At 75.0% G+C, this 112502-nt stretch carries 98 protein-coding genes and 5 pseudogenes (2 of these 103 cut by a window edge); 56 read left to right on the top strand and 47 right to left on the bottom strand.

From position 1 onward, the window contains the following. The 5 genes from ACGF13_RS23500 to ACGF13_RS23480 form a co-directional block, all read left to right on the top strand. On the top strand, positions 1 to 850 hold the 3' portion of the coding sequence (locus ACGF13_RS23500) for a sensor histidine kinase (RefSeq protein ID WP_392878117.1). It extends 812 nt beyond the left edge of the window; only the last 850 of its 1662 coding nucleotides appear in the window; its start codon lies off the left edge, out of view; its stop codon occupies positions 848 to 850. A 171-nt stretch (positions 851 to 1021) separates the two neighbouring features. Next, entirely contained in the window at positions 1022 to 1690 is a 669-nt protein-coding gene (locus ACGF13_RS23495; protein WP_392878217.1) for a response regulator, read from the top strand. Between the two features lie 556 nt (positions 1691 to 2246). Next, positions 2247 to 3008, top strand: a complete 762-nt coding sequence (locus ACGF13_RS23490) for a transglycosylase family protein (protein ID WP_392878116.1) — start codon at positions 2247 to 2249, stop codon at positions 3006 to 3008. A gap of 538 nt (positions 3009 to 3546) precedes the next feature. Next, positions 3547 to 4311: an SDR family NAD(P)-dependent oxidoreductase gene (locus ACGF13_RS23485; protein ID WP_392878215.1), complete on the top strand. Its 765-nt coding sequence runs from the start codon at positions 3547 to 3549 to the stop codon at positions 4309 to 4311. A 153-nt stretch (positions 4312 to 4464) separates the two neighbouring features. Then, the gene (locus ACGF13_RS23480) at positions 4465 to 5070 is read left to right on the top strand and encodes a TIGR03086 family metal-binding protein (RefSeq protein ID WP_392878114.1); all 606 of its coding nucleotides are present in this window, start codon (positions 4465 to 4467) and stop codon (positions 5068 to 5070) included. Between the two features lie 150 nt (positions 5071 to 5220). Here the strand turns inward: ACGF13_RS23480 and ACGF13_RS23475 are convergent, their stop codons facing one another. The 3 genes from ACGF13_RS23475 to ACGF13_RS23465 all read right to left on the bottom strand — a co-directional run bounded on the left by ACGF13_RS23475 (position 5221) and on the right by ACGF13_RS23465 (position 9151). Continuing rightward, the gene (locus ACGF13_RS23475) at positions 5221 to 6396 is read right to left on the bottom strand and encodes an alpha/beta hydrolase (RefSeq protein WP_392878112.1); all 1176 of its coding nucleotides are present in this window, start codon (positions 6394 to 6396) and stop codon (positions 5221 to 5223) included. Between the two features lie 146 nt (positions 6397 to 6542). After that, entirely contained in the window at positions 6543 to 7010 is a 468-nt protein-coding gene (locus ACGF13_RS23470) for a (2Fe-2S)-binding protein (protein ID WP_392878110.1), read from the bottom strand. A 41-nt stretch (positions 7011 to 7051) separates the two neighbouring features. Then, positions 7052 to 9151, bottom strand: coding sequence for a molybdopterin cofactor-binding domain-containing protein (locus ACGF13_RS23465; protein ID WP_392878108.1), 2100 nt, complete (start codon positions 9149 to 9151; stop codon positions 7052 to 7054). 791 nt (positions 9152 to 9942) lie between these two features. Between ACGF13_RS23465 and ACGF13_RS23460 the strand changes: the two genes are divergently transcribed. The 4 genes from ACGF13_RS23460 (at position 9943) to ACGF13_RS23445 (ending at position 14548) form a co-directional block, all read left to right on the top strand. Further along, a complete protein-coding gene (locus ACGF13_RS23460; protein ID WP_392878107.1) occupies positions 9943 to 11205 on the top strand; it encodes an MFS transporter in 1263 nt (420 codons plus the stop codon). Between the two features lie 173 nt (positions 11206 to 11378). After that, positions 11379 to 12167, top strand: a complete 789-nt coding sequence (locus ACGF13_RS23455; protein WP_392878105.1) for a Mut7-C RNAse domain-containing protein — start codon at positions 11379 to 11381, stop codon at positions 12165 to 12167. A 93-nt stretch (positions 12168 to 12260) separates the two neighbouring features. After that, a complete protein-coding gene (locus ACGF13_RS23450) occupies positions 12261 to 12686 on the top strand; it encodes a cupin domain-containing protein (RefSeq protein ID WP_392878103.1) in 426 nt (141 codons plus the stop codon). Continuing rightward, entirely contained in the window at positions 12683 to 14548 is a 1866-nt protein-coding gene (locus tag ACGF13_RS23445; RefSeq protein WP_392878101.1) for a CocE/NonD family hydrolase, read from the top strand. Before ACGF13_RS23450 ends, ACGF13_RS23445 begins: the two co-directional genes overlap by 4 nt. A 111-nt stretch (positions 14549 to 14659) precedes the next feature. On the opposite strand, the gene ACGF13_RS23440 is transcribed toward ACGF13_RS23445, so the two are convergent. Then, positions 14660 to 15736: a restriction endonuclease gene (locus ACGF13_RS23440; protein WP_392878099.1), complete on the bottom strand. Its 1077-nt coding sequence runs from the start codon at positions 15734 to 15736 to the stop codon at positions 14660 to 14662. Between the two features lie 110 nt (positions 15737 to 15846). Beyond that, on the bottom strand, positions 15847 to 16653 hold the full coding sequence (locus tag ACGF13_RS23435; RefSeq protein WP_392878097.1) for a hypothetical protein: 807 nt from the start codon (positions 16651 to 16653) through the stop codon (positions 15847 to 15849). 109 nt (positions 16654 to 16762) lie between these two features. Between ACGF13_RS23435 and ACGF13_RS23430 the strand changes: the two are divergent. Beyond that, positions 16763 to 16897, top strand: a pseudogene (locus ACGF13_RS23430) (inorganic diphosphatase); the annotation flags it as partial. Between the two features lie 100 nt (positions 16898 to 16997). On the opposite strand, the gene ACGF13_RS23425 reads toward ACGF13_RS23430, so the two are convergent. Next, positions 16998 to 18266: a pyroglutamyl peptidase gene (locus ACGF13_RS23425; RefSeq protein WP_392878095.1), complete on the bottom strand. Its 1269-nt coding sequence runs from the start codon at positions 18264 to 18266 to the stop codon at positions 16998 to 17000. A 168-nt stretch (positions 18267 to 18434) separates the two neighbouring features. On the opposite strand from ACGF13_RS23425, the pseudogene ACGF13_RS23420 reads away from it, so the two are divergent. The 4 genes and pseudogenes from ACGF13_RS23420 to ACGF13_RS23405 form a co-directional block, all read left to right on the top strand. After that, positions 18435 to 18986: pseudogene (locus ACGF13_RS23420) on the top strand (TerD family protein); the annotation flags it as partial. A gap of 642 nt (positions 18987 to 19628) precedes the next feature. Then, positions 19629 to 20231: an SUKH-4 family immunity protein gene (locus tag ACGF13_RS23415; protein ID WP_392878093.1), complete on the top strand. Its 603-nt coding sequence runs from the start codon at positions 19629 to 19631 to the stop codon at positions 20229 to 20231. Between the two features lie 137 nt (positions 20232 to 20368). Beyond that, positions 20369 to 21640 carry an RNA-guided endonuclease InsQ/TnpB family protein gene (locus ACGF13_RS23410; protein ID WP_392878213.1) on the top strand — a complete coding sequence of 424 codons (1272 nt, stop codon included), beginning with the start codon at positions 20369 to 20371 and terminating at the stop codon, positions 21638 to 21640. Positions 21641 to 21679: 39 nt separating this feature from the next. Continuing rightward, positions 21680 to 22135, top strand: a pseudogene (locus ACGF13_RS23405) (aldo/keto reductase); the annotation flags it as partial. Between the two features lie 12 nt (positions 22136 to 22147). On the opposite strand, the gene ACGF13_RS23400 reads toward ACGF13_RS23405, so the two are convergent. From ACGF13_RS23400 to ACGF13_RS23390, 3 genes are all read right to left on the bottom strand, one after another. Then, a complete protein-coding gene (locus tag ACGF13_RS23400) occupies positions 22148 to 23113 on the bottom strand; it encodes a hypothetical protein (RefSeq protein ID WP_392878092.1) in 966 nt (321 codons plus the stop codon). A 103-nt stretch (positions 23114 to 23216) separates the two neighbouring features. Beyond that, on the bottom strand, positions 23217 to 23639 hold the full coding sequence (locus tag ACGF13_RS23395) for a hypothetical protein (RefSeq protein ID WP_392878090.1): 423 nt from the start codon (positions 23637 to 23639) through the stop codon (positions 23217 to 23219). 263 nt (positions 23640 to 23902) lie between these two features. Further along, positions 23903 to 24877 (bottom strand): NAD-dependent epimerase/dehydratase family protein, encoded by a 975-nt coding sequence (locus ACGF13_RS23390; protein WP_392878088.1) that lies wholly within the window; start codon positions 24875 to 24877, stop codon positions 23903 to 23905. 383 nt (positions 24878 to 25260) lie between these two features. On the opposite strand from ACGF13_RS23390, the gene ACGF13_RS23385 reads away from it, so the two are divergent. The 7 genes from ACGF13_RS23385 to ACGF13_RS23355 all read left to right on the top strand — a co-directional run bounded on the left by ACGF13_RS23385 (position 25261) and on the right by ACGF13_RS23355 (position 34427). Beyond that, complete coding sequence (locus ACGF13_RS23385) at positions 25261 to 28005, top strand: SdrD B-like domain-containing protein (protein WP_392878087.1); 2745 nt, start codon at positions 25261 to 25263, stop codon at positions 28003 to 28005. 130 nt (positions 28006 to 28135) lie between these two features. After that, positions 28136 to 28987, top strand: coding sequence for a hypothetical protein (locus ACGF13_RS23380; protein ID WP_392878085.1), 852 nt, complete (start codon positions 28136 to 28138; stop codon positions 28985 to 28987). A gap of 177 nt (positions 28988 to 29164) precedes the next feature. Then, positions 29165 to 30055, top strand: coding sequence for an ABC transporter substrate-binding protein (locus ACGF13_RS23375; RefSeq protein WP_392878083.1), 891 nt, complete (start codon positions 29165 to 29167; stop codon positions 30053 to 30055). Between the two features lie 31 nt (positions 30056 to 30086). Continuing rightward, positions 30087 to 31088 (top strand): amino acid ABC transporter permease, encoded by a 1002-nt coding sequence (locus tag ACGF13_RS23370; RefSeq protein ID WP_392878082.1) that lies wholly within the window; start codon positions 30087 to 30089, stop codon positions 31086 to 31088. A gap of 2 nt (positions 31089 to 31090) precedes the next feature. Continuing rightward, positions 31091 to 31888, top strand: a complete 798-nt coding sequence (locus tag ACGF13_RS23365) for an amino acid ABC transporter ATP-binding protein (protein WP_392878211.1) — start codon at positions 31091 to 31093, stop codon at positions 31886 to 31888. Positions 31889 to 31929: 41 nt separating this feature from the next. Further along, on the top strand, positions 31930 to 33558 hold the full coding sequence (locus ACGF13_RS23360) for an amidohydrolase family protein (RefSeq protein WP_392878080.1): 1629 nt from the start codon (positions 31930 to 31932) through the stop codon (positions 33556 to 33558). After that, a complete protein-coding gene (locus tag ACGF13_RS23355) occupies positions 33555 to 34427 on the top strand; it encodes a serine hydrolase (protein WP_392878078.1) in 873 nt (290 codons plus the stop codon). Before ACGF13_RS23360 ends, ACGF13_RS23355 begins: the two co-directional genes overlap by 4 nt. Positions 34428 to 34470: 43 nt before the next feature. Here the strand turns inward: ACGF13_RS23355 and ACGF13_RS23350 are convergent, their stop codons facing one another. Continuing rightward, positions 34471 to 35394, bottom strand: a complete 924-nt coding sequence (locus ACGF13_RS23350) for a LysR family transcriptional regulator (RefSeq protein ID WP_392878076.1) — start codon at positions 35392 to 35394, stop codon at positions 34471 to 34473. 9 nt (positions 35395 to 35403) lie between these two features. Next, the gene (gene lysA / locus ACGF13_RS23345; protein WP_392878075.1) at positions 35404 to 36771 is read right to left on the bottom strand and encodes a diaminopimelate decarboxylase; all 1368 of its coding nucleotides are present in this window, start codon (positions 36769 to 36771) and stop codon (positions 35404 to 35406) included. 190 nt (positions 36772 to 36961) lie between these two features. Here lysA and ACGF13_RS23340 point away from each other — a divergent pair, with 190 nt between their 5' ends. Together ACGF13_RS23340 and ACGF13_RS23335 are read left to right on the top strand one after the other, a co-directional pair. Next, on the top strand, positions 36962 to 37630 hold the full coding sequence (locus tag ACGF13_RS23340) for a GntR family transcriptional regulator (protein ID WP_392878073.1): 669 nt from the start codon (positions 36962 to 36964) through the stop codon (positions 37628 to 37630). Positions 37631 to 37716: 86 nt separating this feature from the next. Beyond that, positions 37717 to 38970, top strand: coding sequence for an MFS transporter (locus ACGF13_RS23335; RefSeq protein WP_392878071.1), 1254 nt, complete (start codon positions 37717 to 37719; stop codon positions 38968 to 38970). A 158-nt stretch (positions 38971 to 39128) separates the two neighbouring features. Here the strand turns inward: ACGF13_RS23335 and ACGF13_RS23330 are convergent, their stop codons facing one another. Then, a complete protein-coding gene (locus tag ACGF13_RS23330) occupies positions 39129 to 41195 on the bottom strand; it encodes an MDR family MFS transporter (RefSeq protein WP_392878070.1) in 2067 nt (688 codons plus the stop codon). Positions 41196 to 41414: 219 nt separating this feature from the next. Here ACGF13_RS23330 and ACGF13_RS23325 point away from each other — a divergent pair, with 219 nt between their 5' ends. Beyond that, positions 41415 to 42974, top strand: coding sequence for an MFS transporter (locus ACGF13_RS23325; protein WP_392878068.1), 1560 nt, complete (start codon positions 41415 to 41417; stop codon positions 42972 to 42974). Continuing rightward, entirely contained in the window at positions 42971 to 43612 is a 642-nt protein-coding gene (locus ACGF13_RS23320; protein ID WP_392878066.1) for a maleylpyruvate isomerase N-terminal domain-containing protein, read from the top strand. The genes ACGF13_RS23325 and ACGF13_RS23320 overlap by 4 nt, the downstream gene beginning before the upstream one ends. Positions 43613 to 43683: 71 nt before the next feature. On the opposite strand, the gene ACGF13_RS23315 is transcribed toward ACGF13_RS23320, so the two are convergent. Together ACGF13_RS23315 and ACGF13_RS23310 are read right to left on the bottom strand one after the other, a co-directional pair. Next, complete coding sequence (locus tag ACGF13_RS23315) at positions 43684 to 44538, bottom strand: ABC transporter permease subunit (RefSeq protein WP_392878064.1); 855 nt, start codon at positions 44536 to 44538, stop codon at positions 43684 to 43686. Further along, entirely contained in the window at positions 44535 to 45458 is a 924-nt protein-coding gene (locus ACGF13_RS23310) for an ATP-binding cassette domain-containing protein (RefSeq protein ID WP_392878063.1), read from the bottom strand. Before ACGF13_RS23310 ends, ACGF13_RS23315 begins: the two co-directional genes overlap by 4 nt. A 136-nt stretch (positions 45459 to 45594) precedes the next feature. Between ACGF13_RS23310 and ACGF13_RS23305 the strand changes: the two genes are divergently transcribed. After that, positions 45595 to 46794 (top strand): sensor histidine kinase, encoded by a 1200-nt coding sequence (locus ACGF13_RS23305; RefSeq protein ID WP_392878062.1) that lies wholly within the window; start codon positions 45595 to 45597, stop codon positions 46792 to 46794. A 5-nt stretch (positions 46795 to 46799) separates the two neighbouring features. Further along, positions 46800 to 47477, top strand: coding sequence for a response regulator (locus ACGF13_RS23300; protein ID WP_392878209.1), 678 nt, complete (start codon positions 46800 to 46802; stop codon positions 47475 to 47477). Between the two features lie 54 nt (positions 47478 to 47531). On the opposite strand, the gene ACGF13_RS23295 is transcribed toward ACGF13_RS23300, so the two are convergent. Together ACGF13_RS23295 and ACGF13_RS23290 are read right to left on the bottom strand one after the other, a co-directional pair. Continuing rightward, entirely contained in the window at positions 47532 to 48371 is an 840-nt protein-coding gene (locus ACGF13_RS23295) for an SAM-dependent methyltransferase (protein WP_392878060.1), read from the bottom strand. 164 nt (positions 48372 to 48535) lie between these two features. Further along, positions 48536 to 49303 carry a hypothetical protein gene (locus tag ACGF13_RS23290; RefSeq protein WP_392878058.1) on the bottom strand — a complete coding sequence of 256 codons (768 nt, stop codon included), beginning with the start codon at positions 49301 to 49303 and terminating at the stop codon, positions 48536 to 48538. A 314-nt stretch (positions 49304 to 49617) separates the two neighbouring features. On the opposite strand from ACGF13_RS23290, the gene ACGF13_RS23285 reads away from it, so the two are divergent. Further along, positions 49618 to 52449 (top strand): hypothetical protein, encoded by a 2832-nt coding sequence (locus ACGF13_RS23285; protein WP_392878056.1) that lies wholly within the window; start codon positions 49618 to 49620, stop codon positions 52447 to 52449. A 75-nt stretch (positions 52450 to 52524) separates the two neighbouring features. Here the strand turns inward: ACGF13_RS23285 and ACGF13_RS23280 are convergent, their stop codons facing one another. The 3 genes and pseudogenes from ACGF13_RS23280 to ACGF13_RS23270 form a co-directional block, all read right to left on the bottom strand. Next, the gene (locus ACGF13_RS23280; protein ID WP_392878054.1) at positions 52525 to 53538 is read right to left on the bottom strand and encodes a DUF1648 domain-containing protein; all 1014 of its coding nucleotides are present in this window, start codon (positions 53536 to 53538) and stop codon (positions 52525 to 52527) included. After that, positions 53535 to 53882: a GntR family transcriptional regulator gene (locus tag ACGF13_RS23275; RefSeq protein WP_392878052.1), complete on the bottom strand. Its 348-nt coding sequence runs from the start codon at positions 53880 to 53882 to the stop codon at positions 53535 to 53537. Before ACGF13_RS23275 ends, ACGF13_RS23280 begins: the two co-directional genes overlap by 4 nt. Positions 53883 to 53905: 23 nt before the next feature. Beyond that, positions 53906 to 54100: pseudogene (locus ACGF13_RS23270) on the bottom strand (oleate hydratase); the annotation flags it as partial. Between the two features lie 149 nt (positions 54101 to 54249). Here ACGF13_RS23270 and ACGF13_RS23265 point away from each other — a divergent pair. Together ACGF13_RS23265 and ACGF13_RS23260 are read left to right on the top strand one after the other, a co-directional pair. Then, complete coding sequence (locus tag ACGF13_RS23265) at positions 54250 to 54813, top strand: universal stress protein (protein ID WP_392878050.1); 564 nt, start codon at positions 54250 to 54252, stop codon at positions 54811 to 54813. Positions 54814 to 54819: 6 nt separating this feature from the next. Beyond that, positions 54820 to 55281: a hypothetical protein gene (locus tag ACGF13_RS23260; protein ID WP_392878048.1), complete on the top strand. Its 462-nt coding sequence runs from the start codon at positions 54820 to 54822 to the stop codon at positions 55279 to 55281. 204 nt (positions 55282 to 55485) lie between these two features. On the opposite strand, the gene ACGF13_RS23255 is transcribed toward ACGF13_RS23260, so the two are convergent. After that, entirely contained in the window at positions 55486 to 55914 is a 429-nt protein-coding gene (locus ACGF13_RS23255) for an RNHCP domain-containing protein (RefSeq protein ID WP_392878046.1), read from the bottom strand. 28 nt (positions 55915 to 55942) lie between these two features. Beyond that, entirely contained in the window at positions 55943 to 56311 is a 369-nt protein-coding gene (locus ACGF13_RS23250; protein WP_392878044.1) for an RNHCP domain-containing protein, read from the bottom strand. A gap of 282 nt (positions 56312 to 56593) precedes the next feature. Here ACGF13_RS23250 and ACGF13_RS23245 point away from each other — a divergent pair, with 282 nt between their 5' ends. Further along, a complete protein-coding gene (locus tag ACGF13_RS23245) occupies positions 56594 to 57190 on the top strand; it encodes a GNAT family N-acetyltransferase (RefSeq protein WP_392878042.1) in 597 nt (198 codons plus the stop codon). A 91-nt stretch (positions 57191 to 57281) separates the two neighbouring features. On the opposite strand, the gene ACGF13_RS23240 is transcribed toward ACGF13_RS23245, so the two are convergent. After that, the gene (locus tag ACGF13_RS23240; protein WP_392878040.1) at positions 57282 to 58265 is read right to left on the bottom strand and encodes a S1C family serine protease; all 984 of its coding nucleotides are present in this window, start codon (positions 58263 to 58265) and stop codon (positions 57282 to 57284) included. A gap of 184 nt (positions 58266 to 58449) precedes the next feature. Here ACGF13_RS23240 and ACGF13_RS23235 point away from each other — a divergent pair, with 184 nt between their 5' ends. Together ACGF13_RS23235 and ACGF13_RS23230 are read left to right on the top strand one after the other, a co-directional pair. Beyond that, positions 58450 to 58959, top strand: a complete 510-nt coding sequence (locus ACGF13_RS23235) for a Clp protease N-terminal domain-containing protein (protein WP_392878038.1) — start codon at positions 58450 to 58452, stop codon at positions 58957 to 58959. 48 nt (positions 58960 to 59007) lie between these two features. Further along, entirely contained in the window at positions 59008 to 59688 is a 681-nt protein-coding gene (locus tag ACGF13_RS23230) for a GPP34 family phosphoprotein (protein WP_392878036.1), read from the top strand. 127 nt (positions 59689 to 59815) lie between these two features. Here the strand turns inward: ACGF13_RS23230 and ACGF13_RS23225 are convergent, their stop codons facing one another. After that, positions 59816 to 60232, bottom strand: coding sequence for a DUF3592 domain-containing protein (locus ACGF13_RS23225; protein ID WP_392878034.1), 417 nt, complete (start codon positions 60230 to 60232; stop codon positions 59816 to 59818). A 385-nt stretch (positions 60233 to 60617) separates the two neighbouring features. On the opposite strand from ACGF13_RS23225, the pseudogene ACGF13_RS23220 reads away from it, so the two are divergent. After that, positions 60618 to 60791 (top strand): annotated as a pseudogene (locus ACGF13_RS23220) (sheath polysaccharide-degrading enzyme); the annotation flags it as partial. Positions 60792 to 60808: 17 nt separating this feature from the next. On the opposite strand, the gene ACGF13_RS23215 reads toward ACGF13_RS23220, so the two are convergent. The 4 genes from ACGF13_RS23215 to ACGF13_RS23200 all read right to left on the bottom strand — a co-directional run bounded on the left by ACGF13_RS23215 (position 60809) and on the right by ACGF13_RS23200 (position 64118). Then, complete coding sequence (locus ACGF13_RS23215) at positions 60809 to 62071, bottom strand: NAD(P)/FAD-dependent oxidoreductase (protein WP_392878032.1); 1263 nt, start codon at positions 62069 to 62071, stop codon at positions 60809 to 60811. 126 nt (positions 62072 to 62197) lie between these two features. After that, entirely contained in the window at positions 62198 to 62629 is a 432-nt protein-coding gene (locus ACGF13_RS23210; RefSeq protein ID WP_392878031.1) for a nuclear transport factor 2 family protein, read from the bottom strand. A gap of 7 nt (positions 62630 to 62636) precedes the next feature. After that, positions 62637 to 63440 (bottom strand): MBL fold metallo-hydrolase, encoded by an 804-nt coding sequence (locus ACGF13_RS23205; protein ID WP_392878029.1) that lies wholly within the window; start codon positions 63438 to 63440, stop codon positions 62637 to 62639. Between the two features lie 111 nt (positions 63441 to 63551). Beyond that, positions 63552 to 64118 (bottom strand): hypothetical protein, encoded by a 567-nt coding sequence (locus ACGF13_RS23200; protein ID WP_392878027.1) that lies wholly within the window; start codon positions 64116 to 64118, stop codon positions 63552 to 63554. A gap of 172 nt (positions 64119 to 64290) precedes the next feature. Here ACGF13_RS23200 and ACGF13_RS23195 point away from each other — a divergent pair, with 172 nt between their 5' ends. The 3 genes from ACGF13_RS23195 to ACGF13_RS23185 all read left to right on the top strand — a co-directional run bounded on the left by ACGF13_RS23195 (position 64291) and on the right by ACGF13_RS23185 (position 67787). Beyond that, entirely contained in the window at positions 64291 to 65148 is an 858-nt protein-coding gene (locus ACGF13_RS23195; RefSeq protein ID WP_392878025.1) for a PhzF family phenazine biosynthesis protein, read from the top strand. 466 nt (positions 65149 to 65614) lie between these two features. Further along, the gene (locus ACGF13_RS23190) at positions 65615 to 66853 is read left to right on the top strand and encodes a phosphotransferase (protein ID WP_392878024.1); all 1239 of its coding nucleotides are present in this window, start codon (positions 65615 to 65617) and stop codon (positions 66851 to 66853) included. A gap of 19 nt (positions 66854 to 66872) precedes the next feature. Beyond that, positions 66873 to 67787 carry a LysR family transcriptional regulator gene (locus ACGF13_RS23185; RefSeq protein WP_392878022.1) on the top strand — a complete coding sequence of 305 codons (915 nt, stop codon included), beginning with the start codon at positions 66873 to 66875 and terminating at the stop codon, positions 67785 to 67787. Between the two features lie 9 nt (positions 67788 to 67796). On the opposite strand, the gene ACGF13_RS23180 is transcribed toward ACGF13_RS23185, so the two are convergent. The 3 genes from ACGF13_RS23180 to ACGF13_RS23170 all read right to left on the bottom strand — a co-directional run bounded on the left by ACGF13_RS23180 (position 67797) and on the right by ACGF13_RS23170 (position 70625). Continuing rightward, entirely contained in the window at positions 67797 to 69008 is a 1212-nt protein-coding gene (locus ACGF13_RS23180; RefSeq protein WP_392878020.1) for an MFS transporter, read from the bottom strand. Positions 69009 to 69156: 148 nt separating this feature from the next. Further along, positions 69157 to 69414, bottom strand: a complete 258-nt coding sequence (locus tag ACGF13_RS23175) for a ferredoxin (protein WP_392878018.1) — start codon at positions 69412 to 69414, stop codon at positions 69157 to 69159. After that, a complete protein-coding gene (locus tag ACGF13_RS23170; protein WP_392878016.1) occupies positions 69411 to 70625 on the bottom strand; it encodes a cytochrome P450 in 1215 nt (404 codons plus the stop codon). The genes ACGF13_RS23175 and ACGF13_RS23170 overlap by 4 nt, the downstream gene beginning before the upstream one ends. Before the next feature lie 689 nt (positions 70626 to 71314). Between ACGF13_RS23170 and ACGF13_RS23165 the strand changes: the two genes are divergently transcribed. The 4 genes from ACGF13_RS23165 to gndA all read left to right on the top strand — a co-directional run bounded on the left by ACGF13_RS23165 (position 71315) and on the right by gndA (position 75262). Further along, positions 71315 to 72400 carry an S-(hydroxymethyl)mycothiol dehydrogenase gene (locus tag ACGF13_RS23165; protein WP_392878014.1) on the top strand — a complete coding sequence of 362 codons (1086 nt, stop codon included), beginning with the start codon at positions 71315 to 71317 and terminating at the stop codon, positions 72398 to 72400. Further along, positions 72397 to 73038: an MBL fold metallo-hydrolase gene (locus ACGF13_RS23160; protein WP_392878012.1), complete on the top strand. Its 642-nt coding sequence runs from the start codon at positions 72397 to 72399 to the stop codon at positions 73036 to 73038. The genes ACGF13_RS23165 and ACGF13_RS23160 overlap by 4 nt, the downstream gene beginning before the upstream one ends. 97 nt (positions 73039 to 73135) lie before the next feature. Next, positions 73136 to 73537, top strand: a complete 402-nt coding sequence (locus tag ACGF13_RS23155) for a pyridoxamine 5'-phosphate oxidase family protein (RefSeq protein WP_392878010.1) — start codon at positions 73136 to 73138, stop codon at positions 73535 to 73537. A gap of 285 nt (positions 73538 to 73822) precedes the next feature. Beyond that, entirely contained in the window at positions 73823 to 75262 is a 1440-nt protein-coding gene (gene gndA / locus ACGF13_RS23150) for an NADP-dependent phosphogluconate dehydrogenase (RefSeq protein WP_392878008.1), read from the top strand. A gap of 62 nt (positions 75263 to 75324) precedes the next feature. Here the strand turns inward: gndA and ACGF13_RS23145 are convergent, their stop codons facing one another. The 7 genes from ACGF13_RS23145 to ACGF13_RS23115 all read right to left on the bottom strand — a co-directional run bounded on the left by ACGF13_RS23145 (position 75325) and on the right by ACGF13_RS23115 (position 83922). Beyond that, complete coding sequence (locus ACGF13_RS23145; protein WP_392878006.1) at positions 75325 to 76428, bottom strand: NAD(+)/NADH kinase; 1104 nt, start codon at positions 76426 to 76428, stop codon at positions 75325 to 75327. Between the two features lie 213 nt (positions 76429 to 76641). Continuing rightward, positions 76642 to 77967, bottom strand: coding sequence for an MFS transporter (locus ACGF13_RS23140; protein ID WP_392878004.1), 1326 nt, complete (start codon positions 77965 to 77967; stop codon positions 76642 to 76644). A 299-nt stretch (positions 77968 to 78266) separates the two neighbouring features. Next, positions 78267 to 79004, bottom strand: a complete 738-nt coding sequence (locus ACGF13_RS23135; protein ID WP_392878002.1) for a class I SAM-dependent methyltransferase — start codon at positions 79002 to 79004, stop codon at positions 78267 to 78269. Positions 79005 to 79218: 214 nt separating this feature from the next. Continuing rightward, the gene (locus ACGF13_RS23130) at positions 79219 to 80421 is read right to left on the bottom strand and encodes an MFS transporter (RefSeq protein WP_392878000.1); all 1203 of its coding nucleotides are present in this window, start codon (positions 80419 to 80421) and stop codon (positions 79219 to 79221) included. 139 nt (positions 80422 to 80560) lie between these two features. Continuing rightward, complete coding sequence (locus tag ACGF13_RS23125; protein WP_392877998.1) at positions 80561 to 80800, bottom strand: hypothetical protein; 240 nt, start codon at positions 80798 to 80800, stop codon at positions 80561 to 80563. A 165-nt stretch (positions 80801 to 80965) separates the two neighbouring features. Further along, a complete protein-coding gene (locus ACGF13_RS23120) occupies positions 80966 to 82393 on the bottom strand; it encodes a glutamate-cysteine ligase family protein (RefSeq protein ID WP_392877996.1) in 1428 nt (475 codons plus the stop codon). Continuing rightward, positions 82390 to 83922 (bottom strand): flavin monoamine oxidase family protein, encoded by a 1533-nt coding sequence (locus ACGF13_RS23115; protein WP_392877994.1) that lies wholly within the window; start codon positions 83920 to 83922, stop codon positions 82390 to 82392. The genes ACGF13_RS23120 and ACGF13_RS23115 overlap by 4 nt, the downstream gene beginning before the upstream one ends. Before the next feature lie 569 nt (positions 83923 to 84491). Here ACGF13_RS23115 and ACGF13_RS23110 point away from each other — a divergent pair. Together ACGF13_RS23110 and ACGF13_RS23105 are read left to right on the top strand one after the other, a co-directional pair. Further along, entirely contained in the window at positions 84492 to 84842 is a 351-nt protein-coding gene (locus ACGF13_RS23110; RefSeq protein WP_392877993.1) for a hypothetical protein, read from the top strand. Between the two features lie 276 nt (positions 84843 to 85118). Then, the gene (locus ACGF13_RS23105; RefSeq protein WP_392878207.1) at positions 85119 to 85751 is read left to right on the top strand and encodes a sigma-70 family RNA polymerase sigma factor; all 633 of its coding nucleotides are present in this window, start codon (positions 85119 to 85121) and stop codon (positions 85749 to 85751) included. 36 nt (positions 85752 to 85787) lie between these two features. On the opposite strand, the gene ACGF13_RS23100 is transcribed toward ACGF13_RS23105, so the two are convergent. Beyond that, entirely contained in the window at positions 85788 to 88673 is a 2886-nt protein-coding gene (locus ACGF13_RS23100) for a BTAD domain-containing putative transcriptional regulator (protein WP_392877991.1), read from the bottom strand. 274 nt (positions 88674 to 88947) lie between these two features. Between ACGF13_RS23100 and ACGF13_RS23095 the strand changes: the two genes are divergently transcribed. After that, the gene (locus tag ACGF13_RS23095; RefSeq protein WP_392877989.1) at positions 88948 to 91617 is read left to right on the top strand and encodes a BTAD domain-containing putative transcriptional regulator; all 2670 of its coding nucleotides are present in this window, start codon (positions 88948 to 88950) and stop codon (positions 91615 to 91617) included. Between the two features lie 342 nt (positions 91618 to 91959). Then, positions 91960 to 94350: an ATP-binding protein gene (locus tag ACGF13_RS23090; RefSeq protein WP_392877987.1), complete on the top strand. Its 2391-nt coding sequence runs from the start codon at positions 91960 to 91962 to the stop codon at positions 94348 to 94350. A gap of 91 nt (positions 94351 to 94441) precedes the next feature. On the opposite strand, the gene ACGF13_RS23085 is transcribed toward ACGF13_RS23090, so the two are convergent. Beyond that, positions 94442 to 95728, bottom strand: a complete 1287-nt coding sequence (locus tag ACGF13_RS23085) for a serine hydrolase domain-containing protein (protein ID WP_392877985.1) — start codon at positions 95726 to 95728, stop codon at positions 94442 to 94444. A gap of 333 nt (positions 95729 to 96061) precedes the next feature. On the opposite strand from ACGF13_RS23085, the gene ACGF13_RS23080 reads away from it, so the two are divergent. Further along, positions 96062 to 96958: an alkaline phosphatase family protein gene (locus ACGF13_RS23080; protein ID WP_392877983.1), complete on the top strand. Its 897-nt coding sequence runs from the start codon at positions 96062 to 96064 to the stop codon at positions 96956 to 96958. 194 nt (positions 96959 to 97152) lie between these two features. Continuing rightward, complete coding sequence (locus tag ACGF13_RS23075) at positions 97153 to 97746, top strand: hypothetical protein (RefSeq protein WP_392877981.1); 594 nt, start codon at positions 97153 to 97155, stop codon at positions 97744 to 97746. Between the two features lie 35 nt (positions 97747 to 97781). Here ACGF13_RS23075 and ACGF13_RS23070 read toward each other — a convergent pair whose 3' ends face one another. Both ACGF13_RS23070 and ACGF13_RS23065 read right to left on the bottom strand, forming a co-directional pair. Further along, complete coding sequence (locus ACGF13_RS23070; RefSeq protein ID WP_392877979.1) at positions 97782 to 98879, bottom strand: hypothetical protein; 1098 nt, start codon at positions 98877 to 98879, stop codon at positions 97782 to 97784. A 136-nt stretch (positions 98880 to 99015) separates the two neighbouring features. Further along, positions 99016 to 99498: a DUF1348 family protein gene (locus tag ACGF13_RS23065; RefSeq protein ID WP_392877977.1), complete on the bottom strand. Its 483-nt coding sequence runs from the start codon at positions 99496 to 99498 to the stop codon at positions 99016 to 99018. 100 nt (positions 99499 to 99598) lie between these two features. Between ACGF13_RS23065 and ACGF13_RS23060 the strand changes: the two genes are divergently transcribed. The 3 genes from ACGF13_RS23060 (at position 99599) to ACGF13_RS23050 (ending at position 100598) form a co-directional block, all read left to right on the top strand. Then, complete coding sequence (locus ACGF13_RS23060) at positions 99599 to 100162, top strand: TetR/AcrR family transcriptional regulator (RefSeq protein ID WP_392877975.1); 564 nt, start codon at positions 99599 to 99601, stop codon at positions 100160 to 100162. Between the two features lie 120 nt (positions 100163 to 100282). Further along, a complete protein-coding gene (locus tag ACGF13_RS23055; protein ID WP_392877974.1) occupies positions 100283 to 100426 on the top strand; it encodes a hypothetical protein in 144 nt (47 codons plus the stop codon). After that, positions 100419 to 100598, top strand: coding sequence for a hypothetical protein (locus tag ACGF13_RS23050; RefSeq protein WP_392877972.1), 180 nt, complete (start codon positions 100419 to 100421; stop codon positions 100596 to 100598). Before ACGF13_RS23055 ends, ACGF13_RS23050 begins: the two co-directional genes overlap by 8 nt. Positions 100599 to 100611: 13 nt before the next feature. On the opposite strand, the gene ACGF13_RS23045 is transcribed toward ACGF13_RS23050, so the two are convergent. Further along, the gene (locus tag ACGF13_RS23045) at positions 100612 to 101883 is read right to left on the bottom strand and encodes a DUF5685 family protein (RefSeq protein WP_392877970.1); all 1272 of its coding nucleotides are present in this window, start codon (positions 101881 to 101883) and stop codon (positions 100612 to 100614) included. 231 nt (positions 101884 to 102114) lie between these two features. Here ACGF13_RS23045 and ACGF13_RS23040 point away from each other — a divergent pair, with 231 nt between their 5' ends. Genes ACGF13_RS23040 through ACGF13_RS23030 form a run of 3 tightly spaced genes read left to right on the top strand, consistent with a single transcriptional unit; the run spans position 102115 to position 104922 of the window. Continuing rightward, positions 102115 to 102678 (top strand): helix-turn-helix domain-containing protein, encoded by a 564-nt coding sequence (locus ACGF13_RS23040; RefSeq protein ID WP_392877968.1) that lies wholly within the window; start codon positions 102115 to 102117, stop codon positions 102676 to 102678. Next, positions 102675 to 104201 (top strand): MFS transporter, encoded by a 1527-nt coding sequence (locus ACGF13_RS23035; RefSeq protein ID WP_392877966.1) that lies wholly within the window; start codon positions 102675 to 102677, stop codon positions 104199 to 104201. Before ACGF13_RS23040 ends, ACGF13_RS23035 begins: the two co-directional genes overlap by 4 nt. A gap of 28 nt (positions 104202 to 104229) precedes the next feature. Beyond that, the gene (locus tag ACGF13_RS23030) at positions 104230 to 104922 is read left to right on the top strand and encodes an alpha/beta fold hydrolase (protein ID WP_392877964.1); all 693 of its coding nucleotides are present in this window, start codon (positions 104230 to 104232) and stop codon (positions 104920 to 104922) included. A gap of 66 nt (positions 104923 to 104988) precedes the next feature. Here ACGF13_RS23030 and ACGF13_RS23025 read toward each other — a convergent pair whose 3' ends face one another. After that, positions 104989 to 106437 (bottom strand): DUF2252 domain-containing protein, encoded by a 1449-nt coding sequence (locus ACGF13_RS23025; RefSeq protein WP_392877962.1) that lies wholly within the window; start codon positions 106435 to 106437, stop codon positions 104989 to 104991. A gap of 383 nt (positions 106438 to 106820) precedes the next feature. Between ACGF13_RS23025 and ACGF13_RS23020 the strand changes: the two genes are divergently transcribed. Further along, positions 106821 to 107255 carry a DUF2809 domain-containing protein gene (locus ACGF13_RS23020; protein WP_392877960.1) on the top strand — a complete coding sequence of 145 codons (435 nt, stop codon included), beginning with the start codon at positions 106821 to 106823 and terminating at the stop codon, positions 107253 to 107255. A gap of 36 nt (positions 107256 to 107291) precedes the next feature. Here the strand turns inward: ACGF13_RS23020 and ACGF13_RS23015 are convergent, their stop codons facing one another. Then, positions 107292 to 108074: an SGNH/GDSL hydrolase family protein gene (locus tag ACGF13_RS23015; protein WP_392877958.1), complete on the bottom strand. Its 783-nt coding sequence runs from the start codon at positions 108072 to 108074 to the stop codon at positions 107292 to 107294. Between the two features lie 218 nt (positions 108075 to 108292). Between ACGF13_RS23015 and ACGF13_RS23010 the strand changes: the two genes are divergently transcribed. Continuing rightward, a complete protein-coding gene (locus ACGF13_RS23010; protein WP_392877956.1) occupies positions 108293 to 109186 on the top strand; it encodes a 4Fe-4S domain-containing protein in 894 nt (297 codons plus the stop codon). 226 nt (positions 109187 to 109412) lie between these two features. After that, positions 109413 to 110240 carry a dimethylargininase gene (ddaH, locus tag ACGF13_RS23005; RefSeq protein WP_392877954.1) on the top strand — a complete coding sequence of 276 codons (828 nt, stop codon included), beginning with the start codon at positions 109413 to 109415 and terminating at the stop codon, positions 110238 to 110240. Here the strand turns inward: ddaH and ACGF13_RS23000 are convergent. The 3 genes in view from ACGF13_RS23000 to ACGF13_RS22990 are tightly spaced (at most 17 nt apart) and all read right to left on the bottom strand, a layout consistent with a single transcriptional unit that may run on beyond the window. Continuing rightward, positions 110227 to 110946: a lactate utilization protein C gene (locus tag ACGF13_RS23000; RefSeq protein WP_392877953.1), complete on the bottom strand. Its 720-nt coding sequence runs from the start codon at positions 110944 to 110946 to the stop codon at positions 110227 to 110229. The two genes, ddaH and ACGF13_RS23000, sit on opposite strands and share 14 nt — an antisense overlap. Beyond that, a complete protein-coding gene (locus ACGF13_RS22995) occupies positions 110943 to 112337 on the bottom strand; it encodes a lactate utilization protein B (RefSeq protein ID WP_392878206.1) in 1395 nt (464 codons plus the stop codon). Before ACGF13_RS22995 ends, ACGF13_RS23000 begins: the two co-directional genes overlap by 4 nt. 17 nt (positions 112338 to 112354) lie before the next feature. Next, positions 112355 to 112502, bottom strand: partial view of a (Fe-S)-binding protein gene (locus ACGF13_RS22990; protein WP_392877952.1) — the 3' portion only. 614 nt of this gene lie beyond the right edge of the window; the window shows 148 of its 762 coding nt (coding positions 615–762); its start codon lies off the right edge, out of view; its stop codon occupies positions 112355 to 112357.

The raw sequence follows: 112502 nt of genomic DNA, 5'->3' as shown, positions 1-112502 counted from the left end.
CGGCGGGGTGGACGGGGTCGAGGGGCTGGTGGAGTCCTCCCGGTCGGCCGGGGCGCGGATCGACTTCACCCTGGAGGGCGAGCGGCGTCCGCTGTCGGCCGCCGTCGACCACGCGGCGTACCGGATCGTGCAGGAGGCGCTCACCAACGCCCACAAGCACGCGCCCGGTGCGCCGATCGGCGTCGCGCTGCGGTACGAGCCGGACGCGCTGGTGGTGGAGGTGACCAACGCCCGCGCGCCGGAGCTCGTGGGGTCACGTGTCGGCGCGGGCGCGGCGGTGAGCGGCGGTCAGGGGCTGGCCGGCCTGCGGGAGCGCGCCCGGCTGGTCGGCGGCATGGTGCACGCCGGGCCCACGCCGGAGCAGGGCTTCCGGCTGGCGGGGGTGCTGCCGTACGAGGGGGCGGAGCAGGACGCGGCGGCGGACGCGGCCGAGGACTGGATGGTGGACGGGCTGCCGCCCGTCGAGGAGTCGGAGCGCGGGCGGCGCAGCCCGGCGATCGGCTGCGCCCTCGGGGTGGTCGCGGTGGTGGTGATCGTGCTCGGCCTGCTGGTCTGGGGCGTGGTCGCCATCGTCCGGGGCACCAACGACGCGACGGTGCAGAAACCGATGTACGACCAGATCAGGGTCGGCACCACCGAGGCCGAGGTGATGCAGACGCTGCCGCGCGGCAACGACTTCTTCACCGACACCTATAAGGGGACGGGGCCCGAGGTGCCGGCGGGCGCGCACTGCCGCTGGTACGTCCTGAACGGTGCGCCCGGCGCCGGCTGGAACGAGGAGCACGTGGCGCGATTCTGCTTCCGGGACGGGGCGTTGGTGGAGAAACAGGAGTACGTCGCCCGGGGCTGAGTGCCCCCGTGCGCGGGCGGGTGCTCCCGTGGCGCGGGCGGTTGCTCCGGTGAGTCGGGCCGGGCCGGTTTCGGAGCGGGCCGGTCCGGATCGGGGTGGTTCGGAGCGGTCTCTCCGGGATGTGAGGATGGTGCCGCAGCCGAAGAGCACCGTTCGAGGGGAATGACCAGCGTGATCCGAGTCCTCGTCGCCGACGACGAGCCGCTGATCCGGGCCGGAATCAGGATGATCCTCGGATCCGCCGACGACATCGAGGTGGTCGCGGAGGCCGCGGACGGGCGCGAGGCGCTGGAGCTCGCGCGGGCGCACCGGGTGGACGTGGTGCTGCTGGACATTCAGATGCCGGTGATGGACGGGCTGACGGCACTCGGGGAACTGGCGAAGGTCGCCCCCGGCGCGCGGGCGCTGATCCTCACCACCTTCGGGGAGCGCGAGAACGTCCTGCGCGCCGTGTCCGAGGGCGGTGCCGGCTTCCTGCTCAAGGACACCGCGCCGAACGAGCTGATCCAGGCCGTCCGGGCGGCGGCGGGCGGGAACGCCTTCCTCTCCCCGGCCGCCACCCGGCACATCGTCGACTCGCTGGCCTCCGGGCGCAGCGCCTCGCTGGCCGCCCGCGCGGTGGCGGCGCGGCGCCGGCTGGAGGTGCTCACCCCGCGTGAGCTGGAGGTGTTGGCGCTGCTCGGAGAGGGTCTGTCCAACGCCGACGCGGGGGCGCGGATCCACATGAGCGAGGCGACGGTGAAGACCTACGTCAGCCGGATCCTGGCCAAGCTGGGCTGCGAGAACCGGGTCCAGGCGGCGCTGCTGGCGCGGGATGCGGAGCTCGACGGCCGTAACTGAGGGTCATTTTTCACTCGCCCTCCGTGTCGAGCGTGACGGATGCCACTCGGCAGCCATGCGGAACAGGGAACTCCGGCTCCGGTGGTGACGGTGCGTCAGTCGGCGATTCCTCTGCGTGGATGGTGTGTCAGCTTTCTCGGAGGGATAGGTGTGAGCGAGGGCACGAAAATTGACCGTTTGATCTAGAAAATACGGTCAAAAGCTTTCAAATCGGGCGCAATTTCTTGATCGATACCGCCGGTAACAGTCAACTGACCTGCGAGGTCCAAGAATTGCTTGCTGCGTCCGGGTGATGCCCCCTAGCTTCATTGGCGGCGCAACGAGCGCCACCCGGGTTCACCCCGACGCACTGCCCGCCGACTGACCCGCGGCGCGAGGGCGGTGCCCGCCGACGAGGCCGGCTCGAACAGGCCGTCGGCGTGCGGAGGTGACCGGGGCGGCACGGCACGTCCGACACGTGTCCGGCCGCCCGTCGAGTGAGGTGAGCAAAAGACCGCCGGCCCATGTCCCGGGCCTGGTTCCGCATGCCCGCCCGGGACTTGTCGAGAGGACCTGTATGAATCCCCGTCACGAGACCGCCGCTGCCACCGACACCACCGCCACCGTCAAGCGCCACCGCGTTCGGATGGCGGTCATCGCGGGCGCCGCCGTCGCGGCCCTGCCGGTGGCCGGCCTCGTCACGGCCACCTCGGCCTCCGCCGCTACCGGCTCGACCTGGGACGCCGTCGCCCAGTGCGAGAGCGGCGGGAACTGGAGCATCAGCACCGGCAACGGCTTCCACGGGGGGCTGCAGTTCGCCCCGTCCACCTGGGCCGCGTACGGCGGGACCGCGTACGCCTCCCAGGCCAACAAGGCGAGCAAGGACCAGCAGATCGCCGTCGCGGAGAAGGTCCTCGCCTCGCAGGGCCCGGGCGCCTGGCCCGTCTGCTCGCAGAAGGCGGGTCTGGGCAAGGGCGGCGCTCCGGCCGCCGTCGACACCTCGGGCGGCACGGCGGCCAAGCCGGCCAAGCCGACCACCAAGGCGGCGAAGCCCGCGGCCAAGCCCGCCGCGCCCGCCGCGCCCGCCGCCAAGTCTGCCGCCAAGTCCGCCGCCACCCAGCAGGCGTCCAAGGGGCAGCCCTCGGCCAAGCCGGCGCAGTCCGCGCCGGCCTCGCCGGAGAACACCGCCGCGGGCGGCTACACCGTCCGGAGCGGTGACACCCTCAGCGAGATCGCGGCCAAGTTCGGCACCGACACGGACAGCCTGTACCGGAAGAACGCGCGCACCATCGGTGGCGACCCGGACCTGATCTTCCCGGGCCAGACGCTGACGGTCTGACCGGGCCGACCGTCCGGCGGGAGGCCCGCCGTCCGACGGAGCCCTGCGGAACCGGCCGAGCGGCCGCCCTGGACGGGGGCGGCCGCTCGGCCGGTTCCGGTGCGTCAACGGCCCGTCAACGGCCCGTCAACCGCCCGTTACGGGCCGTTGGCGGGCCGTTCGGGGGTGGGGGTGCCCGCGCGGGGCGGGCGCCGGTCGTCCGGCCTGCCGCCGGCGTCGGCTGATGGTCCGGTGGTGGCGGCCCTGCGCGCGGCGGGCTTCGAGTGCCGTGCGCGGCGGCACCTGTTGCTCCTGGACGGCGCGCGGGAGCCGGAGCTTCCCTTCGGCTGCTCCGGAGCCGACCCGGCGGCCGGGCCCGACCGCACCGGACAGTCGGCGGTCGGCTCGTACTGCCACTGGCGGGCGCGTACGCCGGGGTGCGGGGCGCCCCCAGAAATGGTTGAACGTTGAACGCAACGTCTGATTTCCGCCGGAGGTTTGAAACGCCTCGGACCAGGATCGAGTCATGTCCGAGATCGGAACGAGGAGTTCTGGAGAGATGACGATGAACGGTGCGGCGGGAATCGACGGGGTCGACGGCAAGGTGGCGCTGGTGACCGGCGGCAGCCGGGGGATCGGGGCGGCGGTCGCCCTGCGGCTGGCCGAGGACGGTGCCCACGTGGTGCTGACCCACCAGGGCGGTGCGGAGCGGGCCGAGGAGGTCGTCGCCAAGATCACCGCGATGGGGCGGACCGGCTGGGCCGTACGGGCCGACAGCTCCGACCCGCAGGCGGTGGAGAGCGTGGTCGAGGCCGTCGTCGAGCGGTTCGGGAAACTGGACGTCCTGGTGAACAACGCCGGCGTCGGCGCCCTCGGCCCGATCGGCGACTTCACGCTGGAGGACGTCGACCGGGTGCTGGAGGTGAACGTCCGGGCGCCCTTCCTGTACGCCAGGGCGGCCTCCGCGCACCTGGCCGAGGGCGGGCGGATCGTCACCATCGGCAGCTGCATCGCCCAGCGCGTCGCCTTCCCCGGCGCCACGCTGTACGCCACCAGCAAGGCCGCGCTGACCGGCCTGACCAAGGCGCTGGCCCGGGAGCTCGGCCCGCGCGGGATCACCGCCAACCTGGTCCACCCCGGGCCGATCGACACCGACATGAACCCGGTCGACGGCCCGGCGGCGGAGCTCCAGAGCGGACTCACCGCGCTCGGCCGCTTCGGTACCGGGGCGGAGGTCGCCGGCGCCGTCGCCTACCTGGTCGGCGCGGACGGCCGGTACGTCACCGGCGCGGAGCTGGCGGTGGACGGCGGCTTCGCGGCCTGACGCCCGGCGGCGGGCCCGGTGACGGGGCCCGGTGGAGGCCGGCCCGGTGACGGCGGGTGCGGTGTCGTGGCGGGCGGTGGTCGGCGCCCGCGCTTACGATCACCCGGCACGACCCGCGCTCCCGCACCGGGACCCCGTACCGAGAGGTGTGCCATGACCGCAGCGGAAGACCCGATCGAGCTGCTCGCCCGGGCCCTCGCGCAGACCGCTGGACTGATCGACGGCACCGGTGTCGAGCTGGCCGGCCACCCGACGCCCTGCCGCTCGTGGGACGTCGGCGACCTGGTCAGCCACCTCCTGCACGACCTGCGGCAGTTCACCGTACGGGCGAAGGGCGGGCAGCCGGACTGGTCGCAGCCCTTCGACCGGGTCGAGGAGGACTGGCTGCACGCCTTCGAGGCCGGGGCGGAGGAACTGGTCGACGCCTGGCGCGCGGCCGGCGACCTCGGAGGCACCCTGGAGGTCCCCGGCGTCGGCACCCTCCCGGCCCGCTTCCCGGTGGACCAGCAGATCGCCGAATTCGCCGTCCACGGCTGGGACTTGGCCCGCGCCAGCGGCCAGTCCACCGAGGGCCTGGACCACGAGGTCGCACACGCGGCGCTCGCCTGGGCCGGCGGCGCGCTCAAGCCCGAGTGCCGCGGTGCCGAGGAGGAACACCACGCGTTCGGCCCCGCCGTCGCCGCCCCCGAGGACGCCCCGGCGTACGACCGGCTCGCCGCCTTCTTCGGTCGCGACCCGGCGGAGTACCCGTCGGGTTAGGGCGTGATCGTGCCCAGGGCCCGTCTTGTCGATCGACTCGGACCAGGGCGCGGCCATGGGGTGCGTGCATCGCAGGGCTGAGGTGGGGTACTTCCCGGCCCGAAGGCCGGGGGAGTGTCGCGGGCCCGGGAACGATCGGCGAGACGGCCCCTACCCGCGGCTCCAGCGGAACTCGATCTCCGGGTGGCGCGGCGACGGGCCGTCGAGGAGCGGGGTGGGGCGGTCGCGCAGGAAGCGGTCGGCGAAGGCCCGGACGTAGCTGCGGGTGAGCGCGGTGGCGCGGGTCGGGGCGAGGGTGCCGAGCAGGCCGGCGTAGGTTTCGGCGGGGAGGTGGTCGGCGAGGTGGCCGGGGGCGGCGGCGTGCGGCAGGTCGGTGAAGCTGAGGTGGCCCGCGCCCAGGGTGCGCAGCTGGCGGCCCCAGGCGTGGTGGTGTTCGCGCCAGCGCTGCCAGGTGTCGTGGTCGTCGATCGAGGTGAGCAGCAGGAACGGCCGGTCCAGTCCGAGGTCGGGGACGGGGGAGCCGAACAGGCCGCCGTCGAGGTCGAGGCCGATCCGCAGGCGCGGGTCCTGGCGCAGGGCCTCGGCGGCCGCGGCTCCGCCCATGGAGTGGCCGAGCACGCCGATCCGCTCTTCGTCGACCCGGAAGGGCAGCCGGCCCCCGGTCAGTTCGTCGGTGACGAAGCGCAGGTCGCCGACCCGCGCGGCGATCTCCTTGCGTTCGGCGGCGTCCCGGTCCGGCGGGTTCTCCGGCAGGGCCCCGAGCACCAGCCGGCCGTCCGGGAACTCGACGGCGGCGGCGTCGTAGGTGTGGTCGACGGCCGCGACGAGGTAGCCGTGCGCGGCCAACTCCTCGGCCAGTGCGGTGCAGTTGCTGCGTGTGCCGCCGCGGCCGTGGCCGAGCAGCAGCAGGGGGAGCGGGCCGGGGTGGGCGGGGGCGTCGGCGAGGGCGGTGGGGCGGAGCAGGGCGAGGGTGCCCGGGTCCAGCGGCAGGATCCGCTCGATCGCGGCCGCGACCCGCGGGGTGATGTAGGGCGCGCGGGGCCGGCCGGCGGTGCCGCGAGCCGGGTACCAGAGCTGCACCATCAGTTCGCGCGGGCCGGGGACGGGCGCGAACGGGTCGAGGCGGCCGTGGTCGACCAGGTGCAGGCTGGTGGTGCCGACCGGCCGGCCGACGGTGGGTGCGGGCAGGTCGATGGCGCGCGCTGGGGCGGCCGGGGCGGCCTGGGCGGCAGGGGCAGCCGGGGCGGCCAGGGCAGGCCCGGCGGGCAGCAGGGCGGCGGCCCCGCCCAGGCCGGCGAGGGTGAGCAGTGAACGGCGCCTGATCATGCGTCAACCTCGCGCGGCTCGGCGACTGGGTCCGGCCAGCCTAGGCGGTCCGGACCGGTGTGGCCAGGGTGCCGAGCGGCTTGCGCCCGCTCAAAACGTGCCGCCCGCTCGGGATTTGCTGCCCGCGTCAGGACGTGCCGCCCGTGTCAGGGCTTGGCGCCCTGTCGGGCGGCGGCCTGCTTGATCGCCTCGCGGATGCGCGGGTAGGTGCCGCAGCGGCAGATGTTCTGGATCTGGTCGATGTCCGCGTCCGTCGGGTTCGGGGTGCGGCGCAGCAGGGCGACGGCGGTCATGATCTGGCCCGGCTGGCAGAAGCCGCACTGGGCGACGTCGCAGGCGAGCCAGGCTTCCTGGACGGGGTGCAGCACCTCGCCGTCGGCCAGGCCCTCGATGGTGGTGACGGTGTGGCCCCCGCAGTCCTTGACGGACCGGGTGCAGGGCTGGAACTCCTGGCCGTCCAGGTGGCTGGTGCAGGCGCGGCAGACGCCCACCCCGCAGCCGTACTTGGGGCCGGTGACGCCGAGCTTGTCGCGCAGGACCCAGAGCAGCGGCATGTCGTCCGGGGCCTCGACGGTGACGGGCTTCCCGTTGAGGACGAAGGTGTGGGTGGGCATGGGGAGTCGGGATTCCTCAGCTGGTGGTCAGGAGCCGGTGGTCAGAAGTTGATCGGGAAGGAGCGCGGACTGGTGCCGGTCGCCCGGGCGTAGGCGTTGGCGACGGCGGCGGAGGCGGCCGGGACGCCGAGTTCGCCCGCGCCGCCGGGCTGTCCGCTCGGCGGCATCAGGTGGATCTCGACCACCGGCGGGGTGTGCCGCTGCCGGGCGTAGTGGAAGTCGCCGTAACTGCCCTCCCGGAAGGCCCCGTTGTCCAGGTGGTTGCCGGCCTGGAGGATCACCGAGATGCCGTCGACCAGCGCGCCGGTCAGCTGGGCCTCCAGACCTCTGGGGTTGATCACCCGGCCGACGTCGGCGACGACGACGGCCTTGGTGACCCGCGGGTTGGCGCGGTCGGTGGCGTCCAGCTCGACCAGGTAGGCGACGCAGGCGCTGTGCTCGTCGTGGTAGCCGATGCCCTGGGCCTGGCCGGGGGGCATCGGGCGGCCCCAGTTGCCGCGCCTGGCGAGCTCGTCCAGCACGGCCCGTCCGGCGGCACTGCGCATCCGGCCGCGGCGGAAGGAGAGTTCGTCCTGGCCCATCGCGCGGGCGAGTTCGTCCATCATGATCTCGTCGGAGACCCGGACGGTGCCCGAGTAGACCGAGCGCCAGCTGCCGGTGTGCAGTTCCAGCGGCAGCTCGGCGAGCAGCTGGGTGGGGACGCCGACGTCGTACGGGATCTTCTCGGTGAGCAGGAAGAAGAGTTCGGAGGCGGTGAGCCCGGCCAGCGGGAGGTTGTAGCCGGCGGCGGTGAGCATGTCGCCGAGGCCGTGCCCGAGGTCGGTCCGGACGCTGGCCACGTGGTGCTCCCAGCTGAACACCTGGCCGAGGCCGTAGGTGGCCCGGATGACGTGGTGGCTGGCGGGGCGCACCCGGCCGTGGCGCATGTCGTCGTTGCGGGTCCACATCAGCTTGACCGGGCGGCCGGCGGCCTTGGAGACCTGGGCGGCCTCCAGGGCGGCGTCGAAGAACAGCCGGCGGCCGAACGAGCCGCCGCCGCGCACCACGTGGACGGTGACGGCGTTCTCCGGCAGGCCGAGTTCCCTGGCGATGGTGCCCTGGGCGAGGATCGGGCTCTGCGCGGCGAACCACAGTTCGGCGCGGTTCGGCCGGACGTCGGCGACGGCGGTGAGCACCTCCATCGGGGCGTGGTTGACGAAGGCGAAGTCGAACTCCCCCTCCACCCGGTGGGAGAGCAGTGGCGGCGGGAGGGACGGCAGGTGGGCGGCCCGCAGCTTGGACCGTACGTCGGCGTCGGACAGGCCGGCGACCGGGCCCGGGTTCCAGGTGGTGACCAGCGCGTCGCGGGCCTTGAGCGCCTGGTCGAAGGTCTCGGCGAGGACGGCGACACCGGTCGGGATCCGCACCACGCCGAGGACGCCGGGCATGGTGCGGGCGGCGGAGGCGTCCAGGGACTTGAGGGTGCCGCCCACGGTGGTGGGGCGGGCGACCACGGTGGGCACGGCGCCCGGGACCTGGAGGTCCCCGGCGTACTTGGCCCGGCCGGTGACGATGTCGCGGGCGTCGATCCGGCCGGTCGGCCTGCCCACCAGGCGCAGCTGGTCGGCGGTCTTGGGGACGGCCGGGACGGCGGGCACGGCGACGCGGGCCGCCTCGGCGGCGAGGTCGCCGTAGCCGAGGCGGCGGCCGTCGGGGGCGAGGACGGCGGAGTCGGCGGTGCGCAGGGTGGCCGCGGGAACGTTCCAGCGCTTGGCGGCGGCGGTCACCAGTCGGGCCCGGGCGGCGGCGGCCGCGGCGCGCACCGGGTCGTACAGCGAGCGGATCGAGTTGGAGCCGCCGGTCAGCTGGTTGAAGAGCAGTTCGGGGCGGGCGTCGGAGAGCGGGACGTCGACGTCGGAGAGCCGGGCGTCGAGCTCCTCGGCGACGATCATGGCGATCGCGGTGGTGAGGCCCTGGCCGACCTCCAGCCGGGGCAGGTGGAGTGCGGCGCGGCCGTCGGCCGTGACCTCGAGGACCAGCAGGTGGGCGGTCGGCAGTCCGGCGATGATCATCGCGTCGCCGAGGTCGACGATGTCCGGGATGCCGGGCAGCCCGATCAGCTGCTGGGGGAGGGCCGTCTCGCGGACCGGTACGGCGGTCACGGCGGCGGCGGGCGGGACGGGCGTCGGGGCGGCGGCCGCTGCGGTGGCGGGCGCGGCGGTGTCGAGGCCGAGGCCGGCGGCGACGGTGAGGGTGGGTGCGGCCAGCAGGTAGGTGAGGAAGCGCCGTCGGCGGGTGCCGCCGTCCGACGCCGGGGCGTCCGGAGCGTCGGCGGGGTGGGTGTGCGGGTGCCCGGGGCCGTCGGGTCGGTCGGTGGAGTCCGAGGGCGCGATGGAGGTGCTGATGGGGAGGCCACCCTTCGGACCGGAGACGGCGACGGAACGGGCGGGCTGGGCGGCCCCGGCCCGGTGCCGGATCGCGAACGCCGTTGAGCATAAAAGGGCGCTACTGACGGGTCAACACGGTCAAAGTTGGCCCCTGGTCTGTCCGATCGCGGTTTTGCAGCGCTCGGCGGAGCCGGATTCGGAGCGGGTACGGACGGCGCTTCACCGGCGCGGGCGCGGCCGGGGCGGGACCGCTTCGAAGGGCTCGGAGGCGCCAACTGGAGCCCCTCGCACGCGGGTTCAGGGGTCGGTCGACGGTGCGGCGGCGTGCCGGATTGGCCCAGGAAATTCCTTGATCACTGGACCGGTCCACTGGGCCGGTTCTCTCCTAGGGTGGGGGAGCGCCGGAGCCGCGGTCGCGAAGAGCTGCTCCGCGCGCCGCCCATCCGGCGGTCGCGAGTAGGGGTGACGGTCCGTGAAGTCGTTTACACAGGTGGACGCGTGTGGGTGACCGGCCCTCCCGTCCGGCCCGGACGGGTGGTGACCGCAGACACGAGAAGGAAGAGGACATGCCGACCGAACGAGCCGCCCGCCCGGGCGCCCTGCCGCCCGCCGGGCCCCAGCGGACCCTCGCGGCCGCCCAGTTGGCCGCCGCCGTGGGCGACGGCGCCTACTACACCTGCTCCGCGCTCTACTTCACCAGGGTCGTCGGGATGTCGCCGACCGCCCTCGGAATCGGCCTCACCCTCGCCTGGGCGCTCGGCTCCCTGGCCGGCGTCCCGCTCGGGCACCTCGCCGACCGGCGCGGCCCGCGCCGCACCTCGGTGGCGCTCGCGCTGGGCACGGCGGCCGTGGTCACCGCCTTCCTGGTGATCCGCTCCTACCCGCTGTTCCTGCTCGCGGTCTGCCTCTACGCCACCGCGCAGTCCGGCCTGACCGCCGCCCGGCAGGCACTGGTCGCCGCGCTGGTGCCGCCCGCGCAGCGGACCGCGCTGCTCGCCCACATCCAGTCCACCCTCAACGGCGGACTGGCCGTCGGCGCGGCGATCGGCGGCATCGCGCTCGGCCTGGGCACCCGCGCCGCGTACCTGGCCGCCTTCGCGGTCACCGCGCTCGGCTTCCTGCTCGCCGCGCTGGTCCTGCGGCGGCTGCCCGAAGCCCCGCCCGCGGCAGGGTCCTCGGACGCCGGGCCGCGCCTCGCCGTACTGCGCGACCGCCGGTACGCCGCCGTCACGGCCGTCAACGCCGTCCTGCTGCTGCGGATGCCGCTGCTCAGCCTGATCATCCCGCTCTGGATCGCCGCGCGCGCCCCCGGGATCGGCTGGCTCGGCTCGGCGCTGTTCGTGCTCAACACCCTCGCGGTACTGGCCTTCCAGGTCCGGGCGGCACGCGGCGTCACCGGACTGGCCCCGGCCGCCCGGGCCGTCCGTTCCGCCGGGCTGCTGCTGCTCGCCTCCTGCGCCGTCTTCGGACTGTCCGCGCTGGACGTGCCGGTCTGGACGGTCGGCGCGCTGCTGGTCGCGGCCTCCGTCCTCCAGGTGGCCGGGGAGATGCGGCAGTCGGCCGGCAGCTGGCAGATCGCCTTCGACCTCGCCCCGCCCGGGCGGATCGGTCAGTACCAGGGCTTCTTCGGCACCGGCGTCGCCGTCGCCCGTACCCTCGGGCCGTTGCTGCTCACCACACTGCTGCTGGACGGGGGCCTGGTCGGCTGGCTGGTCCTGGGCGGGGCGTTCCTCGCGGCGGGGTACGCGATGGGGCCGGTCGCCCGCTGGGCGGCGCGCGACCGCGGTCACCCGGTGTCACCGTCGACGGTGGTCGCGGCGGCCGTCTGAGCCCGCCCGTGCCGCCGGCCGCCTGAGCCCGCCCGTGCCGCTGGCCGCCTGACCTCGCCCGCGTCGGCCGCCGCCTGGGCCCGGACGGCCACCGCGCGCCCCGGGAGGGCCGGTCCGACGGCGGGCCGGAAACCCGGTGGCCCCGGCCCGCCGCCCGCTGGCATGCTGGCCGCGTGGACCGACCCCAGATCAGCCTCGACTTCGCCCCCGAGCTGCACCTCTTCGTCTCCGCGCCCCGGCGGGCCGGCAGCACCGCGCTGCGCACCGACGGCACCTCCACCCTCGGCCACGTCGTCGAGTCCCTGGGCGTCCCGCTCACCGAGGTCGGCGCCCTGCTGGTGGACGGCCGGGCCGTGCCCGACACCCACGTGCCGGCCGACGGCGAGGAGATCTCCGTCCGGGCCGTCACCAGGCCGCAGCGCTCGCCCGCCCCGGCGCGCTTCCTGCTGGACGTCCACCTCGGCACCCTCGCCCGCCGGCTGCGCCTGCTCGGCGTGGACGCCGCGTACGAGAACCCCGACATCGGCGACGCCGCCCTGGCCGCCCGCTCGGCCGCCGAGCAGCGGATCATGCTCTCCCGCGACCGCGGCCTGCTGCGCCGCCGCGAACTGTGGGCCGGCGCCTACGTCTACAGCCACCGCCCCGCCGAGCAACTGCGCGACGTGCTCTCCCGCTTCGCGCCTCCGCTCGCCCCCTGGAGCCGCTGCACCGCCTGCAACGGCACGCTGCACCCGGCCACCAAGACCTCGGTGCGCGAGCAACTGCGGGACGGCACCGAGCGCTCCTACGACGTCTTCGCCCAGTGCGCCGACTGCGGACAGGCCTACTGGCGCGGCGCCCACCACGCCCGCCTGGAGGCGATCGTCACCGAGGCGGTGCGCGACTTCGGAGCCGATCCGACCACGGGAGGAGGCCAGGAGTCCGGGGAGGGCCGGGGCCGGATCGGGGTCGTCTCAGGGTAGCCGCGCCCTGGCGGACGGCCGGGGGCCCGTGATCCCATCGACGGTGGGGGACGAGACCACGCTACTCACTCGGATGAGAGGCCAGGTCGTCACATGGGACATCACACAGGGCACCAGCCCTTCGGCACCGCGGACGTGGGGGACGCCGAGGTGGTGACCGCCCCGGACGGGGCCGAGGTGCGCCCGCTGCTGGTGCTGGAGGGATCCGGGAGCCTCGCGGTCTTCACGCTCACCCCCGGCCAGGTGACCCACGCGGTGTCGCACGCCACGGTGCAGGAGCTGTGGCAGGTCACCGCGGGCAGCGGCGAGCTGTGGCGCCGCCAGGGCGGGCGCGAGGAGACCGTACGGCTCGCGCCCGGAACGGCGGTGTCGATACCGCTGGGCACCGCGTTCCAGTTCCGGGCGGACGAGGACTCCGACGGGCCGCTGCGGATCACCGCCGTCACCATGCCGCCCTGGCCCGGCACGGACCGCGAGGCACGCCCGGAGGAAGGCCCCTGGAAGGCGACCGTCCGATGAGGCGGGGGCTGCCGCGCCGCCCGCTGGCGGCGCTGCTCGCGGCCGCCGCCGTGCTCGGACTCTCGGTCGCCCCGGCGGCCGCCGCCACGCCCGCCGGCCCCGCCGAGCCACCGCGGCGGTCGCTCTACGTGGCGATGCCGGACGGGGTCCGCCTCGCCGTCGACGTCCACCTCCCCGAGGGCACCCGGGCCGGCGCCCGACTGCCCACCGTGCTGGTCACCAACCGCTACTGGCGGGCGAGGGTCCGCGCCGGTCAGAGCGACGGCGTCAGCGGCGAGGCACAGTGGTGGACCGCCCGCGGCTACGCCTTCGTGACCGCCGACCTGCGCGGCACCGGGGCCTCCTTCGGCACCCTCACCTCCGAACTCGGCGCCGACCTGACCGCCGACAGCGGCCCGCTCGGCGACTGGATCGCCGCCCAGCCCTGGTCCAACGGCCGGGTCGGCACCACCGGCATCTCCTACGGCGGCGACACCGCGATGCTCGCCACCGCCCTCGGCAACCACCACATCACCGCCGCCGCCCCGATCTCCTACGACTTCGACCCGTACGAGGACCTGGTCCGCCCCGGCGGCGTGCTCATCGAACCGCGCATCGCCCAGTACGCGCTGCTGCTGCGCGTCTTCGACCAGGCCGGCGGCACCACCTGCGAGACCGACGAGCGGACCCGGAAGCTCTGCGCCGACGTCGGCCTCACCGGGCTCCAGCCCCGGCCGGTCGACGGCCCCGACGGGCCGGCCCTGCTCGCCGCCGCCCGCGCCGAGCACGCGGACAACGCCAACCTCGTCGAGATGGCGCACACCGGCGTCCGCCGCGACTACCGGGACGGACCGAAGAGCTGGACGGTCGGCAGCGTCGGCGAACGGACCGAGGCGATCGAGGACGGCCGGGTGCCCGTCCTGACCCGGGCCGGCTGGCTCGACGCCGGCACCGCCAACGGGACGCTCTCCCAGTTCACCGGTCTGTCCAACACCCAGGACGTCTGGATCGGCCCGTGGAACCACGGCGCCGGGTGGCTCGCCGACCCGTTCCAGCCCGCCCGCCCGCTCACCGAGCGGGAACACGACGAGAACGACCGGCGCGTGTTCGACTTCTTCGACCGCTACGTGCGCGGCGACGCCCGCCCCGACGGCCGCCGACAGGTGCACTACTACACCTTCAACGAGGGCGTCTGGCGCACCACCACCCGCTGGCCGGTGCCAGGCACCCGCACCCAGCGGTTCCACCTCGGCGCGGGCGGCACGCTCGCCGGCCGGGCCGACGACCACCGCCGCGGCTTTGACCCGCTGCACCTCGACCCGACCGCCGGCACCGGCCCGCTGGACCGCTGGAACACCAACCTCAGCGGCGACGAGGTCAGTTACCCCGACCGTGCCGTCGTCGACGCCAAGCTGCTCGGCTACACCACGGCGCCGCTGACCGCCGACACCAGGGTCACCGGCAACGGCAAGGTCACCCTCGACGTCACCGGACTGGCGGGCTCGGCACGCGGCGCCCTGCACGTCTACCTGGAGGACGTCGCGCCGGACGGCCGGGTCACGTACCTGACGGAAGGCCAACTCGCCCTGGATAGCCGGGCGGTGGCCGACCGCTCGGACAACCCGGACTGGCGCCGGCTGCGCACGCCGCGCAGCTACGCGGCCGAGGACGCCGAGGACTTCCCGCAGGGGAGCGCCCAGCGCGTCACCATCGACCTCCAGCCCGTCTCGGCGCTGTTCCGCTCCGGCGAGCGGATCAGGCTCACCGTCGCCGCCGCCAACCCGGACTCCTTCCAGCTGCTGCCGGCCGACGGGCGGGCGGACTACCGGATCGGCTGGGGCGGGGACCAGGGGTCGGTGCTGGAACTGCCGGTCGTGCACTGAGGTCCGCGAAGTGCCGAGACGCGCGAAGCGCTGAGGCGCAACGGTCGAGACGCGCGAAGCGTCGGGTTCGCGAAGCGGGGCGTCCTGTCGGCGACCGGACGCCCCGCCCCGTCACGCGTCCACGACCTCCAGGCCGTAGGCGGTCACGGCCTGGCGCAGCCCGCCCGGGTACCCGGCGAGCGCCGGCGTGAACTCCCAGTCCCCGGAGGGCTCGCGGTCGAACCGGCCGAGCCGCATCGCGGTGTTGGTTTCCGCGCCGTCCGCCAGGTGCACCACGGCCGCGTCCTGCCCGGAGCCGGCCTCCAGGATCAGCGCCGGCCCGGCGAACCCGCCCATGGTGGCCCCGGGGTGGTTCTCGGTGTCGGCGGCGGCGATCACGACCAGCCGGTCGACCTCGGCGGGCAGTGCGTCGAAGTCGACCATCAGACAGGCGTTCGCGTCGCCGTAGCCGGTCACCAGCCGCACCGAACCGTCCGGCGTCGAGGCGTTGTTGTAGAACACCAGGTGGTCGTCGGAGAGCGCCACGTTGCCCGTGCAGACCAGGGCGGCGATGTCGTACTCCTCCTCCCCGGTCCAGTGCAGCAGCAGCCGCGAGGGCTCGGCGGCCACCTCGATGGCGGGCAGCCCGTCCAGGGCGTCGGCCTCGGCGGAGTCCCCGTCCTGGAGGGCCGCGAACACCTCGTGGAAGCCGTGGTGCTTGAGCAGCCCGACCAGCTCGGCGCCGTTGATCAGGCTGACCGGCTTGCCCGCGACGAACTGGTGCGAGCTGGGGCCGAACTTGCTGGTGGTGACCAGGACGGCCTTGGTCGCGTCCCGGTCGTGCCGCAGCGTGCCGTACAGGTCCCGCACCGCGGACGGCGCCACCGTGTCCCGGTACCGCTTCACCTGCACGATGACGTTGCCGCCGCGGAACGGGTCCGGGTCGATGCCGCGGACGTCCACCCCGCCGTCCCGCGACCGGGAGGTGAGCTCGACCTTCATGCCCATCGCCTCCATCAGCCGGGCGATGAGGCCTTCGAACTCGACCGGGTCCATCGCCAGCAGCAGCTGGAGCTCGCGGACGCGCTTGGCCATCCGGCCGCGGTTGGCGTTGGTGTCGTCGCGGAGGTGACGGAACAGCGCGCGCTGGGCGCGGCGTTCGTCGACGTCGGGGTTGCTGAGGCGGTGGAGCTTCCGGCTCCGGGACATGGGCGTGCCCCCTCTTGCATGGTGACGGTTGTTGCAGGCGTCACCGTAGAGGAATCGTGGACGAAGGGATGTCGGGCCGTCAGTTCCGCCGCACAATCGAGATCTGGAGGCTAGCCTGCGTGCAGGCCGAGGGTCCACGCGTGGGTGGTGTAGACGCCCATCCGGGTCGGGTGGCGCTCGACCAGGGTGACGGCGAGGCCGTCGGCGGTGCGGTGCAGCGAGCCGGTGTGGCGCGGCCGGTCCTCCGGGGCGAGGGGGAGCAGCTCGGCCAGTACGGTGTCGTCCAGGTCCCGGCCGACCGCGCGCAGCACGCCCGCGTCCAGCACCAGCAGGGTGCCGTCCGGCAGTACCAGCGGCGCCGGGGCCTGCGGGTCGGCCAGCAGCGGGCCGTGCTCGATCCGGCCGCCGGGCAGCAGCCGGACCACCCGGCTTCCGGTGGGGTGGCGGCGGTCCGTCTCGACCACCCGCAGGGCGCCGCCGACCACATAGTGGCCGTAGCTGGGCCAGGAGTCGACCAGGGTGCCGTCCCGGTCGTACGCCCGGGTGTCGAAGGCGCCTCGGCCCGCCGACCCGAGCAGGAAGCGGCCGCCGCCGAGGGCCGCGCCGCGCTCGCCGCGCAGCTCCGCGAGGGCGGCACCGTCGGCGAGGTCCAGCAGCAGGGCCGGGCCAGGCGCGGTGTAGCCGAAGGAGTCGGTGGTGACCAGCGCCCGGCCGGCCGAGAGGTGCGCCGCGTTCGGACGGCCCGGGCAGGGCCGCCGCCAGCGTTCCCCGCCGGTGGCGTCGACGCGGACGAGCCCGCCGTCCCGGACGTGCAGCTCCGTTCCGTCCCGGCGGGCCAGCGGCCCCTCCGGAAGGCCCTGCGGGCGTCCGCCCGCGCGGCGACGGTGATCCAGGACCGTGACCCGCCAGCTCCCCATGCGCCGGATGGTAGTGGGGCGGGTTGAACGGCGGGGGTGCTTTCGGTGGCCGTCCGGACGGCCGACAATTCCCCCGGAAACCGAGGAGGAGGCCGCGGTGGCGTTCGACGTGGAGTTCGAGGTCATGATCGAGATCCCTCAGGGGTCGCGGAACACGTACGTGACGGACTTCGTGGCGGGCCGGATCCGCCTGGACCGCATGCTCTTCACGGCCACCGCCTACCCCGCCGACTACGCCGAGATCGCCGAGTCGCGCGCCCGCGCGGCGGCCGCCCGCTTCGCCGGCCCGGCCTGAACGGGCGCCCGGGGCGGGCCGGTTCCCACCGCCCGCCCCGGAGGCGCCGTCAGAGCCGGGCGGTGCTCAGGATCGCCCGCACCTCGTCGCCGATCGCGGCCTCGTTCTGCTCGAACTCCGGTGCGGTGAGCAGGCTCGGGTCGGCCGGCAGGCCGGTCAGGACCGGGGTGTGCAGATGCCCGCCGGGCAGCCCCGGGGCGAGGAGCGTGCGCAGCCGGTTGGAGCGGTAGGCGACCTCGTTGGACAGGTATCCGCCGCCGCCACCGGAGACCGCGCGGGAGCCGGGGGTGGGGCCGTCCGGCCGGAAGACGGGGTCGGTGGCACCGGCCGGGATCTCGGTGACGAAGGTATTGAGCAGCACCGGGAAGGGCTGCTGGACGGCCCTCATGCCGTCGGTCGGCAGGGTGGTGCGGACGAACTGCGGCCCGGCGGCCAGGCCGGGGGCGTCCACCGGGTGCCGGGTGGTGCCGCCGGAGAGCGCGGCCGCGTTGTCGGTGGCCGGGTCGGCGGAGCGGGCGCGCCCGGCCCACTCCTCCAGGGTGAACTTGCCCGGGTAGCCCTGGCTGATGCTGGTGATCAGGTCGGCGGACTGCCGGCCCGGCCGCAGGTGCGGGGTGAAGGCGCGCTCGACGATGCCCTCGTCGAAGTCCCGGTAGCGCACGGGGAGCACGACCGCCCGGACCTCGGCGGTGCTGCCGTCGGCGAGGGTGATCCGCTGCCCGTGCAGCTGCAGGACGGCCGAGCCGGAGGGGTTGGCGCGGCGCGGCTCGGCGTCCAGGCCGAACGGGTCGAAGCCGCTGACGAAGATCCGCCGGACGCCGGGGGCGGAGTCGAAACCGTCGTCGAGGCCGCGCGAGGCGTCCTCGACGCGGGCCCGCAGGGCGGCGTGGTCGACGTCGAACCGGGGCTGCCACTGCGCGAGCCGGACGGTCATCGCGAGCCTGGTCCAGTACAGCGGGCGGTCGTCCCTGGCGGGCAGTTCGCCGCTCGGCCGCCGGCCCTGGGCGCGGTCCAGTCCGGCCTGCCAGAGCGTCCGGCCCCAGGTGGTGACCACCCGCTCGGCCTGCCGGGCGTCGCGGGCGGCGCACAGGGCGGAGGGGAAGGCCCCGAGCAGCTCTCCCAGCCCGGAGCGCTCGGTGAAACCGGCCGTACGGGCGTCCTGGAGGCGGGCCTGCTCGGCGTCCGACGGCACCGTGGCCGAGGTGCGGCAGCCGGCCGGTGCGGCCGGTGCGGCCTGGGCGGCGGCCGGGGTCAGCAGGGCGGCGAGCGTTCCGGTGAGCGCGGCGGCCAGTCCCGCGGCGCGGCGTAGACATGTCATGTCCGCTGACAATAGGTCCAGACCTTACGGCCCGCCAGAGTGTCGGCGCCGTACCTCGCACTGTTGCGGCCCTGACGGAAAGCTGACGGTTCGACCGGGAACCGCCGCGAGTTCTACAGCGTTGTCGTGGAAGAACAGCGGTACTCGTACGGTGGTGGAGGAAGTTCCATGAGCGTGGCCCTGACGAAGGGCGGCAACGTCTCCCTGGGCAGGCAGGCCCCCGGGCTGAGGGTGGTCCGGGTGGGTCTCGGCTGGACGGCCGGGGCGGGGTACGACCTGGACGCCAGCGCGCTGCTCTGCGGGGCGGACGGGAAGGTCGCCTCGGACCAGCACTTCGTCTTCTTCAACAACCTGCAGAGCCCGGACGGTTCCGTCCGGCACCAGGGCGGCTCCGGCGGCGGCTCCGACCGCGAGCAGATCGAGGTCCAGCTCGCGGAGGTCTCCGCCGGGGTGGAGAAGATCGTCTTCGCGGTGGCGATCTACGACGCGGCGCAGCGGCGGCAGTCCTTCGGGCAGGTCCGCGGCGCCCACATCCGGGTCCTCGACCCGGACGGCGGCGCCGAGGTGGCCCGGTACGACATCGTGTCGGACGGCGGCAGCGAGACGGCGATGGTGTTCGGCGAGCTGTACCGGCACGGCGCGGACTGGAAGTTCCGGGCGGTCGGGCAGGGGTACGCCGCGGGGCTCGCGGGCATCGCCACCGACTTCGGGGTGGACGTCCTGCAGCCGGCGCCCGCCGCCGCGCCGGTCGCGCCGCCCGTGCCGGTGAAGCCGCCCGTCGCGCCGGTCGCCCCGGCCGCGCCGGTCACGGCCCCGGTGCCGACCGCCGCCGTACCCGCCGTTCCCCCGACCCAGCCAGGGAGCTTTCCCGTGACGTGTTTCTTCGACCCCTCGCACGGCGCCGGCACCACGGCGGTGTACTGGTCGCCGCAGTGGGGCGTGCCGCGCCAGATCGAGGCCTGCGTGGCCTGCGCCCAGCGGGTGCAGACCAACGTCCCGCCGTTCTACACCCCGGCGCAGGCCGGCTACCCCCAGCCGGTCCAGCAGCCGGTCCAGCAGGGCCAGCCGCAGCTGCCCGGCCAGCAGGCCCAGGGCGGGCAGCGCTTCGGCACCGGCGCGCTGATCGGAGCCGGCGCGGCCGGCCTGGTCGGCGGCGCGCTGCTGAACGAGGCCTTCGACGACGACCCCCAGGTGGTCGTCAACAACTACTACGAGGACGACGGCTTCTTCTAGGCCGTCAGGCCGCGGCTGCGCTCGGGCCGCCGGGGATCCTCCCCGGCGGCCTAGAGGGCCTGTCCCGGCTGTCGGCGCGGTGCGCTTCAATGGCGGCAGAGCACCGTTCCGACCGGGGGAGACCCACCGATGACCACGCCCGATGCCGAGCTGCCGGCCGCCGCCGGGAACCCCACCGCCGCCTGGCTGGAGTCCTGCTTCGGCCCCGGCACGCTGTGGCGGCCAGAGCCCGGGGCGCTGCCCGAGCGGCTGACGTCGAAGGCCGCCCGGGCGTTCCTGACCGAGGTCGGCGTCCCGGCCGTCGAGCTGGACTTCCTCGGCTTCGACGCCACCGGCCTGCCCGAGCGCGGCATGTGGGAGGCGGATCTGGACGAGCTGTTCGGCGAGCGCACCCCGGACGACGACACCCCGCCGAGCAACTGGGGGTACTGCGTCGGCACGTTCCACGAGCGGCACCTGATGGTGTCCGGCGACACCGGCACCGTACGGATCTACCACCCGGACGGCTGGGACCACGGGGACGGCTACGGCGGCTGGGCGGCCGACTCGCTGCCCGGGCTGGTCGGCGCGCTGGCGCTGCTGGCCCGCCTGGAGGAGCGGATCCGCGACGGGGACGCCAAGGCCGCGCTGGACGAGTTCGCCGCGCTGGTCCAGGAGTTGGGGCAGGGGCCGGACGAGTCGGACCTCTGGTCGGGCCTGCTGGAGAACCTGCGCGACGAGTACGAGGACTGATCCTTCCCGGTCGGGACGGCTCAATGGGGCGTCAGCCAGTGCTGAGTCTCGGCCACTGGAATCTGAGTGCCGACATCAGTGTCAGTGCTGTCCGCTAGCTTGGCCATCGTCGGGAACCGGACTGGACGGTGGATCTGATGAAGCGCCAGCGTGGATACAAAGCCCTGCTCGGCCTCACGCCCGAGCAGGTCATTGCCCTAGACGAGCAGGGGCATGCTGCGCGGGCGATGTGGAACCTGCTGCACGACTGGTGGACGATGACCGGCAAATGCCTGCTGCGCCGCGCGTCCCTGGCTCTCGCCGATCAGCACATCCGACAGGCCCGCAAGGATCTGCCGTGGCTGGCCGCACTTCCCGCGCAGGCGGCGCAGCAGGTGTTGAAGCAGTACCACCGGGCGTGGGTCAACTGCTGGGAGGGGCGCGCCGGCGCTCCGAACTTCAAGTCCCGGATCCGCTCGCGGATGTCGGTGGACGTGCCGCAGGGCCGGGACTTGCAGATCAAGCGTGTCAGCCGCCGGTGGGGGCGGTGCCGGATACCCAAGGTCGGCTTGGTCCGGTTCCGCTGGACCAAGGACCTGCCCGGTGTCACGAGAAGCGGTCCCGCCGGGCGTGTGACGGGTGCGCGGCTGGTGAAGGAGGCCCACGGCTGGCACATCGTCTTCCGCACCGAGACCCTCGTGGACGACGTCCACCCGAAGAGCACCGGTCGGATTGTCGGCATCGATCGGGGCGTCGTAGTCCCGCTGGCCCTGTCCGACGGATCGAACCGTGAGCACGGCCCGTGGCTCACCGACGGCGAACGCAAGCGCCTCATCCGCCTGGAACGCAAGGCCGCGCGCCAACGCAGAATCCGCAAGCCCGGCGAGCAGAGCGGCAACCGTCTCGCCCGTACGTATGACCAGATCGCCCGGTACCGCGCGACAGCCAAGCGTCGAGCCGCCGACTGGCAGCACCGCACCACCACCGAACTCGCCGACACCTTCACCGTCATCGCCGTGGAAGACCTGGCCGTCACCAACATGGTCAAGTCCGCCAGGGGAACCACCGGCCACCCTGGCAAGAACGTGCGGCAGAAGGCCGGGCTCAACCGCGTCATCGCCGCCGAGGCCTGGGGCCGCACCGTCGAGCTGCTGGCGTACAAGCTCGCCGACCGCGGCGGGCACCTGGTCAAAGTGCCCGCTGCCGGAACCTCCCGGCGCTGCTCGGCCTGTGGGTTCACCTGCCCCGGAAACCGGCAGACCCAGGCCCGTTTCGCCTGCCGGGCCCCCGGCTGCGGGTACACCGCAAACGCGGACACCAACGCCGCACGCAACATCGAACACGCCGCCGGACGGGCGGTGTCAGGACTGCTGAGCCCTCTCCACGATGGCAATGAAGCGTCAACCACCAGCTGTGCGCACTCCGCGTAACGTTGGACCCTCCCGCCACTGACCGGGAGAGGACGTCAAGAGTGGGAACTGATGCCGCTCGCCGAGGAGGAGGGCGTCGGCGCCCTGGTCTGGAGCCCGCTCGGCTGGGGCCGGCTCACCGGGAGGATCCGCCGCGGGCAGCCGCTCCCGGACGGCAGCCGGCTGCACGACACGGCCGACTACGGACCGCCGGTGGAGGACGAGCTGCTGTACCGGGTGGTCGACGCACTGGACGAGGTCGCCGCCGAGACCGGCCGCACCGTCCCCCAGGTGGCGATCAACTGGCTGCTGCGCCGTCCGACCGTCTCCTCGGTCATCATCGGCGCCCGCAACGAGGAGCAGCTGCGCCAGAACCTCGGCGCGGTCGGCTGGTCCCTGACGGAGGAGCAGGTGGCCCGGCTGGACGCGGCGAGCGCCCGTACCGCGCCGTACCCGTACTTCCCGTACCGCCGCCAGAAGGCCTTCGCCCGGCTCAACCCGCCGCTGGCGGGCTGAGCCCCGGCGGAGTCAGGATTGTCCGGCGGTCACGGCCCGGGCGGTCGCCAGCATGGCGTCGTTGCCGGCCTTCGCCGCCGTGAGCTCCGGCAGGCGGAGGCGGATCAGCTCGTTCTCGTAGGCGGTCTCGACGGTGAACCAGACCCCGACCACGTTGGTCCGCTCCTTGCACCGGACGTCCGCGGTAGCCGTGGCGATCTCCTCGGCGGACGGCCTGGTGTTCGCCCCCCACCGGGGGTCCTTCAGGGCGTCCCCGGGGGTGGCATAGGAGTGGCCCCGTTCCGCCATGCAGCGCGACCAGTCCCGGAAGACGGCCTTGACCCGCGGGTCCGACCTCGAACGCTCGAAGCCCTCGAAGTTGATCCCCACCGCGACGTCGGCGTCCCCGCCGGTGCCGCCGTGCGCGATCAGCTCCTGTTGTGCGGCGCTGATGCACCCGCCGGGCGGCAGCTCCTTCCCCCGGAACGAGGAGGCCGTCCCGGGGGCGGGCTTCCCGTCCGTCCCGAGGCCACTGCCGAGCACGGTGTTGACGTCAGGACTCAGCGTGGGCCCATCGGCGGGCTTCTTCCCGTCGGACGGGTCGGGCGAGTGGTAGCCGTTCACGGAGACGTCGGCGAGCTCGACCGGATCGTACCGGTGGGTGGTCTGGGTCCTGGACGGCGCTCCGCCGCCGGTCGGCCGGGTGTAGTCCAGGCCGAAGCCCCGGACGCAGCGGGTGACCAGAACGGCCTCCGCCGCGTGGTACTGCCGGTAGTCCTCCCTGCTCAGCAGGTAGGACTCGATCGGCAGCGTCCGGTCGGCCACCTGGCTCAGCCGGGGCGTGTCGCCGACCGGCGGCGGGTCCATCGGGGTGAGGGAAGCGGGCGGCGGGACGGGGGCGGCGGCGGGTCCCGAAGGGCCGGAGGCGCAGCCGGCGGCGAGGACCAGGGGGATCAGCAGCAGGGCCGGCAGCGAACGGCTGCGGCGGCGGGACGTCATGGCGGGGCTCCTCGGGGCCGGCTCGCGGGGTGGTGCGGTCGGTCGATGACGGCCGGACGGGTGCCGGACCCCTGGCGGGCGGGGGCCCGGCACCCGGTCAGGGCTAGATGTGCTCCCAGCTCTGCGAGTGGTTGTTGTTGCGCATGTCGATGTAGACGCCGGACCACCACACGGTGCCCAGGTTCGCCGAGTGGCCGGCCTGGACGTACTGGTTCGGCCCGGTGTCCCGGAGGCTGTACTCGCGGTAGTGCACGTAGAGGTTGTAGTTGTTGTCCATGTTCTTCACGGACGCGGCGTTGTTCATCACGGGCTGGCCGTTGCCGGCACCGCCGCCGCCGAAGTAGCCGTCGTAGTTGCCGTCCTCGCCCTTGCCGAAGAAGGCGCCCTGCAGGTTGGGGCTGTAGTACAGGCAGGCGTCGCCCGCGATGCAGCCGCCGCTGCTCGCGAGGGCCGGGGTGGCGGCGCCGAGGAGCACCGTGCCGAGGGTGGCCGCGGCCAGGGCGGCGGCTGCCAGCTTCTTCTTCATCCCACTGCCTTCCGTTGGGTGAACCGGAGGGTTTCCGGCTGCCCTTGAGTCTGTGGGGATTCGAAAGCGGGGCCTATCCAGTACCGGCCCCGTCGGGTGTCAAAAGATGGATAGCGTGCCGCTCTCGGGGGCGCTATCGCCGCGCGCGGCAGTGCGCCGCGGGGTGCGGGCACGCCGTGGGGCCCCGGCCCGGGAGATGTCCGGGCCGGGGCCGGGCCGGCTGCCGCGGGGCGGCGGTCGGCCCGCCGGTGGCTGAACGGGCGTCAGGCCTGCCGGGCGTGCCAGGCGGCGAGCAGTTCGGCCTCCCGGTCGGGGGCGAGGGTCTCCGGCTGGGGCTCGAACGGCTCGATGTCGCGGGCGGTTTCGGCCACCGGGCGGAGGACGAGCCCGGTGGCGAGGGCGGCGGCCGGGTCGGCGGTGCTGGTGGCACGGACCGCCGGGTTGGCGGGCCACAGCGGGAGCGCGCGGTCGGGGACGTCGGTGGCGCGCAGGAAGTCCTCGTCCACCCAGGTGAGGGTGGTGCCGGGCGGGGCGACCGCCGAGGCGACGGCGTCGAGCAGGTCGCCCATGCCGAACGGCGGGGGAGTGGCGGCGTGGTAGGGGCCGGAGGCGCCCTGTTCGAGGAGGGCGAGCATCCAGGCGGCGAGGTCGCGGGCGTCGACCACCTGGAGCGGCGCGTCCGGCCGGCCCGGGGCGAGCACCTCTCCGCCGCGGGTGAGGCGCTGCACCCAGTAGTCGAAGCGGTGGGTGTAGTCCCGGGGGCCGATCACGTACGTCGGGCGCACCAGCAGCGTCTCCGGGCCGAAGGCCTGCCGGGCGGCGCGCTCGCACTGGGCCTTGAGGACGCCGTACGTCGCGGCGGTGACCTCCTCGGCCTCCGGGCCGTTGGAGGGCAGCAGCGGGGAGTCCTCGGCGTAGCCGGGGGCGGCCGGCTCGTCGTAGACGGAGAGGGTCGAGACCAGCAGGTAGCGCCCGGCCGCTCCGGGGCCGACGTTGGCCGCCAACTTCCACACCTGGCGCGGGAAGTAGGCGCAGGTGTCGACGGTGGCGTCCCAGCTGCGGCCGCGCAGCGCGGACAGGTCGTCGTCCCGGTCGGCGATCAGGTGCTCGGCGTCCGGGAGCAGTCCGGCGCCGGAGCGGCCCCGGTGGAGCAGCGTGACCTCGTGCCCGGCGGCAAGGGCCGCCTCGGCGAAGTGGAAACCGATGAAACGGGTGCCGCCGATGACCAGAATGCGCATCCTGACATCGTGCCAGTCCGTGGTGTGGCGGTGCCAATCGGAGTCCGGCTGTTACCCGAGTTGTGGGTGGGGTGCGTGAGCCGGGATCGGTGTGTGTGGTTCCGGTGGGAACTGTGTTCGACGCCCGACGGCCCGTGGCCGCGACCGTTGACGGGGGTGGGGACGCGCCGGAGCGGTCGTCGCTGGTAGGTTGCCCGATGGCGGGAGTGGGGGGCGGGGGTCGCGACGGCCTCGAAACGCCTGATGGGCCGTCAAAGTTCCTTGTTTCCCGGCGAACTTGTGTGAAGGCCCTTTAAGCTCCCGTTAACGATGGCGGTTTTTCGCCGCTCACGAACTCCCTCACGAGGTCGGGCGGAAGGCCCAACTTGACGATGAGAGCAGGGATGACGACGACTAGTGAACGAACGGCCGGTGTCGCGCGCGGCCCGGACCGGCGGCAGGGCGGGCTCGGTCGCACCGTGGCCGGCGCGGCGGCCCTGGCCGTGGTGATCGGCGCCGGCTCGTTGGCGGCGGCCCCCTCGGCCTTCCCGGCGGCCGGCGACGGCACCGTGAAGGTCCGGGTGATCCGGGCCGTCGACACCGACGGGGTGTGGACCCCCGGGCTGGAATCGACCATGGCGGGCGTGAAGGTGACGCTCACCGACGACGCCGGGGTGGCCGTCGAGGGCACCACGGCGGCCGACGGCACGGTGACGCTGGCGCCGGCCACCAGCAAGCTCACCGGCGGCAAGTACCGCGTCCAGGTGGCGAATCCGAAGCCGGGTGTGCTCTACCCGGCCTTCGCCTCGCGCGAGGGCCTGGACGGCGCCCCCAACAAGCTGAGCTCCAACGAGGAGTTCGTCGACCTCTCCGGCGGCAAGACGGTGGAACTCACCACGGGGCTCTGGAGCCCGGGTGACTACTGCCAGAAGAACGCGCCGCTGGTGTCGACCTGTCAGAACCCGCCCGCGGACGGGGACAACCAGCACACGCTGGTGTCCTTCCCGTACGAGTCCCGCGGAACGGCCGGTAAGGGCTTCACCCTGACCGACGTGGCCACGGCCGGGCAGACCGGGAACCTCTACGGCATCGCCTGGAACAGGGCCGACCGCCGGGTGTTCTCCTCGGCCCAGGCCAAGCGGACCACCAGCTACGGCCCCGGCGGCCCCGGCGGGATCTACGTCACCGACTGGGACAAGAAGAAGACCACGCTGTTCGCCACCGTCCCGGACGCGGGCACCACCCCGCACACCCCGGGCAACGACGACGGCTTCCTGGCCCCGGTGGGCAAGGAGAGCCTGGGCGGCATCAAGATCACCGACGACGGCAAGGACCTCTTCGTCGTCAACCTGCACGACCGCAAGCTCTACCGCTACGACGCCACCGCGGCGACGGCGGCCGCACCCAAGGCCGCCTACGCCATCCCGGACCCGGGCTGCCCGGCGGCGGGGGACTGGCGTCCGTACGGCCTCGGCATCCAGGACGGCGTCGGCTTCCTCGGCGGCGTCTGCTCGGGCGAGTCCACCCACAAGGCCTCGGACCTGCGGGCCGTGGTGCTGCCGTTCGACCTGGCGACCGGTGCGTTCAAGTCGGCGGTGCTGAACCAGCCGCTCGACTACCCGCGCGGCACCACCGTCGGCGGGCCGTGCCCGGGCACCGGCTGGTTCCCGTGGCAGGACACGTTCCCGACCAGCCAGAACGGTCAGGCCTGCGGGGACAGCTACATGGCCAACCCCGAGCCGGCGGTCGCAGAGATCACGTTCGAGACGGACGGCTCGATGCTGCTCGCCTTCCGGGACCGCTTCGGCGACCAGTCGGCGGCCAGCCCGACGGGCGCCGCGATGGCCAAGGTCCTGCCCGGCGGTGACCTCCTCAAGGCCTGCCCGGCGAACGGCACGTACGTGCTGGACACCAACCTGGGCTGCGGTTCCACGGCCCGGGGCCAGCGGTTCTTCGACAACGCCCGGATCGGCCACAACAACCCCGGCAACGCCGGGATGGCGCTGTCCAAGGTCGAGGACTCCATCGTGACCTCGGGCTACGACAGCGACAGCCAGGCCTACGGCTACGGCAGCGCCTTCCAGAAGCGCAACGGCAAGGCGGACGGCGGCGTCCGGCTCAACACGGCCCCGGGCTCCCCGCCGTTCGGCAAGGGCGCCGCGATGGGCGACCTGGAGGTGCTCTGCGACCAGGCGCCGCTCCAGATCGGCAACCGGGTCTGGTACGACCCCGAGCGCAGCGGCCTCCAGCTGCCGGGCCAGAAGCCGGTGCCGGATGCCACCGTGCACCTGTACGACGAGGCGGGGAAGCTCGTCGGCACCACCAAGACGACCAAGCGCGGCGAGTACTACTTCGACGACGGCAACGTCGACGGAGGCCTCAAGCCGAGGACCAAGTACACGATCAAGCTGGACAACCCGGCGGACTACGCGAAGGACGGCCCCCTCTTCCAGTGGGTGCCGACCGACCACGACGTCGGTGACAACCACTTCGTCGACTCCAAGGGCATCGTCCCCAAGGACGGCAAGTTCCCGGAGCGGGCGCTGACCACCGGCGGCCCCGGCGAGAACGACCACACCTACGACTTCGGCTTCCGCCTGCAGGAGGGTGCGCTGCGCCTGGTCAAGCACGACCAGGACGGCAAGCCGCTGGCGGGCGCCAAGTTCCAGCTGTGGCACGAGACCAACGGGACCGACGGGCTCCAGCCGACCGGCGACAAGCCCGACACCAAGGTCGGCGAGCCCTGCACCACCGGGGCCGACGGCATCTGCCAGGGCACCGGCGTGCCGGGGACGTACTACTGGCAGGAGCTGAGCCCGCCGGACGGCTACTCCGCGCCGGAGGTCACCGTCTTCGGTCCGCTGAAGCTGACCTCGGCGAACCTGGACGCCGGCGTGGAGGTGACGGCCGTCAACAAGCTGATCCCCAAGCCGACGCCCACCCCGACCCCGACCGAGACGCCGACCCCGGCGCCGACGTCGGCGGCTCCGGTGCCGCCCGCACCGCAGCCCCCCGCACCCGGGCACCTGCCCAACACCGGTGCGGGTGAGGGGATGCCGATCGCGCTGACCGGCGCGGCGGCGCTGATCGCCCTCGGCACCGCCATGGTGCTGGTGGTCCGCAGGCGCAAGGCCGCCCAGCGCGGCTAGCGGTTTCGCAGTGAGTGGGCCCGGTGGGGGGAGACCTCCACCGGGCCCGAATCGGGCGGGTTCGTGGGACCGTTGGGTCCCCCGGACCCGCCCGACTGTCGTGTCCGACCGAGGAGAGGGAGCGGGCCGCATGCCCCGCAAGACGAAGGCCGAGGGTCGAGCGCCCCGTCGGGCCCGGGCCGGCTGGCTCAAGGCCGTGATCGCGATCGTGGTGTGCGGCGCCGCGGCGGGCGGCGTGGCCGTCTACCGGACGGTCTCCGACGAGGCCGTCGAACGCCCGGTGACCACCGACGAGGCGGGCCGGCTCGCCCTGTCGCGCCTGAACCTCTACCAGGCGAGCCCGGTGGCGGTGACGCTCACGGCCGACGAGGGCGGGGGCGTGAGCATCCGGGTCGACGGGGTCGTCGACTACCGCACCCACCGGGGGGTGGGCCGCTACCGGACCACCGGCGCGGGCGGACCGATGGACCACGGCCTGATCGTCTGGGACACCGGCGGCCTCGGGCTGGCGCCCGACCAGGCCGGAACCGGCAGCACCGGCAGCCCCGGCAGTACCAACAGCCCCGGAAACACCGGCAGCCCCGGTACCGACGCCCCCGCCTGGCAGCAGGCCGAGCACATCCCGCGCCAGGGCTGGTCGCCGCGCACCTACACGGCGGACCCGCTGGACGCCGGACTGAACCTGCTCGTCCAACTCGGCGCGGACCGCCCCGACAACCCGCTGTTGCTCGCCCAGTCCGGCGCCCGCTGGCTGGGCCGGGACCGGATCGACGGCCGGGACTACGACCGCTTCGCCGGTCCGCGCGCCCAGGGCTCCGCGCCCGACGGCGCCCGCTCTCCGCTGACGTACTGGGTGGACGGCGACGGCGGGCTGCGCCGGGTGACGATGCGGATGCCGGGGCTGGGCACCCCGACCACCGTCGAACTCACCGGACGGCAGGCCGACGCCAAGCTGCCCGAGGCCCCCTGGCTCACCGGCTGACGCGCCGGGCCCGCAGGCCCGCAACCCCGCGGGCCCGCAAGCCATGCGGAACACCTCCGCAGGGGGCGATCAGCCGTACGAAAATCGTTGGTGAGCCAGCAATAGCTTCATCATCTTCCGTTCACCCGGACCCGGCTGCCAGCATCGGCGCACCGTCACCGCCCGAGGGAGTAGCCGATGAACCGCCCCCGTTCCCTGCGCTGTCTGGCCGCACTGTCCCTGGTCGTCCTGGCCGCCACCGCCTGCGGGCGCTCCGACCAGGGCGGCTCCCCGGCCGCCGGCGCGGCGCAGGCCGCGCAGAACTCCGGGAAGAGCGCCGCCGAGCTGCTCCCGGCGAAGAACAAGCAGAGCGGCGTGCTCAGAGTGGCCACCTCCGTCGGCTACCCGCCGATGGAGATGTACAAGCCCGGGACGACCGAGCTGACCGGCGTCGACCCGGACCTCGCCGCCGCCGTCGCCGGGCGGCTCGGCCTGAAGCTGGAGCTCGCCAACTCCTCCTTCGACGGCCTGATCCCCGGCCTCCAGGCCGGCCGCTACGACCTGGTGATGTCCTCCATGACGGACAGCGCGCAGCGCCGCCAGGCCGTCGACTTCGTCGACTACTTCCGCACCGGCGGCGTGATCATGACGAAGAAGGGCAACCCCGAGGGCATCAAGTCCATCGAGGACCTCTGCGGCAGGAAGGTGGTCCTCGCCAAGGGCAGCTCCAACCTGGAGATCGGCGAGCAGCAGAACGCCAAGTGCGCCGCCAAGATGGCGATCTCGCAGAGCGAGGACGCCCCGACCGGGCTGCTCCAACTGGACAGCGAGCGGGCCGTGGCCACCATCGTGGACTACCCGGTGGCGCAGATGTTCGTGCAGAACAGCGGCTCCTACGAGGTGCTTCCGGAGCAGTACGGGACGGCGCCCTGGGGCATCGCGGTGGCGAAGAAGGACTCCGGGCTGCGCGACGCGGTGCAGAAGGCGCTCCAGGAGCTGATCGAGAGCGGCGAGTACCGCAAGGTGCTGGACACCTACCAGGTCGGCGGCAGCGCGGTGGAGCGCGCCACCGTCAACGCGGCGCAGTGAGAACGGCGGTACCGACGAGATGAGCACCGACATGAGAGACCCCGCGACGCCCAACGGCCCCGCGACGACCGCCCAGGCCGGCCCCGCGACGACCTCCGGGGGCGCCGCCGCCGACGACGACCTCGCCTTCGAGGTGACCGGCCGGCCCCGCCCGGCCCGCTGGTTCGCCGTCCTGGCGGCCGCCTTCGTCGCCGTCTGGCTCGCCTGGACCGTCATCGTCAACCCCAACCTGCACTGGGACATCGTTGCCAGGTACCAGTTCGACGGCGTGATCCTGGAAGGGCTCTGGGTGACGGTCCAACTCACCCTGATCTCCCAGGTGGTGGGCATCGTCATCGGCGTGGTGGTCGCCGTGATGCAGCTGTCCGACAGCCCGGTGCTGCGGACCACCGCCGGCGCGTACACCTGGTTCTTCCGCGGCACCCCGCTGCTGGTGCAGCTGATCTTCTGGTTCAACCTGGCGCTGCTCTTCCCGGAGATCAGCATCGGCATCCCGTTCGACGGGCCCAAGCTGGTCAGCTGGCAGTCCAACACCCTGATCACCGGCTTCGTGGCGGCGCTGCTCGGCCTGTCGATCAACGAGGGCGCCTACATGTCCGAGATCGTCCGGGCCGGCATCCAGAGCGTCGACCCCGGGCAGCGCGAGGCCGGTGCCTCGCTGGGCATGTCCAACCGGCAGATCCTCACCCGGGTGGTGCTGCCGCAGGCGATGCGGGTGATCATCCCGCCGTTCGGCAACCAGTTCATCTCGATGCTGAAGACCACCTCGCTGGTCTCCGTCATCGCCGGCGCCGACCTGATGACCGTCTCCCAGCACCTCTACCTCGCCAACTTCGAGGTGATCGCGCTGCTGATCGTCGCGTCCGTCTGGTACCTGGTGCTCACCACCATCGCGAGCGTCGCCCAGCACGCGGTGGAGCGGAGGTTCAACCCGGCCGGGGCCCCGCCGGCGCTGCACCGCCGGGTGCTGGCCAACCTGCGCCCCGGGCGCGGTGGAGCACGCAAGAGCGTCAAGAAGGGGGAGGGCAAGTGATGATGAGTGCGGACCTGGAGAAGCCGGCCACCGAGGTGGTCCTGTCGGCCCGGAAGGTGCGCAAGCACTTCGGGGACCTGGAGGTGCTGCGCGGCATCGACCTGGAGGTCAGGTCGGGGGAGGTGCTCTGCGTGATCGGCCCCTCCGGCTCCGGCAAGTCCACCCTGCTGCGCTGCTTCAACCACCTGGAGAAGATCGACGCCGGGCGGATCGAGGTGGACGGCGAGCCGGTCGGCTACGAGCCGCACGGCGCCTCCGGCAGCAGGCTGCGCGAGCGCCGCCCGCGCGACATCCGCCACCAGCGCGAGCGGATCGGCATGGTCTTCCAGCGCTTCCACCTCTTCCCGCACCGCACCGCGCTGCAGAACGTGATGGAGGGCCCGGTCGCGGTCAAGGGCCGCCGGCGGGAGGAGGCCGAGCGGCAGGCCCGCGAGCTGCTCGCCCGGGTCGGCCTGGCCGACCGCGCCGACCACTACCCGGCCCAGCTCTCCGGCGGCCAGCAGCAGCGGGTGGCGATCGCCCGGGCACTGGCCATGGAACCGACCCTGATGCTCTTCGACGAGCCCACCTCCGCGCTCGACCCGGAGCTGGTCGGCGAGGTGCTCGGGGTGATGCGCGACCTCGCCCGCAGCGGCATGACGATGATCGTCGTCACCCACGAGATGGGCTTCGCCCGCGAGGTCGCCGACCGGGTCGTCTTCATGGACCAGGGCGCCGTCGTGGAGGCCGGCAGCCCGGCCGAGGTGTTCACCGCCCCGCGGCACGACCGCACCCGGGCCTTCCTCTCGACGGTGCTCTGATGGGAGCGATGGGACCAGCGATGGCACAGATGGGAGCGGACGTGACCACGACCCCGGTCGACCTGCTGCTGCGCGGCGGCACCCTGGTGGACGGCACCGGGGCGCCCGCCCGCCCGGCCGACCTCGCCGTCGCGGACGGCCGGGTCACCGTGCTGCCGCCCGGCACCGCGGTGACCGCGGCCGAGACCCTGGACGTCACCGGACGGGTCGTCACCCCCGGCTTCATCGACGTCCACACCCACTCGGACGCGCTCGCCGCCCCCTTCGGCGGCGGCACCCACACCGACGGCGACGCCCTGGACGAGCTGCGGCTCGCCCCGCTGCTCCAGGGCGTCACCACCGAGATCAGCGGCAACTGCGGGATCAGCCTGTTCCCCGCGCTGCCCGAGCGGCTGCCCGAACTGGCCGGGCACCTACGGGTCTCCTTCGGCCTCGGGCCGGTGCTGCCCGCCGAGGACTTCGACGCCTTCGCCGCCGGCCAGCGGCCCGAACTGCGCCGCAACCACATCGCCTCGCTGGTCGGCCACGGCACGCTGCGCGCCGGGGTGATGGGCTTCGAGGACCGCCCGCCCACCGCCGAGGAGCTGGCCGCCATGTGCGAGCTGCTCGACCGGGCGCTGGGCCAGGGCGCGGCCGGGCTCTCCACCGGCCTGATCTACCCGCCCGGCGTCTACGCGGACACCGAGGAGATCGTCGCCCTGGCGAAGGTCGCCGCCCGGCACGGCAAGCCGTACGTCACGCACCTGCGCGACGAGATGTCCCAGGTGGAGAAGGCCCTGGAGGAGGCGCTGGAGATCGCGGCGCGCTCCGGAGCCCCGCTCCAGGTCTCCCACCACAAGACCGCGGGGCGGCACGCCTGGGGCGCCACCTTGCGCACCCTGCCGCGCCTGGAGCAGGCCCGCGCCGACGGCGTGGACGTGCTCTGCGACGTCTACCCGTACACCGCCGGCAGCACCGTGCTGCACGCGATGCTGCCGCCCTGGACCAGCGAGGGCGGGCCGGCCGCGCTGCTGGAGCGGCTGCGCAGCAAGGAGGTGCGGGACCGGATCCGCACGGACATCGCGAACGGCGTCGAGGGCTGGGAGAACACCGTCGGCAACGGCGGCTGGGACCTGATCTCGGTGGCCGCCGCCCCCGCCCGCCGTACGGCCGAGGGCCGCCGGATCGCCGACCTGGCCGCCGAGCGCGGCGCCGACCCGGTGGAGTACGTCTGCGACCTGCTGCTGGAGGCGCAGGGCGAGGTGACCATCATCAGCCACTCGATGCGCGAGGACGACGTCCGCCGGGTGCTGGCCAGCCCGCTGTCGATGATCGGCTCCGACGGGGTGCCCAAACCCGGACGCCCGCACCCCCGTTGGGCGGGCAGCTTCGCCCGGGTGCTCGGCCACTACGGGCGCGAGCAGGGGCTGCTGCCGCTGGAGCTCGCGGTGCACAAGATGACCGGCCTGCCCGCCGAGCGCTTCCGGCTGGCCGGGCGCGGGGTGGTCCGGGACGGCGCGATCGCGGACCTGGTGGTGCTGGACCCGGCGGCCGTCCTGGACGGCGCGACCTTCGAGCGGCCGCTGCTGCCGCCGGTGGGAGTGGAGACCGTGGTGGTGGCCGGGCGGGTCGCGGTGCGCGGCGGCCGGGCGACCGCGATCCGGGCCGGAGAGGTGGTGCGGGTCCGATGAGCCTCGCCCAGGTGGCGGCCGCCGCGCGCAGCTCGGCGGCGCTCCCGCTGACCCTCGCGGTGGCGGCCGTGGACGTGGACGCCGTCGGCCCGGCCGACGGCGCCGACGGCGGCTCGGTCGGCGCGGTCGGGGTGGACGACACCGTCGTGCTGCCCGTCGCCAGCGCCTCCAAGCTGCTGCTGCTCGCCGAGGTCGCCCGGCGGCTGGACACCGGGGAGCTGACGGCCGGGCGGCCGGTGGCGATCCTCCCCGAGGACGTCACCGGCGGCACCGGCCTGCTCGGCCGGCTGAGCAGGCCCGGCTGGACGGTGGAGGACCTGGCCTGGCTGACCGCCGCGGTCAGCGACAACACCGCCACCAACGCGCTGCTGCGGCTGGTCGGGCTGCCGGCCACCGCCCGGCTGGCGCGCGAGCTCGGGCTGGAGCGGCTCACCCTGCACGACCGGGTGCGCGACGAGCGCGGGCCGGACGTCCCGCCCGTCTTCGCCACCGGCACCGCCCGCGACCTGGCCCGCCTGGTGGCCCTCGCCGTCCGGGGCACCATGGCCACGCCGACGGCCTCGGCCCGGCTGCTCGGCTGGATGCGCGCCAACACCGACCAGGGCCTGGTGCCCGCGCTGATCGACCACGACCCGTACGCCCCCGGCTTCCCCGAGCCGCTGCCCGGCCGGCTGCTGGTCGCCAACAAGACCGGCACGGACACCGGGGTACGGGCCGACGCGGGCGTCATCGTGGGCGCCCGCCGGGTGGCCTACGCGGTCGTCGCGCACTGGGACGTGGCGCTCGGGCCCAGCACCGAACGGGCCGCCGTGCACGCCATCAGGGACGTCGGCCGCGCCCTCGCGGCCTGGGCCCAGCGGCCGGCCTGAGCCGGCTCGCCGCCGGCCTGATCCCCCGGCCCGGGCCGGGGGATCAGGCCCACCGCATGTCGAGCAGGGACCTGATCTCCCCGGCGGCGGCGCCGAGTTCGGCGAGGAAGTCCCGCAGCACCGGGTTGCGGTTGGTGGCCCGGGTGGCCACCCCGATCCGGCGGTGCAGCTGCGGGTGGTCCAGCCGGCACACGTGCACCCCGGCGCTGTCGGCCAGGCCGAGCGCCGGGATCAGCGCGACGCCCATGCCGGCCCGCGCGAGGTTGATGGTCACCTGGTAGTGGTCGCTGCGGCAGCGCACCCGGGGGCGGAACCCCTCGGCCGCGCAGGCGCGTTCGAGCACCGGCTCGCCGGTGCTGCCACCGTGGGTGCCGATCCAGCTCTCGCCCTCCAGCTCGGCCAGCCGCACCACCGAGCGCCGTCCGAGCCGGTGCCGCAGCGGCACCACGACCAGCTGCGGCTCCTCGAAGTACATCCGCACGTCCACCGCCGCCTGCCGGCACCACGGGTCCAGCGGGTGCTCGAAGACGACGGCCGCGTCCAGCCGGCCGGCCTCCAGGTCCGGGACCAGCTCGTGCGGCTGGCCCATGATGAGCTCCAGCTCCACCTGGGGGTGCCCGGCGGCGAACGCGGCCAGCGCCCGGGGCAGCAGGTCCAGCCCGGCGGAGGCGAAGAAGCCGATCCGCAGCACGCCGGCCGCGGCCTGGGCGTGCGCCCGCAGGTCGTCCTGGGCGACGGCCATCAGATCGGCGATCGCCTGCGCGTGTTCGGCCAGCCGGACCCCGGCCGGCGTCAGGCGCAGGGACTGCGGAGCCCGTTCCACCAGCGCGACACCCAGCTCCTGCTCCAGGCGGGCGAGCTGGTGCGAGATGGCGGACGGGCTCAGGTGCAGGGCCTGCGCCGCGGCCACGATGGTGCCCCGGCGGGCGATCTCCAGGAGGACGTGCAGTCGGGCGCTGTTCAGCATCGGCCCAGGTTAGAGGGTGTAGTACGCCGGCTGCGCGGCCACCGGTTCCCGGGTGCCGGCGGCGGCCACGTCCAGCCGGAGCAGGTCGTGCTCGGTCTCCCGGCGCACCACCAGGCGGGCCTCGCCGTCGCGGACGAAGACCACGGCGGGCCGCGGCAGCTTGTTGTAGTTGGACGCCATGGCGTAGCCGTAGGCGCCGGTCACCGGGGTGGCCAGCAGGTCGCCGACCCGCAGGTCGGCGGGGAGCGCGGCGTCGTCGATGATCACGTCGCCGCTCTCGCAGTGCTTGCCGACCAGCCGGGCGCGGGCCGGGCGGGGTGCCTGGGGGCAGCGGGGCAGGAAGGCCTCGTAGCGGGCGCCGTACAGCGCGGGGCGCAGGTTGTCGCTCATCCCGCCGTCCACGCTGACGTAGGTGCGCACGCCCTCGATCCGCTTGACGGTGCCGACCCGGTACAGGGTCAGCCCGGCCCGGGCGGCGATCGAGCGGCCGGGCTCGACGCCGACCTCGCCGCTCCAGCCGGCGCCGCGCACCGCCGCGCGGACCCGCTCGGCCCAGACGGCGAAGGAGGGGGCGCTCTGCCCACTCAGGTAGGCCACGCCCAGGCCGCCGCCGACGGTCAGCCGGCGCAGGCCGTGCTCCACCGCGAACCGGGCCACCGCGGCGGCGCCGTCGGCCAGTTCGGCCGGGTCGAGCACCTGGGAGCCGACGTGGGCGTGGACGCCCTCCAGCCGTACCGCGGCGGAGGCCTCGGCCCGGCGCACCGCGGCCGCGGCGGCGCCGTCGGCCAGGCCGAAGCCGAACTTGGAGTCGTGGCCGCCGGTCTGGATGGCCTGGTGGGCGCCGGCCGCGACCCCGGGTGCCACCCGCAGCTGGATCCGGGCCGGGGGCAGGCCCTCCTCGTGGTGCAGCCGTTCGATCCGGTCCAGCTCGTCGAAGCTGTCCACCACGATGTGGCGCAGGCCGACGGTCAGCGCGGTGCGCAGCTCGGCCTCGTCCTTGTTGTTGCCGTGCAGCACGATCCGCTCCGGGGCGACCCCGGCGTACAGCGCGGTGCGCAGCTCGCCGCCGGAGGCGACGTCCAGCAGCAGCCCCTCCTCGGCGGCGAGCCGGGCCATCGCGGTGCAGAGGAAGGCCTTGGAGGCGTAGGCGACGTTGCCCCGGCCGAAGGCGGCCACCGCCTCGCGGCAGCGGCGGCGCAGGTGCTCCTCGTCGTAGACGAACAGCGGCGTGCCGTACCGGCGGGCCGCCTCGGCGAGGAGCACGCCGCCGACGGACAGGCCCTCGGGGTGGAACTCGGCGGTGAGCGGCAGCAGGCCCGGATCGACGGGCGGCAGGGCCTGGTCGACGGGCGGCAGGGCCGGCGGCACAGGGGACACGGGCGACATGGGGGACAAGGCTTCCTCCCGGCAGGCTGTTGGCCCCGCCCATCCTCGGCCCTGCGGGAGGGGCTGAGAAAGCGCATTCTTCGGGCCCTGAGCAGTACCGAAACCGATGCTCGGGCTCCGCCGGAGGACCCTCCAGGGCTGTTGCATCTAAGCTTGCATCTATGGTGCTACGGTGTGCTCCATGGCCGACACCCCGCCCCCCGCCCGCGTCCCGGCCGCGGACCGCGCCTACGAACTGACCAAGGACCTCATCCTCGGCGGCGGCCTGCCCGGCGGCACGCTGATCAGCGAGGGCGAGATCGCCGAGCGCGCCTCGCTCAGCCGCACCCCCGTCCGGGAGGCCTTCCTGCGGCTGCAGGCCGAGGGGCTGCTCCAGCTCTTCCCCAAGCGCGGAGCCGTCGTGGTGCCGGTCGGCCCCGGCGAGGCCGAGGACGTGCTGGAACTGCGCGAGGCGCTGGAGAGCACCGCCGTGCGCCGGATCACCCGCCGCCCCGACGGCCTCGACGCGCTGGTCCGGCAGCTGTCCGAACTGATCGACCAGCAGCGCGGACCGGCCCGCCGGGCCGACCTCGGCGCCTTCGCCGACGCCGACGAGGCCTTCCACCGGGGCATCGTGACGGCCTCCGGCAACGAGCTCGCCGGACGGTTCTACGGGACGCTGCGCGACCGCCAGCGCCGGATGGCCGTCCAGCTGCTCCAGGTGCGGCCCGAGCGGCAGGCGGAGCGGCTGGCCTCGCTGGTCGAGGAGCACACCGTGCTCGTCGAGCGGATCGCGGCCTGTGACGCCGAGGGCTTCACCGCCGCCCTGCGCGCCCACCTGGACGCCCACCGGGCGGTCACCGACCGCTGACCCCCCTTCACCGCGCGCCGACGACCGTGCGCGCACACCCCCGACGGACCGCCGGGACCGACCATCCGACAAGGAGCAGCACCACCATGAGCACCACCCGGCCGCCGTCCGCCGGTCCCGTCGCACCGTCCGGCCGGGGGCGGCCGTGGCTGCTCGCGGCCCTGGCCATGCTCTGCTGCGGGTGGGGCGGCAACCAGTTCACCCCGCTGCTGCTGATGTACCGCCACCTCGGCGGCTACTCGGAGGTCACCGTGGACGCCTTCCTGGGGGCGTACGTCCTCGGGCTGGTCCCCGGGCTGCTGGTCGGCGGCGCGGCCTCGGACCGCTACGGGCGCCGCCCGCTGATGATCGGCGCGGTGGCCGTGTCGCTCGCCGCCAGCGCGGTGCTGTGCGGCGGCACCGCCGGTGAACTCCCCATCTACGCCGGGCGGTTCCTCACCGGCATAGCCGTCGGCATCGCGATGGCCGTCGGCACCAGCTGGGTCAAGGAGCTCTCCCAGGCCCCGCACGACCCGGCCGCCGACCCGGGCGCTGGCGCCCGCCGCGCCTCCCTCGCCCTCACCCTCGGCTTCGGCCTCGGCGCCGGGGTGGCCGGGGTGCTCGCCCAGTGGGGCCCCTGGCCGATGGTCACCCCGTACCTCGCCCACCTGCTGGTCACCCTGCCCGCGCTGTTCCTGCTCCCGAGGTCCGTCGAGACCCGGGCCCGCTCGGCGGCCGTCCGCAGCCTCTGGGCGGACCTCAGGGTCCCGGCGGCCGGGCACCGGCGCTTCGTCCGGGTCGTGCTGCCGATGGCCCCGTGGGTGTTCGGCTCGGCCGGCGTCGCGTACGCGGTGACCCCGCAGCTGGTCGGCGACCGGCTCGGCGACTGGTCGCTGGCCTACGCGACCCTGCTGACCGTCCTCACCCTCGGCACCGGCGCCCTCGTCCAGCCCTTCGCCAAGCGCCTGGACTCGCTCTCCTCGGCGCGCGGCGTCATCGTCTCCATGGTGCTGATGGCCTGCGGCATGGCCGTCTGCGCCGGCGACGCGGCGGTCCGCTCCCCGCTGCTCGGCCTGGGCGGCGCGGTCCTGCTCGGCGCCGCGTACGGGATCGGGGTGGTCTCCGGACTGCTGGAGATCCAGCGCATCGTCACCCCGGACGACCTGGCCGGCATCACCGGCGTCTACTACGCGCTCTGCTACTCGGGCTTCCTGCTGCCCGCCGTGCTCGCGGCGCTCTCCTCGCTGGCCTCCTACACCGTGATGCTCACCGTGGTGACGGCCCTCGCCCTCGCCAGCCTCGCCGTGATCGTCCTCTCCTCCCGCCGCCCCGCCCCGACCCCGGCGGAAGCCCCGCACTGACCTTCGTCCGCCGCTCTCCTGCCTCCCCGCCCGCTCCCGGGCGGGGAGGCAGAATGCGCTCGGTTCCGCCGAGAGCGGCCCGCATCCCTTCGGCACGCCCGTCCACCTCCCGGCGCCGTTCGACCTGGACCTCGACACCACTCGTCTGTAGGCGGTTCCTAGGCGCTCGCGCCGTCCGTCGGGCGGGCGTGGGCCGGGAGGCCGTTGGCGAGGTCCTCGACCAGGAGGCGCCAGGCGATGGCGTCGGCGGCGGCGCGCAGGCGGGGGCTGCGGGGGCGGCCGGCGTCGGCGTCGAGGCGGGCGTTGAGCCAGTCGGACCAGGCGTGGGCGAGGGTGCGGACCTCGTGGGTGCCGGCCTCGGTGAGGGAGAGGTGGTCGCCGTCGCGGAGCAGGTAGCCCTCGGCGGCCATCCGGTCGAAGACCGGCTCCAGGACCTCGGGCGGCACCCGCTTGCGGGCTCCGACGAGGTCCAGCGAGGCGTGACCGACGGCCTTGGTGTGGCCGGCCACCTCCATCAGCGCCCAGGCCCCGGCCAGGTCCACCCGGGTGCCGGCGCCGGAGACGATCGTCCGGACGGTGTCGAGGTCCACCCCTCGCACGAGCGTGGACACCGCGTACTCCAGGTGCGGGTCGGAGTCGGCGGTGGTCGGCTGGCCGAAGGCCTCGCCCATGTCGGTGGAGCCCGCCCGGGCGGTGTCGCGCAGCTGCACCTGTTTGAGGAAGAGCGACACCACGAAGCCGATCACGGCCACCGGGATGGTCCACAGGTACACGGTGTGCAGGGCGTCGGAGTAGGCCTGGACGATCGGCGCGGCCTGGTCGGCGGGCAGCTGGTGCAGGCCCTGGGGGCTCTGCGCGGCGTGGGTGAGCGCGGCCGGGTCGGCGCCGGTGAGCCGGGCTGCGGTGGCGATCCCGTCGGCGAGTTCGGTCTTCAGGCTGTTGGCGTAGATGGTGCCGAACACCGCCGTGCCGAAGGAGCTGCCGATGGTGCGGAAGAAGGTCACCCCGGAGGTGGCGGTGCCGAGGTCGGCGTAGTCGACGGTGTTCTGCACGGCGATGGTGAGCACCTGCATGCTCAGCCCGATGCCGGCGCCGAGCACGAACATGTAGAGCGAGGCGAGTACGGATCCGGTGCCGGGTTCCAGCCGGGAGAGCAGGTAGAGGCCGAGGGCCATCACCGCCGTGCCGACGATCGGGAACAGCCGGTACTGCCCGGTCTTGCTGACCGCGTTGCCGCTGGCGACCGAGGCGATCAGCAGACCGAGCACCATCGGCAGCGTCCGGACGCCGGAGACGGTCGCCGAGTCGCCGTCCACGTACTGGAGGAAGGTCGGCAGGAAGGTCAGCGCGCCGAGCATGGCGAAGCCGACGATGAAGCTGAGCACCGAGCAGACCGTGAACACCGGGTTGCGGAACAGCCGCATCGGCAGCATCGGTTCGACGGCCCGGGTCTCCACCCAGCAGAACAGGCCGAGCGCCAGCGCGCCGCCGACGAACAGGCCGATGATCACCCCGGAGCCCCAGGCGTACTGGTTGCCGCCCCAACTGGTCGCCAGGATCAGCGCGCCGGCGCCGGCCGCGACCAGCACGATGCCCAGGTAGTCGACGACCGGGCGGGTCGCCGAGCGGACGGAGGGGATGGTCCGGGCCGCGGCGGCGACCACCACGACCGCGAGCGGCACGTTGACGTAGAACGCCCAGCGCCAGGACAGGTGGTCGGTGAACAGCCCGCCCAGCAGCGGCCCGATCACCGTGGCGACGCCGAACACCGCGCCCATCGCGCCCTGGTACTTGCCGCGCTCGCGCAGCGGGATGACGTCCGCGATCAGCGCCATGGCGGTGACCATCAGGCCGCCCGCGCCGAAGCCCTGCACGGCGCGCCAGGTGATCAGCAGGGTCATGGAGGTGGCCAGGCCGCACAGGAACGAGCCGGCGACGAAGACGATGGCGGAGATCTGGAACAGCAGCTTGCGCCCGTACAGGTCGCCGAACTTGCCGGCCAGCACGGTGGCCACCGTCTCGGCCAGCAGGTAGGAGGTCACCACCCAGGACATGTGCGCGGCCCCGCCGAGGTCCGCGACGATGGTGGGCAGCGCGGTGCCGACGATGGTCTGGTCGAGGGCGGCCAGCAGCACGCCGAGCACGATGGTGGCGAAGACGACGTTCCGCTGCCGGACGTCCAGCACCGGAGGGGCGGAGGGCGTGGTCTCGGTGGCGACGGTCATGCCGTCAGCCTCCGGGGTACGGGCGGCGGTCGCGATCCGGTTCGGCCGTTCGGGTGACAGTGGGTGGAATCCGCCCGGGTGGCGGGCACAGGTGGGCCGGGCGACGATGATCCGAGCCAGGCCGACCGACGATCACCCGTCGACCCAGGACGCCCCATCGACCAGATGCCCCGTCGACCAGGATGTCGACCAGGAAGCCCCGGCCCCCGGGAGGCTCCCATGAACGCCGACCCCCCGCGCAGCACCACGAACCCCAAGCAGCCCGGATCCACCGCCGTGGGCGCCCGGGCCGCCGCCCGGCGTTGGCGGGCGCTCACCGTCTGCCTCGTCGCCGGCTTCATGACCCTGCTGGACGTCAGCATCGTCAACGTCGCGCTGCCGACCGTACGGGTCGGGCTGCACATGTCCGACAGCGGCCTGCAGTGGGTGCTCAGCGGCTACGCGCTGGCCTTCGGCCTGGTGCTGGTGCCCGCCGGGCGGCTCGGCGACGCGCGCAGCCGGCGGGCCGTCTTCCTCGCCGGGCTCGCCCTGTTCACCGTGGCCAGCGCGCTCGCCGGCGCGGCGCAGAGCCAGGAGTGGCTGGTGCTCGCCCGGCTGTTCCAGGGCGCGGCCGGCGGCGTGCTGGTGCCGCAGGTGTCCGGCTTCATCCAGGTGCTGTTCCAGGGCGCTGAGCGCGGCCGGGCCTTCGGCGCCCTCGGCGCGACCATCGGGCTGTCCACCGCCGTCGGACCGCTGCTCGGCGGGCTGCTGATCCAGGCCGTCGGCCCGGAGAACGGCTGGCGCTGGGTGTTCCTGGTCAACCTGCCGATCGGCGTCGCCCTGCTGCCGATCGCCTACCGGCTGCTCCCGGGGCCGCCGCCCGCCGACCAGCGGGCCGGGCACCGGGACTTCGACCCGGTCGGCGTGCTGCTGCTCGGCGCCGGGACGGTCTCGCTGCTGCTGCCGTTCGTCCAGGCCCAGCAGTGGCACGGCTGGGTTCGCTGGCTGCTGCTGCCGCTGGCGGCGGTGCTGCTCGCCGTGTTCGTCGGCTGGGAGCTGCACTACGGGCGGCGGCGGGAACCGCTGGTGAGCATGGCACTGTTCGCGGTGCGGCCGTACGCGGCGGGAACGCTGCTGTCGCTGGTGTACTTCGCCGGGTTCACCGCGATCTTCTTCATCTTCACGCTCTACCTCCAGGCGGGCCTGCACTACTCGGCGCTGACGGCGGGCCTGGCCGTCACGCCGTTCGCGGTCGGCTCGGGGGTGTCCGCGACGGTGGGCGGGCGGCTGGTGAGCCGGCTCGGGCGGCGGTTGGTGGTGGCCGGACTGCTGCTGGTGCTGGCCGGGCTGCTGGCCTCGGCGCTGGCGGTGCAGCTGTGGTCGGGGCCCCGCGTGGGCTGGACGACGGCGCTGCCGCTGCTGGTCGCCGGGGCGGGCAGCGGGCTGGTGATCGCCCCGAACCAGACGCTGACCCTCCAGCAGGTGCCGGTGGCCCGGGCGGGCAGCGCGGGCGGGGTGCTGCAGACCGCGCAGCGGGTCGGGTCGGCGGTGGGCATCGCCGTCGTCGGCTCGGTGTTCTTCGCCCATGCGGCCGGGCCCCGCCCGGACTGGGCGCTGGCCTTCCAGCTGGGCGTGACGGTCGCGGCCGGCCTGGTGCTGGTGGCGCTGCTGGTGGCGGTCGCCGACATGGCCTCGGGCCGGGGCAGCTTCCGGGCCGCCGGGCCGAGGTTCGGGGACGGGCCGCGGGTGGGGGACGGGCCGCGCGGCGGAGACGGGCAGAGCCGCGGAGACGGGCCGTGACGGGCGCCCGGACGGACTTCCTGGCCGCCGCCGCGGCAGCCGAGGAACTGCTGCGCCGCCCGGAGGTGGCCCGGGCCTGGCGGCTGCCGAGCGCGCTGGCGCAGTGGAGCGTCGGCGGGCTGGCCGGGCACCTGGCCTACCAGGTCCTCTGCGTGCCGGAGGTGCTGGCCGCGCCCGAACCGGCGGAGCCGGTGGTCGGGCTGCTGGACCACTACGCCCGGTCGGCCTGGGTCGGCGCCGCGCTCGACGCGGACGTCAACGTGCGGATCCGGCAGGGCAGTGAGGCCTTCGCGGCCGACGGGCCGGCCGTGCTGCACCGCCGGCTCGCCGCCGTACTGCCGGAGCTCGCGGACACCCTGGCGGCGGCGGACGCCACCCGGTCCGCCCGGCTGCCGTTCTGGGGCCCGTGGGCACTGACCCTCGACGACCTGCTGGCCACCCGGACGATGGAACTCGCCGTCCACGGCGACGACCTGGCGGTGAGCGTCGCCGTGGATGGACCCGAACTGCCGCCGGAGACCGCCGAGTCGGTGATCGGCCTGCTGGCCCGGCTGGCCGTCCGGCGGCACGGCCGGGCGGCCGTGCTGCGGACGCTCAGCCGGGCCGAGCGGGCACCGGGCAGCATCGCGGCGTTCTGAGCTGCCGTGCTTCGCGCTGTGCCGCGTTTCGCACCGTGCCGCGTTTCGCGCTGTGCCGCGCAGGTGGGCCGTCAGTGGTCCCGGCGGTGGATGGCGAGTGCCGCGACGGCCACCGAGGCCAGCGACCACACCGCGAAGGTGGTCCAGGAGCCCGCGACGGTGGCCGGGTACTCGGACGGGCGCAGGCCCGCCAGGCTGGTCCGGGCCAGGCGCTGCCAGGCGGGCAGCGGCAGGGCGTGCAGTAGGTCGGCGCTCCAGCGGTAGCGCTCGGTGACCAGTGACGGGACGAAGAACAGCACCACGACGGTGGCCACCACGGCCCCCGCGCCGTGCCGGATCAGGGTGCCGAGGCTGAGGCCGACCAGGGCGCAGACCGGGCCGAACAGCACCGCCGCCGCGACGTACCGCAGCGCGGCCGGATCGGTGACGGACTGTCCGATGCCCGTCCCGGACAGGATCGCCTGGCTCCCGCCGAAGGAGGCACCGACGGTGAGCACCCCGAAGCCGAACAGCACGGCGGCCAGTACGCAGGCCTTGGCGAGGAGCACCGCCCGGCGGTCGGGCACGGCCGCCAGGGTGGTGCGGATCAGCCCGGTCGCGTACTCGCCCGCGATGGCGAGCGCGCCGAGGCCGCCCGCGACCAGCATCAGGATGTCGGCGGAGGCGAGGTTGAACGCGTCGTTCAGCGCGACCTGCGCCATGACCGCGGGGTCGCCCTCGCCCGGGGTGTAGTGATCGCGGGTGTAGAGCGCGGACTTGAGGTTGGCGGCGACGATCGCCACGGCGCCGAGGCCGAGCACCCAGGGGACCGAGCGCAGCGACCAGAACTTGATCCACTCGGAGGCCAGCAGGTCGCCGAAGCGGGCACGCGGTTCGGTGCGGGGCGAGGCGGGCAGGGTACGGGGCGAGGCGGGCAGGGTGCTCAACGGGGTTCTCCGGCGGGGTACTCGACGCTGTCGGCGGTCAGGTCCATGAACGCCTCCTCGAGGGAGGCGCCCCGGGTGGTCAGGGCGTGCAGCAACAGGCGCTGCTCCAGGGCGAGTTCGCCGATCCGGGTGGCGTCCAGGCCGCTCACCGCGAGTTCGCCGTCCGGGCCGGGCCGGACGGTGGCGCCGGCCGTCGTCAACACGGCGGTGAGCCGCTCGGGTTCGGCGGCCCGGACGGTGACGGCGCGCAGGCCCGCTCGGGCGGCGAACTCGGTGAGGCTCTCGTCGGCGAGCAGCCGGCCGCGCCCGATCACCACCAGGTGGTCGGCGGTGTGCTCCATCTCGGCCATCATGTGGCTGGAGACGAAGACGGTCCGGCCCTCGGCGGCGAGCCGCCGGAACAGCCCGCGCACCCAGAGCACGCCCTCCGGGTCCAGTCCGTTCAGCGGCTCGTCGAACAGCAGCACCGGCGGGTCGCCGAGCAGCGCGCCGGCGATGCCGAGCCGCTGCCGCATGCCGAGCGAGTAGCCGCGGATCCGGCGCCCGGCGGCCTCGGTGAGCCCGACCTCGTGCAGCACCTGCTCGACCCGGGTGGCCGGGATCGCGTTGGCGCGGGCCAGCGCCCGCAGTTGGGCCCGGCCGGTGCGCCCGCCGTGGGCGTCGCCCGCGTCCAGCAGGGCGCCGGCGTGCCGCAGGCCGCGCGGTCGGCCGCGGAAGGGACGGCCGTCCACGGTGACGGTGCCGGAGGTCGGGTCGCCCAGACCGAGGACCAGCCGCAGGGTGGTGGACTTGCCCGCGCCGTTGGGGCCGAGGAAGCCGGTGACCCGGCCGGGCCGGACGGTGAAGGAGAGGCGGTCGACGACGGTGCGGACGTGGTGGCCGCGGCCGTAGCGCTTCGTCAGCTCGGTGACTTCGATCATGTGCCCCACGGTGCCGGGGATCGTGGGGCGGGCACATCGGACCGGTGTCGACACCGCGGGCCACCCGGAGGCCACCCGGGGCCGTACAACCACGGTTGGATGACGGGGTCCCGGACCGTCGTTACGATCTCGGACCATGCCCTCACCCCCCTCCCCGCCGCTGCTCCGGCGGGTTCCGCCCGAGGTCTGGGTCGGCCTCGCCTGGTGCGTGGCGGCCGGCTACCCCGCCGTCCGGCTCGGCGGCCAGGCCTCGCAGCACCCCGGCGCCGCCGCCCACGGCGGTTGGGCGTTCACCCTGGCCGACACGGCGGTGGCCTTCGCCGGCGCGGCGCTGGTACGACGGCTGCCGGTGCTCTCCGTCTTCCTGCTGGTGGTCGCCGCGTTCACCGAGGCCGACGGCTGGGCCGGCGGCGCGCAGGTGCCGCCCGGCGCCCTGCTCGCGGTGGACACCGCGCTCTGCCTGATCACCGCGACCCGGCCGCGGCGCAGCTCCCGGGCCGCGTTCGCGCTGGTCATGGCCTTCCTGGTGCTGCACATCGGCATGGTGCACGGCGACACGGTGGGCATCTTCACCGGCACCCACATCGGCTCGGCCGACGGCGCCGCGCTGCTCGGGCTGGTCGCCTGGCTGGTCGGCCGCTCGGTGCGGCAGAACCGGGAGCACGCCGAGGTGCTCAGCGCCCGGGTGGCCGAGGAGGCCGTCACCGCCGAACGGCTGCGGATCGCCCGCGAGATGCACGACACCGTCGCGCACAGCCTCGGCATCGTCGCCCTCCAGGCCGGCGCCGCCCGCCGGGTGATCGACCGTCGGCCGGAGCGGGCCAAGCAGGCGCTGGGCGAGATCGAGACCGCCGGACGGGAGACCCTGGCCGCGCTGCGCCGGATGCTGGTCGTGCTGCGCCGGGCCGACGGCGAGGCCTCGGCCACGGTGCCGCAGGGCCTGGCGGACCTCGACCGGCTGGCCGGGGCGACCACCGCCGCGGGGGTACGGGTGGAGGTGCGGCGGCACGGCGAACCGGGGCCGCTGCCGCCGGAGGTCGACCTCGCGGCCTTCCGGATCGTCCAGGAGTCGGTGACCAACGTGGTGCGGCACGCGGACGTCGGCGCCTGCGTGGTCACGGTGGACCACCGGGCGGCGGGGGAGCTGTCGGTCGAGGTCACCGACCGGGGCAGTGGCTCCGGGGAGGGGCCGGGCGGCGGGTTCGGGCTGGCCGGGCTGCGGGAGCGGGTCGCCCTGCTGCGCGGCGAGTTCGAGGCCGGGCCGCTGCCCGGGGGCGGCTTCCGGGTGGCCGCCCGGTTGCCCGTGCCGGGTCCGATCAGGGAGGCGGGCGCGTGATCCGGGTGGTGCTGGCCGACGACCAGCCGCTGGTGCGCGCCGCGTTGGAGATGGTGATCGCGGAGACGGCCGACGTCGAGGTGGTCGGCGAGGCGGGCACCGGGGCGGAGGCCGTCCGGCTGGCCGCCGAACTGCGGCCGGACGTCGTGGTGATGGACATCCGGATGCCAGGCATGGACGGCATCGAGGCCACCCGGCTGGTGACCGCGGACGGCGGGCCGACCAGGGTGGTGGTGCTCACGACCTTCGACGAGGACGAGCACGTGTACGCGGCGCTGGAGGCGGGGGCGTCCGGCTTCCTGGTCAAGGACATGGCGCTGGACGACATCCTCGGCGCGGTGCGGGTGGTCGCCGCCGGGGACGCGCTGATCGCGCCGAGCGTCACCCGGCGGCTGATCGGGGCCTTCGCCGCTGCCGCCGCTCCGGCCACGGCCGCCATCACCGGCACCGCCTCCGGCACCGCCACCGAGCGGCGGCTGGCGGCGATCACCGGGCGTGAGCGGGAGATCCTCACCCTGGTCGGCCGGGGCCTGTCCAACTCCGAGATCGCCGCCGAACTGGTGCTCAGCATCGCGACCGTCAAGACGTACATGACCCGGCTGCTGGCCAAGCTCGACGCCCGGGACCGGGTGCAACTGGTCATCCTGGCGTACGAGGCGGGCCTGGTCTCCGTGTCCGGCTGACCGGGCCCGCCACCGCGGGAACGATTCCGCGACCGGTCGTGGGGCGCCGGTTGCTCAGCGCTTGACGGCCACGCCCGCGTACATCGCGATGTCCTGGTCGCGGACGGGCGCGGCGCCGGCGTCCGGCCGCCAGTGGTGCACCAGCGTGACCCCCGGGTCGAGCAGCTCGTAGCCCGCGAAGAAGGCCTCCGTCTCGGCCTTGTCGCGGATCTGGAGCGGGATGCCGCGGGCGTTGTACTCGCGGCCGACGCCGCCGACCCCCACCGGGTCGGTGTCCCCGGTGAAGACGGTCAGGGCGAGGAAGCTGCCCGGTGCCAGGGCGTCCATGAGGCGGCGCACGATGCCCTGCGGGTCGTCCTCGTCCAGCACGAAGTGGACGATCGCGATCAGCGACAGCGCCACCGGCTGCGAGAAGTCGAGCACCTCGCGCAGCCGGGGGTCGCCGATGATCGACTCCGGGTCGCGGAAGTCCGCGTCCACGTAACAGGTGCGGCCCTCGGGCGTGCTGTCCATCAGGGCCCGCGCGTGGGTCAGCACGATCGGGTCGTTGTCGACGTACGCGACCCGGGCCTCGGGGGCGATCGCCTGGGCGATCTCGTGCACGTTCGGCGAGGTCGGGATGCCGGTGCCGATGTCGAGGAACTGCCGCACGCCGTACTGCTCGGCGAGTTGGCGCACCGTGCGCTGCATGAAGTCGCGGGTGGTGCGCATCGAGATGGGCAGCGACGGCCAGGCCTGCACCGAGGCGTGCGCCGCGACCCGGTCCGCCTCGAAGTTGGTCTTGCCGCCGATGAGGTAGTCGTAGACGCGGGCGGAGTGCGGAACGTCCGTCCGCAGGTTCACCGACGGGGCATCCTCGTGCGGACCGTGCTCGACCCGGATCTCGTTCGCCATGCTCGCTCTCCCGTTGCTGGGCATTCGTCATGGGCCGCGGTGGCAGCGGCCCATGGTGCGCATGGTAACGGTCTTCCAGTGTGATGAGATGACTAGCCCTCAGGCTCAACTCTCAGGCTCGACTCTCGGACTCGACTCGCAGGCGCGACTCTCGGACGCGGCTCTCAGGCCTGTGCCTCGGGGTGCCGCTGGTCGGACGCGGCGGCGTCCGACTGCCGGGGGAGCGCGGTGGTCCCGGTGTCGCCCCGGTCGGAGGAGGGCCGGCGGCCGTGCGCCGCGAGTTCGAGTGCGGCGCCGATCCAGGCCATGCCGAAGGCCCAGGTCGCCAGCCACTCGCCCAGGTAGAGCGGCCGTACCGACCAGTCCGAGCCGATGCCCGTCGCCCCGGCCAGGACGGAGAGCCCCAGGGCGGCCAGGATCACCACCCCGGCCACCAGGTAGGCCGTGCCCACCCGGGCGGGCTGGGCGGAGCGTGGGTTGCGGAAGGAGTAGAGGCAGAACATCGCCAGCATGACGAACAGCAGGCCGGCGAAGACCAGGTGGAGCACCCCGACGGTGCGCTGGACACCGGACCCGCCCCCGGCGGACGTCGGGCACAGCGCGACCCCGAGCGCGAAGAAGCCGGCCGCCGTGCTCCAGCGGTCGTCCCTGCGGTCGAAGCGGTAGCAGATCAGGAACACCCCGAGGGCGCACAGCCCGCCGACGAAGAGGTTCCGGGTGTCGGTGTAGTACGAGGCGCTCATCGAGACCGGCCAGAAGCCGTCCGTGCTGCGCCCCGTCACCACGGCGGACAGCCAGTTGCCGAACGGCAGGGCCGGCGGCAGCAGGATGCCGATCAGGCCGACGCCGAGGCGCAGGATCGCGATGGTCCGAACGTCCTGGATGCTCCACCGGACGCCGGGGGAGTTCTGCGTGGGCGAGTCGTGAGTCACGGACGCCTCCTTGCCTTTCGCACGGGCCCGCGGGCCCGCTGGTCCTCCGGCCGCGTGGGACGGGGTGGGCGGTGCGGACGGGCGCCGCCACACACCTGAGCGACCGTCAACTGGTGTACCCGCATCAGCGTTCGAAGCACCACCGATTTGAGCGGTTTACGCCCCCGATGACCGTCAGGAGTTCCCCGGGGCACCATCTTTCACGGCTGCGCGCACCCGTTCGGTTCAACTCACCGCCGAGGTCGCCGAGGAGCGGCTCCCACCAGCCCAACCGCGCCTGACCGAACCGGAATTGATCTGTACGATCTCGCCCCGTGCAGGAGACGCTGACCACCGGGGCCGCCACCCCCGGCACCCCGAGAACCCCCGGCACCCCCGGGACCGCCCACCGCCCGGCGCGCTGGGTCCGCACCCGGCTGCGCGCCGACCCGGCGGCCGCCCTGCTCATGGCGGCCCTCGCGTTCGTCACCGTCCTGCTCTCCGTGGCCGTCCCCCGCCTCGCGGACCGGGGCGCGGACGCGGCCCTGCGGGACCACGTGCGGCAGAAGGGCATCCACGCGACCAGCCTGCAGGCCGTCGCGAGGAGCCGCCCCACCGACACCGCCGCCGACCTCGACGCCGTCCAGCGGGAGCTCGCCGCGCGGTTCGGCGGGAAGCTGCCGCTCTCCGCGCCGGGCCACGCCCACGGCACCCGGACCGCGGCCGACAAGGTGTACAACCCGGACTTCGCGCGGCTCAACGCCGAAGTCCCCCCGCGGCTCTCCCTGATGTACCTGGACGGCTTCGCCGACCGCGTCACCCTGATCGAGGGCAGCTGGCCGGGCCCCGCCACGGCCGGCGCGCCGCTGCCGATGGCCGTGAGCCGCACGGCCGCCGAGATGATCGGCATCAGGGTCGGCGACGTCGTCGACAGCGGCAGCAAGGGCGCGGTCCGGCGGACCAGCGTGGTGACCGGCATCTACCGGGTCGACGACCCGCTGGACCCGTTCTGGGACGACCTCGGCTGCCCCGGCCGCCCCTGCCTGGAATTCGGTCAGTACGGCGACGACTGGCTGAGCTTCACCGGGCTCGTCGACGGCGCGAGTCTGGCCGCGCTGACCGCCTGGGGCGAGAACGTCCAGAACTTCTGGCGGCTGGCCGTCGACCCCGCACCGCTGCGCGCCGACCGGCTGGACCGCACCCGGGCCGGCGTCGCCCACCTGCTCGCCGGACCGGACAACGACGCCCTGGTCGCCGCGACCGGGCGGGCCGACCTGCGGGTCAGCTCGTTCCTGCCCGACGTCCTCACCGAGGCGGCCGACCGCTACCGCGCCGCGACGGCGCTGAGCGCGATCGGCCCGACCGGGGCCGCCGGGGTCGCCGTGGTGGTGCTCTGCCTGGCCGCGGTCCTCGCCACCGACCGGCGCGCCGCCGAACTCCGGCTGCTGCGGGCCCGCGGCGGCTCGCTCGGCGGGGTGCTGCTGCGGCTGCTCGGCGAGGGCGCGGTGACCGTCCTGCCCGCCGCCGCACTCGGGGCGGCGCTCGCCCTGGTACTGCTGCCCACACCCCGGTGGGGCGCCGCGGCGGCGGCCGGCCTCGCCACCACTCTGCTCGCCCTGCTGGCCTTTCCGGCCAGGGCCGCGCTGCTCTGGGCGCGCCCCCGGACGGCCGGGCGGTGGCGCCGGCCGATCGGCGAACTCACCCTGCTGGCCGCCACCGTCGCGGCGGTGGCCGAGGCCCGCCGCCGGGGCGTCGGCCACTCCGGCGCCGCCGTGGACCCCCTGCTGGTCGCCGCCCCGCTGCTGCTCGCGGTCACCGGCGGACTGCTGCTGGCGCGGGTCGAGTCGCTGCTGCTCGGTCGGCTGGCCGCCCTCGTCGGCCGAGGCCGGGGACTGATCGGCTTCCTCGGTCTCGCCCGGGCCGCCCGCGAGGCCTCCGGCCGTCGCCGGCCCAGCGCACTGCCGCTGCTCGCCCTGCTGATCGCCACCACCGCGACCGGCTTCGGCGCCACCGTGCTCGACTCGGTGGACCACGGGCGGCTGCGCGCCGCGCGCATCGCCACCGGCGGCGACGTCGCCGTGTCCGTCCCGGACTACGCGACCCTGCCGGACCGGTTCCTCGAGGTCGCCGGCGCGCTGCCCGGCACCCGGAGCGCGACCGGGATCCGGGTCGACCGCAGGGCCCTGTTCGTCGGCGCCGGTTCGAACAACTACACCAAGGTGACCCTCGTGGTCGCCGAGCCGGCCGCGTACGCCGAGATCGCCCGCACCCTCGGCGTCGGCGGCTTCGACCCGGCGAGGCTCGCCGGCACCCCCGGCGGCCCGGACACCCCGGTACCCGCGCTGTTCAGCCGGAACCTGGCCGACCGGCTGGCCGCCGGCGCGCCGACGGTGCACCTGTCCACCGCGAACGAGCTGCGCACCACCGTCGCCGGGATCGTCACCGCGACCCCGGCGCTGCCGGACCCGAGCCTGCCGTTCGTCGTGGTGCCCTCCGGTCCCGCGGTGGAGCGCCTGCCGGAACTCGGCCGGGCGACCGGGTGGCTGGCCGTCGGCGCCGTCGACCCCGAGCGGGTCAGGGCGCTGCTGCGGGAGCAGGGCGTGGTCCAGCCGACCGGCAGCGCCAAGCGGGTCGCGGAGGCCGCCGCGGCGGCCGGCAAGGGCAGCCACGGACTGCCGCCCGCCTACGAGGTGGGCAGCAGCCGCGAGTACGCCGGGCACCTCGCCGCCGACCCGTTGCAGCAGGCCGCCGGACGGCTGTTCTGGTACGCGGCCCCCGCCAGTGCCGGATTCGCCGTCCTCGCGGTCCTGTTGACGCTGCTGCGCGCCGCGCCCGACCGTACGGCCGTGCTCGCCCGGCTGCGCACCATGGGCCTGCGGCCCCGGCAGGGGCTGGCGCTGATCCTCGTGGAGGCGCTGCCGAGGACCCTGGTGGCGGCCGCCGGCGGCGGGCTGGTCGCGGTGGCGGCGGCCGTCCTGCTCGGGTCGGCCTTCGACCTCTCCACCCTGGTCGGCGCCGGGGCCGGCCACGCCCTGGATCCGGCGGCGCCGCCGGTGCTGCTGCCCACGGTGGGCCTGGCGCTGGTGGCCTGCCTCGGGGTGGTGCTGGAGACGCTGGTGGCCGGCCGGCGGCAGATCGCCACCGAACTGCGCGCGGGGGAGTCCTGACGGTGGCATGAACGGCGGGGCGGCCCGGTCACCACGACCGGGCCGCCCCGCTGTCCGAACCGCCGAACCGCCGGTTCAGCCGGCGGGCTGCCGGGTGCGCGCGATCAGTGCGTTGAGCAGGGCCGCCCCGCGCTCGGCGTCGTCGACGCTGACCGCGAAGTCCGTCCCCCGGCGGGTGCGGACCACCAGGCAGGCGCCCCCGCGCAGCATCACGGTGGTGCCGAGCCCGTTGATCCGGTAGCCCCAGCCGCCCGCCTGGGCGGCGGTGCGCCGCTCAACGCGGGCGGACTCCAGCTCGGCGGGGGACCAGCGGCGGGCGGGCCACCCGAAGGGGCCGAAGCCGACGGTCAGGCCGGCGGCGGTCACCCGTACCCGCACCGAGGAGCAGACGAGCACGGTGAGGGTCGGGAGCGCGAGCAGCAGCACCAGCGGCAGGCCCACGTCGGCCACCCCGCTGGTGGCGGCCACCGCCACGGCCACCGCCGCCAGCCCGAACACCGCCGCGGTCAGCTGCAGCCACGGGTTGGCGGCGTGGGAGAGCCAGACGAGGTGCGCGCCCGGCGGCACCTCCAGCGCCGGCTCCCCGGTCGCGGGGCGCGGCGCGGGCCGGGCGCCGTAGCGGCGGCTCGCCAGCCGGGCGAGCAGCCCGGCGAGGCCGGTGGCCAGCAGGATCAGGACCACCTCGATGCCCATCGGCGCTGCGTCCTGCCAGCGGGCACGGTCCAGGTTGGCGTGCACGATGGAGGCCTGCGCGCCCGTCAGCAGCACCCCGCCGGCCGCCAGCGTGGTCGCCGCGGCGCCGGGCGCCAGGTTGCCCCGGTACCGCCGCAGGGCCACCGCGGTCAGCACCAGGACGGCCCAGAACGCCGCAGGGAAGAGCACGGCGGCCGTCAGCGACATCGAGTCGTCCGGTTCCCGTCCGCCCCAGTGGGTGGCCAGCGGGTCGGGCAGGCGGTCACGCGCCACCAGCGGCAGCGCGATCAGCAGGGCCAGCACGCCCGCCGACCAGGTCGCCGCCGCCCAGACCGCACCGCGGTGCGTCGGCCGCTCTGCCGCGGCCCTCGTCGAAGTCGTCCCCTCGTCCGTCACGACAGCCCCCTGATCATGTCCACGAGATCGTTCCTGCTGTAGCCGGCCCGGGCCGCATCCTCGACCAACTGCCGTACCCGGTCCACCAGTTCGGAGCGGGTGTCGGCGCCGGTCGCGATCGTGATGCCGCGGCCCCGGCGGAACTCCAGCACCCCCTCGTCGCGCAGCGTGCGCAGCCCGCGCAGGACGGTGTTGGTGTTCACCCCCAGCGCCCGGGAGAGCTCCCGGGCCGGGGGCAGCTTGTCCCCGGGGGCGCACTCGCCCTCGGCGACGGCCCGTCTGATCGCGCCGGCGACCTGTTCGTGCAGCGGTCGGGTGTCCCCGATGTCCAGCTTCAGCAACATGGTGCTACTGACGATAGCACCATTCATGTCACCTGCGACTGCTCGGGGATCTCCCCGACCGGCACGCCCAGGTGGTACGGCCACTCCTGGGTGGTCTCCTCGCCGGTGCAGTCCTGCATCGGCTCGCGCACGAAGTCGCCGGGGCGGTCGACGAACGGCGAGTAGACCCGGACGACGATCCGGTCGGCGGGCTGCTGCCTGAAGTGTGGCTGGCGGTTGACCGTCCAGGTCGGCCGGGTGCGCCGCGTATGGAGAGCGTTGGGAACGACCCCAGGGACGTCAGGAAGGCGTCAAGGAGAGCAGGTCAGCCCCGTCGGCGGCGGTTGGGTGGAGGACGACGGAGAACGCGACCACACGAGGACGGATCATGCACGGCAACGGGCGGCACGAAGGCGGCACGGCACCCAGGGTGGTGGTCGGGGTCAGCGGGTCGTTGGGGAGCCTCGCGGCACTGCACCGCGGCGTCGCCGAGGCCCGCGAGCGCGGCGCAGCCCTGGTGCCGGTGCTCGCCTGGGAGCCGCCCGGCGGCGAGCACGGCTACCGGCGCTCGCCCTGCCCACCGTTGCTCGCCGCCGTCCGGGAGGCCGCCGAACAGCGTCTGCGGGACGCCCTCGACGCGGCCTTCGGCGGCACCGACCCCGGGGTGCCGCTGCACCCGGTGGTGATCCGCGGCGAGGCCGGCCCCGCCCTGCTGCACGTCGCCGACCGGCCCGACGACCTGCTGGTCCTCGGCCGCAGCGGCGGCCCGCTGCGCCGCCGGCTGCGGCGCTCGGTGCCCGGCCACTGCGCCCGGAAGGCCGGCTGCCCGGTGCTGACCGTCCCGGTGCCCGAACTGCTTCACGCCCTGCACCGGCTGGAGTCCGCGCACCGCCGCGCCCGGCGGCACCCGTCGGCCGGCCCCGCGCGCGAAGCCCTCGCGGCGAAGCGGTAGTCCGCGGTGCGGATGTACTCGGCCCGCCCCGGCGCCGACCGCTACCGCCCGGTGCTGGAGCGCCTCTCGGCCCCCACCGCGGGCACGGTGGCGCTGCTGGGCGGCGGCGCACTGGCACTCGCGCTCGCGGTCCTGCGCGAACTGCACTCCGGGCCGCTGCCGTACCTCGGCTACCTGGCGCTGTGCGGACTGGTCGGGCACCGCTCCCGGCCGGGGGCCGCACCGCTGATCGGCCTGGCGGCCTGGCTCTGCTGCAACGCCTTCGCCGAGCACCGCCACGGCGAACTCGGCTGGGCGGGCCCGTGGCCGGAGGCCGGGCACTACGCGATGTTCACCGCGACCGCCCTGCTGGCGTCCCTGCCCACCGCCCTGCCGCGCCGCACCGTACGGGTGTCGCCGCTGCGGTTCGACGGCCCACGGCTCGACGGCCCGCGGCTTGTCGACCCACGGCTCGACGGCCCGCGCTGAGGCGCCGCCCAAGGACGGTCCGCCCGTACGGACGGACCTCACCGGGGAACCGGGGCTCCGGCCGGTATCCGGAGTCCCCGGCGAACCGGTGGAGGCAGACGACCCGGGCGCGCGGAGTGGTCGCCGGTTCGGACAGCGGGCCCGCCCGTACGGACGGGCCCGCCGCGACCACCCCGCGCGCCCCGGTCGAGCCGCGGGCCCGGCCTACAGCGCGAGCAGGACGCGGTGGGCCAGGGTGGTGTCCCGCAGCGGTTCGAGGGCCAGGCGGACCAGGGCCAGGGCGTTGTCGTCCCCGGCGATCCGGTTGGCGCTCAACTCGCCGCAGGACAGGCACTGGTGGATGATCATCCACTCGCCGTCGGCGCGGACCGACAGGCCCAGCACGGCCATCCGGCCGCCGCAGCCGGCCGCCCGGTCACCGGGCCTCCGGCCGTCGACATGACGGCTGGCCAGGCAGTTCGGGCAGTGGTTGCGGTGCGCGGTGCCGGGGGCGTCCAGGGGGACGTCCAGCCGGCAGTCCACGCAGCGGAAGGCGTTCGCCCGGTGGCCGCCCTGCTCGTGCAGGACGTCCTTGTACCGCTGAGGGCGGCGGCCCTGTCGGCTCCGGCCGCCGGTGTTCTTGCGTCGTGGCATGTTTCGGTTCCCCTCTTCCGTGCGCGGCTCAGAGGGTGCCGAACGCTTCGAGCGGGAACGGCGGTTGGGCGAGCGGCCGGACGGCCATCCGCATCAGGATGAGCTGGTTGTCGTCCGTGCAGACCGGAGTGGACGTCAGCTCGTCGCAGCGCACGCACCGGTGGACGACCGTCCAACCGCCGGTGCGCAGCACGGCGATGGCGATCGGCGACATCCGGCCCCGGCAGTCGCTCGGGCCGCCCTCGACCTGGTCGAGGACGTGCCGCGACTGCAGGCAGGACGGGCAGTGGTTGCGCCGCGTGCCGTCGGCGGCGTAGGTGGAGACGGTCAGACCGCACCAGGCGCAGGCGAAGGTGGAGGTCTTCGGAGTGGGGGGAGTGCTGGAGGTGCTGGACACCCGGGGTGCTCCTTGCTGAGGGGTTTCTGCGATGACAGCAAGAGCAGGCCGAGTGGCCTCGACGGTTCGTCAGGCCTGGTCGTCAGGCGGTGTGGCGAGGCGCACTCGGCGCGGTCCGGGACATGAAGACACCCTCTCCGGTCGGGCGGTGGCCCGGGTCGATCGGTACGGAACGGAACGGCGTCAGCCTAGCCACGCCGATCGCACGGGCACCAACGGTTATTTCCGCCCGCAGCCACCCTCGCCACCGGGCCGGAGATAAAGGGCGCGCAGGATGTCCGTGTGCAGATGACCAACACGCCGCAGCCGGCGACCCTCGATGACGCGTCGTCAGTCAGTCGATTACTGGCCCTGGCCTTCGCCGACGACCCGATGATGTGCTGGTTCCTCCCCGACCCGGCCACCCGGCAGGCGGGGCTGGGCGGTTACTTCACCACGCTGTTCACCCGGCAGTACGTCCGGCACGGGGTGTGCGAGCGGACGGCGGCCGCGGCCGCGTTCTGGGTGCCGCCGCACGCGCAGGACAAGGCCGTACCGGACGAGGAGACGCTCCGGGAGCTGGTCGAGCCGCTCGGCGACCGGGCCGAGTCGTTCCGGCGGTCCGTCGAGGCGGCCGCCGACAACGTGCCGCAGGAGCCGCACTGGTACCTCGCGGTGATCGGCGCCGACCCCGTCGCCCAGGGCCGGGGGCAGGGTTCCGCGCTGCTGCGCTCCGGGCTGGCCAAGGCCGACGCCCAGGGGCTGCCGGTCTACCTGGAGTCCTCCAAGGAGGAGAACCTCGCGCTCTACGGGCACTTCGGCTTCGAGGTGCTGGAGGAGGTCCGGCTGCCGGGGGGCGGGCCGGCGCTCTGGGTGATGCGGCGTGGGGCCCGCGCGTAGCGGTGCCTTCGCGGCGGCACCGGTGGCGGCCCGGCCGAGACGGGCGGTGAGGTCGGTGGGGCCCGCGCGTAGTGGTGGCCCCGGGGCCCGGTCAGTCGTCGACGGGCAGCTCCGTGGGGACGGCGAGCACGTCGACCAGGGCCTCGCCGCGCAGCACGGTGAGCGGGAGCGGGCGGCCGATCGCGTCGGCCAGCATCAGCCGCTGAAGGGCCTGGGCGCTGTCCATCGGCTCGCCGGCGGCGGTGAGCAGGAGGTCGCCCGCGTGCAGCCCGGCGCGGTCGGCGGGCGCGCCGGGCACCACCTCGACGATCCGCAGGCCGCCGCGCTGCCCGGTGCGATGGCGCAGGGCGGGCGGCAGGGGCGCGGGCACCCCGGCGAGGCCGAGGTAGGCGCGGCGGATCCGGCCGTCGGCGAGCAGGGCCGCGACGATCCGGCGGCTGGTGGCGTCGATCGGCACGGTTAGGCCGAGCCCGTTGCCGGCGACCGCCGTGGTGATGCCGACCACCTCGCCGTCCGCGGTGGCCAGCGCGCCGCCGGAGTTGCCCGGGTTGAGCGCGGCGTCGGTCTGGACCACGTTGTCGATGACCCGCACCGCGCTGCCGGAACGGGCCGGGATCGAGCGGCCGAGGGCGCTGACCACGCCCGCCGTGACCGTCCCGGCCAGGCCCAGCGGGTTGCCGACGGCGACGACCAGCTGTCCGACCCGCAGACCGGTCGCCTCGCCGAGCGAGACCGGCGTCGGGGTCGGCCCGTCGGCGCGCAGCACGGCGAGGTCGGAGAGCGGGTCGGCGCCGATGGTGTGGAACGGGGAGGCGGTGCCGTCGGCGAAGGCCAGCGTCCCGGCGTCGGCGTGGCCGACGACGTGGGCGTTGGTGAGCAGGAACCCGTCCTCGGTGAAGACCACCGCCGAGCCGAGGGCGGTGCTGAACCAGCCGCCCCGGCCGCGCCGGGGGACCTGGAGCGCGGCGACCCGCGGGGTCAGCGCCGCGGCGACGGACGTGACGATCCGGGAGTAGGCGTCCAGCGGCGCCCGCGCCTCGGGGGCCGGACCCGGCCCGGGGAGCGTGTCGGCCATGGTGCTCACCCCTCTCGCGGACGCGGTTCCCACGATGGCACCAGATGCCAACAACGGCGGGGCGCCCCGTCTTCCGCGCCCCGCGCCGGAGGAGTCCTGACGCGTTCTTGACGTGCGGGGAATTCCCAAGAGAAGGGAAAGCGGGAATATAGTCCAAGTAAAGTCGTCGTGGTGGGAGGGACCGATGGACACGACCATGCTGGAGCCCGAAGGGCGAGAGGGCGCGATGCCGAGGGGTGGCGGCCTCGACCCGCTGCTGCGCCCCACCCGGGAGGCGATGCTGGCCCGCCGCGCGAACCCGGCGCCGCGCTGGAAGCGTGTGCTGCGGCCGGGCTCGTCCGGTCCGGCGGCCTGGATCCGGCCGGAGGTCGACGCCCAGGCCGAGCGCCTCGGGCGCCGGACGCCCGGCACCGAGCACGTCCTGCTCGCCCTGCTGGCCGTACACGAAGTGGCCTGTCACGAGCCGCAGTTGGCGCAGGAGGGCGGCGCCGATGAACTGCTCGCCGGGCTCGGCCTCGACTACGCCCGCGCGCACGCCGCGCTGGACTCCGGCGGGGTGACGCTGCCCGCCGACCCACGCTCGGTCGAGGCCTACCTCGCCGACGTCGCAGGTCAGGGCACTGATCGACTGCTCCGGGCGTTGCTGGAGGAGGACACCAGGGCCCGGCGCCTGGTCGAAGCACTGCGCGGTTGAGGCGCCGTCGGCGCAGCGAACCGCGCTACCGAGAGGAAGGGGCACCCGATGCACGTCACCCTCGCCGAGGAGCTGATGCTGCTCTCGCTGGACGACGAGTCCGGCGTGGCGAAGGACGCCGCCACCGCCGCCTGGGCCGCCGCGGGCGGCATCCTGGCCGAGCTGGTGCTGGCCGAGCGGGTCGCGATCGAGGAGGGACGGCTCACCGTCGCCGACCGGACCCCGACCGACGAGCCGCTGCTGGACGGTCGGCTGGCCCGGCTCGACGAGTGGGCCGCGGGGCGCCGCTCCGGCAAGGCCAAGGCGGCCGACTGGCTGACCAAGGACCGTGCCACGGCCGTCGCCGACACCGTCGCGCGGCTGTGCGAGCGGGGCCTGGTGGTCGAGGAGCGGCGCCGCGCGCTCGGTATCTTCCCGGTCCGCCGCTACCCGGAGGCGGACGGCGGCGTGGAGCGCGAACTGCGCGAGCGGCTCGCCGCCACGGTGCTGAACGGCGCGGAGCCGGACCTGCGCACCGCCGCCCTGGTGGCCCTGCTGCACGGCTCCCGGCTGCACCGGCTGGCCTTCCCCGAGCTGCCCCGCAAGCAGGTCGAGCCGCGCTTCGCCGAGATCGCCGCCGGTGACGGGGCCGCGGAGTCGGTCCGCGAGGCGATCCGGAACATGCAGCTCACCATGGCCGCCGTCACCACCGCGGCGACGGTGGCGGCGACCACCGCCGCCACCGTCTGAGCGTGCGGGCGGGCCGCGTACCGAACCGCGCGGCCCGCCCGGTGCGCCGTCCCGGGGGTCCGACCGCGGGCGACCCGCCCGATGCGCCGCCTGATCCACGGCCCGATGCCCCGTTCCGGGCGCCCGGTCAGAGCACCGTGGCGCCGAGGGTGATCGAGCCGAGCACCACCAGCACCCCGAGCGCGAGGAAGCCGTACTCCAGCCCCGCGCGCTCCCGCCCGTCCACCAGGACCTGCCGCGGGTCCGCCGGGTCGTAGCGGACCGGGACGAAGCCGCCGTCCGGCAGGGGGTGGCGGGCGGTGGAGGGGACGGGGGAGAAGACCTCGACCACCCGGCCGTCCTTGGTCTCGAACTGGAGCAGCGGCCGCGGCGGCAGCGCGCGGTCCTCCGGCGCCGGGGCGCGCTCGCGCACCAGTGCCCGTGCGGGGACGCCGACCCGGCGCAGCCGCCGCAGTTCGCGCAGGCCGACCACCCCGGCGAGGTAGGCGACCACGCCGCCCAGCGCACCGAACACCACCACGGCGAACCCGGCCGTGCCGCCCATCGCCGCCTCCCTGTCCGCGACTCCGTGTCCGCGGGGACTCCGGAGACCCCCAGGGCTCCAGTATCACGCGGACGAGGCGCTCTTGACGCCCCGGAATGGTCCAGTCCACCCTGGCGAAGGCATGTTCCTGTCATTTACCGGCCCCGGTCACCCCGGCCGGCCCCGACCACCGCAAGGAGCACCGTCCGTGCCCCAGCGCCCCGCCGTCCCCGTCCTCCTCGCCGCGCTCACCGCCCTCACCCTCGGCTCGGCCGCCCCCACGGCCGTGGCCGCCGGCTCCGCCGCCCCCGCGGCCGCGGTCAAGGCGGCCGTGGTCAAGGTCGGCACCACCAAGCAACTCCAGAGCGCGCTCGCCGCCGCCGCGCCCGGCCAGACCATCCAGCTCTGCGGCACCGTCTTCCGCGGCAACCGCTCCGACCTCACCGGCGCCACCGGGCCGGACCGGTACGCGATCCACGTGACCGCCTACGACGCGGCGAAGTGCAAGGTCACGATCGGCGCGGGCAACACCGTCACCGGGGGCCGGGGCCTGGTGAACCCCGGCATCCCCGTCGGCTGACCGTCGCGGCTCGCCGGCTACAGCGAGTCGAGCGGAACGTTCGGGTCGGCCAGCGCCTTGGCGTCCACCACCCGCCCCGAGCGCACCAGTTCGCGGATCGGGTCGGTGACGTCCCAGACGTTGACGTTCATCCCCGCGAGCACCCGCCCGCCGGAGAGCCAGAACGCGATGAACTCGCGGGTGGCCGGGTCGCCGCGGAACACCACCTGGTCGTAGCCGTCCGGCTCGACGTAGCCGACGTACTCCATGCCGAGGTCGTACTGGTCCGTGAAGAAGTAGGGGACACGGTCGTACACCGCGTCCGGCTGCCCGAGCAGCGCGCGGGCGGCGGTCTGCGGCTGGTTGAGCGCGTTGGCCCAGTGCTCGACCCGCACGTGCCGGCCGAACAGCGGGTGGTAGGCGTTGGCGACGTCGCCGGCCGCGTAGACGTCCGGGTCCGAGGTGCGCAGGTGCTGGTCGGTCTTGACGCCGTTGTCGACCTCCAGGCCGGCCGCCTCGGCCAGGCCGGTGGCGGGGGCGATGCCGATGCCGACGACCACCGCGTCGGCCGCCACCGTGGTGCCGTCGGCGAGCCTCACACCGCTCACCGTGCCGCCGTCGCCGGTCAGTTCGGCCACCTTGACGCCGAAGCGCAGGTCCACGCCGTGCTCCCGGTGGAGGTCGGCGAAGACCTGGGCGACCTCCCGGCCGAGCACCCGCAGCAGCGGCAGTTCGAGCGCCTCCAGCACCGTCACCTCGGCGCCCGCCTCCCGGGCCGCGGCCGCCACCTCCAGCCCGATCCAGCCCGCGCCGATCACCGCGATCCTGGCCCCGGGCCGCAGCGCCTCCTTGATCCGGTCGCTGTCCTCGGCCCGGCGCAGGTAGAGCACCCCGTCCTGGTCCGCGCCGGGCACCGGCAGCCGGCGCGGCACCGAGCCGGTGGTCAGCAGCAGCTTGCCGTACTCCACCTGGCCGTTGTCGGTGAGCGTCACGGTGTGCCCGGCCGGGTCGATCGAGGCCACCGACGTGCCCAGCCGCAGCGTGACGTCGTGCTCCGCGTACCACTGCGGCGGGTGGACGTAGATCTTCTCCCGGGGCGTCTTGCCCTGCAGGTAGCCCTTGGACAGCGGCGGCCGCTCGTACGGGCGCTCGTGCTCCTCGCCGATCAGGACGATGCCGCCCCGGTACCCGGCCTCGCGCAGCGCCTCGGCCGCCTTCGCACCGCCCAGGGACGCCCCGACGATGACGACCGGACGCTCCCGCCCGCCCGCTCCGGTGGTCCCGGTGTCCGTGCCCGCCATGCTCGACTCCTCGTTCTCCGGCCGTGGTCGGGCCCAGCCTGCCGCCGTCCGGGTGGTCTGTCGAGACCGCGCCTGGCGCGCCGCGCCGCGCTCGCCCGTACGGGTGAACGCGGGCCACGGCGGGCCTCACGCCGTCATCGCGTCCCTGACCAGCGCGGTGTCGGTGAACTGCTCGAAGCGGACGATCCGGCCGCCGCGCACGGTGAAGCGGTGGGCGACCCGGACCGCCAGCGGCTTCCGGGTGGCCTTGTGGACGGCCGTGTACCGGCCCAGCACCACCACCGTCTCCCCGTCGACCACGTAGGTGTCGTCGTGTGCCGTCCAGTCGTCCCACTCGGCGGCCAGCCGCTCCATCACGTTGGCGGTGACGCCCTTCGGCGTGCGGTAGGTGCCGGCCAGCGGGAAGCCGGCCATCTCGGTCCACTCCACGTCCTCGGCCAGGGTGGAGCGCAGCGCGGCCAGGTCGCCTCGGGCGGAGGCCAGGTACTGGCGGCGCACCACGTCGGCGGGGGAGGGCGACTCGGCGAAGGAGGCGACGTCCCGGGGGATCTCGATCATCGTCCGCTCACCCCCAGGCCATCTCGCCCATGACGACCTTGGTGCCGATGTCCACCGCGATCCGCAGCCCCAGCGTCGGGAACCGCCGCTCCAGCGCCTCCTTGGCGGCGTCCGCGTCCGCGGCCCGGCCGATCTCGGTCTCGAAGGCGCGCAGATAGGCGCGGGTGTGGTCGACGGCGTTCAGGTCGGTGGGCGCGCCGGCGATCCGGTGGCCGGCCGCGACCCAGGTCGGATGGAGTGCCTCGATGCCGTCCAACAGGTCGATCCAGGCGGCCCGTTGGGCGGAGGTCGGGGTGTCGGCGGTCCACACGTGCAGGCCCTCGAAGAGCAGCACCCCGCCCAGCACGGCGCGGTGGTGGTGCTGCCAGAGGTAGTGCCGGTCCGGCAGGTGGAAGTCGGCGCCGCGCAGCTCGAAACGGTGGCCCTCGAAGACCAGCTCGTCACCGTGCAGCGCCTCGGGCCGCACCAGCCGGGTGGGCAGCTCGGGGCCCAGGTGCGCCCAGACGCGAAGCTTGGCCTCGTACGTCTCCTGGATGTGCTCGACGGTCGAGGCGGTGGCCACGAAGCGGGCCTGCGGGAAGGCGTCCTGGACCTCCTGGGCGCCGAAGTAGAAGTCCGGGTCGCCGTGGCTGACGAAGACGGTGGTCAGCCGCTTGCCGCTCGCCCTGACCCGCTCCACCAGCCGGCGCCCGTCGGAGCGGGTGAACCCGGCGTCCACCAGCAGGGCGTCGTGGGGGCCGGTGACCAGGACGGAGGTCTTGTTGAGCGAGCTGTCGGGGCTGTCGATGATCTCGAAGTCGAGAGCACTCACGTTGTGGCTTCCTTCCTCGGGCCGCGCACGCCTCGCCGCCAGCATCGGCGCTCGGCGCGCCGTCCGCATCCGGAAGCCGGACGGGCCCGGGAAGGATCGGCGGGGCAGGTCCTAGCCGCGGGTCCAGAGCGCGAGGTCGCTGCTGGTGGCCACCGCGAGGGTCCGGCCGGTCGGGGAGAAGCCGGCCGCCCGGAAGGTGGACCGGTCGGCGTCCAGGACCAGCCACCAGCTCTCGCCGTGCTCGCCCTCCCACGGCCCCCGCCCGTTGGCGAGCAGCACCCGGTGGTGCGGCCACTCCGGGGCGGCCACGCTGACGTGCCAGCCGCCCTCGGCGGCGGTGTGCAGCCCGCCGCCCCACAGCCCCGCCACCGGGACGCGCACGTCCGTGACCTGGCCGAGTCCGGGGCAGGCGAGGTCCGGGCCGTCCGGGTCCTCGGCGGGCTCGTGGTCACGGGCCAGCTTGAGGCCGGTCACCGCGTCGAACAGGCCGTGGCCGCCGTGGGAGACCGTCAGCACCAGGTCGTGGCCGCTCTCCGGGTGGACGGCGAAGCCGATGCCGAGCAGCCCGCCGACCGCGAGCACCCCACGGCCCACCGGCCGCCACGGCTCCGGCGGGGCGGTCACCTCGGCGGCCATGATCCGGTCACGGAGGTGCCGCTGGTGCGGGGTCAGGGCCATGCCGCAGATCATCCCACCGGGACGGGACGGCCGCGTCCGATCGACCGGCCCCGCCGCCGGTCGCCGGGCCGGGCCCGGCAGCGCGGGCGCGACCGGTGCGGTGGCCGCGCCCGGACGGCACACCCGCAGCGTCGACGGGAACAGCCCGCGCGCCCGGCGCGTTCGTCCGATCATGACCGACGACGCCGCTCCCGAGATCCTCCGCTACGCCGCCTTCGCGACCCGCCCCGAGGGCGGCAACCCGGCCGGCGTGGTGCTCGACGCCACCGGGCTGACCGACGAGCGGATGCTCGCCATCGCCGCCGAGGTCGGGTACTCCGAGACCGCCTTCCTGACCGCCGGCCCGGCCGAAGGGTCCTACCGCGTGCGGTACTTCAGCCCGCTCGCCGAGGTGCCGTTCTGCGGCCACGCCACGGTCGGCTCCGCCGTCGCCGTCGCCGAGCGCACCGGCCCCGGGCAGTACCTCTTCGAGACCGCGGCCGGGGAGGTCCCGGTCGAGGTCGAGCGCGGAGCCGACGGGCTGCTGCGCGCCACCCTGACCAGCGTCGAGCCCAAGGTCGAGGAGGTGCCGGCGGCCGACGTGGCGCAGGCGCTCGCCCTGCTCGGCTGGTCCGCCGCCGACCTCGACCCGGCCCTGCCGCCCCGCGTCGCCTACGCGGGCGCCCGGCACCTCGTCCTGCCGGTCGCCACCCGCGAGCGGCTGGCCCGGCTCGACTACGACTTCGACGGCCTCGCCGACTTCATGCGCGCCCGCGACCTGACCACCCTGCAGCTCGCCTGGCGGGAGGGCCCCGAGGTCTTCCACGTCCGCGACCCGTTCCCGGTCGGCGGCGTGGTCGAGGACCCGGCCACCGGCGCCGCCGCGGCCGCCTTCGGCGCGTACCTGCGGGAGCTCGGCGCGGTGGAGGCCCCGGCGGTGCTGACGCTCCACCAGGGCGCCGACCTGGGCCGCCCGGGCCTGCTGCGGGTCGAACTGCGCGCCGAGGACACCCGGGTGCGGGTCTCGGGTACCGCGGTGGCCATCGGCTAGCGCGCCGCGCCGGCCTCAGGGCGGGGGCTGCGGCACGACCGACTCGCCCTCGCCCCGGGGCTCCGCGCCATCGGTACCACCGTGCCCGATCGCCGTGTCATCGGCCCGGGCCGGCCCCGGGCGGGGCCGGTGAGCCGCCGCGTCCGAGGTGGAGGGCCACTGCGTGAAAGAGGTCCGCGTGCTCGACCCCGCGCTCAAGCAAGCGCTCCGTCAGCTCCGTTCGGTGCGGTCACACGAGCCCGACGGCAGTGACCCAGGCCGCCTCGCCGAGTGGCGGGAGGCGATGGCCGAGGCCCTTGACGGGCTGGCCGTCCACCTCCTGTTCGCGTCCGACCGGGAGCAGGCGGCGGCAGCGGCGAAACGCGAGCGGGCCCGGGCGGCGGCCCTCCGCTCGGTGCGGCCGGTGGGGTCGGCGCGCCCGGAAAACCGTTGGCGTCGGCCCGACCCCGTCGGCGAAGCTGCTCCGATGCAGCGAGCGAGCAACCGGACCGTGACGGTCGATCTCACCTACGGCGACGAGTACTTCGGGCAGTTGGGCCCCTTCGAGGTGGAGCTCGGCTGGTGGTCCTCCGTGGACGAGGTGGTCGCGCGGGCGACGGAGGCGGCCGGCGTGCCGGTGCTGGTGGCGCGGCTGGTCGACGGGCGGAGCGAGGAACCGGGCCACGGCGGGCGGGTGCGCTACCACGCCGAGGCGCTGGAGCGGCCGAAGGCGCTCGACTCCCGCCCCCCGGAAGCCGGGACGGCCGCGCTGCTCGGGCCCGCCGAACGCCGCGCCGCCTGGGCCACGCCCGCGGGCCTGCGGGAGGCACTGGCCTGGGCGCAGACGGAGCTGGCCGCCGTCGGCCGCGCGCCGGCCGCGCCCGCGCGGCAGATCCGGACCTGGAACCTCTCCGGTCTCTTCCGCCTCCCCACCGCCGGCGGCGTCGACGCCTGGCTGAAGACCACGACGCCCGCCTTCAACGCCGACGAGGCCGCGGTCATCGGGCTGCTCGGCGGCGTCGACCGCGCGCTCGTCCCGACCGTCCTCGCCGCCCACCCCTGCGGCGGGCGGCTGCTGCTCGACCACGTCCCCGGCGAGGACTGCTGGAGCCCGTCCGCCGGGACGGTCGCCGACGTCGTCCCCCGGCTGGTCGCCGCCCAGGCCGCGCTCGCCGACCGCCCGGCCGACCTGGCCGGCCTGCGCGACCGCACCCCCCGCGCCCTGGCCGCCCAGCTGACGGCCCTGCTGGGCCGGCTCGCCGAGGAGACCGACCTGACGCCCGAGGAGCTGGACGGCCTGGCCGGCTTCGCCGCCGGCCTCCCCGGACTGCTGGACCGGCTCGCCGACTGCGGCCTGCCCGAGACCCTGCTGCACGGCGACTTCCACCCCGGCAACTGGCGTTCCGACGGCACCGGCACGGTGGTCGTCGACTACGCCGACTCCTGCCTCGGCCACCCCGCCCTGGACGGGCTGCGCCCCCGCGCCTACCTCGGCGAGGAGGCCTGGCAGCACCACGTCCGGGTCTGGACGGAGGCCTGGCGGCGCCACGCCCCCGGCTCCGACCCGCGACGCGCCCTCGAACTCGCCGAGCCCCTCTACCACCTGTCCTACGCCCTGCGCTACCAGGAGTTCCTGGACCACATCGAGCCGAGCGAACGCCCTTACCACGAGGGCGATCCGGCCGCCGAGCTGCGCGCCGTACTGGCCTGCGGAGCGGCCGGGTAGCCGGACGTAGACTGCCGAGGTGGAACGACCGCCCCCGGCCCTCGCAGCCTCCGCCGTCCTGCCCGAGCTGCCGCTGCAGGAACTGGAGTGCTTCTCCGTCCTCGTCCACCAGCTGCACTTCGGGCGGACGGCGGAGCTCCTCGGTGTCTCGCAGGGGCGGGTCTCCCAGCTGATCAAGCGCCTGGAGAGCCGGATCGGTGCCCCGGTGTTCCGACGGACCAGCCGCCGGGTCGAGTTGACCGAGCTGGGGCGGGCGCTGGCCGAGCAGGTGGTGCCCGCCTTCGAACGGCTCCGGGACGGCTACGACGCTGCCCGGGCCGGGGCCGCGACGGCGAGGCCGCTGCGGCTGGGCTTCCAGTGCGCGGTGTACGAGCCCGTCGCCCGGGTGGTCGCGAGCCTGCCGGAGGGCGCCGCGCACCTGGTCGAACTGCCGTGGGCGGACCCGTTCTCGCACCTCGCCCGGGGCGAGGTCGACCTGGCGATCGTGCTCGCCCCGTGCCGGGAGCCTGGACTTGAGGTGCTGATGGAGTTCTCCCGGCAGCCGGTGTACGTGGCGGTCTCCGCCGCGCGGAGCCCCGGCGGGGCGGACGGTGTGAGCGCCGCCGAGCTGGCCGCCATGCCGCTGATCGAGCCGCGCGGCCCGGCGCCCGAGTACTGGCGGCAGGCGAACGCGCCCCGACGGACGCCGGACGGGCGGGAGTTGGCCTACTCGGCGGGTGCGGCCACCCTCCAGGCGGGACTGTCGATGGTGGCCGGTACCCGCCAGGGCCTGCTGCTCTGCGAGCGCAGCACGACGTACGTCCGGCGGCCGGACATCCGCTTCCTGCCGGTGCCCGAGCTGGAGCCGACCGCGCTGGAGGTGGTCCAGCACGAGCGGCGCCCGCACCGGCTGGCGGCCGGGTTCGTCGAGCTGCTGGCTGGGCACGTCGACTGAGCCACGGGGCTACCGCCCGCTTCGCCCGCTCGGCCCGCCGTCGTGCGGCCGGGAGAGCAGGGTGAGCAGCAGCCCGGGGGCCGCCAGTGCGGCCGCGGTGAGCAGTACGGCGTGGGTCCCGGCCCGGTCGACGACGAGGCCGCCGGCGAAGGAGCCGAGCGCGATGCTCGCGTTGAACACGCCCGCCCAGACCGCGGCGGAGGCCTCGATCCGGGCCGGATCGGCGATGCGGACCCAGGTCTGGGTGGAGACCGACACCCCGCCGTACGAGGCGCCCCAGACGACCAGGACGAGCAGCACGGCGACGACGCCGGTGGCGTACGTGAGCAGGGCGGCGGCCAGGGTGACGCCGGTGAGCGCGAGGGTGACGGCGGTCTTCGGGCGGCGCCCGGACAGCGGGCCGAGGGTGAAGTTCCCGGCGACGCCCGCGAGTCCGTACACCAGCAGGCAGGCGGCGATCGCGCCGCTGCCCAGGCCGGCGTCGGCTTCGAGGACCGGGCGGACGTAGGTGTAGCCGGCGAAGTGGCCGAGCACGACGAAGGCGGTGATCGCGGTCCCGGCGGCGACGCCCCGGTGGCGCAGGGCGCCGGCCAGTCCGCCGAGCCGTCCGCGTTCGGGTACGGGCAGCGCGGGCAGGGTGGCGGCGAGCACGGCGGCGGAGGCGGCACCGAGCAGGGCGAGCGCCCAGAACGCGGCGCGCCAGTCGAGGAGTGCGGCCAGGTAGGTGCCCAGCGGGACGCCGAGGACCGAGGCGATGGAGACGCCGGAGAAGATCAGCGTCATGGCGAGCGCGATGCGCGGCCCGTCGGCGAGGCGCGGGCCGAGGCTCGCGGCGAGGCCCCAGACGATGCCCATGGCGGCGCCGAGCAGGACGCGGCCCGCGGCCAGCACCGCGAAGTTCGGTGCCATCGCCGTCACCGCGTCGGCCAGGCCGAGCAGCAGCATGAAGGCGACCAGGACGGTGCGGCGGTCGCGCAGCCCGACGAGCAGTGGCGCGAAGGGGGAGAGGACGGCGGCGATCAGGCCGGTGACGGTGAGGGAGAGGCCGGTGACGCCGTCGGTCACCCTGAGGCTGTGGGACATCGGGGTGAGCAGGCCGACCGGCATCATCTCGGAGGACACCACGGTGAAGGTGGCGAGCGAGACGGCGAGGACCGGGGACCAGCGGTGCGGGGCGGTCGGTGAACCGGCCGGTGGGGCCAGGGTTTCGGCGTTCGTCATGCGGCCAGCTCACCAGCCGGCGGGAGGGCCGAACAAGATCGATGAGCTCATCGACCTATGAGCAGGGCTCATCGATCGCCCTGCCGGGAGAGGCGTTCCGGATGGTGCCCGCCGCGGTTCGTCGTGGCGGGCACCACCCGGGTCGGACTCACTCCGCGGGGGCGATCCGGTAGCCGCCGCGGGCCGAGTGGAGGCTGAGCGCCTCGACCGGGCAGTAGTCCACCGCCTCGCTCAGCCCGTCCGTCAACTCCGCGCCGCCGTCCGCGTACGCGGCCAGCGGCGCGGCCAGCCCGTCGGCGCCGAGGACCAGCGAGTCGGGGGCGCTGAGGGCGCACATCCCGGAGCCGATGCAGCGGTCCCGGTCGACCCGGACGACCACCGGCTCGGTGTCCGCGCGGCCCGTCACCAGGCCACCTGCAGGGAGTTGGGGCTGCGGGTGAGCAGGCCGCGCCGCCAGTCGATCCGCTCGACCGGGTCGGCCAGCCGCAGGGCGGGCAGGCGGCGGGCCAGCCGGTGCAGGGCGAGTTCCAGCTCCATCCGGGCGAGCCAGGCGCCCAGGCAGTGGTGCGGTCCGGCGCCGAAGGTGAGCGTGGGGCCGGTCAGCGGGGAGAACAGCTCGGCGGGCAGGTCCCCGGCGAACACCTCCGGATCGTGGTTGGCGGCGGCCGGGTCGGCGGCGACCACGCTGCCGGCCGGGATGACCACGCCGCCGATCTCGACGTCCTCGACGGTGCGGCGCAGCAGTCCGGGCATGCGCTCCTGGCGGTCGCCCAGCGGGACGGCGCGCAGCAGCTGCTCGGTCGCGACCGTGGCGCTGGCCTCGTCGGAGGCGAGCCGCTGCCAGGCCTCACGGCCGTCCTGGAGCAGGTAGACCAGGGCGTTGCCCAGGCTGGTCATGGTGGTCTCGTGCCCTGCCACGACCAGGCCGATGACCAGCAGGACCAGCTGGCCCTCGGTGATCGAGCCGTCCTCGGCGGCGGCCGCGAGCAGGCCGCTGACCAGGTCCTCGCCGGGGGCGGCCCGGCGCTCGGCGATCACCTCGGCGCCGAAGGCGGCGAACTCGGTCATCGCCGTGCCGATCTCCTCGGCGCTGTAGGCGGTGGCGGAGAGCGCGTGGTCGCTCCAGTGCGCGAGCCGCTTGCCGTCCAGGTTGTCCAGGCCCATCAGCCGGCTGATCACCGCGACCGGCAGCGGGCGGGAGTAGGCGGCGATGATGTCGGCCGGGGAGCCGTGGTCGATCAGCTCGTCGATCAGCGACTCGACCACCGAGGCCACCCAGGGCCGCCAGCGTTCGATCGCGCGCGGGGTGAAGGCGCGCTGCACGGTGCGGCGCAGCCGCTGGTGCTCGGCGCCGTCGATGTTCAGCATGCCGTCGGGGTCGTCCAGGATGTTGGGCGTGACCGCGATCGGCGGGGCGTCCGGCGCGTAGAGCGGGGCGCGGCCCAGCCGCGGGTCGGTCAGCACCTGGCGCACGTCGGCGTGTCGGCTGACCAGCCAGACCGGCGTGCCGGTGGGCAGCGCGGCGAGGCGGGGCGGACCGGGTTCGAGCAGGCGGATGCAGTGCAGCGGGGGGAGCGGGGCGGGGCCGGCGCTGGTCGCACTGTTCTCGGTGGACATCCGTACTCCAGACTCCAGGGTGGTGGGCCGCGGAACGTGACCCGACGGAGGGTGAATCCGGGGATGGTGCGGGGCGGGGGACGGGTGATGCGGCCGGCTGGCGGCTCGACAAGGGCCGGGTTCGGTCGGGCTCCTGCGGAGGGTGTGGCGCGAAATGTGCGGGCGCGCACGGTCGGTACGCACCCGGCGCGACCGGCTCGCGGTCGCGCGCCGACGGGTGGTGCGGGTGTGCTGAGCGTGGTCGCGTGGACCGTCTCAGCTACGACCGTACGTGGGCGGCGGGCGCCCGTCTGCGGCACTTCCAGCCAACGCCGGTGCTTTCCGGGCACTTCGAGAGGGGCTGACAGGCGCTCAGTGCCACTTGTGCGCCCCCGTCGTCTCCGCCGCGCCGGGTTGTCGCCGGGCCCTCGGTGGATACCCGGCGGGCACATGCCGGCTGAGCGCCCGTGAGCCGACGCGACGGCGCCGGAAGTGCCGGAAGTGCCGAAAGTGCCGGGGCGTCGAACGGCGTCGAAGCCGCCGTCGAGACGTCCGGTGCGCCGTATCACACCGCGTCACACCGGATCGCCCCGGGCGCTCCGCAGGTGGTCGGCGGGTGGGCGATACGCTTCGTGGGCAGTTCGTCTTGCAGTCTTTTGTCGCAGGTCACGCCGGTGCAGAGTCGCACCGGCCGACGGAGGTGGAATCGGATGCCCCAGCAGGTCAAGGCAGTCATCGCGCGCGCCAAGGGCGCTCCCGTGGAGGTGACCACGATCGTGGTGCCGGACCCTGGCCCGGGCGAGGCGGTGGTCCGGATCCAGGCGTGCGGCGTCTGCCACACCGACCTCCACTACCGGGAGGGCGGCATCAACGACGAGTTCCCGTTCCTGCTCGGCCACGAGGCCGCGGGCATCGTGGAGTCGGTCGGCGAGGGCGTCACCGAGGTCGAGCCCGGTGACTTCGTGGTCCTCAACTGGCGCGCGGTGTGCGGCCAGTGCCGCGCGTGCAAGCGGGGACGCCCGCAGTACTGCTTCAACACCCACAACGCCAAGCAGAAGATGACGCTGCTGGACGGCACCGAGCTGTCCCCGGCGCTGGGCATCGGCGCGTTCGCCGAGAAGACCCTGGTCGCGGCCGGCCAGTGCACCAAGGTGGACCCGGCCGCCGAGCCGGCCGTCGCCGGCCTGCTGGGCTGTGGCGTGATGGCGGGCCTCGGCGCCGCGATCAACACCGGCAACGTCGGCCGGGGCGACTCGGTCGCGGTGATCGGCTGCGGCGGCGTCGGCGGCGCGGCCGTGATGGGCTCCCGGCTGGCGGGCGCGGCGAAGATCATCGCGGTGGACATCGACGACCGCAAGCTGGAGACCGCCCGCAAGCTGGGCGCCACCCACACCGTCAACTCCCGCACCACCGACCCGGTCGAGGCGATCCGCGAGCTGACCGGCGGCAACGGCGCGGACGTCGTGGTCGAGGCGGTCGGCCGGCCGGAGACCTACAAGCAGGCCTTCTACGCCCGCGACCTGGCCGGCACCGTCGTCCTGGTCGGCGTGCCGACCCCGGAGATGACGCTGGAGCTGCCGCTGCTCGACGTCTTCGGCCGCGGCGGCGCGCTGAAGTCCTCCTGGTACGGCGACTGCCTGCCCTCGCGCGACTTCCCGATGCTGATCGACCTCTACCTCCAGGGCCGCCTGGACCTCGGCGCCTTCGTCACCGAGACCATCGAGCTCGACAAGGTCGAGCAGGCCTTCGATCGCATGCACCAGGGCGACGTCCTCCGCTCGGTGGTGGTCCTGTGAGCGAGAGCGGCACGGCGCGCGTCGACCGGCTGGTGACCGCCGGGACCTTCGAACTCGACGGCGGCAGCTGGGAGGTGGAGAACAACGTCTGGATCGTCGGGAACGACGAGGAGGCGGTGGTGATCGACGCCGCGCACGACGCCGAGGCCATCGAGTCCGCGCTCGGCGGGCGCCGGCTGCTGGCGATCGTCTCCACCCACGCGCACAACGACCACATCGACGCGGCCCCGGCCCTCGCCGCCCGCACCGGTGCGCCGATCCTGCTGCACCCCGACGACCTGCCGCTGTGGAAGCTCACCCACCCCGAGCGGCTGCCGGACGGCGAACTGGCCGACGGCCAGCGGATCGAGGTGGCCGGCACCGAGCTGACGGTGCTGCACACGCCGGGCCACGCGCCGGGCGCGGTCTGCCTGTACGCACCCGGGCTGGGCACCGTCTTCACCGGCGACACCCTGTTCCAGGGCGGCCCCGGCGCCACCGGCCGGTCGTTCTCGCACTTCCCGACGATCGTCGACTCGATCCGCGAGCGGCTGCTGACGCTCCCGGCCGAGACCGTGGTGCGTACCGGCCACGGCGACCCGACGACCATCGGCGCCGAGGCCCCGGCCCTGCCGGAGTGGATCGCGCGCGGCCACTGACGGATCGCGCGGGCACGCCCGTACTGCCCGCCCGGCCTGTACGGCCCGTACGGCCCCCGCGGAACGCGCGTTCCGCGGGGGCCGTACCATCGCGACCATGGCCCACGACCCGCGCGACCTCGACGAATCCTTCCTCGCCTTCTGGCGGGAGCGGCACATCTCCACGCTGACCACCATCCGCCCGGACGGCACGCCGCACGTGGTGCCGGTCGGTGTGACGTACCAGCCGGAGACGGGGACCGCCCGGGTGATCACCAGCCGTACCAGCCGCAAGGCCCGCAACGTCGCCGAGGCCGGGTCCGAGGGCCTGCGGGTCGCGGTCTGCCAGGTGGACCGGGCCCGCTGGTCGACCCTGGAGGGCGTGGCGGTGGTCCGCGACGAGCCCGAGCAGGTCGCCGAGGCGGAGCGCCGCTACGCCGAGCGCTACCGGGAGCCGCGGGTCAACCCGGACCGGGTGGTCATCGAGATCGCCGTCGACCGCGTCCTCGGCCGGGCCTGAGAAAGCCCGCTCCCGGGAGTGGCCGTTCCTGGGAACGACCGTTCCCGAGAACGCTCGTTCCCGCTTCCGGAACGAGCGTTCCGCGCGGCTCCGACCGATCCCGGCGGCACCTGAACGGGTCAGCTCCCCGCGCGGGCGCCGGGCGCCGCCGGTGAGCATGAGGATCGCCCGCCCCGGGCGCCCGGTGCTGTGCGCGCAGCGCGCCGGCGGGTGGAAACGGCCGGCCCAGGCCGCGGCGCGGCCCTTCCGGCCCGCCGGGAACCCCCGAGGAAGGAAGCAGCCGCCATGGAGGCATCCGCACAGATCGGCGTGACGGGGCTTGCGGTGATGGGCCGCAACCTGGCGCGGAACTTCGCCCGCAACGGCTACACGGTCGCGGTGCACAACCGGACCGCGGGACGGACCGAGGCGCTGATCGAGGAGTTCGGCCACGAGGGCGCGTTCGTCCCGGCGCGGTCGCCGCAGGAGCTGGTGGCCGCCCTGGAGCGTCCCCGCCGGCTGCTGATCATGGTGAAGGCCGGTCAGCCCACCGACGAGGTCATCGAGGAGTTCGCCCCGCTGCTGGAGGCGGGCGACATGATCATCGACGGCGGCAACGCGCACTTCGCCGACACCCGCCGCCGGGAGCGGGCGCTGCGCGAGCGCGGCATCCACTTCGTCGGCAGCGGCGTCTCGGGCGGGGAGGAGGGCGCGCTGCACGGCCCCTCGGTCATGCCCGGCGGCTCCGCCGAGTCCTACGCCGTCCTCGGCCCGATGCTGGAGAAGATCAGCGCCCACGTGGACGGCGACCCGTGCTGCACCCACATCGGCACCGACGGGGCCGGCCACTTCGTGAAGATGGTGCACAACGGCATCGAGTACGCCGACATGCAGCTCATCGCCGAGGCCTACCACCTGCTGCGGGAGGTCGGCGGCTACGCCCCCGCCGAGATCGCCGAGATCTTCCGGAACTGGAACAAGGGCCGGCTCGACTCCTACCTGATCGAGATCACCGCCGAGGTCCTCGCCCACACCGACGCCGCCACCGGCCGGCCCTTCGTCGACATCGTCCAGGACGCCGCCGAGCAGAAGGGCACCGGGCGCTGGACCGTCCAGACCGCCCTCGACCTCGGCTCCCCGGTCACCGCCATCGCCCAGGCCACCTTCGCCCGGGTCGCCTCCTCCCGGTCCGAGCTGCGCGCGGCCTACCGGACGCTGCCCGGCGGCACCCGCCAGGAGCTGCGCCCGCACGAGGCCGAGCGCTTCACCCGGGACGTCGAGCAGGCCCTCTACGCGTCGAAGGTCATCGCCTACGACCAGGGCTGGACCATGATCCGCGACGGCGCGGCCGAGTACGGCTGGGACATCGACCTGGGCGCGGTGGCGCGGATCTGGCGCGGCGGCTGCATCATCCGGGCCGCCTTCCTCGACCGGATCCGCGCCGCCCACGCCGCCAACCCCGACCTGGTCAGCCTGCTCGCCGAGGAGCAGTTCGCGGCGGAGGTCTCCGACGCCCAGGCGGCCTGGCGCACGGTGGTGGCCGGCGCGGCCCAGCACGGCATCCCCGTACCGGCGTTCTCCGCCGCGCTGGCCTTCTACGACACCCTGCGCAGCGAGCACCTGCCGGCCGCCCTGATCCAGGGGCAGCGCGACTTCTTCGGCGCCCACACGTACCGCCGCACGGACCGTCCGGGCAGCTTCCACACCCGCTGGGCCGAGCCCGGCCGCCCCGAGGTGACGGCGTAGGGCCCCGGGGCGACCGCGTAGGCGCGGCCCGCTCGGGCCGCTTCCCGCGGGGGCGCGGCGGGTCAGGCAACGCCGTCGGCCCGGCGCACCACGGACGGGAGGTTCCTGCCCTTCTGCAGCGTGGGCAGGTTGAGGTGGTCCAGGTCGTGCGGCGGCGGAGCGGTCAGCGGCCAGACCGGCGGCACCTCGCCGTCGTCGGCGGCGGCGGGCGCGTCGGTCAGCCGCAGCCGCGTGCGCAGGCGGCCGTAGAAGTCGGTCGGCCCCAGCCGGACCGCCCGCAGCCGGGTCGGCGCGGCGTAGACGCCGATCCAGTCACCGGGGTCCAGCACGCCGCGGAGCTGGCCGTCCACGCTGACCGCCGCGCTGCCGGAGTGCGGCAGCAGGCGCATGGCGATCGGCTCGTCCGGTGCGGTGAGGACCGAGCGCTCGAAGACCATGTGCGCCGCGACGGGGGTGAAGACGAGGACCTCCGCCCGGGGCGAGACCACCGGCCCGCCCGCGGCGAAGCTGTACGCGGTCGAGCCCGTCGGGGTCGCCACCAGCAGCGCGTCGCCCGCGTAGGAGGCGAGCAGCCGCCCGGCGAAGTAGACCGCGGCGGCGACCCGGCCGTCCCGGGCGAACTTCTCCACGACGACCTCGTTCAGCCCGAGCAGGTCGAGGGCAACCCCCCAGCCCCCGCCGGCATCGCAGCCCGGGCGCACCTGCGGCGGGGGCAGGGCCGGCCGGCGGCCGTAGAACTGCGCCAGGCCCTCCTCCTCGGGCGGCGACAGCGGTCGGGAGGCGCGCATGGTGAGCAGCATCCGCTCCTCGACCGTGGTGCGGGACTCCTGGACGGCGTCCAGGGCCTGGAGCACGTCCCGCGCGGGCACCTCGGTGAGGAAGCCGACGTGTCCGAAGTCGATGCCGATCAGCAGCGAGCCGTTGTGCGCCGCCAGGCGCGCGCCGCGCAGAAAGGTTCCATCGCCGCCCAACGTGACGATGAGGTCCGGATCCCCGGCGGCGGCCATCTCCGCCCCGGCGCTGCGTCGCTGGACGCCCGGGTTCCACACGTCGATCTCGGCGCACGGAACGCGGTGGTCGTCGCACCAGGCCCGGACCAGGTCCGAGGCGGCCACGGCCTCGGGCCGCCCCTTGTGCACGACGAGTCCGAGGCGGTGGACCGCCATGGCGTGTCCTCCCAGGCGAGGGGTGGGGTCCTCTCCAGGATGCGCCCGGGCCGGCAGCCACGGCGACTCGTCCCCGCCCCAGGGGCCCGGACCGGCCCCGCCGTCGGGCTCCCACGGCCCGGTGCCGTCGGGCCCGTAAAGGCCGGTGCCGTCGGGTTCCCCGGGCCCGGTGCCGTCGGACTCCCCACGGCCCGGTACGAAGGGTGACGGGGCTCAGGCGGCCTTCTGCCCGGCCGCCCGCTCGATCCCGGCCAGCATGTCGCGCGGGAACCAGAGGCTGCTCGCGCCCGCCAGGGCGACGGCCGCCGCCCCGACCAGCACCGGCACGATGCCGACCCGGGCGGCGAGCCACCCGCCGACGAAGGCGCCGACCGGCAGGGTGGCGGTCAGCACCGCCTGGAGGAAGGCGTTGACGCGGCCCAACAGGTGTGCGGGGGTGACGAGTTGGCGCCCGGTGGTCATGGCGATCGACCAGATGGTGGCCAGCAGTCCGAACAGCAGCTGGTAGAGCACCAGCACCGGGAAGGACAAGCCCAGGGAGGCCGCCGGGATGAGGAAGAGGGCGGCCCCCGCGCCGACCGCGCACAGCCGGATGGCCCGGGCCATGCCCAGCGCCCGGGTGACGGAGGCCGCGACCAGTACGCCGGTGCCCATGCCGACGGCGTACGCGGCGTAGACCGCGCCGAGCTGCCACGCGGGCAGTCGCAGCTCCCGCTCGGCGTACAGCACGAACAGCCCGGCGCCGGCGCCGCCGCCGAGGTTGAGCCCGGCGGCGGCCAGGGCCTGGCGGCGCAGCAGGGTCTCACGCCGGATGACCGCGAGGCCCTCCCGCAGGGCTTCGAGTCGGGACCGCGCGCCGTGGTCGGCCTCGTGCGCGGGGCGGTTCAGTGAGGCCGGCAGCGCGAGGAAGAGGGCCCCGCCGAGGAGGTAGGCGGCGCACTCGACCAGCAGCGCGGGGGCCGGGTCGACCACGCCGATCAGGAGGCCGCCGAGTGCCGGCCCGCCGATCAGGCCGATGGTCCTGGCCCCGGTGAGCGAGGAGTTGGCCGGCAGCAGGCGCTCCGCGGGCACCACCCGGGGCAGGCAGGACTGCAGCGCGACGCTCTGGGCGGAGCCCAGCGCCCCGGAGGCGGCGGCCGCGGTGAACAGATGTGGCCAGGTCAGGCCGTCCAGCGCGGCCGCGAGCGGCACGCTGCCGACGGCGGGGACCTGCAGCCAGGACACCGAGACCAGCATCCGGCGCAACCGGGCCCGGTCGACGGCGACGCCGATCAGCGGGCTGAGCAGGACGCCGGGCAGGTAGGTCATCGCCAGCAGCGCGGAGGCGCCGAGCGGGCCGGCGCGCAGGTGGGCGATGGCCAGCAGCGGCAGCGCCAGTGCGGTGACCTGGCGTCCCACCGAACTGCTCAGCTGCTCCGTGACGAGCAGCAGCAGTGGACGGTGCCGGCGCAGCGGTACGGGTTCCGGGGCCGGGGGCGCTGTCGTGGGCGGGCCGGACTCCGCCGGTACGGACGACCCCTCGGCCGTGGAAGATCCCATGCGGGGAAGCAAAACACGGCAGGGTCGTCCGCCTGCCCGCTTTTGCCGCCCCTCCTGCACGATTGCGCCAATCTCCCGGTGCTCCAGGGGACTTGAGCGGCTCGCCGGGGGGCTGATGCTGACCAGCGGAGATCGGGAACGGCCGGGCCGTCGGCGCGGCCCGGCCGGAGGGTCCGACCGGACACGGAGGATGGCCGAAAGCCGGCGGATCGTCGGGTTCCCGCTCGCCCGGCCCTGCGGGCCGGGGCGTGTCCGACCATTCCCGTCGCACGCCTGGCGCGAATTGTCGGACACGCCCTCTAGGCCGGCGCGGAACCGCGCGGCCCGGCGACCAGCCAGTGCGCGGGCAGCTCGATCCGGGTGCCGTCGGGGCCGGACTCCGTGGTGGCCAGCGGCAGTTCACCGGTGGCGAGGACGTCCAGGCCGGCGGCGTGGAACAGCTCGGGGAAGGCCGAGTCGGCGACTCCGGCGGGGGCGAGCCCGTGCGAGAACACCGGGCGCAGCTTCGGGGGCGGTCCGGCCGGCCCGCGGGCGAGTTCGGCCAGCACGCCCTTGGCCGCCTCGGCGAGCTCGAACACGAAGGCCCGACCGCGCGCCCCGAGCAGGATGCGAACGGCTTCGACCACCCCGGGGCGGTCGGCCGGTTCGCTCTGGTGGATCACCCCGCGCACGTACACGTTGGCGTCGCCGAGGCGGTGGTGGAGCTCCCGGACGGCCTCGGTTTCGGTGGCGTCCAACCGGGCGAACTCGGCCCGCCCGGCCGGGTCGCCCCGCCGGGCGAGGTCCAGCGCGGCGGCGGACAGGTCGACCCCGAGGACGACGGGGAAGCGCTCGGCGAGGAAGCGGGTCTGGGTGCCGTTGCCGCAGCCCAGGTCGACGACGGGCAGCGCGGGGTCGGCCAGGTGGGGGCGGAACAGCGTGAGGTGGCGTTCGGCGCCGAGGGCCGGTTCCGCGTCCCAGATCACCGAGCCCGGTTCCTCGGGCGCATCACGCCAGAAGCCCTCCCAGGCGCCCAGGTAGCGACTCGTCACGGTCATGGTGGGAACCTCCGGGTGTCACGCAAGGTGTCTGGCTCGTGTCTATCGGTCCCCGGCGTGGGCGGCAAGCGCGTACGGGCGGCCGGCGGCGTTCGCGCGCGGGTGGCGTACGGCGGGCGCGTACGGCGGCGCGCGGGACGGCCTGCGGCGTGCTGGTCGGCGCGCGGGCCGGTGCGGGGCAGTGCGGGCTCGCGCGCGGGCCGGTGCGCGCGCGTCAGCTCGCGGTGCGCGCCTGGCGCAGCAGGTAGAGGCCGGAGACGGCGGCGAGCACGCCCATGCAGGCGGCGAAGACCAGGCCCGCCTGGGCCAGGCCGAGCGGCCCGGTCAGCAGGCCCACCCCGATGACCGGGATCGAGATGCCGAAGTAGGCGACCACGAACAGCGCCGAGAGGGCGCCGCCGCGGTGTTCGGTGGGGGCGGCCGCCGCCACCTCGCCCACCGCCCCGCGCAGGCCCATGCCCTGGCCGGCGCCGCCCACCAGGGCGCTGAGCACCAGCAGGGCGAGGACCTCCCGGGCGAGCGAGCCGGCCAGCAGCGCCAACCCGGCGATCAGCACCAGGCAGCCCAGCGGGATCGCCCGGGCGGTACCGAGCCGGGGCACCAGGAGCTGGCCGAGGGTGGAGGCGAAGAAGACCGTGAAGACCACCAGGCCGACCACCGCGCGGTTGTGGACGCCCAGGTCGGTGGCGAGGAAGGCGGGGCTGACGGAGGTGAACAGGCCCAGCAGGGAGAATCCGGCGAAGGCGGCGACCGCGGCCGGCACGAACACCCGGCGGACCTCCGGCGGCAGGCTCGGCCGGTTGGGCCGGGCCGTGCGCAGCGGGCGGGCCCCGGCAACCGTCTCCGGCAGCAGCCGGGTGAGCGCGAAGGAAGCGGTGACCAGGCCCAGGTGCACGGCGAACGGCAGTACCAGCGGGTGCGGCGCGTACTGCGAGAGCACGCCCGACAGCAGCGGTCCGCAGCCGAGTCCGCCCATGTTGGCGGCGGTCGCGACGAAGCCCGCCCGGGCCCGGTGCCCGGGCGGGGCGAGCTCCAGCACGTACGCCGTCCCGGTGCCGGTGAACAGGCCCGCCGAGAACCCGGACAGCAGGCGGCCCAGGTAGAGCACGGCCACGCTGTCGGCGGCCATGAAGACCACGGCGCTGGCGGCCGAGCAGGCCAGCCCGCAGAGCAGCACGGGCCGGCGCCCGACGGTGTCCGAGACGTTGCCGACCAGCAGCAGCACGCCGATGACGCCGAAGGCGTACACCGCGAACACGACCGTCACCGTCAGCTCGGAGAAGCCGAGCTTCTCCTGGTACAGCCCGTAGAGCGGGGTGGGCAGGGTGGTGCCCGTCATGCAGACGGCGAAAGCGGCGGCGGCGACGAGGTGGCCCACCCGGGCGACGCCAGGCCGGGCGGTCCGACGATCGGTCATTCGCCCACCATAGGTGCGGCCCCGGACCGGGGCCGTGCCGTGCGGGGGAGCGCTGCGCCGAATGGTTGTCCGCGCCCGGCGCCCGTCCGGGACCGGTCGCCGCCGGTCGCGGACGGGCACGAACGGGCGCCCGGCGGCCTCAGCGGTCCGGGTGCCAGGCGGCTTCGGGGGCGGTGGTGCCGTCCGGCCGGGCCACCGGGTGCCACCGGGCGCGCGGCCCGGCCGGGCGGGCGGACGGGCGGGGCGTGCCGATCGCGCCGAGCACGGTGTTGTCGAGCGGGCTGGCGGCGAGGCGGTCCAGCACCCGGGTGACGGCGGTGCGCAGGCCGTGGCGGCGCACGTCGGGGAGGACGGAATGGAACGTGGCGGGGACGGACATGCGGCTCACCTCCGGGACGACCTGCGGGGCTTGCAGGTGTGATGGGTCCAGCTTCCGCCCGCCCGCGCCCGCCGGGGCCCGGATTGACGCACTGCTGACACTCCGCTGACGACCTGCTGACGCGGAGGTGCCCTCCACGTGGTCGGCCGGTGGTCCGCCGGTGCCTCAGACCCGGTACGCGGCGACGTAGCGGGCCGGGTCGCGGCGCAGTTCGCCGTGCCAGCGCTCGCGGCACTGTTCGGCGAAGGTCCGGCCGGTGGCGAGGACCTCCTCCAGCGGGTCCAGGTACCCGAGCACGTGCGGCGGTTCGAGGCCGGCCGCGATCCGGGCGGCGAGGCCGGCCCGGGCCAGCCGCAGCAGTTCGGCGGCCAGCGGGCGGACCGGGTCTCCGCCGAGCCGGGTGGCCAGGCCGAGGGCGGGCAGTTCGGCGAGTGCGGCCCGGTGGTCGTGCAGGGTGTGACGGCGGAGCAACTCCCAGGCGGCGTCGCAGGATTCGGGGTGGTAGCTGAGCCCGGCCCAGAGCGCGGGGACGGCGGGGATGAACGGGTACGGCGGGCCGTCCGAGGCGCGCAGCTCCAGGGTGTTGCGGACCCTGGTGTTGGTCCAGAGCTGGTTGAGGTGGGCGGCCCAGTGCGCCGGGGTCGGGCGCGAGCCGTCCGGGTAGCCGTGCCGGAGCAGTTCGGCGAAGGTGCGCTCCGGGGGCGCCGGGTGGTAGCGGCCGTCCGGGGTGCGGTAGTGGATCAGCGGGATGCCGAGCGCCCAGTCGACGACGGACTCGACGGTGACGTCGGGGCGCAGCGCGGGCGGCAGCACTCCGCCCCGGCGCGGGTCCATCCGCTGCCAGGCCCAGCACCGGTGGGACAGTCGCCCGCTGGAGGAACTCCCCTCCTGGAGCGGTGAGTTGACGAGCATTGCGGAGACCACCGGGGCGGCGGCCATCTGCATCCGCAGCTTCCGGGTGAAGTCGGCGGGGGAGAGGTAGTCCAGGGTCACCTGGGTGGACAGCGACAGCGCCATCACGTACCGGGCGCGGCTGCCGGGCTCGCCCAGTCCGGTGAAGTAGTCCCGCATGATGGCGCCCCGAGTCATCGGCACCCACTGCATGTCGGCGAGCCGGTCGAAGGGCAGGTAGGCGCCGGGCAGCAGGGCGAGGCCGAACCGGCCGACCAGTTCGGCGAGTTGCTCCAGTGCGGCGCGCATGTCGTCCACCGCCTTGGCCACCGAGGGCGCGGGCGTGGAGGAGTACTCCAGCTGGCCGCCGTGTTCGAGGGTGATCTGGCTGCCGTCCGGGAGCAGTACCCCGGTCAGTCGCCCGGCGTCCTCCTGCGGCTCGCCGCCCCACCGGGCCAGCACCGCCTCCAGGACGGCCAGCACACCGTTCTCGCCGGCGTAGCGGGCGGCCAGCCCGGTGGCCGGGTCGACCAGGCCGCACTCGACCTCGATGCCGACCAGCTCACCACGGCCGGGCCGGAACGGGGCGAGCAACTCGGCCCGGCCGAGTGCCGGGGCGGGGGTCGGGCCCGGTTCCGGTTCCGGGGCGGCTGCGGGGCCGGATGCGGTGCCCAGCGCCGGGCCGGGGTCGGCGACCGTCACACCGCCCCCACCCGGGTGACGACCCGGGGGTGCCCCGCCCGGTCGAGCAGCGCGCCCACCGCGCCGAGGGCGGACTGCGCCGCGCCCTGGCACCAGGCGTGGGCGCCGGACAGGTGCTCTCCGGCGAAGAAGACCCGCGGCCGCTCCGCCGGGTACGGGGAGCCGAGCACGCTCAGGTAGCGGCTGTGCTCGCCGGGCGTCAGATGGGCGAACGCGCCGCCGCCCATGCCGCTCTGCACGTCCCAGTTGCAGTGCACGATGTCGTCCACGTCCGCCGTGATGCCCGGGTGGAGCCGTTCCAGGCAGTCCAGCACCAGCGCGTCCCGGTCGGCCGGATCCAGCGCGGCGAAGCGGCGGGCGTTGGCACCCCACAGGTACGCGCCGAGCAGGGCCGTCGGTTCGGCCGAGCGCAGCGGGTCGCGCGCGACCCAGTGCGGGCCGCCGCTGCCGTTGACCCCGTCCTTGCCCTGCACCGCGTTGTCGGAGGGGTACCAGCACTGCTGGATCGGGAGGTCGGTGAAGCTGCCGCCGCCGTGGATGCCGTCCTCCAGCTCCCAGCGGCGACGGGTGAGGTGCAGGACGGTCTTGATGCTGCTCGCGTAGCTGATGCCGCGGATGGCGTGCCGCTGGGCGTGCGGCAGGCCCGGGGTGACGGTGATCTGGTCGAGCGCGGGTGCCGGGACGCAGCACACCACGTAGTCGACGTCGTCGTGCAGCCGGGCGCCGATCCGCCGGCCGTGGAGCCGGACGCCGTCCGCGGTCAGCGCCAGTTCGTCGACCTGGGTGGAGAGCTGGAGCGTGCCCGGGCGCAGCGACTCGACGAAGGCGTGGATCAGCGCGTCCAGCCCGTCGACCAGCTCGACCTGCCCGCGGTGGAACAGGCCGAAGTAGTCGACCAGCACCTCCAGCAGCGAGGACTGCTCGTAGTGGGCCAGGCCACTGGCGTGGCCGAAGAGGTCCCAGGCGTCCTGCGACAGGTGCTCGTGGACGAACTGCCACAGCGACACCGAGGCCGCCCGCTCCAGCGCCGGGTCGTCCCAGTGGCCCTCCAGGGTGCGGCGCTGCTGCTCCACGGTCAGGGTGCGCCACACCGAGCCGAGCAGGTGGTCCAGCGCCGGGGTCGGGGCCTGGCGCTCGGCCGGGCGCAGCTCGTACGCGGGGAACAGCGACGCCACGTCCTGCACCCGGACCCGCCGGCCGCGCAGGTGGTAGTAGGCGCGCGGGTTGGAGTTGACGAACGGGCGGGTCGCCAGCCGGAACCGGGAGACGTAGTGCAGCACGCAGTGGTGGTTGCCGGGGATGCGCATGGCGCCGAGGTCCACGTGGGTGCCGTCCCAGAACCGGTGGGTGCGCACCCGTCCGCCCGGCCGGTTGGCCCGTTCGTACACGACGACGTCGAAGCCCCGGCGCTGCAGCTCGTACGCGCACACCAGCCCGGCGACGCCGGCTCCGACCACGGCCACCCGCCCGCGGGCGCCGGCGACCGGTTGCAGCAGCGAGCGGGGGAACGCAAAGCTCGTTTCGAACATCGGCACCGTACCCATCTGAGGCGAGACCCCCGGGCCCAGCCTTGGCCAGGCTGCCCTCGGATGCCACTTCGCGACGCCGATGCGGGTGACGGGCGGGTGACGGGGCGGGGGTGTGGCGGGATGGAGCGGCCGTGGCGGCCTCGTGGCTTCTACCCGAGGTCCGTCCGTCCATTCGCGGGTCTTCGGAAGGGCGTCCTCACCCGGATGCCGCAGCCGGTCGGCGGGCGCGGCCGCCCGGGCCGGGCCGTGCCCCCGGCTCCGGCCGGGCCGTGTGCCCGGCTCGTTCCGGCCCGTACGGCCGGGAGCACGGCTGAAGGAGTTCCTCCGGTTCACCTGAACCGCTGGCGGCGGAGGGCTCGTTGAGCGGGACGGGGTGCACGGAGCGTCCCTTGTCACTTCGGGAGGGGCCGCATCGGAAAACCCTCCGCTCGACCGGCTACCGATCGGTACCTTCGTTCCGGTGGCACCCGGCGCCCGCCGAGTGCCACCGGACACCACCGAGTGCGATCGAGTGCGACCGAGTCGGAAGGAGCGTGAGTCCCGTGAACGGGACGGGGGAGGGACCCGGTATGACCGCGGACGGACCGGAGGCCCGGGAGTTCATCGCGGCCCTGGTGCGGTCGGGAGCGCCGAGCGTGGCCGGGCCGGCCACGTTGGCGGTGCCCGAGGCGGCGGCGGGAGAGGTGATCGCGGTCGCCCGGCGGCTGGCGCTGCGCGCGGTGCCGGAGGGCCGGCTGTGGCCGCGGCCCGCGCCGGGGCTGCTGGGCCTGGCGACGGCGCTGGTGGTGGACGAGCACCCGTCCGCACCCCGGTGGTCGGCGGCGGAGCGCCAGCGGCTGGCGACCTGGGTCGCGATGCTGATCGAGCACCGCGGCGAGGACGGGGTGAGGGAGCTGCTCCGGGTGCTCGCCGAGGACTGACCGGCCCGGGCCGGCGGGGCCCCGACGGAGCCGCGGCCGACGGCCGCTAACGACCGGCCAACGGTCGTCGGCGTCCGCCAACGGCGGCGTCCGCGGCCGGGCGGAGCGCTGCGCGCGGAGGCGTTGGCCGATCCTTGGCGCGGACTTGGCGGCCTCCGGCAGTGTGCTGGTGCAGCCACCGCCGGGAATGCCCGGCCGGTGCCCAGCACGCCTGCCCGTGCTGCGACCTCTGCCCGTGCTGCGCCCCTTGCCCGACCTGAGAGGTAGCGCGTGTCGATGCCGCCCGTCGCCCAGTCAACGTCCGCCACTCCGCCGCCCGGGGGTCCCGCGGACGCGCCGGAAGGTGCCGGCACCCCGGCCCGTCCCACCCTCGACCCCGACACGCTCGCCGAGATCCACCGGCTGCACGGCGGCTACCTGCTGCGCTCGCTGCTGCGGGCCACGGGCGGGGACCGGGGCAAGGCCGAGGACATCCTCCAGGAGACCCTGCTGCGCGCCTGGCAGCACCCGGAGGCGCTGGCCGCCGGCCCGGCGGCGAGTCGGCCCTGGCTGTTCACCGTGGCCCGGCGGATCGCGATCGACCACTACCGGATGGCCGCCGCCCGCGCCAAGGAGGTGATCGGCGAGCCGGTGGAGGACCGGCCGCTCGCCGACGACCCGTACGAGCAGGTGGTGGTGGCCCGGGACATCGCGCTGGCGCTGCGCCGGGTGCAGAAGCACCACCGCGAGGTGCTGGTCGAACTGCACCTCGAGGACCGCTCGGTGCTGGAGGCCTCGGCCCGGCTGGGGGTGCCGCCGGGGACGGTCAAGTCCCGCAACTTCTACGCGATCCGGGCGCTGCGCCCGGTGCTGGCGGCGGAGCACGGGTACGCCCCGCCGGAGCACGGGGCCGCCTCGGCCACCGGCTGACCGGGCCGGCGGTGGCCGAGGCCCCGGCGACACGCCTCAGTCGTGCGCGGGCCGCCGGCCGGCGCGGAGGTCGAGCGACTCCTCCAGACCCGTGGTGAACTCGCTGAGGTAGCCGGCCTGCCGGTCGTGCGCGCGGAAGCGGGCCAGCGCCCTGCGCAGCCGTCCTCCGGCCTCCGGCTCCCGGCCCCGGGCCGTCAGGTGGGTGGCGTAGGCCTGTTCGGTCACCGCGTGCAGGTACAGCAGGCCGGCCTCCTCGCACGCGGCGAGCAGCCGGTGCCAGGCGAGGTCGGCGGCGTCGTCGCGGACGGTCGGCGGGAGGGCCTGGGCCTCGGTCAGCAGCGACCAGAGGTGGACCTGGGTGACGGGCGTGGCGGGCAGCAGCTCCCGGGCCTCGCGGGACCGGCGCTGGGCGCCCTCCCGGTCCCCGACGGCCAGGCTCACCCAACCCTGGTGCACCTTGGCGTCGACCAGCCGGCGGCGGTCGCCGGACTCCAGCGCGAGCGCGGTGGCGGAGGCCGCCAGCCGTTCGGCCTCGGCGCGGTGGCCGAGCATCGCGGTGACCAGCGCCAGCGTGGCGAGCGCCCGGACGCGCGCGGACGCGGCGGCGGGCCCGGTCGCCGACTCGACGGCGGCCACCGCCCTGCGCGCCGCCTCCGCGGACTCCGGCCGGCGTTCCAGCGCGACCAGGGCCTGGGCCCGGCAGGTGAGCAGCAGCGCGACCGCGACCGGGTCGCCGCACCGTTCGGCCGCCGCCTGCCCCAGCCGGGCGCCGGCGAGCCAGTCGGTGAAGCGGCTGGCGCCGTAGTAGAGCGAGCCGCAGGTCAGTGCGAGCCGCCAGGCGCGGGCCGGATCGGTGTCGGGGGACGCGACCAGTGCGGAGATCGCGGGTTCCTCGGCGTCGAACCAGTCGAGCGCGGTGCGGATGTCGACGGCGGCGGGCACGGCCTGCGCCGGAGCGGACGGTGCGGCGGCGGGCGGGGCGGTGTCCTCCTGTCCGGGGTCGAGGAAGGAGCCGCAGTGCCGCAGGGCCGTGAGGTAGTGGTCGGCCAGGCGTTCGCGGAGCAGCCGGCGGTGCTGTTCGGGCCGTTCGGCGAGCAGACCGGTGCCGTACAGCCGGACCAGGTCGGTACGGGCGTGGCGGCCCGGGGCGGTGCCGGTGAGCAGGTGGTGGGTGGCCAGTTCGCCGAGCGCCCGGTGGGCGGTGGCGGTGTCGCTGCCGAGCAGCGCGGCGCTCGCCTGGGCGTCCACCTCGCGGCCGGGGTGCGCGGCCAGGGCGGTCAGCAGCTCGGCAGCGGGTTCGGAGAGCCGGCGGTGGGTCAGCCGGAGCCGGTCGGCGACGGAGAGCGTTCCGTCGGCGTCCAGGACGGCCAACCTGGTCCGCTCGTCCGCGAGTTCGGCGACCAGACCGGCGACCGTCCAGTCCGGCCGGGCGGCGAGGCGGGCGGCGGCGATCCGCAGGGCGAGCGGCAGGTGGTCGCAGAGCCCGGCGAGCCGGGCGGCGGCCTCCGGCTCGGCGCGCAGCCGCTCCGGCGTCAGGGCGCGCTCCAGCAGGTGCAGGGCGTCGTCCTCGGGCAGCGCGGCCAGGCGCAGCAGGCCGGCCCCCTCCAGGGCGACCAGGCCCTCCAGCGGGCCCCGGCCGGTGACCACGGCGGTGCCGGTCGGTCCCGCGGGCAGCAGGTCGGCGACCTGCTCGGCGTCGGCGGCGTCGTCCAGCAGCACCAGCAGCCGCCGGCCCCTGGTGCGCTCGCGGTAGAGCGCGGCCCGGGCGGCGCGGTCGGCGGGGATGTCCTCCTCCGGCACGCCGAGCGCGCGCAGGAAGCCGGCCAGCACGGCCTCGGGCCGGGCCGGGGCCTCCGGGGCGTTCGGGCTGCCCGGGGTGTTCGGGTCGGAAGGGGCGAGGCCGTGCAGCTCGGCGTGGAGCACACCGTCCGGGAAGCGGCCGGCGGCCCGGTGCGCCCAGGCGGTGACCAGCGCGCTCTTGCCGACCCCGGCCGGGCCGACCACCAGCACCGGGCCTTCTCCGGAGCGGTCGGGGCCACAGGCCCGGTCGAGGCGGGCCAGGTCGGCGAGACGTCCGACGAAGTCCGGGTCGCGGCGCGGGAGTTGGCGTGGGGCCGGCGGGGCCTGCGGGGTCGGCGGCGCCGGTTCGGCGGCCGGCGGAGCGACGGGCGGCCGCTCCGCCGCACGGTCGTCGGCCAGCACCTCGGCGAGCGCGGCCCGCAGCGCCGGGCCGGGGTTGATGCCCAGCTCGTCGGCCAGCCGCACCCGGGCCCGGTGGTAGGCCGTCAGCGCCTCGGCGGGCCGGCCCGCCTGGTGCAGGCAGCGCATCAGCAGCGCCACCAGCTCCTCGCGCAGCCCGTCCACCCGTACGCCCTGTTCCAGCAGCGGTACGGCCGACGCCCCGGTGCCCTGGCCCAGCCGCAGGTCGGCCCAGCGGACCAGCACGGAGGTGCGGGACTGCTCCAGCCGGTCCACCGCGGCGGCGCGCAGGGGAGTGTCGGGCAGGTCGGCCAGCGCCTCGCCACGCCACAGCCCCAGTGCCTCCTCCAGCAGCGCGACCGCCGCGGTGCGGTTGCCGAGCCAGGCCTGCCGGTCGGCCGCGGCCGCGAGCTCCTCGAAGCGCAGCGCGTCCACCGCACCGACCGGCCCGTCCAGCAGGTAGCCGGAGTCCCGGGTGTGCAGTTCGAACGGGGTGTCGGCGAGCACCTTCCGCAGCGCGGCGACGTGCCCCTGCACGGCCGCCCGCGCGCTCGGCGGCGGCTGCTCGTCCCACAGCATCTCGCACAGCTGCTCCATGGTGACCAGGCGCCCCAACCGCAGCGCCAGCAACGCCAGTACGGCCCGCCGCTGCGCGCCCGCCACGCCGTCGAAGCCGTCAGCCCCGACCCGCAACTCCACCGGCCCGAGCAGCCGAATCCGCACCAGTACCCCCGTTTCACCGCGAACCGCACATCACACCCGAAGCCTCGGGGTGGAGCAGTGTAGTGCGACATGGTGTCCCGTCCGAGCCGGACGGGGCTCCCGCCGCAGGCCACCCCCCTCCGAGGGGATGCCACCGAGGCGCCCAGCGGTTGCAGGGGCGCGGACGCCGCGCCCGGTGTCGTATCCGCCGGGTACCGTACGGCGGAGGTCAAGAGCCCGGTCGGCCCTATCCTCGATCCGGCCGGGAACCGATGGTGGGGAGGGGAACGGGCGCGTGCACATCGATCTGCTCGGACCGATGGCGGTGCGGCGGGAGGGCGGGACGGCGGTGACGCCCTCGGCGCCCAAACGCCGGGCGCTGCTGAGCGCGCTCGCCGTCCGGCTGAACCGGACGGTGGCCACCGAGGAGCTGATCGAGCTGGTCTGGGAGGGCAGCGCCCCGCCCACCGCCCGCGCCGCCCTGCAGGGCCACGTCACGGCGCTGCGCCGACTGCTGGACGGCTCCGGCCTGGAGCTGGGCACCCGAGGGGCCGGCTACCTGCTGGCCGGTGAGCCCGACCGGGTCGACGTGCTGCACTTCGGCCGGCTCTGCGAACAGGCGGGCGTGCTGCTCCCCGAGCCCGCCGTCCCGGGGGAGGGCGCCACGGCGGACCGGGCACTGTTCCGGCTGCGCGCCGCGCTGGACCTGTGGCGCGGCCCGGCGCTCGCCGACTGCGGCTCCGCCCTGCTGCGCGAGCGGACCCTCCCGCACCTGGCCGACCTGCGGCTGCGCGCCCTGGAGCGGCTGGCCGACGGCCTGCTCCGGGCCGGGCGGGGCGGCGAGCTGGCCGCCGAACTCGCCGAGGCCGCCGACGGCCACCCCGCCCGGCAGGAGCTGGCCGCCCGGCTGGTGCGCTGCCTGGAGCAGGACGGGCGGAGCGCCGAGGCCCGGGCGCGGTACGAGCGCGCGGTGGCCCGGCTCACCGGGCCGCCCGGCCCGGAGCTGCGCCGGGCCGGCGAGCAGTACGGTGCCAGGCCCGAGGGCAGCCGGACGGCCGGTGCCGGGCCCGCCGCCGACCCCCGGCCCGCCGCGGACCCCTGGTTCGTCGGCCGGAGCGCCGAACTCGCCCGGCTGGACCAGGTGTTGCCCGCCGCCCGGGACGGCCGCCCGATCCTGGTCACCGGCCCCGCCGGGGTCGGCAAGACCAGCCTGGTCCGGCACTGGACGGCCCGGTGCGGCGACGCCCACTTCCCGGACGGCATCCTCCGCGCCGACCTGCGCGGCTTCGCCCCGGACGGGCCGCGCCGACCCGCCGAGGTGCTCGGCGAGCTGCTCACCGCCCTCGGCGTCGCCCCGGACGCGCTGCCCGCCGAACCCGAGGACCGCGCCCGCCGCTACCGCGAACTGACCGGTGGTCGGCGGATGCTGGTCGTCCTGGACGACGCCGCCGACTACCCGCAGCTCGCCCCGCTGCTGCCCGACCCGCCGGCCACCGACAGCGAGCCCGCCCCGGTCACGATCGTCACCAGCCGCAGCCGGCTGCGCCACCTGCTGGTCCGCGCCGGCGGCATCCCGTTGCCGCTGGGCGTGCTCGGCCCCGACGAGGCCGCCGCCCTGCTCGCCCGCACCCTCGGCGCCGACCGCACGGCCGACGAGCCGGAGGCCGTCGCCGAACTCGCCGAGCGCTGCGACCACCTGCCACTCGCGCTGCGGCTGGCCGCCGCCCACCTGGCCGCCCGGCCCGACTGGTCCGCGGCCGACCTCGCCGCCGACCTCGCCGACGAGCAGAGCGGCCTGGCCGCCCTCTCCGGCACCGGCGCCTCCCACGGCCCGCTCGGCCTCACCGCCGCGCTGGACCGGACGTACCGCACCCTGGCCCCCGACGCCGCCCGGCTGTTCACCCTGCTCGGCCTGCACCCCGGCGCCGAGATCGGCACCGACACGGCCGCCGCCCTCGCGGACCTCCCGCCCGCCACCGCCCGCACCCTGCTGAACCGGCTCGACGCCGTGCACCTGCTGGAGGAGACCGGCCCCGGCCGGTACGCCCGGCGCGAGCTGGTCCGCCGGCACGCCGCCGCGCAGGCCGCCGAACTCGGCTGCGAGGAAGGGGTCCTGGCCCTCGACCGGCTGATCGCCCACTACCTCGACGTCACCGCCGGCTGGACGTCCGAGGGCACGGCGGCCGACGGCCGGGCGGAGGACTGGTTCCGCCGCGAGGAGAGCGCCCTGCGCGCGGTGGTGCTCTGTGCCGAGCAGAAGGACCGGCCCACCGCGGCCTGGCAACTCGCCCACCGGACCTGCCCGCTGTACGAGACCACCGACCACGACCGGACGCACTGGCGCGCCGTGGTCGAAGCCGGGCTGCGCGCCGCGCACGCGGACCGGGACGAGGCGGCGATCGCCCGGCTCGCCACCGACCTCGCCGTCCTGCACGTCGACCGCGCGGCCCACCGCACCGCCGCCGACCAGCTGGAACGCGCCCTCGCGGCCGCCGACCTGGCCGGTGACCGGGCGCTGCGCCACCACTGCCGCAGCCGGGTGGCCGCCGCCCTGCTGCGGGCCGGCCGGTACGAGCGCGCGGTACCCATGCTGGGCGACCTGGTGGCCGCCGCCCGCACCTCGGCCACCGACCACCTGCTGGTCCGCGCGCTCACCGACCTCGCCGACGCACTGGTCCTGGCCGGCGAGCCCGAGCTCGCCCTGCGCCACGCCGACGAGGCGGTGCGCGCCGCCACCGCCCGCTCCGGCGGTGCCGAGGCCGTCCTCGCCACCCACAGCCGGGCCCGCGCCCTCCACGCCCTCGGTCGCCGGGACGCCGCGCTCTCCACGGCCCGACTCGCCGTCGCCCTCGGCCGCACCGTCGGCGACCCGGCCCTCGAAGCCCGTTCCCACACCCTCCTCGCCGACCTGCTGGACGCCCTCGGTCGCACGGCCGAGGGCGCGGAGGCGAGGCGGCTCGCGTAGGGAGGTGCCGCCGAACTCCTCGCCGGTCCGTCGGCCGTCGACGTCCCCGGTCGGTCGGCCGCCGGTAGCGGAAACCGCCGATCGGCCGGCGGAACCACAGGCGGAACTATCGGCGGTTCGCCCGACGTGGAACCGCCTGTATCCCTCCGCCCCGTCCATGCCCGACCCTCCTGACCTGGGCGGATACCCGCGGAGCTGGCCGAGTAGGAGGAACCCGGCCACCGGGGCATACTTCTGCCTGGAAGGATCCGCCGGAGGCGACTCCAGGCAGAAGTGCGGAACTGAGCGGGACCGAGCGAGTGGGGGCGGGGCATGGCGGCCGGGGGCGGCACGGACACGGACGTGAACGAGTTCAGCCGTCTGCTGGCCGGACACCGGGTGGCGGCGGGCCTGACCCAGGAGGAACTCGCCGCGGCCGCCGGGGTCAGTCTGCGCGCCCTCGGCGACATGGAGCGCGGCCGCACCCGCGGACCGCAGCGCCGGACCGTACGGGCCCTGGCCGAGGCGCTCGTGCTGGACGGCGCGCAGGCGCGGGCGCTGGACGGAGCCGCGCAGGCCGGACGCCCGCGCGGGGCACGGCAGGCCCTCGCGCCCGCCGCGAGCCCCGCCCGGCCCGGCCCGCCGCGCGCGGACGCCTCCGCCCCGAGTGCGGCCGACACCCCGAGTGTGGCCGACGCCCCGCCCGCGGCCGACGCCCCGCCCGTGGCCGACGCCCCGCCCGTGGCCTCCGCCGAGGCCGGCCAGAGCGCGCTCGCGCTGCCCCGCGACATCGCCGACTTCACCGCCCGCGAGGACGCCCTCGCCCTGCTGGCCCGCCTGGCGGAGGACGAACGGCCGGCCCACCCGCGCGTGGTGCTGGTCAGTGGTCAGCCCGGCCTCGGCAAGACCTCCTTCGCCCTGCACGCCGCCCACGCCCTGGCGCCGCGGTTCCCGGACGGCCAGCTCTCCCTGGACCTCGGCGGCATGTCCCCGCAGCCGCTGTCCGCCCGGGACGCGCTCGGCCAGGTGCTGCGTGCCCTGGGCGTCGCCGACGCCGCGGTGCCCGCCGGGACGGAGGAGCGGGCCGGCCTCTACCGGGCGCTGGTCCGCGAGCGGCGGCTCGTCCTGGTGTTGGACAACGCCGCCGACGAGGGCCAGGTGCGCCCGCTGCTGCCCGGTTCGGGCCCGGCCGTGACCATCGTGACCAGCCGCAACGTGCTGCCCGGCCTGGAGTCGGTGCACCGGCTGAACCTGGACGTGCTGTCCCCGGCCGAGGCGGCCGGCCTGCTGGCCAGGATCGCCGGCCGGGAGCGGATCGAGGCCGCCCCCGACGCCACGGCCGAGCTGGCCAGGCTCTGCGGCTACCTGCCGCTCGCGCTGCGGATCGCCGGGCAGCGCCTGGTCGCCCGCCCACAGCAGCCGGTCGCCCACCTGGTGCGCCAGCTCGCCGCCGAGGAGAACCGGCTGGACCTGCTGGAGACCGGCGACCTGGCCGTCCGCCCGGCCTTCGAGCTGTCCTACCGGCGGCTGCCCGAGGAGTCACAACTCGTCCTCCGGCGATGTGCCCTGACGGCCGGTCAGGACTTCACGGCGGAGATCGCCGCGGCCTACGCGGGCCGGTCGGCGGCCCGCACCGAGCTGGTGCTCGAACAGCTCGTCGACGCCGGCCTGATGCAGGCCGCCACCCCGGACCGCTACCGCCTGCACGACCTGGTGCGGCTCTACGCGGGCGAGCGGCTGGCCGCCGACGAGACGCCCCAGGAGCTGGCCGAGGCCCGTACCCGGGCCGGCCGCTGGATCCTCGGCCGGGCGGCCGACTACGGACTGCGGTTCGACCCGGACCACGCCACGGCCGGGACCGGCACCGACGGCCCCGCACCCGCGTACCTCACCGAGGCCGCCGCCTGGCTGGAGCACGAGCACCCGGAGTGGCTGGCGGCCCTGCACCAGGCGCAGCGGGCCGGCCGGTACCGGGAGGTGGTGGACACCGCCGAGGCGATGCACTGGTTCTCGGACCGGCTGCTGAGCTGGGGCATCTGGGCCGAGGTGTTCCAGCTCTCGGCGGACGCCGCCCGGGCGATCGGGGACCGGCGGGTCGAGGCGGTGCACGTCAACTACCTGGCCTGGACGCACGTCACCTGCCTGCACCGCTACCAACGCGGCATCGAACTGGCCGCCGAGGGACTGGAGCTGGCCCGCGCGGTCGGTGACCGGGAGCAGGAGGCCTGGGCGCTCACCTACCTCGCCTCGGGCCTGCGCTACCTCCAGCGGCACCGCGAGGCGACCGACGCCTTCCACCGGGCGGCGGACGCCTTCGCCGAGGTGCCCAGCCGCTCGGCGATGATCGGCCGGCTGGTCACCCTGCGGGGCGCCGCCAACTGCCTGCGGGAGTCCGGCCGGGCGGAGGAGGCGGTGGAGTCGCGCCGGCGGGCGCTGGCCGGGGCGCTGGAGTTGGTGGAGCGCTGGTCCTCACCGCTGATCCACCTGCTCGCGGCCATGACCGCGCACGAACTCGGCCTGGACCGGGCGGCGTTGAAGCGGTGGCCGGCCGCCGAGAAGGCCTACCGGCAGGCCCTGCTGCACTTCGAGGCGGTGGGCCGCCCGGACAGCATGACCAAGACGCTGACCGAACTGGGCACCGCGTTGATCGAGCAGGGCCGCGCCGAGGAGGCCCGCGAGCTGCTCACCGAGGCGCTCACCGACCTGAGCGCGGAGGGCCCCCGCCCGGCACTGACCCGTACTGACCCGTACTGACCGGCACCGACCGGCGCGCCCGCCCCCCGGTCGTACCGGGAGCGGGCGCGGGTGCGGGACCGGGTGCGGGCGCGGGCCGAGGGGGCCGGCGTCAGATCCGGGTGTCCTCCACCACCGGCAGCGAGTTCACCGGCGCCGAAACCGGGCCGTCGGCCGGCGCCGACGACGGCGCGAAGGCCGTCCGCGACTCGGCGGCGGGCCGCTTGCCGCAGAAGGCCGGCTCCAGGGTGTTCATCAGCCCCTGCGTCACCGAACCGTTGTTGGAGGCGTTGGCGAAGACCACCACGCTGCGCCGCCCGTCCGGGGTGGTGAAGGACTGGCTGTTGAAGCCCTGCACGATGCCGCCGTGCCCGTACACGTCCCCGCAGGAGAGCGAGATGCGGCGCAGGCCCAGGCCGTAGGAGATCTTCGCGGTGGGCGTGGGCAGGGCGGCGGTCATCTGCCCGAGCGAGGCGTCCGAGACGAGCCCGCCGGCGCCGCCGGCCGTCAGCGCGGTGAGGAAGCGGTCGAGGTCCTCGGCGGTGGAGATGACGGCCCCGGCGCTCCACACCCAGGAGCCGGTCTGCTCGGTGGAGTCCAGCAGCGGCTTCGTCCGGTCGTCGTTGGTGAGGTAGCCGGTGACGTGGGCGCCGCGGATCGCCTGCTCGGGCACCACGAAGGAGGTCTTGCGCAGGCCGAGCGGCTTGATGATCCGCTCGTTCAGAACCTCCGGGAACGGCCGGCCGGTGAGGTGCTCGACCGCCAGGCCCATCAGCACGAAGTCGGTGTTGGAGTAGGAGTAGCGGGTGCCGGGGGTGTACTGCACGCCGTGCTTGACGGACATCGCCACCAGCTCGCGCGGGTCGTACACCGTGGTGCGGATGCGCGCCTCGAACGCGCTGGTGGTCTCCTCGCCGGCCTGCTCCAGCAGGTCGTTGGTGTGGTCGAAGATCCCGGCCCGGTGCTCCATGACCTGGCGGCCCGTCATGGTCCAGCCCTCCGGCAGGGTGCCCTCGGGCAGGTACTCGCGCAGCGGCCGGTCGAGGTCGATCCGGCCCTCCTCCACCAGCTGCATCACGAGAACGGCGGTGAACATCTTGCTGTTGCTGCCGACCCGGAACCTCCACGAGGAGTTCATCAGGGTCCCGTCCAGGTCGGCCAGGCCGACGTTCACCGAGCGGGTCCGGTCGATGGTGCCGTGGTCGCGGATCACCGCGAAGGCGCCCGGGGCACCGGCCGCGGTGGTGGCCTCCAGAGCGGCGCGCACGCCGGCGAGGTCGGGGGCGGTCGCGTCGGTGGTGTCCCGGCCGGCCGCCGCGGCGGGCAGGGCGCCGGTCGCCACCAGGACGGCGCCGGCGGCGGCCACCGCGAGCGGACGCAGAAGGCTGGTCTTCGCCATGTTCCTCGGCTCTCTCGTCAGCTGACACGGTGTCGGACCGCGTCGTTCGAAGATCACTATCACCGTCCCGGCGGCCGCTGGCAATGTGAACCGATTCGCCCGCTTTCTCCGTTGTCGGTGGGGGAATCGACCGGTCTCACCGTCCGTTTCCCACGCCGGGGCCAAGGTTTCACCTGCCGTCGCCTACCCGCGTCCACGGCGGCGACCCATGCTGTTCGGGCGCCTTTCGTGCCGGTCGTACCCCAGGCGCCGCACCGGAACGCCACATCCCGGCGGCAGGCACCTCCCGTCCCGGGCCCGCTCACCGGGCCGTCTCCCACCCGAGGAATTGTCATGACTTCGTCCATGAAGGCACCGAGTCCCCGCTCCCGCCGCACCGCGACCGCGATCGGCTCCGCCGTCGCCCTGCTGGCCGCCTCCGCCGGCCTCTGGGCGGCGACCGCCACCACCGCGCAGGCCGCGGCCCTGCCCACGCCCGACCACGTCGTCGTGGTGGTGATGGAGAACCACGCCTACTCCCAGGTCGTCGGCAGCAGCAGCGCGCCGTACCTCAACAACACCCTGATCGCGGGCGGCGCCAACCTCACCCAGTCGTACGGCATCACCCACCCGAGCGAGCCGAACTACTACGCGCTGTTCTCCGGCTCCACCCAGGGCCGGGTCGACGACAGCTGCGTGAAGGTCGGCGGCTTCCAGAGCGCCAACCTCGCCTCCGAGGTGATCGCCGCCGGCAAGACCTGGGCCAGCTACAACGAGACCCTGCCCAGCGAGGGCAGCACCGTGTGCAGCAGCGGCAAGTACGCGCAGAAGCACAACCCCTGGTTCGGCTTCGGCAACGTCCCGCTCAACTCGGCCAAGACCTTCACCCAGTTCCCGACCGACTACAGCACCCTGCCGAACGTCTCCTTCGTGGTGCCGAACCTCTGCAGCGACATGCACGACTGCTCGGTCGGCACCGGCGACACCTGGATCAAGAACAACCTGGGGGCGTACGCCACCTGGGCGCAGACCCACAACAGCCTGCTGGTCGTCACCTTCGACGAGGACAACTCGCTGTCCGGCAACCGGATCCCGACCGTGCTCTACGGCGCCCACGTGACGCCCGGCAGCAGCAGCTCCACCACCTACAACCACTACAACGTGCTGCGCACCCTGGAGGACCTGGCCGGCACCACCGGCCACGCGGGCAACGCGGCCTCCGCCGCCGACATCACCGGCATCTGGAACTGACCTGCGGTGATAAGGACTTGAACCCGGTCCGGGCCTCGTCCCGGGGCGGAGCCGGGTTCCGATCCCGAGCCCGGGCCGGTGGCCGTTCGGCCGCCGGCCCGGGTGCGGTCACGGGCTCGGCCCCGAGGGGTAGCGGCACCCGCCCCGGCGGCCGGGGTCGACCGGTGGGGGCCGTCCCTGGTATCGATAGGGGCGTGCGATTCGAACTTGTGCCGGTGCCCGACGAGGTGGGGGCGCGGCCCCGGGACGGGCGGGGCTACCCGGTGCCGGCGATCACGCCCTGGCAGGGCGACGTGCCGCAGTTCGCCCTGACCGACCACGGGCGCAGCGCCGACTGCGCGCTGGAGCGGCTGTGCTCGGTGTGCGGGCGGTTCATGGAACGCGGCCCGGTGTGGCGGGTGGTCGGCGCCGCCGAGAGCGCCGCGATCGCCGGGGCGCTCGCGGCCGGGCAGCCGTACCGCAACCTCGCGCCCACCATGGAGGGGCCCGGCCATCGGGCCTGCATGCTCTACGCCGCCATGGTCTGCCCGTACCTGGCACGCCCCAACGCCCGGCGGCGGGCGAGCGCCGAGGACGCGGCCGACGAGCTGACCTCGGCCGCCGTCCGGGGCGCGGCGCGCGGCGGGACGGGCGCGGTGGTCGGGTTCGGCGACTACGAGTATGCCGTCACCGAGACCAGGGTGCTGTTCCGCTTTCTCGACGTGGTCGAGTTCCTGCCGCACGAGTCGGCCGACGAGCACCTCGCCGAGCTGCGCGCCGAGTTGGCGAAGCCCTCTCGGCCCGGGTAGCACCCGGCGGCCCGGCCGGGCGTTTCCGCGTACCGTCAGGGGCGGTAGGAGGGCAGGCCCTTGATGGTGGAGACCTGGGTCGGCGCGGCCGAGCCGTCGGCGGGCAGGGTGCTGATGCCGTCCGGGGTGCGGACCGCGATGGTCCTGCCGTCGGGGGACCACGCGGGCTGGGTGTAGTCGGTGGCGGCGGACGGGGTGAGGTCCTTCTCGGCCTTCTGGTCGCCCTGCGTGGAGCGGGTGAACAGGTGGTCGTGCCCGTTCACCGAGCGGACGAAGACGAGGTGCTCGCCGTCCGGGGAGAGGGCCGGCTGCGAGCCCTTGCCCATCTCCCGGGTCGACGGCCGGATGTAGTCGTCGTACAGGTACACCTCGTTGGCCGGGGTGTTGGCGTAGACGATCTCGCCCCGGTGGCCGCCCGCGTTGGCCCAGGTGTTGCCGGTCTGCGGCGGCTGCGGGATCGGATCGCCGCCGCCCTCGGAGCTGCTCGGGGTGAGCACCTCGGGGGTGGCGCCGGGGGACTTGGTGGCGACCTTCTCCAGCCGCAGCGTGCCGCCCTTCTCGGAGGTGAAGACGATCGCGGCGAACCGCTCCAGCGCCTTGTCGCCGGTGTCGGTGACGATCGGGTCCTTGGTGGCGTGCCGCCAGGTGGGGTGGGACCAGGTCTCGCCGCCGGGGTTCTTGGCGAGGACGACCTTGCCGCTGCCGTCCGGGTTGGCGGTCACGAGGTCGCCGTCGCCGTTGACGAAGGCGGCCTTCCTGCCGTCGGGGGACCAGGCCAGGTCGCGGACGACGGTGCCGAAGTCGACGGTGGTGCCGTTCAGCGCGACGGTCCTGGTGCCGGTGGAGATGGTCAGGTGGTTGGCGGCCGAGGTGCCGTTGACCTCCTTGCCGCCGGGCGCGGCGCTGCCGGAGGGGGCGGGGGCGCCGGGCGCGGCCGTCCCCGGCGCCCCCGCCCCGGGGGCGCTGCCGGTCGGGGCGGGGGCGGCCGGGGCGGCGCTGCCGGTCGGGGCGGCGGTGGGGGCGGAATCGCCGTTCTCGGGGCCACAGGCGGACAGCAGGACGGTGCCGACGCTGACCATCAGGGCGATCGCCGCGGTGGTGCCGAACCGGTTCCGCATGGAGCTGTTGCGCACGGACATCTTCCTGGTCCCCCTCGATTGCTGTTCGCTTTCGGTAAGGAGCCTCGCAGCGCGAGGTCAGCGGCGGATGCCCGCCGTGTCACAGCCGTGGAACAGCGCGGGTGCGCCCGGGCCCCGCGGAGGGCACCGTTCAGAGCCCGAGCTCGGTGAGGCCCGGGTGGTCGTCGGGGCGGCGGCCGAGCGGCCAGTGGAACAGGCGCTCCTCGGCGGTGATCGGCAGGTCGTTGATGGAGGCGTGCCGACGGGCCATCAGGCCGTTCCCGTCGAACTCCCAGTTCTCGTTGCCGTAGGAGCGGTACCAGTGGCCGGCGTCGTCGTGCCACTCGTAGGCGAAGCGGACCGCGATACGGTCGCCGCCGTACGCCCAGAGTTCCTTGATCAGGCGGTACTCCAGCTCGCGCCGCCACTTGCGGGTGAGGAGGTCGGCGATCCGCTCGCGGCCGGTGAGGAACTCGGAGCGGTTGCGCCAGCGGCTGTCCGGTGTGTAGGCGAGGGCGACCCGCTCCGGGTCCCGGGTGTTCCAGGCGTCCTCGGCGGCCCGGACCTTCAGGCGGGCCGAATCCTCGGTGAACGGGGGCAGGGGCGGGCGCTGCTCGGTGCCGGTCTCGGGCATGGAGGCTCCTCGGAATGGGTGTTCCGTTGATGAGAACGATCGTTCTCACTGGTGTGGCTACCATAGGAGAACCATCGTTCTCACGCAAAGGGCACGGCAGATGGAGCAGGACGACCAGCGGACCCGGATCCTGGACGCGGCCGAGGAGCTGTTCTACGGGCAGGGCATCCAGGCGGTCGGCATGGACGCCGTCCGGGCCGCCTCCGGCCTGACCATGCGCCGCCTCTACCAGCACTTCCCGTCCAAGGGCGAGCTCGTCGAGGCCTACCTGCGGCGCCGCGACGGCCGCTGGCGGGCGAGCCTCGCCGTGTACGTCTCGCGCACCGGCGGCACCCCCGGGGAGCAGCTGCTCGCGGTCTTCGACTGGCTCGGCCGGTGGTTCGCCGAGCCCGGGTTCCGGGGCTGCGCCTTCGTCAACTCGCTCGGCGAGCTGGGCGCCGTCAGCCCCGCGGTGGTGGCCGCGGCCCGGCACCACAAGGAACAGTTCGGCGGCTACCTCGCGGGCCTGGCCGAGGCCGCCGGAGCCCCGCCCGCCACCGCCGTCCACCTGGCCCTGCTGGCCGAGGGGGCGATCACCAGCGCCGCCGTCCACGGCGACCCGACGGCCGCCGCCGACGCCCGGGAGGCCGCCCGGCTGCTGCTGGGCGCGACGGCGGCCCGGTAGCCCATCGCCCGGCCGCCCCGGACAACCGCCCTACGTCCGGGCCGGACCGCGCCGGGCAAGCACATTTCGCGTCAACGCGCGTTTATCTCCCATTGATCGTCGCCGCCTAGCCTCGGGCACATGGACGAGAGAGCGGCCGAGTGGCCGGGGGCGTTGCCCGAGGGGCGGATGACGGAGCAGGACACCGAGCGGTTCCGGCAGTTGCTGGCGCGGCTGGAGGACTCGCTCGCGGTGGACCGGAAGGCGGCGGGGCGCGATGCCTGAGTGCGCCGAGCTGTGCCCGCCGGCGGTGATGCCGGTGGCCGTCCTGCCGCTCTGGCGGCGCGGCGAGGCCGGGCAGGACCGGAACGCGGACCGGCCCGGGGTGCTGCGGGGGCACCCCGGGCCGGTGGCGGCCGGTCAGGAACGGGAGGCCGACGCCGCCCGGAGGGGCTGACCGGCCGGCCGCGTCAGCAGTCGCACCCGCAGTCGCACCCGCCGCAGCAGTCCCCGTCGCAGCAGTTGCAGCAGTCACAGCAGCCGGAGCAGTCGCAGTCGGGGCAGTCGCAGTCGTGCCGCTGGCAGAAGCCCTCGCGGCGCTTGCGGCTGAACGGGTCGTTGTGGTCGCAGCAGAGCAACTGGCAGCTGCAGGCCATCAGCGCCCACACGGCGCACCCGGCGAGCAGGTTGCGCGGGTTCGGCGGCTTCTCGCCGGGCGGGGTGAAGCCGGGGCCCTGCGGCACCCACGGCGGGACCGGCGCCTGGCCGGGGGGCGTCTCCCGCGGCGGAGCCTGGTGCGGGTGCTCGCCCGTGGTGCCGCCCGCCGCACCCGTGGCCGCGGCATCGCCCGCCGAGTCCGGACGGCGGCAGCTCGCCCCGTGCCGGGCCGGGCCGAAGACCCGCTCCACCGCGCGCTCGGTCTCGTGCGCGAGCAGGACGTGCACCAGCGCGCGGTCGGTCAGTTCGACCTCGCCCAGTGCGAGCCGGATGCCGTGCACGGCGTCCCGGCAGAGCCGCTCGGCCTCGGCGCGGTCGGTCCCGGTGGCGGTCAGCGGGTTCCAGGCGCCGGAGGCCGCGTCGGCGGCCTGGTCCTCGGCGGCGTCCAGGAGGTGGGCGAGCCGGCCGAACAGCCGCCCGGCCTCGGCGAGCGGGGCGGCGTTGCCGGGGCGCCCGGCGATCACGGCGGTGTGCGCGAAGGCGGCCGCGGTGGCGGTCTCGGTGGGCTCGGTGACCAGCAGGACGGAGCCGCCGGGCCGCAGCGAGCGCTCCAGCTCGCCCTGCCGGGAGGCCGCGTCGAGCAGCACGGCGGTGTCGAAGCCGACGATCGAGGCGCTGCCCGCGCTCTTCCGGTCCCAGCGCCGGGTGACGGCCCGGGCTCCGGCGGCGACCGGGCGGCGGGCGAAGACGCCGTCACGGTCCTCGACGTGGTCGCGGATCTTGACCGAGGCGAGTGCCAGGGACACGGCGGCGGCGAGGCGGGCGCCCTCGCCCTTGGCGACGGAGGCGGTCCGCATGCCGCGCAGCGGGCAGGGCCCGGCGGTGCGGCGCCAGGAGGAGTCCTCCCGGGCGGTCTGGGACTCGACCAGCACGGAGATGATCAGACCGTCGTAGTTGGTCGCCGTCCGGGCGAGCTGCCCGTGGTCGTCCCGCAGCGCGAGGCAGAGCCCGCACAGGTGGGCCATCCACGAGGTCTGCAGTCGCTCGGACAATCGATGCCTACACGGTCTGATGATGCCGAACACGCTGGTCCCCCTCGCTTCACGGGCCGCCGACCGGCCACGATTCGGCGCACATCATATGATCGGCGCCCCTCGCGGGCCGAGGCCCCGTCAAGCCGCGGCTTCGAGCGGGACGACGGTCGCCCACCGCTCCTGGGGTTCCGGAGGATCGCGTCACTCCTGAGGTTCCGGGCGGACGGATCCGTCGGCCCACGCCCGGTGAGTGGATCTCAGATCCGGGATAGCATCACGAATATGGGAATCGACACGGCCGCCGACGAGCGGCTGGCACAGCGACTCGCCGAGCTGAGGCTGGAACACGGGTGGACCCTGGAGGAGTTGGCCCGGCTGGCGGACGTCAGCCGGTCGACGCTGTCACGGGTGGAGCGGGCGGAGGTCAGTCCGACGGCCGCGCTGCTCGGGCGGCTGTGCGCCGTGTACGGGCGGACCATGTCGCGGCTGCTGGCCGAGGTGGAGTCCGGCCCGGACCGGCTGGTGCGCGCCGGGGAGCAGCCGGTCTGGCGGGACGGGACGACCGGCTTCGTCCGCCGGTCGGTCTCGCCGCCGCACGGCTCGCTGCGGGCGGAGATCATCGAGGGCCGGCTGCCGGCCGGGGCGGACATCGCCTACGACCGCGCCTGCCCGCCCGGCCGGGAGCACCACCTCTGGCTGTTCGAGGGGAACCTGGAGCTGACGGTGGACGGCGAACCGCAGCCGCTGGGCCCCGGCGACTGCCTGCGCTACGTCGGCGCCACCAACCGCTTCCGCAGCCTCGGCCCGGGCGAGGCCCGGTACGCGCTGGTGGTGGTCGAACCGTGAGCGCCGCCACCGGCCCGATAGCCGAGGAGCCCGGGAGGAGCAGGGCCCCCGAGGGGCCCGGGAAGTCCCAGCAGCCCAAGGAGCGCTTCGACGCCGCCGGGCGCAGGGTCCTGCTGGTCTGCGTCGCGGGCGGCTTCACGACGCTGCTCGACCAGTCCGTCCTCAACACCTCCATCCCCGCCCTGCGCGAGACCCTGCACGCCGGGCCCGCCGACCTCCAGTGGATCGTCGCCGGCTACTCGCTCGCCTTCGGCCTCGCGCTGATCCCCGGCGGGCGGCTCGGCGACGTCAGGGGCCGCAAGTGGTTCTTCGTCACCGGCCTCGCCCTGTTCACCCTGGTCAGCCTGGTCTCCGCGACCGCCACCGAACCCGGCGTGCTGATCGCCGCCCGGCTGGTGCAGGGCGCGGGCGCCGGCCTGGTCAACTCCCAGATGATCGGCACCCTCCAGGACGTCTTCGACGGACAGCTGCGGGCCCGCGCCCTCGGCATGTACGCCGTCACCGGCAGCCTCGCCTTCGCGCTCGGCCCGCCGATCGGCGGCGCGGTGCTGGCCCTGGCCGGCCCCGAGCACGGCTGGCGGCTGACCTTCCTGCTCAACGTCCCCTTCGGCCTGGCCACCGTCGCCCTGGCGGCCCGTCACCTGCCGAAACCCCGCCCCAGCGCGCGGAACGCCAACCTCGACGTCCTCGGGCTGCTGCTGGTCGCGGCGCTCACCCTGGCCCTGATGCTGCCCTTCGTCCGGCCGCCCGGCTGGACCGGCTGGCTCGCCTTCGCGGCCGCCGCCCTGCTGCTGCTCGGCGCGCTCGCCTGGTGGCAGCGCCGCTACGCCCGGGCCGGTGGCCGGCCACTGATCCACCCGGCCCTCACCCGCTCCGCACCGTACGCGCTCGGGACGGCCACCGCGATGGCCCAGTTCGGCTCCTCGCTGGCCGCCTCGCTGGTCCTGACCATGTTCCTCCAGGACGGCCTCGGCCTCTCCCCGATGGGCGCCGCGCTGGTCGCGCTGCCCTCCGCCGTGGCGATGGGCGTGGCCTCCGCGCTGGCCTGGCGGGTCGTCCAGCGCCACGGCCGGCGCACCGTCACCGCCGCGATGGCCGGCTCCGCGCTCGCCATACTGCTCAGCGGGCTGCTCGCGCACTGGGCGTCCGTCACCGTCCTGCCCTGGCTGCTGGCGCTGCTGCAACTGCTCGGCGGCGCCTCGATCGGCCTGATGGGCTCCACCAACCAGGCGTACGTGCTGCGCCACGCGCCGGCCGAGGCGGCCGGGGTGAGCGGGGCGATCCTGCAGATGGCCCAGCGGATCGCGGCGGCCGTCGCGGTCTCGGCGCTGTCCGGGGTCTACCTGCGGGAGACCGCCGGCGGCGGCGGGCACCGCTCCGCCTACCTGACGGCGAGCGTGGTGTGCGCCGCGGTGGCCGGACTCGCCGTCCTGACCTCGGTGTTCGCCGGCCGGGCCGCGGCGCGGGAGCAGCGCGAGGAGGAACCGGTCGCGGTGAGCCGAGGGCGAACGCCGGTCCGCTAGCCGATGCCAGGACCGTACCGTGGCGGGCATGACCGACGTACGGAACCGGACCGTGGACCTGCCCGGAGCGACGCTCGCCTACCGCGAGAGCGGGCGGCCCGGCGGACCGCCGCTGGTACTGCTGCACGCCCTCGGCGAACGCGCCGCCGACTGGGACACCGTCCTGCCGGACCTCGCCCCCGCCCACCGCGTGTACGCGCTCGACCTGCGCGGCCACGGCGACAGCTCCCGCACCGCCTCCTACTCCCTGGAGGCGATGCGGGACGACGTGCGGGCCTTCCTCGACGCCCTCGGCCTCGCCCGGGTCGACCTGGTCGGCCACTCGATGGGCGGCGCCGTCGCCTACCTGCTCGCCCAGGCCGCGTCGGAGCGGATCGACCGGCTGGTCCTGGAGGACATCCCCGCGCTGTACCCGCGCCCGGCGAGCGCGCTGCCCGAGGACCCGGACCCGGACGTGCACTTCGACTGGGCGATGGTCCGGGCGGTCCGGGCCCAGCTCGACGACCCCGACCCGGCCTGGCGGGCGGGCCTGGCCCGGATCACCGCCCGCACGCTGGCGGTGGCCGGCGGCCCGGCCAGCCACATCCCGCAGGAGCGGATCGCCGAACTCGCCCGGCTGATCCCGGACTGCCGCCTGGTCACCGTCGAGGCCGGGCACCTGGTGCACGCGGCCCGGCCGGCGGAGTTCGTCGCCGCGGTGGCGCCGTTCCTGGCCCGCTGAACCGCCGGGGCCGGGCCGCTGAACCGGGGGCCGGGCCACTGAACCGCTGGGCCCGGGCCGGGCGGATCAGACGCCGTGCTCGACGGGCAGCCGCCCGTTGCGCACCGCCGTCAGCAGGTCCGCGTGGTCGGCCTCGGTGCGGTCCGCGTAGGCCACCGCGAAGGCGGCGACCGCCTCGTCCAGCGCCTCGCTCTTGCCGCAGTACCCGGCCAGCAGGCCCGGGTCGACGGTGTGCGAGTGCGCCCGGGCCAGCAGGGCGCCGGTGATCCGGGCGTAGTCGTCCAACTGCGAGGGCTGCAGCGCGGCCGGGTCGACACTGCCCTTGCGGTTACGGAACTGCCGTACCTGGTACGGAAGTCCGTCGACGGTCGTCCAGCCCAGCAGGGTGTCGCTGACCACCTGCATGTGCTTCTGGCCGAGCACCACCCGGCGGCCCTCGTGCCCGTCCGGCTCCGACTGCGCCCCGGCCGGCAGGTACGGCAGCAGCGCGGACGGCCGGGCCTCCTTCACCTGCAGCACCAGCGGCTGGTCGCGGTGGTCGGTGAGCAGCACCACGTACGAGCGGGTGCCCACGCTGCCGGTGCCCACCACCCGGAACGCCACGTCCTGCACCCGGTAACGGGACAGCAGGGTGCGCACCTCGGCCGGCACCGTCTCGACGTACGGGCCGAGCGCGTGGGCGACGGCGCGGGCGGTCGCGTCGGTCACCTCGGTGAGCACCGGGGGAGCGGCCGTGAAGCGCCAACCGCCGTCCGCGGTCCGGGTGGTGCTGCGGGCGGCGAACCGCGCGCTGGTGTTGCCGAGCGCCTTCGCGCCGACCTTCCGCAGCACCTCGGCGAGGTCGTGCGCCTCGGCGAAGGAGACCAACTGCTCGTCCGCGATGGCGTTCCAGGCATCCAGTCCGGGGAGCTTGGCGAGCGTGCGCACGGTCCGGCGGTAGGAGCCCGCCACGTGCTGGGCGGCCTCGCGCGCGGTGGCCTCGCTCGCCCCGGTCTCCCGGGCGGCCAGCACCAGGCTGGCGGCGAGCCGCTTGAGGTCCCACTCCCAGGGGCCGCGGACGGTCTCGTCGAAGTCGTTGATGTCCAGCACGATCTGGCCGCGCGCATCGCCGTACAGGCCGAAGTTCGCGGCGTGCGCGTCCCCGCAGAGCTGCGCGTTCACCCCGGTCACCGGGGTGCCCGCGAGATCGGCGGCCATCAGCCCGGCCGAGCCGCGCAGGAAGGCGAACGGGGTCGCGGCCATCCGGCCGACCCGGATCGGCACCAGCCGGGCTATTCGGCCGGTGTTGGAGGCCTCCAGCGCGGTCACGGCCGTCGGCCGGTCGGGCGCGGGCGTGAACTCCGCGTGCCGCTCCCGGGGCACCCGCGTCCGCAGCTCCTTGCCGCGTTCCCGCGCCCGCCCGTCCTGCGCCGAGGCGAACCCGGCCACCGCGAACCCGCGCCGGGTCCGCTCGTCCCGCCCCGCCGTCGGCCCCGACTGTGCCTCGACCACCTCGGCCCCACCCACGTGCGCCACTTTCCCAGCCCGTCCCTTCCGGTCCTCACCCCGCCCGCGACCTGCGCGGACGTTCGTCCGGGGGGATGGACGTACGGGGTGGCGCGGTGGTTCCGGGGGAGGGCGGTCCGCTTGCGGTGTGTGGCGGTGGTGCGGGGCGGCGAGGAGCGCGTGGGGCGCGGGCGCGGGGGCCGCGGAGAGGGCGAACGCTCCTGCGGCAAGCGTTGGTTCGGGGGGATGGACGTACGGGGTGGCGCGGTGGTTCCGGGGGAGGGCGGTCCGCTTGCGGTGTGCGGGGCGGGGAGGAGCGCGTGGGGCATGGGGGCGGACGTTGTGGGCAGGTGAAGGCCCCTGGGGGCAACGTGCGTTCGGGGGAGGGTGAGGTGCCGGGTAGCGTGGTGCGGATGAACGATCTCGGGGGGAACGGTCTTCGGGCGCACCGGCGTACGCGCCTGGCGGCGGGGTGCGCCGCCGTGCTGACGGTGGTGGCCGGGCTGGGCGTGCGGGCGGTGCTGGGCGGGGAGTTCGCCAAGTGCGCCGGGGACGCGCTCTACACCGTCCTGCTGTACGCCCTGCTGGTGCTGGCCGTGCCGAGGGTGCGCCCCGGCCGGGCCGCCACGCTGGCCGCCGCGCTCAGCTGGGCCGTGGAGCTGTTCCAGCTCACCGGTCTGCCGGACGCCTGGGGGCGGCACAGCACACTGGCCCGGCTGGTGCTGGGCTCGACCTTCAACCCGCCGGACCTGCTCTGGTACCTGGTCGGCGCGGGCTGCGCGGGCCTGCTCCACCGGCTGTTGCGGACCTCCCGGGTCGCAGCAGCCGGCGGAGCGGAAGCCGCCTGAGCGGAAGCCGCCTTAGCCGACCGCCCTGACGAGCCGTCAGAACGGAAGCAGCTCCGGTCGCTTGGGCTCGAGGTGGTCGCCCGAGGACTCGCCGCGCAGGCGCCGGCCGACCCAGGGCAGCAGGTGCTCACGGGCCCACTGAATGTTCTCCCGCCGCTGGTCGGCGGGGCTGAGCGCGCGGGCGTTCGGCCACGGGGCCTCCGGGTCCTGCTCGGTGCGCAGGCCCAGCGAGCGGGCGGCCAGCAGGGCGACCCGCTGGTGGCCCTCGGGGGACAGGTGCAGGCGGTCCTCGCTCCACGCGTGGCGGTCCTGCACCGCGCGCAGCGACCACAGGTCGGCCACCTTGCAGCCGTTGCGGTCGGCGACGGCGCGCATGTGCCCGTTGTAGGTGGCGATCTTGCCGCGCAGGTGCTTCAGCAGCGGCACGTCCTTGGTGTCGAAGCCGGTGCAGATCAGCACCGTCCCGGCGTTCTCGGCGAGTTGGACGACGGCGGCCTCGAAGCGCTCGGCGACCTCGTCCGGGTCGGCGCCCGGCCGGAGGATGTCGTTGCCGCCGGCGCAGAAGGTGACCAGGTCGGGCTGGAGGCGCCGCACCTGCGGCACCTGCTCGGCGGTGATCTGGTCCAGCAGTCGGCCGCGCACCGCGAGGTTGGCGTAGCGGAAGGCGCCCGGCGGGCGTCCGGCGGCGAGGAGCCCGGCGAGGCGATCGGCCCACCCGGCGAACCTGCCGTCGACGCCGGGATCGTTCAGGCCCTCGGTGAAGCTGTCCCCGAGGGCGGCATACGAATCGAGGTCAAGGGTCTCCTGGAGATTCGGCATGAAGGAGATAGTTCACCCAATCAAGTGACCTACGCCACCGTAGGTGACCCCGGCGGCACGTGAGATGGGCCACGTGCCCTCCTGGGGCCCTCCACGCGCTGAGAGAGCCGGTCCCCGGAAAGCACAAGATCCGCTCCCCCTTCCGCTTTCCGGCCGGTCCGGCGGATCCTCGAAGGGAGCGGCCGGACCGGCCGCCGTCCTTCTGGGGGAAGGCATCCATGACCACCGACCCGCGCCCCGACCTGCCCGAGCACTGGTCCATCGACGACCGCTGCACCAACTGCGACGTCGCCCGGCAACTCGCGCCCGGCCTGGTCCGCGAGCACGAGGGCCGCTCCGAGCTGGTCCGCCAGCCGCGCGACGCGGCCGAGCGCCGGCAACTGCTCGCCGCCGCCCACGCCTGCCCGACCCGATCCATCCGCCCCGGCTCCGGCGCGCTGGACCGGGCCGGGGACCCGTTCCCGCTGGCCCTCGCCGACGACCTGCTGCTGCTCGGCCACAACTCCCGCCGCACCGCGGGCGCCAACTCCTACCTCTGCCGCCGCCCGGGCGGCTGGGTGATGGTGGACACGCCGCGCTACAGCGAGGCCCTCGCCGCCCGGTACGCCGCGCTCGGCCCAGTCACCGACGTCCTGCTCACCCACCGCGACCACGCCGCGCACGGCCGGGCGTACGCCGAGCGGTTCGGCGCCCGGCTCTGGATCCACGAGGGCGATCTGGCGGCCGCCCCCGACGCCGACCGGGTGCTGTGCGGCACCGGGCCGACGGAGGTCTCGCCCGGCCTGGTCGCCCACCCGTTCCCCGGCCACACCCGGGGCAGCGTGCTCTACCTCGCGGACGAGCGGTACTGCTTCAGCGGCGACAGCCTGTACTGGTCCCGCACCACCGGGGACATGGAGGTGGTGGAGTCGGTGACCTGGTACTCGATCGAGGAGCTCGCCGCCTCGCTGCGGCGCGGCATCGGTGTGCTGCGCTTCGAGTGGCTGCTGCCCGGCCACGGCGACCGCCGCCGGATGCCCGTCGAGGAGGCGGGCCGCCGGCTGCGGGCGCTGGCCGAGCGGTGCGCGGAACTGCGGCCCGGGCCGGTGGACTTCGGCGCGGTGCGCTGGTAGCGACGGGCCGCCGGAGGCCCCGAAGGTCCCGGGTGCCCCGAAGGTCCCGCAGGCCCGGTGCGCCGGTGCCTGCGCCGGGTGCGCGGGGGCGTGCGACCGCTGGGAGCGCCCGTCCGGGTGTGCGAACGGTTCCGTCGGGGCAGCCGCCTTGGGAACGAAGGTGTTCGGCCCCGTGAACCCCGAACTCCGTGCGACGAACTCCCCGCGATCCAAGGATGGTTGAGCCATGCTCACGCAGACTCCGGAGCGCCACGCCCGGCCGCGGCGCTACCTGATGTGCCGGCCGACGCACTTCACCGTGGACTACGCGATCAACCCGTGGATGGACCCCTCCCAGCCCACCGACACCGCGCTCGCTCTGCGGCAGTGGGAGCGGCTCTACTGGACGTACCGCCGGCTCGGCCACACCGTCGAGCTGATCGACCCGGTGCCCGGCCTGCCCGACATGGTGTACGCCGCCAACGGCGCCACCGTGCTGGACGGCCGGGCCCTGGTCGCCACCTTCCGCCACCCGGAGCGGGCCGCCGAGTCGGAGGCCTACCAGGCCTGGTTCCGCGAGCGCGGCTACCGCGAGGTGCGCCGCGCCGGGCACGTCAACGAGGGCGAGGGCGACCACCTGGTGGTGGGCCGCCGGGTGCTCGCCGGGACGGGCTTCCGCACCTCGCGCGCCGCGCACGCCGAGGCCGGGGAGCTGTTCGGCGTCCCGGTGGTCAGCCTGACCCTGGTCGACCCGCGCTTCTACCACCTGGACACCGCACTGGCGGTGCTCGGCGACGACCACGTCATGTACTACCCGGAGGCCTTCGACGCCGACAGCCGCTCGGTGCTGCGCGCGCTCTACCCGGACGCGATCCTCGCCGACCGCGCCGACGCCGAGGTGTTCGGGCTCAACGCGGTCTCCGACGGCCGCCGGGTACTGCTGCCGGAGGCCGCCAAGAACCTGGCCGGCCGCCTGGTCGAGCACGGGTACCAGCCGGTCCCGGTGGACGTCTCGGAGCTGCTGAAGGGCGGCGGCGGGGCGAAGTGCTGCACCCTGGAGCTCAGGCCGGAGTGAGGGCTCGCCCGGAGCCGGTTCCCGGCGCCGTGACCAGCAGCACCTCCAGGGTGCGCGGCCCGTGCACCCCCTCCACCCGGTCCAGCTCGATGTCGCTGGTGGCGGACGGCCCGGAGATCCAGGTCTGTGGCCGTACCGGATCGAGCCGCGGCAGCGCCAGCGGCACCGAGGCGACGACCTGCTCCGGCGCCCGCACCACGCAGACGTGGTGGTCCGGGACGAGCGAGAGCAGCCGTCGCCCCTGGCCGGGGCCCGCGTCCAGCACGATCGTCCCGGTCTCGGCGACGGCCAGCGCGCAGCCGGTCACCACGCTGTCCACCGCGTCCAGCCGGGCGGCGGTCAACGTCCCGTCGTCCGGGAGGAGTTCGATCCCCTCGGCCTCGGCCGCGGTGAGCCAGGCGGGCGGCAGCCCGGCGGGCACCACGGCCGTCCGGCTGCCCCGCTCGACCAGCAACCCGGCGATCCTCCGGGGCAGTTCGTCCTCGGGGCAGCGGTGCACCAGGGCCCGGTAGTCGGCCAGGTTGCGGTGCAGCAGGTCGAGCAGCGCCGCCGGGTCGTCCGTCGGCACGTGTGCGGTCAGGTAGTCGCGGGGCAGCGGCTGTTCGGCGACGGCGGCGCTGTCGCCGAGTGCGGCCCGGATCCGGCCGAGGACCAACTCTCGGGAGCCGGAGGGCCGTTCGGGCGGGTTGCGGTCGGACGTGGTCATCTGTGGTTCCTCCGCCACCAGTCGCGGAACGGTTCGGCCGGCACCTCCGGCAGGTCCCGGGTGTCGCTCCAGGCCCGTCCGGGCCCGGGCAGCCGGCGCGGGTGCAGCCGCCGGGTGCGGCCGGCCAGCCGCTCGGCGGCGGTGAGCGCCGCCGGGTGGTCCAGCACGAACCCGGCGGCCGCCATCGCGGCCCGCTCCAGCGGGTGCCCGCCCTGCTCGGCGACCCGCTCGCGCAGGTGCACCAGCACCTCGGGGATGTCGATCGCCACCGGGCAGACCTCGTAGCAGGCCCCGCAGAGCGAGGAGGCGTACGGCAGCGAGGCGTCCACCGGGCTCGCGGTGCCGCGCAGTTGGGGCGTCAGGATGGCGCCGATCGGCCCCGGGTAGACCGAGCCGTAGGCGTGCCCGCCGGCCCGCTCGTACACCGGGCAGACGTTGAGGCAGGCCGAGCAGCGGATGCAGCGCAGCGCCTGGCGGCCGACCTGGTCGGCGAGCGCGGTGGTGCGGCCGTTGTCCAGCAGCACCAGGTGGAACTCGGACGGGCCGTCGCCCGCCGTCGTCCCGGTCCAGAGCGAGGTGTAGGGGTTCATCCGCTCGGCCGTGGAGGAGCGGGGGAGCAGTTGGAGGAAGACCTCCAGGTCCCGCCAGGTCGGCACGACCTTCTCGATCCCGACCACCGAGATCAGCGTGCGCGGCAGGGTGAGGCACATCCGGCCGTTGCCCTCGGACTCGACCACCACCAGGGTGCCGGTCTCGGCGACCATGAAGTTGGCGCCGGAGACGGCGACTTCGGCGCGCAGGAACTTCTCCCGCAGGTGCAGCCGGGCGGCCTCGGCGAGTTCCGCGGGGGAGTCGGTGAGGCCCTCGGGCGCCGGGCGGCCCCAGGCGGCCATCCGGTCGGCGAAGATCTCCCGGATCTCGGCGCGGTTGCGGTGGATCGCCGGCACCAGGATGTGCGAGGGCCGGTCGTCGCCCAACTGCACGATCAGCTCGGCGAGATCGGTCTCGTAGGCGGTGATCCCCTCGGCCGCCAGCGCCTCGTTGAGCTCGATCTCCTGGGTGGCCATGGACTTGACCTTGACGACCTCGGTCCGACCGGTGGCCCTGACCAGTCCGGCGACGATCCGGTTGGCCTCCTCGGCGTCGGCGGCCCAGTGCACGGTGCCGCCGGCCGCCGTGACGGACTCCTCCAACTGCACCAGGTAGCGGTCGAGGTGGCGCAGCGTGTGGTCCTTGATCGCCTTCCCCGCGGCGCGCAGCCGCGCCCAGTCGGCGAGTTCGGCGACGGCCCGGGCCCGTTTGTCGCGGATGGTGTGGGTGGCGTGCCGCAGGTTGGCGCGCAGCCGCTCGTCCCGTACGGCCCCGGCGGCGGCCTCGGGGAAGGCGGGCATGCCGAGGAACGCGTGACTCACGACGGCCTCCAGGGGTGTTCCTCGGTGCCGGCCAGGATCTCCGCCAGGTGCAGCGGCCGCAGCGGCGCGCCCCGGCGGCGCAGGGTGCCGCCGAGGTGCAGCAGGCAGGAGTTGTCGGCGCCGCACAACACGCTGGCGCCGGTG

The sequence above is a fragment of the Kitasatospora sp. NPDC048286 genome, assembly GCF_043201735.1.
Lineage (GTDB): Bacteria > Actinomycetota > Actinomycetes > Streptomycetales > Streptomycetaceae > Kitasatospora.
This window is presented reverse-complemented; position numbering and strand designations above follow the sequence as displayed.

Coding starts and splice junctions, on each gene's coding strand:
- ACGF13_RS23475 (WP_392878112.1), bottom strand. CDS start 6,396: ATGATCAGGCGCCGTTCACTGCTCACCCTCGCCGGCCTGGGCGGGGCC.
- ACGF13_RS23030 (WP_392877964.1), top strand. CDS start 104,230: ATGACCGACGTACGGAACCGGACCGTGGACCTGCCCGGAGCGACGCTC.
- ACGF13_RS23310 (WP_392878063.1), bottom strand. CDS start 45,458: ATGATCGAAGTCACCGAGCTGACGAAGCGCTACGGCCGCGGCCACCAC.
- ACGF13_RS23415 (WP_392878093.1), top strand. CDS start 19,629: ATGACCACGCCCGATGCCGAGCTGCCGGCCGCCGCCGGGAACCCCACC.
- ACGF13_RS23275 (WP_392878052.1), bottom strand. CDS start 53,882: ATGTTGCTGAAGCTGGACATCGGGGACACCCGACCGCTGCACGAACAG.
- ACGF13_RS23050 (WP_392877972.1), top strand. CDS start 100,419: ATGCCTGAGTGCGCCGAGCTGTGCCCGCCGGCGGTGATGCCGGTGGCC.
- ACGF13_RS23015 (WP_392877958.1), bottom strand. CDS start 108,074: ATGCCGAATCTCCAGGAGACCCTTGACCTCGATTCGTATGCCGCCCTC.
- ACGF13_RS23215 (WP_392878032.1), bottom strand. CDS start 62,071: ATGGCGGGCACGGACACCGGGACCACCGGAGCGGGCGGGCGGGAGCGT.
- ACGF13_RS23240 (WP_392878040.1), bottom strand. CDS start 58,265: ATGGCCGACACGCTCCCCGGGCCGGGTCCGGCCCCCGAGGCGCGGGCG.
- ACGF13_RS23165 (WP_392878014.1), top strand. CDS start 71,315: ATGCCCCAGCAGGTCAAGGCAGTCATCGCGCGCGCCAAGGGCGCTCCC.
- ACGF13_RS23135 (WP_392878002.1), bottom strand. CDS start 79,004: ATGACCGTGACGAGTCGCTACCTGGGCGCCTGGGAGGGCTTCTGGCGT.
- ACGF13_RS23085 (WP_392877985.1), bottom strand. CDS start 95,728: ATGGCGAAGACCAGCCTTCTGCGTCCGCTCGCGGTGGCCGCCGCCGGC.
- ACGF13_RS23370 (WP_392878082.1), top strand. CDS start 30,087: ATGAGAGACCCCGCGACGCCCAACGGCCCCGCGACGACCGCCCAGGCC.
- ACGF13_RS23490 (WP_392878116.1), top strand. CDS start 2,247: ATGAATCCCCGTCACGAGACCGCCGCTGCCACCGACACCACCGCCACC.
- ACGF13_RS23295 (WP_392878060.1), bottom strand. CDS start 48,371: ATGGCGAACGAGATCCGGGTCGAGCACGGTCCGCACGAGGATGCCCCG.
- ACGF13_RS23110 (WP_392877993.1), top strand. CDS start 84,492: ATGACCGCGGACGGACCGGAGGCCCGGGAGTTCATCGCGGCCCTGGTG.
- ACGF13_RS23435 (WP_392878097.1), bottom strand. CDS start 16,653: ATGGGGAGCTGGCGGGTCACGGTCCTGGATCACCGTCGCCGCGCGGGC.
- ACGF13_RS23385 (WP_392878087.1), top strand. CDS start 25,261: ATGACGACGACTAGTGAACGAACGGCCGGTGTCGCGCGCGGCCCGGAC.
- ACGF13_RS23450 (WP_392878103.1), top strand. CDS start 12,261: ATGGGACATCACACAGGGCACCAGCCCTTCGGCACCGCGGACGTGGGG.
- ACGF13_RS23425 (WP_392878095.1), bottom strand. CDS start 18,266: ATGACATGTCTACGCCGCGCCGCGGGACTGGCCGCCGCGCTCACCGGA.
- ACGF13_RS23265 (WP_392878050.1), top strand. CDS start 54,250: ATGCACGGCAACGGGCGGCACGAAGGCGGCACGGCACCCAGGGTGGTG.
- ACGF13_RS23470 (WP_392878110.1), bottom strand. CDS start 7,010: ATGCCCACCCACACCTTCGTCCTCAACGGGAAGCCCGTCACCGTCGAG.
- ACGF13_RS23235 (WP_392878038.1), top strand. CDS start 58,450: ATGGACACGACCATGCTGGAGCCCGAAGGGCGAGAGGGCGCGATGCCG.
- ACGF13_RS23105 (WP_392878207.1), top strand. CDS start 85,119: ATGCCGCCCGTCGCCCAGTCAACGTCCGCCACTCCGCCGCCCGGGGGT.
- ACGF13_RS23400 (WP_392878092.1), bottom strand. CDS start 23,113: ATGACGTCCCGCCGCCGCAGCCGTTCGCTGCCGGCCCTGCTGCTGATC.
- ACGF13_RS23190 (WP_392878024.1), top strand. CDS start 65,615: ATGCAGCGAGCGAGCAACCGGACCGTGACGGTCGATCTCACCTACGGC.
- ACGF13_RS23140 (WP_392878004.1), bottom strand. CDS start 77,967: ATGGGATCTTCCACGGCCGAGGGGTCGTCCGTACCGGCGGAGTCCGGC.
- ACGF13_RS23395 (WP_392878090.1), bottom strand. CDS start 23,639: ATGAAGAAGAAGCTGGCAGCCGCCGCCCTGGCCGCGGCCACCCTCGGC.
- ACGF13_RS23410 (WP_392878213.1), top strand. CDS start 20,369: ATGAAGCGCCAGCGTGGATACAAAGCCCTGCTCGGCCTCACGCCCGAG.
- ACGF13_RS23170 (WP_392878016.1), bottom strand. CDS start 70,625: ATGTCCACCGAGAACAGTGCGACCAGCGCCGGCCCCGCCCCGCTCCCC.
- ACGF13_RS23485 (WP_392878215.1), top strand. CDS start 3,547: ATGACGATGAACGGTGCGGCGGGAATCGACGGGGTCGACGGCAAGGTG.
- ACGF13_RS23230 (WP_392878036.1), top strand. CDS start 59,008: ATGCACGTCACCCTCGCCGAGGAGCTGATGCTGCTCTCGCTGGACGAC.
- ACGF13_RS23330 (WP_392878070.1), bottom strand. CDS start 41,195: ATGACCGTCGCCACCGAGACCACGCCCTCCGCCCCTCCGGTGCTGGAC.
- ACGF13_RS23195 (WP_392878025.1), top strand. CDS start 64,291: ATGACCGACGACGCCGCTCCCGAGATCCTCCGCTACGCCGCCTTCGCG.
- ACGF13_RS23200 (WP_392878027.1), bottom strand. CDS start 64,118: ATGGCCCTGACCCCGCACCAGCGGCACCTCCGTGACCGGATCATGGCC.
- ACGF13_RS23460 (WP_392878107.1), top strand. CDS start 9,943: ATGCCGACCGAACGAGCCGCCCGCCCGGGCGCCCTGCCGCCCGCCGGG.
- ACGF13_RS23440 (WP_392878099.1), bottom strand. CDS start 15,736: ATGTCCCGGAGCCGGAAGCTCCACCGCCTCAGCAACCCCGACGTCGAC.
- ACGF13_RS23340 (WP_392878073.1), top strand. CDS start 36,962: ATGGCCGACACCCCGCCCCCCGCCCGCGTCCCGGCCGCGGACCGCGCC.
- ACGF13_RS23060 (WP_392877975.1), top strand. CDS start 99,599: ATGGAGCAGGACGACCAGCGGACCCGGATCCTGGACGCGGCCGAGGAG.
- ACGF13_RS23145 (WP_392878006.1), bottom strand. CDS start 76,428: ATGGCGGTCCACCGCCTCGGACTCGTCGTGCACAAGGGGCGGCCCGAG.
- ACGF13_RS23325 (WP_392878068.1), top strand. CDS start 41,415: ATGAACGCCGACCCCCCGCGCAGCACCACGAACCCCAAGCAGCCCGGA.
- ACGF13_RS23065 (WP_392877977.1), bottom strand. CDS start 99,498: ATGCCCGAGACCGGCACCGAGCAGCGCCCGCCCCTGCCCCCGTTCACC.
- ACGF13_RS23365 (WP_392878211.1), top strand. CDS start 31,091: ATGAGTGCGGACCTGGAGAAGCCGGCCACCGAGGTGGTCCTGTCGGCC.
- ACGF13_RS23335 (WP_392878071.1), top strand. CDS start 37,717: ATGAGCACCACCCGGCCGCCGTCCGCCGGTCCCGTCGCACCGTCCGGC.
- ACGF13_RS23255 (WP_392878046.1), bottom strand. CDS start 55,914: ATGCCACGACGCAAGAACACCGGCGGCCGGAGCCGACAGGGCCGCCGC.
- ACGF13_RS23130 (WP_392878000.1), bottom strand. CDS start 80,421: ATGACCGATCGTCGGACCGCCCGGCCTGGCGTCGCCCGGGTGGGCCAC.
- ACGF13_RS23305 (WP_392878062.1), top strand. CDS start 45,595: ATGCCCTCACCCCCCTCCCCGCCGCTGCTCCGGCGGGTTCCGCCCGAG.
- ACGF13_RS23210 (WP_392878031.1), bottom strand. CDS start 62,629: ATGATCGAGATCCCCCGGGACGTCGCCTCCTTCGCCGAGTCGCCCTCC.
- ACGF13_RS23390 (WP_392878088.1), bottom strand. CDS start 24,877: ATGCGCATTCTGGTCATCGGCGGCACCCGTTTCATCGGTTTCCACTTC.
- ACGF13_RS23225 (WP_392878034.1), bottom strand. CDS start 60,232: ATGGGCGGCACGGCCGGGTTCGCCGTGGTGGTGTTCGGTGCGCTGGGC.
- ACGF13_RS23115 (WP_392877994.1), bottom strand. CDS start 83,922: ATGTTCGAAACGAGCTTTGCGTTCCCCCGCTCGCTGCTGCAACCGGTC.
- ACGF13_RS23355 (WP_392878078.1), top strand. CDS start 33,555: ATGAGCCTCGCCCAGGTGGCGGCCGCCGCGCGCAGCTCGGCGGCGCTC.
- ACGF13_RS23040 (WP_392877968.1), top strand. CDS start 102,115: ATGGGAATCGACACGGCCGCCGACGAGCGGCTGGCACAGCGACTCGCC.
- ACGF13_RS23380 (WP_392878085.1), top strand. CDS start 28,136: ATGCCCCGCAAGACGAAGGCCGAGGGTCGAGCGCCCCGTCGGGCCCGG.
- ACGF13_RS23445 (WP_392878101.1), top strand. CDS start 12,683: ATGAGGCGGGGGCTGCCGCGCCGCCCGCTGGCGGCGCTGCTCGCGGCC.
- ACGF13_RS23000 (WP_392877953.1), bottom strand. CDS start 110,946: ATGACCACGTCCGACCGCAACCCGCCCGAACGGCCCTCCGGCTCCCGA.
- ACGF13_RS23125 (WP_392877998.1), bottom strand. CDS start 80,800: ATGTCCGTCCCCGCCACGTTCCATTCCGTCCTCCCCGACGTGCGCCGC.
- ACGF13_RS23480 (WP_392878114.1), top strand. CDS start 4,465: ATGACCGCAGCGGAAGACCCGATCGAGCTGCTCGCCCGGGCCCTCGCG.
- ACGF13_RS23010 (WP_392877956.1), top strand. CDS start 108,293: ATGACCACCGACCCGCGCCCCGACCTGCCCGAGCACTGGTCCATCGAC.
- ACGF13_RS23350 (WP_392878076.1), bottom strand. CDS start 35,394: ATGCTGAACAGCGCCCGACTGCACGTCCTCCTGGAGATCGCCCGCCGG.
- ACGF13_RS23180 (WP_392878020.1), bottom strand. CDS start 69,008: ATGACGAACGCCGAAACCCTGGCCCCACCGGCCGGTTCACCGACCGCC.
- ddaH (WP_392877954.1), top strand. CDS start 109,413: ATGCTCACGCAGACTCCGGAGCGCCACGCCCGGCCGCGGCGCTACCTG.
- ACGF13_RS23080 (WP_392877983.1), top strand. CDS start 96,062: ATGACTTCGTCCATGAAGGCACCGAGTCCCCGCTCCCGCCGCACCGCG.
- ACGF13_RS23020 (WP_392877960.1), top strand. CDS start 106,821: ATGAACGATCTCGGGGGGAACGGTCTTCGGGCGCACCGGCGTACGCGC.
- ACGF13_RS23055 (WP_392877974.1), top strand. CDS start 100,283: ATGGACGAGAGAGCGGCCGAGTGGCCGGGGGCGTTGCCCGAGGGGCGG.
- ACGF13_RS23155 (WP_392878010.1), top strand. CDS start 73,136: ATGGCCCACGACCCGCGCGACCTCGACGAATCCTTCCTCGCCTTCTGG.
- ACGF13_RS23375 (WP_392878083.1), top strand. CDS start 29,165: ATGAACCGCCCCCGTTCCCTGCGCTGTCTGGCCGCACTGTCCCTGGTC.
- gndA (WP_392878008.1), top strand. CDS start 73,823: ATGGAGGCATCCGCACAGATCGGCGTGACGGGGCTTGCGGTGATGGGC.
- ACGF13_RS22995 (WP_392878206.1), bottom strand. CDS start 112,337: ATGCCCGCCTTCCCCGAGGCCGCCGCCGGGGCCGTACGGGACGAGCGG.